General features: G+C 60.7%; 109 protein-coding genes and 1 other RNA gene (1 of these 110 cut by a window edge). 67 read left to right on the forward strand and 43 right to left on the reverse strand.

Features of this window, described 5'->3' with window-relative positions:
• Positions 1 to 45 precede the first annotated feature (45 nt).
• Together AD670_RS01570 and AD670_RS01575 are read right to left on the reverse strand one after the other, a co-directional pair.
• Complete coding sequence (locus tag AD670_RS01570) at positions 46 to 300, reverse strand: TIGR02647 family protein (RefSeq protein ID WP_053127719.1); 255 nt, start codon at positions 298 to 300, stop codon at positions 46 to 48.
• A 95-nt stretch (positions 301 to 395) separates the two neighbouring features.
• Positions 396 to 680: a hypothetical protein gene (locus AD670_RS01575; protein WP_053127722.1), complete on the reverse strand. Its 285-nt coding sequence runs from the start codon at positions 678 to 680 to the stop codon at positions 396 to 398.
• A gap of 125 nt (positions 681 to 805) precedes the next feature.
• Here AD670_RS01575 and AD670_RS01580 point away from each other — a divergent pair, with 125 nt between their 5' ends.
• The gene (locus AD670_RS01580) at positions 806 to 1,465 is read left to right on the forward strand and encodes a glutathione S-transferase family protein (protein WP_053127724.1); all 660 of its coding nucleotides are present in this window, start codon (positions 806 to 808) and stop codon (positions 1,463 to 1,465) included.
• Positions 1,466 to 1,528: 63 nt separating this feature from the next.
• On the opposite strand, the gene argH is transcribed toward AD670_RS01580, so the two are convergent.
• Entirely contained in the window at positions 1,529 to 2,923 is a 1,395-nt protein-coding gene (gene argH / locus AD670_RS01585; RefSeq protein WP_053127726.1) for an argininosuccinate lyase, read from the reverse strand.
• 502 nt (positions 2,924 to 3,425) lie between these two features.
• Here argH and AD670_RS01590 point away from each other — a divergent pair.
• The 7 genes from AD670_RS01590 to AD670_RS01620 all read left to right on the forward strand — a co-directional run bounded on the left by AD670_RS01590 (position 3,426) and on the right by AD670_RS01620 (position 9,824).
• Entirely contained in the window at positions 3,426 to 4,172 is a 747-nt protein-coding gene (locus AD670_RS01590) for a LytTR family DNA-binding domain-containing protein (protein ID WP_053127728.1), read from the forward strand.
• Between the two features lie 137 nt (positions 4,173 to 4,309).
• A complete protein-coding gene (hemC, locus tag AD670_RS01595; protein ID WP_053127730.1) occupies positions 4,310 to 5,251 on the forward strand; it encodes a hydroxymethylbilane synthase in 942 nt (313 codons plus the stop codon).
• Entirely contained in the window at positions 5,248 to 5,997 is a 750-nt protein-coding gene (locus AD670_RS01600) for a uroporphyrinogen-III synthase (protein WP_053127732.1), read from the forward strand. Before hemC ends, AD670_RS01600 begins: the two co-directional genes overlap by 4 nt.
• A 41-nt stretch (positions 5,998 to 6,038) precedes the next feature.
• A complete protein-coding gene (locus AD670_RS01605) occupies positions 6,039 to 7,151 on the forward strand; it encodes a uroporphyrinogen-III C-methyltransferase (protein ID WP_053127734.1) in 1,113 nt (370 codons plus the stop codon).
• A 5-nt stretch (positions 7,152 to 7,156) separates the two neighbouring features.
• Positions 7,157 to 8,398 carry a heme biosynthesis protein HemY gene (locus tag AD670_RS01610; protein WP_053127736.1) on the forward strand — a complete coding sequence of 414 codons (1,242 nt, stop codon included), beginning with the start codon at positions 7,157 to 7,159 and terminating at the stop codon, positions 8,396 to 8,398.
• Positions 8,399 to 8,635: 237 nt separating this feature from the next.
• Positions 8,636 to 9,187 carry a disulfide bond formation protein B gene (locus AD670_RS01615; protein WP_053127738.1) on the forward strand — a complete coding sequence of 184 codons (552 nt, stop codon included), beginning with the start codon at positions 8,636 to 8,638 and terminating at the stop codon, positions 9,185 to 9,187.
• Between the two features lie 178 nt (positions 9,188 to 9,365).
• On the forward strand, positions 9,366 to 9,824 hold the full coding sequence (locus AD670_RS01620) for an Rsd/AlgQ family anti-sigma factor (RefSeq protein ID WP_053127740.1): 459 nt from the start codon (positions 9,366 to 9,368) through the stop codon (positions 9,822 to 9,824).
• Positions 9,825 to 9,876: 52 nt separating this feature from the next.
• Here AD670_RS01620 and AD670_RS01625 read toward each other — a convergent pair whose 3' ends face one another.
• Positions 9,877 to 10,554 carry an FKBP-type peptidyl-prolyl cis-trans isomerase gene (locus tag AD670_RS01625; protein ID WP_053127742.1) on the reverse strand — a complete coding sequence of 226 codons (678 nt, stop codon included), beginning with the start codon at positions 10,552 to 10,554 and terminating at the stop codon, positions 9,877 to 9,879.
• 192 nt (positions 10,555 to 10,746) lie between these two features.
• On the opposite strand from AD670_RS01625, the gene AD670_RS30435 reads away from it, so the two are divergent.
• Complete coding sequence (locus AD670_RS30435) at positions 10,747 to 11,685, forward strand: AlgP family protein (protein ID WP_082340884.1); 939 nt, start codon at positions 10,747 to 10,749, stop codon at positions 11,683 to 11,685.
• On the opposite strand, the gene AD670_RS01640 is transcribed toward AD670_RS30435, so the two are convergent.
• The gene (locus AD670_RS01640) at positions 11,682 to 12,146 is read right to left on the reverse strand and encodes a TIGR02444 family protein (RefSeq protein WP_053127746.1); all 465 of its coding nucleotides are present in this window, start codon (positions 12,144 to 12,146) and stop codon (positions 11,682 to 11,684) included. The two genes, AD670_RS30435 and AD670_RS01640, sit on opposite strands and share 4 nt — an antisense overlap.
• A 50-nt stretch (positions 12,147 to 12,196) precedes the next feature.
• Here AD670_RS01640 and AD670_RS01645 point away from each other — a divergent pair, with 50 nt between their 5' ends.
• The 3 genes from AD670_RS01645 (at position 12,197) to AD670_RS01655 (ending at position 15,403) form a co-directional block, all read left to right on the forward strand.
• Complete coding sequence (locus tag AD670_RS01645) at positions 12,197 to 14,107, forward strand: ATP-binding cassette domain-containing protein (protein WP_032884341.1); 1,911 nt, start codon at positions 12,197 to 12,199, stop codon at positions 14,105 to 14,107.
• Positions 14,107 to 14,679, forward strand: coding sequence for a mechanosensitive ion channel family protein (locus AD670_RS01650; protein WP_027608339.1), 573 nt, complete (start codon positions 14,107 to 14,109; stop codon positions 14,677 to 14,679). The genes AD670_RS01645 and AD670_RS01650 overlap by 1 nt, the downstream gene beginning before the upstream one ends.
• 91 nt (positions 14,680 to 14,770) lie before the next feature.
• Positions 14,771 to 15,403: a LysE family transporter gene (locus tag AD670_RS01655; protein ID WP_053127748.1), complete on the forward strand. Its 633-nt coding sequence runs from the start codon at positions 14,771 to 14,773 to the stop codon at positions 15,401 to 15,403.
• A 151-nt stretch (positions 15,404 to 15,554) separates the two neighbouring features.
• On the opposite strand, the gene AD670_RS01660 is transcribed toward AD670_RS01655, so the two are convergent.
• Genes AD670_RS01660 through AD670_RS01675 form a run of 4 tightly spaced genes read right to left on the reverse strand, consistent with a single transcriptional unit; the run spans position 15,555 to position 18,701 of the window.
• Positions 15,555 to 16,295 carry a hypothetical protein gene (locus tag AD670_RS01660; protein WP_053127750.1) on the reverse strand — a complete coding sequence of 247 codons (741 nt, stop codon included), beginning with the start codon at positions 16,293 to 16,295 and terminating at the stop codon, positions 15,555 to 15,557.
• Positions 16,296 to 16,298: 3 nt separating this feature from the next.
• Positions 16,299 to 16,886: a penicillin-binding protein activator LpoB gene (lpoB, locus tag AD670_RS01665; RefSeq protein WP_053127752.1), complete on the reverse strand. Its 588-nt coding sequence runs from the start codon at positions 16,884 to 16,886 to the stop codon at positions 16,299 to 16,301.
• Between the two features lie 35 nt (positions 16,887 to 16,921).
• Positions 16,922 to 17,293, reverse strand: coding sequence for a YcfL family protein (locus tag AD670_RS01670; RefSeq protein ID WP_008439304.1), 372 nt, complete (start codon positions 17,291 to 17,293; stop codon positions 16,922 to 16,924).
• Between the two features lie 10 nt (positions 17,294 to 17,303).
• Positions 17,304 to 18,701, reverse strand: a complete 1,398-nt coding sequence (locus tag AD670_RS01675; protein WP_053127754.1) for a COG3014 family protein — start codon at positions 18,699 to 18,701, stop codon at positions 17,304 to 17,306.
• Between the two features lie 268 nt (positions 18,702 to 18,969).
• Here AD670_RS01675 and AD670_RS01680 point away from each other — a divergent pair, with 268 nt between their 5' ends.
• The gene (locus AD670_RS01680) at positions 18,970 to 20,865 is read left to right on the forward strand and encodes a cytochrome c/FTR1 family iron permease (RefSeq protein WP_053127756.1); all 1,896 of its coding nucleotides are present in this window, start codon (positions 18,970 to 18,972) and stop codon (positions 20,863 to 20,865) included.
• Between the two features lie 2 nt (positions 20,866 to 20,867).
• Positions 20,868 to 21,323 (forward strand): YaiI/YqxD family protein, encoded by a 456-nt coding sequence (locus AD670_RS01685; RefSeq protein ID WP_053127758.1) that lies wholly within the window; start codon positions 20,868 to 20,870, stop codon positions 21,321 to 21,323.
• 9 nt (positions 21,324 to 21,332) lie between these two features.
• On the opposite strand, the gene elbB is transcribed toward AD670_RS01685, so the two are convergent.
• Positions 21,333 to 21,998, reverse strand: coding sequence for an isoprenoid biosynthesis glyoxalase ElbB (gene elbB, locus AD670_RS01690; protein WP_053127760.1), 666 nt, complete (start codon positions 21,996 to 21,998; stop codon positions 21,333 to 21,335).
• A gap of 116 nt (positions 21,999 to 22,114) precedes the next feature.
• Here elbB and AD670_RS01695 point away from each other — a divergent pair, with 116 nt between their 5' ends.
• Positions 22,115 to 23,350, forward strand: coding sequence for a sterol desaturase family protein (locus tag AD670_RS01695; RefSeq protein WP_053127762.1), 1,236 nt, complete (start codon positions 22,115 to 22,117; stop codon positions 23,348 to 23,350).
• On the opposite strand, the gene AD670_RS01700 is transcribed toward AD670_RS01695, so the two are convergent.
• Positions 23,331 to 23,969 carry a DedA family protein gene (locus AD670_RS01700; RefSeq protein ID WP_053127764.1) on the reverse strand — a complete coding sequence of 213 codons (639 nt, stop codon included), beginning with the start codon at positions 23,967 to 23,969 and terminating at the stop codon, positions 23,331 to 23,333. The two genes, AD670_RS01695 and AD670_RS01700, sit on opposite strands and share 20 nt — an antisense overlap.
• A 207-nt stretch (positions 23,970 to 24,176) precedes the next feature.
• Here AD670_RS01700 and hemB point away from each other — a divergent pair, with 207 nt between their 5' ends.
• The gene (gene hemB / locus AD670_RS01705) at positions 24,177 to 25,190 is read left to right on the forward strand and encodes a porphobilinogen synthase (protein WP_053127766.1); all 1,014 of its coding nucleotides are present in this window, start codon (positions 24,177 to 24,179) and stop codon (positions 25,188 to 25,190) included.
• 18 nt (positions 25,191 to 25,208) lie between these two features.
• Positions 25,209 to 27,434, forward strand: coding sequence for a polyphosphate kinase 1 (gene ppk1 / locus AD670_RS01710; RefSeq protein ID WP_053127768.1), 2,226 nt, complete (start codon positions 25,209 to 25,211; stop codon positions 27,432 to 27,434).
• A 137-nt stretch (positions 27,435 to 27,571) separates the two neighbouring features.
• On the opposite strand, the gene ppx is transcribed toward ppk1, so the two are convergent.
• Positions 27,572 to 29,074 (reverse strand): exopolyphosphatase, encoded by a 1,503-nt coding sequence (gene ppx / locus AD670_RS01715; protein ID WP_053127771.1) that lies wholly within the window; start codon positions 29,072 to 29,074, stop codon positions 27,572 to 27,574.
• 505 nt (positions 29,075 to 29,579) lie between these two features.
• Between ppx and AD670_RS30440 the strand changes: the two genes are divergently transcribed.
• The 5 genes from AD670_RS30440 to AD670_RS01740 all read left to right on the forward strand — a co-directional run bounded on the left by AD670_RS30440 (position 29,580) and on the right by AD670_RS01740 (position 34,883).
• Entirely contained in the window at positions 29,580 to 30,230 is a 651-nt protein-coding gene (locus AD670_RS30440) for a DUF1120 domain-containing protein (protein WP_082340885.1), read from the forward strand.
• Between the two features lie 147 nt (positions 30,231 to 30,377).
• Positions 30,378 to 31,028, forward strand: coding sequence for a DUF1120 domain-containing protein (locus tag AD670_RS01725; protein WP_172681430.1), 651 nt, complete (start codon positions 30,378 to 30,380; stop codon positions 31,026 to 31,028).
• 98 nt (positions 31,029 to 31,126) lie between these two features.
• The gene (locus AD670_RS01730; RefSeq protein WP_082340886.1) at positions 31,127 to 31,843 is read left to right on the forward strand and encodes a fimbria/pilus chaperone family protein; all 717 of its coding nucleotides are present in this window, start codon (positions 31,127 to 31,129) and stop codon (positions 31,841 to 31,843) included.
• A 6-nt stretch (positions 31,844 to 31,849) separates the two neighbouring features.
• Positions 31,850 to 34,354, forward strand: coding sequence for a fimbria/pilus outer membrane usher protein (locus AD670_RS01735; RefSeq protein ID WP_256243845.1), 2,505 nt, complete (start codon positions 31,850 to 31,852; stop codon positions 34,352 to 34,354).
• 166 nt (positions 34,355 to 34,520) lie between these two features.
• Complete coding sequence (locus AD670_RS01740) at positions 34,521 to 34,883, forward strand: hypothetical protein (protein ID WP_156338055.1); 363 nt, start codon at positions 34,521 to 34,523, stop codon at positions 34,881 to 34,883.
• Between the two features lie 4 nt (positions 34,884 to 34,887).
• Here the strand turns inward: AD670_RS01740 and AD670_RS01745 are convergent, their stop codons facing one another.
• Genes AD670_RS01745 through AD670_RS01760 form a run of 4 tightly spaced genes read right to left on the reverse strand, consistent with a single transcriptional unit; the run spans position 34,888 to position 37,730 of the window.
• Entirely contained in the window at positions 34,888 to 35,625 is a 738-nt protein-coding gene (locus tag AD670_RS01745) for an amino acid ABC transporter ATP-binding protein (protein WP_027608358.1), read from the reverse strand.
• A complete protein-coding gene (locus tag AD670_RS01750) occupies positions 35,612 to 36,262 on the reverse strand; it encodes an amino acid ABC transporter permease (RefSeq protein ID WP_053127783.1) in 651 nt (216 codons plus the stop codon). The genes AD670_RS01745 and AD670_RS01750 overlap by 14 nt, the downstream gene beginning before the upstream one ends.
• Positions 36,259 to 36,927 carry an amino acid ABC transporter permease gene (locus tag AD670_RS01755; RefSeq protein ID WP_053127786.1) on the reverse strand — a complete coding sequence of 223 codons (669 nt, stop codon included), beginning with the start codon at positions 36,925 to 36,927 and terminating at the stop codon, positions 36,259 to 36,261. The genes AD670_RS01750 and AD670_RS01755 overlap by 4 nt, the downstream gene beginning before the upstream one ends.
• A 17-nt stretch (positions 36,928 to 36,944) precedes the next feature.
• Positions 36,945 to 37,730 (reverse strand): transporter substrate-binding domain-containing protein, encoded by a 786-nt coding sequence (locus AD670_RS01760; RefSeq protein ID WP_017530859.1) that lies wholly within the window; start codon positions 37,728 to 37,730, stop codon positions 36,945 to 36,947.
• Between the two features lie 255 nt (positions 37,731 to 37,985).
• Here AD670_RS01760 and AD670_RS01765 point away from each other — a divergent pair, with 255 nt between their 5' ends.
• The 5 genes from AD670_RS01765 (at position 37,986) to AD670_RS01785 (ending at position 43,217) form a co-directional block, all read left to right on the forward strand.
• Positions 37,986 to 38,681, forward strand: coding sequence for a FadR/GntR family transcriptional regulator (locus tag AD670_RS01765; RefSeq protein WP_053127788.1), 696 nt, complete (start codon positions 37,986 to 37,988; stop codon positions 38,679 to 38,681).
• Between the two features lie 121 nt (positions 38,682 to 38,802).
• Positions 38,803 to 39,132, forward strand: coding sequence for a thioredoxin TrxA (trxA, locus tag AD670_RS01770; protein ID WP_053127790.1), 330 nt, complete (start codon positions 38,803 to 38,805; stop codon positions 39,130 to 39,132).
• A gap of 234 nt (positions 39,133 to 39,366) precedes the next feature.
• Positions 39,367 to 40,626, forward strand: a complete 1,260-nt coding sequence (gene rho / locus AD670_RS01775) for a transcription termination factor Rho (RefSeq protein WP_003176825.1) — start codon at positions 39,367 to 39,369, stop codon at positions 40,624 to 40,626.
• Positions 40,627 to 40,782: 156 nt separating this feature from the next.
• Complete coding sequence (gene ubiD, locus AD670_RS01780) at positions 40,783 to 42,249, forward strand: 4-hydroxy-3-polyprenylbenzoate decarboxylase (RefSeq protein ID WP_053127792.1); 1,467 nt, start codon at positions 40,783 to 40,785, stop codon at positions 42,247 to 42,249.
• Positions 42,249 to 43,217, forward strand: a complete 969-nt coding sequence (locus AD670_RS01785) for a CDP-6-deoxy-delta-3,4-glucoseen reductase (RefSeq protein ID WP_053127794.1) — start codon at positions 42,249 to 42,251, stop codon at positions 43,215 to 43,217. The genes ubiD and AD670_RS01785 overlap by 1 nt, the downstream gene beginning before the upstream one ends.
• A gap of 37 nt (positions 43,218 to 43,254) precedes the next feature.
• Here the strand turns inward: AD670_RS01785 and AD670_RS01790 are convergent, their stop codons facing one another.
• Positions 43,255 to 43,737, reverse strand: coding sequence for a hypothetical protein (locus tag AD670_RS01790; RefSeq protein WP_053127796.1), 483 nt, complete (start codon positions 43,735 to 43,737; stop codon positions 43,255 to 43,257).
• 329 nt (positions 43,738 to 44,066) lie between these two features.
• On the opposite strand from AD670_RS01790, the gene AD670_RS01795 reads away from it, so the two are divergent.
• Together AD670_RS01795 and AD670_RS01800 are read left to right on the forward strand one after the other, a co-directional pair.
• On the forward strand, positions 44,067 to 46,454 hold the full coding sequence (locus AD670_RS01795; RefSeq protein ID WP_053127798.1) for a TonB-dependent siderophore receptor: 2,388 nt from the start codon (positions 44,067 to 44,069) through the stop codon (positions 46,452 to 46,454).
• 27 nt (positions 46,455 to 46,481) lie between these two features.
• The gene (locus AD670_RS01800; protein ID WP_053127800.1) at positions 46,482 to 47,135 is read left to right on the forward strand and encodes a gamma-glutamylcyclotransferase; all 654 of its coding nucleotides are present in this window, start codon (positions 46,482 to 46,484) and stop codon (positions 47,133 to 47,135) included.
• On the opposite strand, the gene glpT is transcribed toward AD670_RS01800, so the two are convergent.
• Both glpT and AD670_RS01810 read right to left on the reverse strand, forming a co-directional pair.
• Entirely contained in the window at positions 47,132 to 48,469 is a 1,338-nt protein-coding gene (gene glpT / locus AD670_RS01805) for a glycerol-3-phosphate transporter (RefSeq protein WP_053127802.1), read from the reverse strand. The genes AD670_RS01800 and glpT overlap by 4 nt on opposite strands.
• Before the next feature lie 230 nt (positions 48,470 to 48,699).
• Positions 48,700 to 49,677 carry an NADPH:quinone oxidoreductase family protein gene (locus AD670_RS01810; protein ID WP_053127804.1) on the reverse strand — a complete coding sequence of 326 codons (978 nt, stop codon included), beginning with the start codon at positions 49,675 to 49,677 and terminating at the stop codon, positions 48,700 to 48,702.
• A 150-nt stretch (positions 49,678 to 49,827) separates the two neighbouring features.
• Between AD670_RS01810 and AD670_RS01815 the strand changes: the two genes are divergently transcribed.
• Positions 49,828 to 50,235, forward strand: a complete 408-nt coding sequence (locus AD670_RS01815) for a flagellar basal body-associated protein FliL (RefSeq protein ID WP_053127806.1) — start codon at positions 49,828 to 49,830, stop codon at positions 50,233 to 50,235.
• 90 nt (positions 50,236 to 50,325) lie between these two features.
• Here the strand turns inward: AD670_RS01815 and AD670_RS01820 are convergent, their stop codons facing one another.
• The 4 genes from AD670_RS01820 to AD670_RS01835 form a co-directional block, all read right to left on the reverse strand.
• A complete protein-coding gene (locus tag AD670_RS01820) occupies positions 50,326 to 51,444 on the reverse strand; it encodes an ABC transporter permease (protein ID WP_053127809.1) in 1,119 nt (372 codons plus the stop codon).
• Positions 51,444 to 54,161, reverse strand: a complete 2,718-nt coding sequence (gene rbbA / locus AD670_RS01825; RefSeq protein ID WP_053127811.1) for a ribosome-associated ATPase/putative transporter RbbA — start codon at positions 54,159 to 54,161, stop codon at positions 51,444 to 51,446. The genes AD670_RS01820 and rbbA overlap by 1 nt, the downstream gene beginning before the upstream one ends.
• Entirely contained in the window at positions 54,158 to 55,123 is a 966-nt protein-coding gene (locus AD670_RS01830; protein ID WP_053127813.1) for an HlyD family secretion protein, read from the reverse strand. Before AD670_RS01830 ends, rbbA begins: the two co-directional genes overlap by 4 nt.
• Before the next feature lie 137 nt (positions 55,124 to 55,260).
• A complete protein-coding gene (locus AD670_RS01835; RefSeq protein ID WP_053127815.1) occupies positions 55,261 to 55,710 on the reverse strand; it encodes an EVE domain-containing protein in 450 nt (149 codons plus the stop codon).
• A gap of 194 nt (positions 55,711 to 55,904) precedes the next feature.
• On the opposite strand from AD670_RS01835, the gene AD670_RS31590 reads away from it, so the two are divergent.
• Positions 55,905 to 56,054 (forward strand): hypothetical protein, encoded by a 150-nt coding sequence (locus AD670_RS31590; protein ID WP_010207387.1) that lies wholly within the window; start codon positions 55,905 to 55,907, stop codon positions 56,052 to 56,054.
• A gap of 6 nt (positions 56,055 to 56,060) precedes the next feature.
• Here AD670_RS31590 and AD670_RS01840 read toward each other — a convergent pair whose 3' ends face one another.
• The 4 genes from AD670_RS01840 to AD670_RS01850 all read right to left on the reverse strand — a co-directional run bounded on the left by AD670_RS01840 (position 56,061) and on the right by AD670_RS01850 (position 57,480).
• Positions 56,061 to 56,690, reverse strand: coding sequence for a 5-formyltetrahydrofolate cyclo-ligase (locus AD670_RS01840; RefSeq protein WP_053127817.1), 630 nt, complete (start codon positions 56,688 to 56,690; stop codon positions 56,061 to 56,063).
• A gap of 57 nt (positions 56,691 to 56,747) precedes the next feature.
• Positions 56,748 to 56,926, reverse strand: a non-coding RNA gene (gene ssrS, locus AD670_RS30445) — 6S RNA.
• Positions 56,927 to 56,956: 30 nt separating this feature from the next.
• Positions 56,957 to 57,274 carry a cell division protein ZapA gene (locus tag AD670_RS01845; protein WP_053127819.1) on the reverse strand — a complete coding sequence of 106 codons (318 nt, stop codon included), beginning with the start codon at positions 57,272 to 57,274 and terminating at the stop codon, positions 56,957 to 56,959.
• Positions 57,271 to 57,480 (reverse strand): TIGR02449 family protein, encoded by a 210-nt coding sequence (locus AD670_RS01850; RefSeq protein ID WP_007982902.1) that lies wholly within the window; start codon positions 57,478 to 57,480, stop codon positions 57,271 to 57,273. The genes AD670_RS01845 and AD670_RS01850 overlap by 4 nt, the downstream gene beginning before the upstream one ends.
• A 139-nt stretch (positions 57,481 to 57,619) precedes the next feature.
• Here AD670_RS01850 and AD670_RS01855 point away from each other — a divergent pair, with 139 nt between their 5' ends.
• The 9 genes from AD670_RS01855 to gcvH all read left to right on the forward strand — a co-directional run bounded on the left by AD670_RS01855 (position 57,620) and on the right by gcvH (position 66,943).
• On the forward strand, positions 57,620 to 58,177 hold the full coding sequence (locus AD670_RS01855; protein WP_053127821.1) for a YecA family protein: 558 nt from the start codon (positions 57,620 to 57,622) through the stop codon (positions 58,175 to 58,177).
• Positions 58,178 to 58,201: 24 nt separating this feature from the next.
• On the forward strand, positions 58,202 to 59,524 hold the full coding sequence (pepP, locus tag AD670_RS01860) for a Xaa-Pro aminopeptidase (RefSeq protein ID WP_053127823.1): 1,323 nt from the start codon (positions 58,202 to 58,204) through the stop codon (positions 59,522 to 59,524).
• Positions 59,521 to 60,708, forward strand: a complete 1,188-nt coding sequence (gene ubiH / locus AD670_RS01865) for a 2-octaprenyl-6-methoxyphenyl hydroxylase (protein WP_053127825.1) — start codon at positions 59,521 to 59,523, stop codon at positions 60,706 to 60,708. The genes pepP and ubiH overlap by 4 nt, the downstream gene beginning before the upstream one ends.
• On the forward strand, positions 60,701 to 61,186 hold the full coding sequence (locus tag AD670_RS01870; RefSeq protein WP_053127827.1) for a DUF4442 domain-containing protein: 486 nt from the start codon (positions 60,701 to 60,703) through the stop codon (positions 61,184 to 61,186). Before ubiH ends, AD670_RS01870 begins: the two co-directional genes overlap by 8 nt.
• A gap of 9 nt (positions 61,187 to 61,195) precedes the next feature.
• Entirely contained in the window at positions 61,196 to 62,413 is a 1,218-nt protein-coding gene (locus AD670_RS01875) for a 2-octaprenyl-3-methyl-6-methoxy-1,4-benzoquinol hydroxylase (protein ID WP_172681435.1), read from the forward strand.
• A gap of 95 nt (positions 62,414 to 62,508) precedes the next feature.
• Entirely contained in the window at positions 62,509 to 63,513 is a 1,005-nt protein-coding gene (locus AD670_RS01880) for an extracellular solute-binding protein (protein WP_053127831.1), read from the forward strand.
• Positions 63,514 to 63,651: 138 nt separating this feature from the next.
• The gene (locus AD670_RS01885; RefSeq protein WP_053127833.1) at positions 63,652 to 65,268 is read left to right on the forward strand and encodes an iron ABC transporter permease; all 1,617 of its coding nucleotides are present in this window, start codon (positions 63,652 to 63,654) and stop codon (positions 65,266 to 65,268) included.
• A 156-nt stretch (positions 65,269 to 65,424) separates the two neighbouring features.
• The gene (gcvT, locus tag AD670_RS01890; protein ID WP_053127835.1) at positions 65,425 to 66,507 is read left to right on the forward strand and encodes a glycine cleavage system aminomethyltransferase GcvT; all 1,083 of its coding nucleotides are present in this window, start codon (positions 65,425 to 65,427) and stop codon (positions 66,505 to 66,507) included.
• Between the two features lie 52 nt (positions 66,508 to 66,559).
• The gene (gene gcvH, locus AD670_RS01895) at positions 66,560 to 66,943 is read left to right on the forward strand and encodes a glycine cleavage system protein GcvH (RefSeq protein WP_053127837.1); all 384 of its coding nucleotides are present in this window, start codon (positions 66,560 to 66,562) and stop codon (positions 66,941 to 66,943) included.
• 64 nt (positions 66,944 to 67,007) lie between these two features.
• Here gcvH and AD670_RS01900 read toward each other — a convergent pair whose 3' ends face one another.
• From AD670_RS01900 to AD670_RS01925, 6 genes are all read right to left on the reverse strand, one after another.
• Positions 67,008 to 68,150 carry a DegT/DnrJ/EryC1/StrS aminotransferase family protein gene (locus tag AD670_RS01900; RefSeq protein ID WP_053127839.1) on the reverse strand — a complete coding sequence of 381 codons (1,143 nt, stop codon included), beginning with the start codon at positions 68,148 to 68,150 and terminating at the stop codon, positions 67,008 to 67,010.
• A 163-nt stretch (positions 68,151 to 68,313) separates the two neighbouring features.
• On the reverse strand, positions 68,314 to 68,628 hold the full coding sequence (locus AD670_RS01905; protein WP_003176799.1) for a DUF2388 domain-containing protein: 315 nt from the start codon (positions 68,626 to 68,628) through the stop codon (positions 68,314 to 68,316).
• 69 nt (positions 68,629 to 68,697) lie between these two features.
• Entirely contained in the window at positions 68,698 to 69,144 is a 447-nt protein-coding gene (locus AD670_RS01910) for an NfeD family protein (protein WP_053127841.1), read from the reverse strand.
• A gap of 10 nt (positions 69,145 to 69,154) precedes the next feature.
• Positions 69,155 to 70,075, reverse strand: coding sequence for an SPFH domain-containing protein (locus AD670_RS01915; protein WP_053127843.1), 921 nt, complete (start codon positions 70,073 to 70,075; stop codon positions 69,155 to 69,157).
• A gap of 77 nt (positions 70,076 to 70,152) precedes the next feature.
• Positions 70,153 to 71,832 carry a GspE/PulE family protein gene (locus AD670_RS01920; RefSeq protein ID WP_053127845.1) on the reverse strand — a complete coding sequence of 560 codons (1,680 nt, stop codon included), beginning with the start codon at positions 71,830 to 71,832 and terminating at the stop codon, positions 70,153 to 70,155.
• 83 nt (positions 71,833 to 71,915) lie between these two features.
• The gene (locus AD670_RS01925; protein WP_053127847.1) at positions 71,916 to 72,254 is read right to left on the reverse strand and encodes a hypothetical protein; all 339 of its coding nucleotides are present in this window, start codon (positions 72,252 to 72,254) and stop codon (positions 71,916 to 71,918) included.
• Between the two features lie 127 nt (positions 72,255 to 72,381).
• On the opposite strand from AD670_RS01925, the gene AD670_RS01930 reads away from it, so the two are divergent.
• On the forward strand, positions 72,382 to 72,852 hold the full coding sequence (locus AD670_RS01930; protein ID WP_003195279.1) for an Lrp/AsnC family transcriptional regulator: 471 nt from the start codon (positions 72,382 to 72,384) through the stop codon (positions 72,850 to 72,852).
• 53 nt (positions 72,853 to 72,905) lie between these two features.
• On the opposite strand, the gene AD670_RS01935 is transcribed toward AD670_RS01930, so the two are convergent.
• The gene (locus tag AD670_RS01935) at positions 72,906 to 74,273 is read right to left on the reverse strand and encodes an inorganic triphosphatase (protein ID WP_053127849.1); all 1,368 of its coding nucleotides are present in this window, start codon (positions 74,271 to 74,273) and stop codon (positions 72,906 to 72,908) included.
• Positions 74,274 to 74,431: 158 nt separating this feature from the next.
• Here AD670_RS01935 and argE point away from each other — a divergent pair, with 158 nt between their 5' ends.
• The 10 genes from argE to AD670_RS01985 all read left to right on the forward strand — a co-directional run bounded on the left by argE (position 74,432) and on the right by AD670_RS01985 (position 84,806).
• The gene (gene argE, locus AD670_RS01940) at positions 74,432 to 75,580 is read left to right on the forward strand and encodes an acetylornithine deacetylase (protein WP_053127851.1); all 1,149 of its coding nucleotides are present in this window, start codon (positions 74,432 to 74,434) and stop codon (positions 75,578 to 75,580) included.
• Between the two features lie 133 nt (positions 75,581 to 75,713).
• Positions 75,714 to 77,015 carry an amino-acid N-acetyltransferase gene (gene argA, locus AD670_RS01945; protein ID WP_053127853.1) on the forward strand — a complete coding sequence of 434 codons (1,302 nt, stop codon included), beginning with the start codon at positions 75,714 to 75,716 and terminating at the stop codon, positions 77,013 to 77,015.
• A gap of 626 nt (positions 77,016 to 77,641) precedes the next feature.
• Positions 77,642 to 79,012, forward strand: a complete 1,371-nt coding sequence (locus AD670_RS01950) for an OprD family porin (protein WP_053127855.1) — start codon at positions 77,642 to 77,644, stop codon at positions 79,010 to 79,012.
• 273 nt (positions 79,013 to 79,285) lie between these two features.
• Positions 79,286 to 79,924: a peroxiredoxin gene (locus tag AD670_RS01955; RefSeq protein ID WP_053127857.1), complete on the forward strand. Its 639-nt coding sequence runs from the start codon at positions 79,286 to 79,288 to the stop codon at positions 79,922 to 79,924.
• A 201-nt stretch (positions 79,925 to 80,125) separates the two neighbouring features.
• Entirely contained in the window at positions 80,126 to 80,719 is a 594-nt protein-coding gene (gene ssuE / locus AD670_RS01960) for an NADPH-dependent FMN reductase (RefSeq protein WP_053127859.1), read from the forward strand.
• Between the two features lie 99 nt (positions 80,720 to 80,818).
• Complete coding sequence (locus AD670_RS01965) at positions 80,819 to 81,787, forward strand: sulfonate ABC transporter substrate-binding protein (RefSeq protein WP_053127861.1); 969 nt, start codon at positions 80,819 to 80,821, stop codon at positions 81,785 to 81,787.
• 25 nt (positions 81,788 to 81,812) lie between these two features.
• Complete coding sequence (gene ssuD, locus AD670_RS01970) at positions 81,813 to 82,961, forward strand: FMNH2-dependent alkanesulfonate monooxygenase (protein ID WP_025857377.1); 1,149 nt, start codon at positions 81,813 to 81,815, stop codon at positions 82,959 to 82,961.
• A 9-nt stretch (positions 82,962 to 82,970) separates the two neighbouring features.
• The gene (ssuC, locus tag AD670_RS01975; RefSeq protein ID WP_053127863.1) at positions 82,971 to 83,759 is read left to right on the forward strand and encodes an aliphatic sulfonate ABC transporter permease SsuC; all 789 of its coding nucleotides are present in this window, start codon (positions 82,971 to 82,973) and stop codon (positions 83,757 to 83,759) included.
• Entirely contained in the window at positions 83,756 to 84,562 is an 807-nt protein-coding gene (gene ssuB / locus AD670_RS01980; protein WP_053127864.1) for an aliphatic sulfonates ABC transporter ATP-binding protein, read from the forward strand. Before ssuC ends, ssuB begins: the two co-directional genes overlap by 4 nt.
• Positions 84,563 to 84,590: 28 nt before the next feature.
• On the forward strand, positions 84,591 to 84,806 hold the full coding sequence (locus tag AD670_RS01985; protein ID WP_003176783.1) for a molybdopterin-binding protein: 216 nt from the start codon (positions 84,591 to 84,593) through the stop codon (positions 84,804 to 84,806).
• Between the two features lie 121 nt (positions 84,807 to 84,927).
• Here the strand turns inward: AD670_RS01985 and AD670_RS01990 are convergent, their stop codons facing one another.
• Positions 84,928 to 85,557, reverse strand: coding sequence for a TetR/AcrR family transcriptional regulator (locus tag AD670_RS01990; protein ID WP_053127866.1), 630 nt, complete (start codon positions 85,555 to 85,557; stop codon positions 84,928 to 84,930).
• 203 nt (positions 85,558 to 85,760) lie between these two features.
• Positions 85,761 to 87,137: a glutamine synthetase family protein gene (locus AD670_RS01995; protein ID WP_003213894.1), complete on the reverse strand. Its 1,377-nt coding sequence runs from the start codon at positions 87,135 to 87,137 to the stop codon at positions 85,761 to 85,763.
• Positions 87,138 to 87,734: 597 nt separating this feature from the next.
• On the opposite strand from AD670_RS01995, the gene AD670_RS02000 reads away from it, so the two are divergent.
• From AD670_RS02000 to AD670_RS02030, 7 genes are all read left to right on the forward strand, one after another.
• Complete coding sequence (locus AD670_RS02000) at positions 87,735 to 89,093, forward strand: glutamine synthetase family protein (protein WP_015886417.1); 1,359 nt, start codon at positions 87,735 to 87,737, stop codon at positions 89,091 to 89,093.
• A 58-nt stretch (positions 89,094 to 89,151) separates the two neighbouring features.
• Positions 89,152 to 90,516, forward strand: coding sequence for an aspartate aminotransferase family protein (locus tag AD670_RS02005; RefSeq protein WP_053127867.1), 1,365 nt, complete (start codon positions 89,152 to 89,154; stop codon positions 90,514 to 90,516).
• Positions 90,517 to 90,699: 183 nt separating this feature from the next.
• Entirely contained in the window at positions 90,700 to 91,794 is a 1,095-nt protein-coding gene (locus AD670_RS02010; RefSeq protein ID WP_053128159.1) for a polyamine ABC transporter substrate-binding protein, read from the forward strand.
• Positions 91,795 to 91,949: 155 nt separating this feature from the next.
• Complete coding sequence (locus AD670_RS02015) at positions 91,950 to 93,044, forward strand: polyamine ABC transporter substrate-binding protein (RefSeq protein ID WP_053127869.1); 1,095 nt, start codon at positions 91,950 to 91,952, stop codon at positions 93,042 to 93,044.
• A gap of 65 nt (positions 93,045 to 93,109) precedes the next feature.
• Positions 93,110 to 94,252, forward strand: coding sequence for an ABC transporter ATP-binding protein (locus AD670_RS02020; protein WP_027608405.1), 1,143 nt, complete (start codon positions 93,110 to 93,112; stop codon positions 94,250 to 94,252).
• Positions 94,249 to 95,169: an ABC transporter permease subunit gene (locus tag AD670_RS02025; RefSeq protein WP_053127871.1), complete on the forward strand. Its 921-nt coding sequence runs from the start codon at positions 94,249 to 94,251 to the stop codon at positions 95,167 to 95,169. Before AD670_RS02020 ends, AD670_RS02025 begins: the two co-directional genes overlap by 4 nt.
• Positions 95,166 to 96,050, forward strand: a complete 885-nt coding sequence (locus AD670_RS02030) for an ABC transporter permease subunit (protein ID WP_053127873.1) — start codon at positions 95,166 to 95,168, stop codon at positions 96,048 to 96,050. Before AD670_RS02025 ends, AD670_RS02030 begins: the two co-directional genes overlap by 4 nt.
• 114 nt (positions 96,051 to 96,164) lie before the next feature.
• Here AD670_RS02030 and AD670_RS02035 read toward each other — a convergent pair whose 3' ends face one another.
• Positions 96,165 to 96,806 carry an HD domain-containing protein gene (locus AD670_RS02035; protein WP_053127875.1) on the reverse strand — a complete coding sequence of 214 codons (642 nt, stop codon included), beginning with the start codon at positions 96,804 to 96,806 and terminating at the stop codon, positions 96,165 to 96,167.
• A 292-nt stretch (positions 96,807 to 97,098) separates the two neighbouring features.
• Here AD670_RS02035 and AD670_RS02040 point away from each other — a divergent pair, with 292 nt between their 5' ends.
• Positions 97,099 to 98,088: a GlxA family transcriptional regulator gene (locus AD670_RS02040; RefSeq protein ID WP_053127877.1), complete on the forward strand. Its 990-nt coding sequence runs from the start codon at positions 97,099 to 97,101 to the stop codon at positions 98,086 to 98,088.
• A 102-nt stretch (positions 98,089 to 98,190) separates the two neighbouring features.
• Here the strand turns inward: AD670_RS02040 and AD670_RS02045 are convergent, their stop codons facing one another.
• Both AD670_RS02045 and AD670_RS02050 read right to left on the reverse strand, forming a co-directional pair.
• The gene (locus tag AD670_RS02045; protein ID WP_053127879.1) at positions 98,191 to 100,554 is read right to left on the reverse strand and encodes a penicillin acylase family protein; all 2,364 of its coding nucleotides are present in this window, start codon (positions 100,552 to 100,554) and stop codon (positions 98,191 to 98,193) included.
• 29 nt (positions 100,555 to 100,583) lie between these two features.
• The gene (locus AD670_RS02050) at positions 100,584 to 101,159 is read right to left on the reverse strand and encodes a DUF6436 domain-containing protein (protein WP_053127880.1); all 576 of its coding nucleotides are present in this window, start codon (positions 101,157 to 101,159) and stop codon (positions 100,584 to 100,586) included.
• Positions 101,160 to 101,258: 99 nt separating this feature from the next.
• On the opposite strand from AD670_RS02050, the gene AD670_RS02055 reads away from it, so the two are divergent.
• On the forward strand, positions 101,259 to 102,200 hold the full coding sequence (locus AD670_RS02055; RefSeq protein WP_053127882.1) for an alpha/beta hydrolase: 942 nt from the start codon (positions 101,259 to 101,261) through the stop codon (positions 102,198 to 102,200).
• A gap of 42 nt (positions 102,201 to 102,242) precedes the next feature.
• Here the strand turns inward: AD670_RS02055 and AD670_RS02060 are convergent, their stop codons facing one another.
• Positions 102,243 to 102,995 (reverse strand): DUF2059 domain-containing protein, encoded by a 753-nt coding sequence (locus AD670_RS02060; RefSeq protein ID WP_053127884.1) that lies wholly within the window; start codon positions 102,993 to 102,995, stop codon positions 102,243 to 102,245.
• 131 nt (positions 102,996 to 103,126) lie between these two features.
• On the opposite strand from AD670_RS02060, the gene AD670_RS02065 reads away from it, so the two are divergent.
• Together AD670_RS02065 and AD670_RS02070 are read left to right on the forward strand one after the other, a co-directional pair.
• Positions 103,127 to 103,759: a 2OG-Fe(II) oxygenase gene (locus tag AD670_RS02065; RefSeq protein ID WP_053127886.1), complete on the forward strand. Its 633-nt coding sequence runs from the start codon at positions 103,127 to 103,129 to the stop codon at positions 103,757 to 103,759.
• 2 nt (positions 103,760 to 103,761) lie between these two features.
• The gene (locus AD670_RS02070) at positions 103,762 to 104,244 is read left to right on the forward strand and encodes a DUF523 domain-containing protein (protein ID WP_053127888.1); all 483 of its coding nucleotides are present in this window, start codon (positions 103,762 to 103,764) and stop codon (positions 104,242 to 104,244) included.
• Here the strand turns inward: AD670_RS02070 and AD670_RS02075 are convergent.
• Positions 104,195 to 104,719 carry a transporter substrate-binding domain-containing protein gene (locus AD670_RS02075; protein WP_053127890.1) on the reverse strand — a complete coding sequence of 175 codons (525 nt, stop codon included), beginning with the start codon at positions 104,717 to 104,719 and terminating at the stop codon, positions 104,195 to 104,197. The two genes, AD670_RS02070 and AD670_RS02075, sit on opposite strands and share 50 nt — an antisense overlap.
• Positions 104,720 to 104,853: 134 nt before the next feature.
• Here AD670_RS02075 and AD670_RS02080 point away from each other — a divergent pair, with 134 nt between their 5' ends.
• On the forward strand, positions 104,854 to 105,294 hold the full coding sequence (locus AD670_RS02080; RefSeq protein ID WP_053127892.1) for a DUF4399 domain-containing protein: 441 nt from the start codon (positions 104,854 to 104,856) through the stop codon (positions 105,292 to 105,294).
• 67 nt (positions 105,295 to 105,361) lie between these two features.
• Here AD670_RS02080 and serA read toward each other — a convergent pair whose 3' ends face one another.
• Positions 105,362 to 106,591 (reverse strand): phosphoglycerate dehydrogenase, encoded by a 1,230-nt coding sequence (gene serA / locus AD670_RS02085; RefSeq protein ID WP_003176761.1) that lies wholly within the window; start codon positions 106,589 to 106,591, stop codon positions 105,362 to 105,364.
• 205 nt (positions 106,592 to 106,796) lie between these two features.
• Here serA and AD670_RS02090 point away from each other — a divergent pair, with 205 nt between their 5' ends.
• From AD670_RS02090 to AD670_RS02105, 4 genes are all read left to right on the forward strand, one after another.
• Positions 106,797 to 108,191: an FAD-binding oxidoreductase gene (locus AD670_RS02090; RefSeq protein ID WP_053127893.1), complete on the forward strand. Its 1,395-nt coding sequence runs from the start codon at positions 106,797 to 106,799 to the stop codon at positions 108,189 to 108,191.
• A gap of 22 nt (positions 108,192 to 108,213) precedes the next feature.
• Positions 108,214 to 108,879, forward strand: a complete 666-nt coding sequence (locus AD670_RS02095) for a fumarylacetoacetate hydrolase family protein (RefSeq protein WP_053127896.1) — start codon at positions 108,214 to 108,216, stop codon at positions 108,877 to 108,879.
• Positions 108,880 to 109,050: 171 nt separating this feature from the next.
• Entirely contained in the window at positions 109,051 to 109,977 is a 927-nt protein-coding gene (locus tag AD670_RS02100; RefSeq protein WP_053127898.1) for an SdiA-regulated domain-containing protein, read from the forward strand.
• Positions 109,978 to 110,097: 120 nt separating this feature from the next.
• Positions 110,098 to 111,012: an SdiA-regulated domain-containing protein gene (locus tag AD670_RS02105; protein WP_053127900.1), complete on the forward strand. Its 915-nt coding sequence runs from the start codon at positions 110,098 to 110,100 to the stop codon at positions 111,010 to 111,012.
• A gap of 30 nt (positions 111,013 to 111,042) precedes the next feature.
• Here AD670_RS02105 and rpiA read toward each other — a convergent pair whose 3' ends face one another.
• Positions 111,043 to 111,081, reverse strand: the 3' portion of a protein-coding gene (gene rpiA, locus AD670_RS02110) for a ribose-5-phosphate isomerase RpiA (RefSeq protein WP_053127902.1). Its footprint extends 633 nt past the window's final position; the window shows 39 of its 672 coding nt (coding positions 634–672); its start codon lies off the right edge, out of view; the stop codon is at positions 111,043 to 111,045.

The following is a 111,081-nucleotide window of genomic DNA, read 5'->3' on the forward strand; positions in this document are numbered from 1 at the left end:
CCCTCGGAGTCCGCAAGAGGCGGACTCCATGGGCGTTGTACGGTTTCAGGCTGCTTCTTTGGTGTTGGCGGTGGTCAAGATGGTCAGCAGGGTTTGTGCCTGCTCTGCAGCGTCCCGGCCAAGGCTGGTCAGGTAGCCCCCGTCCGCTTGGTCGATAAGTCCTTTCGCATGGAGGCGCTTGGCAGCGGCGATGGCAGTGGGAGCGGCGGTCTGATGGACTTTCAGACCTTCCTTGGTGCTGTCCAAGGGGAAGAGTACAAGGATTTCCAGTTCGGCAACCAACTCAGGGGTATACGACATAAGGACTCCAGACTTTCTAAAATTTATTAGAGGCTAGCAGGCCATAAGGTGAACGCACTTTGCCGAACTGTCCAGCGTGTTGCGGTGTGCCGGGATTATTCCTTTTCGGGCGGCAGCTCAGGCAGTGCCCGCAACGCGGTTTCATACCACTCGGTATTGAATGCGCGGTCTTCGTCCAGCATCGCGTCGATTTCGAAAGCGAGCACGTGAGCCATGAGATTCAGGATTTCGTCACGCTCATAGCCCACCAGCGTCAGCTTGTTGAAAGTAGCCTTGGCAGCAGGCGGGTTGTCACTTTCGATCTGGTTTTCGATCGCTTCGATCAAGGTGTTCTCGGTGAACTCTTCTTCGTCGTTGTCGATATCGGTCGGCTCGCTCATGGCAGGCTCCTCAAGGAAAGGGCGCCAGTCTACCCCCATTCAGGCAGGTGATGCTGCTGGTCAGGCCGGGCCCAGGGATCTATAACTCTTGCAGCCAACCCCGCACACGGCCTGGAGGCTTTGCGATGCTCAAGCTTTACGGATTTTCGGTCAGCAACTACTACAACATGGTGAAACTGGCATTGTTGGAGAAGGGCCTGCCCTTTGAGGAGGTGCCTTTTTATGCCGGGCAAACCCCCGAGGCCCTGGCGGTCAGTCCGCGCGGCAAAGTCCCCGTTCTGCGCGTGAAGCAGGGATTTATCAATGAAACCAGCGTGATCCTCGAATACATAGAACAGACCCAGGAAGGTCGTTCGCTGCTGCCGGCCGATCCTTTCCAGCGCGCTCAGGTGCTGGCGCTGTGCAGGGAGATCGAGCTGTACATCGAATTACCCGCCCGTGCGTGTTTTGCCGAGGCATTTTTCGGCATGCCGGTACCGGAGGCGATCAAGGAGAAAACCAGGGCCGAGTTGTCGCTTGGGATCGCGTCTTTAGGGCGGCACGGGCGGTTCGCGCCGTATGTGGCGGGGGAGAGCTTCACGATTGCGGATCTGTATTTCATGTACAGCGTGAACCTCGCCTGTGCGGTGGGCGAGAAGCTGTTTGGGCTGGACCTGTTGGCTGAACTGCCGGCGGCCAAAGCGTTGCTGGAGCGACTGCATGCCATGCCTAATGCGCAGAAGGTGGCGGCGGACAGGGAGGCCGCGATGCCGGCGTTCATGGCGATGATTGCGGCCAAAAAGTGATCAAGTGTGAGAGGGGGCAAGCCCCTCCCACATTTTTGACCGAGTTGTCTGAGATAACTCGGATCAGCGACTGGCGAGCAGGGCCTGGCCGCGCACGACCGCAGCCTTCACCTGTGCCGGCGCGGTACCGCCGACGTGGTTGCGGGCATTCACCGAGCCTTCCAGCGTCAGCACGGCAAACACGTCCTGTTCGATCTGGTCACTGAACTGACGCAGTTCTTCCAGGCTCATTTCTGCCAGGTCCTTGCCGGTGTCGACGCCGTATTTCACCGCATGCCCGACGATCTCGTGGCAATCGCGGAACGGCAGGCCACGGCGCACCAGGTAGTCCGCCAGGTCTGTCGCCGTGGAGAAACCGCGCAAAGCCGCTTCCCGCATGATGGCGTGCTTGGGTTTGATCGCCGGGATCATGTCGGCAAACGCGCGCAGCGAGTCACGCAGGGTGTCGGCGGCGTCGAACAGCGGTTCCTTGTCTTCCTGGTTGTCCTTGTTGTAGGCCAGGGGCTGGCCTTTCATCAGGGTCAGCAGGCCCATCAGCGCGCCGAATACGCGACCGCTCTTGCCGCGCACCAACTCTGGCACGTCGGGGTTTTTCTTTTGCGGCATGATCGAGCTGCCGGTGCAGAAGCGATCAGGCAGGTCGATGAACTGGAATTGCGCGCTGGTCCACAGCACCAGCTCTTCGGAGAAGCGCGACAGGTGCATCATCGCGATGCTGGCGGCGGCGCAGAATTCGATGGCGAAGTCGCGGTCCGACACGCCGTCCAGGGAGTTGCCGCCGACGGCGTCGAAACCCAGCAGTTGTGCGGTGTACTCGCGGTCGATCGGGTAGGTGGTGCCGGCCAGGGCAGCGCTGCCGAGCGGCATGCGGTTGGCGCGCTTGCGGCAATCGACCAGGCGCTCGTAGTCGCGGCTGAGCATCTCGAACCAGGCCAGCAGGTGGTGGCCGAAGGTGACCGGCTGTGCGGTTTGCAGGTGGGTGAAGCCGGGCATGATGGTGCCCGATTCGCGCTCGGCCTGCTCCAGCAAACCTTTCTGCAAGCGGGTGATTTCGGCCAGGATCAGGTCGATTTCGTCACGCAGCCACAGGCGGATGTCGGTAGCTACCTGGTCGTTACGGCTACGACCGGTGTGCAGCTTCTTGCCGGTCACACCGATACGGTCGGTGAGACGGGCCTCGATATTCATGTGCACGTCTTCCAGGTCGACACGCCAGTCGAACGTACCGGCTTCGATTTCACCGCGAATGGTGGTCAGGCCTTCGATGATGCTGTCGCGCTCGGCGTCGGTCAGCACGCCGACTTTGGCCAGCATCGTGGCGTGGGCAATCGAGCCCATGATGTCGTGGCGGTACAGGCGCTGGTCGAAGGTGACGGAGGCGGTGAAGCGGGCGACGAAGGCGTCGACGGGTTCACTGAAGCGGCCGCCCCAGGACTGGTTGGTCTTGTCGGTGCTCATGGATTCGCTCGTGGTCTGCTTATTAAGAGGCATGAAAGTGTGCCGGCGATAATAACAGGGTTGCCCGTGGAGGCGGTGCTGCGGGTCGTCGGCATTTTTATTTGTGCAAAGGATGGCTAAGTGCCTTGCCCCCGCTCGCGTCCGGGAAGAGACTGGAGACAGGTGCTTATTGATACGATATTTGACGATTGAGCAATATCGTCTCGGCGAGCGTCTACAGTTGGACTGAGAGTGTGTGAATGCACCAAAGTCGGGTAACGCGGTCAGAACCTGACTATCCATTTAAAAGGGGGATATTCGGATTGTGTATCAGCAAACCCTACGACGATGCCCGAAGGCAGCAGGTCTTGGGCGCTATTGAACAGGTCCGGGTAAATTTGGGTGCCGCTGCCGGGGCACTTTTTGCCGCTCGCGCTAGTCTTAGCGTGGATCGCTGTGACGCAAGTCACCGCACCTGTCTACGCTATCCTTGTGCGAGACTCACGCAGGAATCCAGCGCAATATGAATGTCCTGATCGTTGATGACGAACCCCAAGCCCGCGAGCGACTGAGCCGTTTGGTCAGTGAACTCGAGGGTTATACAGTCCTTGAGCCGAGCGCCACCAGCGGAGAGGAGGCGTTGACGTTGATCGACAGCCTCAAGCCGGACGTGGTGTTGCTCGATATCCGCATGCCGGGCCTTGATGGCCTGCAAGTTGCCGCCCGCCTGAGTGAGCGTGAATCGCCACCCGCCGTGGTGTTATTTGCTGCGCAGGAAGAGTTTGCCGCGCAGACACTCGAAGCCAGTGGTGTCAGCTTCGTGATCAAGCCAGTGACTGCCGAGGCCTTGCTCAGGGCCCTGAAGAAAGCTGAACGCCCCAATCGCACCCAGCTGGCAGCCTTGACCCAGCCGGCCGCCCAAAGTGGTAACGGGCCGCGCAGCCATATCAGCGCCCGCACACGCAAAGGGATCGAGCTGATTCCTTTGAACCAGGTGGTCTACTTCATTGCCGATCATAAATACGTGACCCTGCGGCATGAGGCTGGTGAAGTGTTGCTCGATGAGCCGCTCAAGGCCCTTGAGGATGAATTCGGTGACCGCTTCGTGCGTATCCACCGTAACGCGCTGGTGGCCCGCGAGCGAATCGAGCGCCTGCAGCGCACGCCTCTTGGACACTTTCAGTTATTTCTTAAAGGGCTCAACGGTGATGCGTTGATCGTCAGCCGGCGCCACGTCGCTGGCGTGCGCAAGATGATGCAGCAGCTTTAGACCGAGGTTTTTCGCGAGCCTGCATTCATTATCCCGGTGCGACGTGGCCAGGGAGGCCCCGCACTTGCTGATTCAAATCAAAGCGTATTTACCTGAGCTGTTATTATCTGCCGTATCTATTCAGTACGGATTGATCCATGTCCTCTCGCGAAATCCGCATCGCTACCCGTAAAAGCGCCCTGGCCTTGTGGCAGGCCGAATACGTCAGAGCACGCCTTGAACAGGCCCACCCCGGCCTCAAGGTGACCCTGGTGCCCATGGTCAGTCGCGGCGACAAGCTGCTCGACTCGCCGCTGTCGAAAATCGGCGGCAAGGGTTTGTTCGTCAAGGAACTGGAAACCGCGCTGCTGGAAAACGAAGCCGATATCGCCGTGCATTCGATGAAAGATGTGCCCATGGACTTCCCCGAAGGCCTGGGCCTGTTTTGCATCTGCGAGCGTGAAGACCCGCGCGACGCCTTCGTTTCCAACACGTATGCGTCCTTGGACGACCTACCCCTGGGCAGCATTGTCGGCACCTCCAGTTTGCGTCGCCAGGCACAGTTGTTGACCCGTCGTCCGGACCTGCAGATTCGCTTCCTGCGCGGTAACGTCAACACCCGCCTGTCCAAGCTGGACGCCGGTGAGTATGACGCGATCATCCTTGCCGCCGCTGGCTTGATCCGCCTGGGCTTTGAAGACCGCATCACCTCCGCGATCAGCGTTGAAGACAGCTTGCCTGCCGGTGGGCAGGGTGCCGTGGGCATTGAATGCCGCACCGCTGACAGTGAAATCCACGCGCTGCTCAAACCCCTCGATCACCACGACACCGAAGTGCGTGTCACGGCCGAACGGGCCCTCAACAAGCACCTCAACGGTGGCTGCCAGGTACCGATCGCCTGCTACGCCGTGCTCGAAGGTGAAAACCTATGGCTGCGCGGCCTTGTCGGGGATCCGGAAGGGGGCACTCTGCTGACTGCCGAAATCCGTGGCCCGCAGCGTGACGCTACGGCCCTGGGTATCCAGGTGGCGGAAGCGCTGCTGGACAAGGGCGCCGGCGCCATCCTGCAGAAAGTCTACGGCGAGGCCGGCCCGCAGTGACCGACTGGCGAGTGCTGCTGACACGGCCTGCCGAGGAATCGGCGGCCCTGGCGGCGGCGTTGTCCGACGCCGGTATCTTCAGCAGCAGCTTGCCTTTGCTGGACATCGAGCCGTTACCGGTGACTGCCGAACAACAGGTCATCCTTGGCGATCTTGGCCGCTATTGCGCGGTGATCGTGGTGAGTAAGCCCGCCGCACGGCTTGCCCTGGATCAATTGAATCAAACCTGGTTGCAACTGCCGTGGTTCAGCGTCGGCGCGGCTACCGCGCAGGTGCTGGCTGATCACGGTCTCCAGGTTCACTTCCCCCAGACGGGCGACGACAGCGAGGCCTTGCTTCAATTGCCTGCGTTGCGCGAGGCTATTGCACGGCCCGGCGCGCGGGTGTTGATCCTGCGCGGCGAAGGTGGTCGCGAGCTGCTGGCTGAGCGTTTGCGCGAGCAAGGTGCTAGTGTCGACTACCTGGAGTTGTATCGCCGTTTCCTTCCGGCTTATGACCCCGGAGTGCTGAGCCAACGCATCCAGTTGGAACGCTTGAACGGCCTGGTGGTCAGCAGTGGGCAGGGTTTTTTGCACCTGCAAGCCTTGGCCGGAGCTGATTGGCCACAGGTGGCACAGCTGCCGTTGTTCGTGCCCAGCCCGCGAGTCGCCGAGATGGCGCGAGCCGCTGGCGCAGAAAAAGTTGTGGATTGTCGCGGCGCGAGTGCTGCGGCTTTGTTAGTGGCGTTACGCAGCTCTGCCCTATGAGGCACGCCGTAGCCACTCTCTGATACGCAAAGGACGAATACGTGAGCGAAACAGCCTTGCCTAAAGATGAAACCCAACCCGCACTTGATGCGCCGGTTGAGTCACCGGTCACCGCGCCGCGCCGTGGCAATGGCCTGGCAGTTGTCGCCCTGCTGCTTGGTGCCGCCGGGGTTGCCGCCGGTGGGTGGGGGATCTGGCAGGTCCGTGCCCTGCAAGCCAGCAGTCAGCAGCAGTTGGGCCAGGTACAGACCCTCGATGACCAATCCCAGTCCCTCAAGCAGAGTCAGCAGCAGTTGGCGGCGCGCTTGGCGCAGTTGCCGGGCGCGGATGAGCTGGAGGAGCGCCGTCGTCTGGTAGCCCAGTTGCAGGGTGATCAGCAGCATTTGAGCCAGCGTCTGGAAACCGTGCTGGGTGCCAGCCGCCAGGACTGGCGACTGGCCGAGGCTGAGCACTTGATCCGCCTCGCAAGCCTGCGGCTGTCAGCCCTGCAGGATATCAACAGTGCCCAGGCGCTGGTCCAGGGCGCCGATGAGATTCTTCGCGAGCAGAGCGACCCAGGTTCCTACGCCGCCCGTGAACAATTGGCCAAGAGCCTGGCCGCGCTGCGCAGTACCGAGCAGCCGGACCGGACTGGGCTGTATCTGCAATTGGCAGCCTTGCGTGACCAGGTTGTGCAGTTGGCGGCGATTGCTCCCGAGTATCAACTCACCGATCCCGCATCCGCGGGGCGCCCAAGCACCGATACGGATAGCCGCTGGAACCAGTGGTGGGAACAGATCTCCCGCTATTTCCGCATCGATTTCAACCCTGATGACAATATCCGGCCGTTGCTTGCCGGGCAGGGCTTGAACCAAGTACGCCTGGCCCTGAGCCTGGCCCTGGAGCAAGCTCAATGGGCGGCGCTCAATGGGGAGTCGGCGGTATACAGCCGTTCGTTGGGTGAAGCGCGCAGCGTGTTGCAGGATAACTTCAACCAAGACAACCCGCAGAGCAAGGCGATGCTGGCGCGTGTCGCCGAGCTTGAGCCCAAGGCTGTCTCGGTGGTGACACCGGACCTGGCGGCGAGCCTGGCTGCGGTGCAGGCGTACCTTGAGCGTCGTCACCTGTCTGCCGACGAAGCCAAGGCGGCGTCCACGCCAGCGAAGCAGGAGTAGAGCCGATGAAGCGTTTCTATGTGATCCTGGTGCTGGCGATTGCGATTGCCCTGGCACTGGCCGTGGGCATTTCGAAACACACCGGCTACGTGCTGATTACCTACCCTCATGTGCTGCATTACGAATCAAGCCTGTGGGCAACCGTGGTGGCAGTGTTTGTCTTCTGCCTGGCAATCTACTTGATCCGCGTATTGCTGAGCCTGGTCACTACCTCGGGCGGCGTGGTCAACCCGTGGTCGCGGCGTAACCGTAGTCGTCGCGTGCAGATCGCCATCGAACAGGGCCAGATGGACCTCGCCGAAGGCCGCTGGGCGAGTGCCGAACGTCACTTGCACCGTGCCGCCGAGGCCGAGCGCCAGCCATTGCTGTACTACCTGGGCGCGGCCCGGGCAGCGAATGAGCAGGGTCGTTATGAAGAGTCGGACGGTCTGCTCGAGCGCGCCCTGGAGCGTCAGCCCCAAGCCGAGCTGGCGGTTGCCTTGAGCCATGCGCAGTTGCAATTGGACCGTGGCGATACTGACGGCGCGCTTACCACCTTGCAGGCCATGCATGAGCGTCATCCCCATAACGCCCAGGTGCTGCGCCAATTGCAGCGCCTGCATCAGCAGCGAGGCGACTGGTCGTCAGTGATCCGTCTGCTGCCGGAGTTGCGCAAGGACAAGGTGCTGCCCGCCAGCGAATTGTCCGAGCTGGAGCGCCGCGCCTGGGGCGAAAACCTGAGCCTGGCGGCCCAGCGCGAAGAGCAGGGCGAAGCCGGCTTGCAATCTCTTGAGCGGGCCTGGCAACAACTTACTTCCGCCCAGCGCCAGGAGCCGCAACTGGTCTTGGCCTATGCCGAACAACTGCGCCAGTTGGGTGCCGATGCCAAGGCAGAGGAGGCGTTGCGCGGTGCTATCAAGCGCGGCTACGACAGCCACCTGATTCGTCTCTATGGCCTGCTGCGCGGTAGCGATCCGGGCAAGCAATTGAAGTTTGCCGAAGGTTGGCTCAAGGACCATCCAGGTGATGCCAGCCTGTTGCTGACGTTGGGTCGTCTGTGCCTGCAAAACAGCTTGTGGGGCAAGGCGCGGGATTACCTCGAAAGCAGCCTGCAGGTGCAGCGTAATCCCGAGGCCTGTGCCGAACTGGCGCGGTTGTTGGCCCAGTTGGGCGACACCGAGCGCAGCAACCAGCTGTTCCAGGAAGGCCTGGGACTCTTGGATAACCGCTTGCTGGCGTCTCCGCTGCCAGTTCCTGCCCGAGCTTGATGTAGGAACAAGGGTGAGGGTTGGCTCAGATCGGTCTGACAGCCAACCCTTCAATGCTACGCATATGACGGCCCTGAGGCGCTTTGACGCAAACTCCTACGCTCGTGCGTTTCAAGTCCTCCATGTTCTGACGGGATGTCCCTACGTTCTCACGGAATCGTCTGCTCCGGTGCGTATTGAAAGGGGTCAGGCCTTTCCTCTACCGTAACGACCTATCTCTCGCGATGCGGATAAAGCATGTCTTTGGCCCCTTCACGCTCCTTGTTTTTCCTTGCGTTCATGGCGGGTGCTCTGACGTTGGGTGCATCCTTCTATCTTGAGTTCGGTGCATCGTTACGGCCGTGTTTCCTGTGCCAGATGCAACGGGCCTTCCTGGCTGCATTTACACTGATCAACCTGGCCGCCGCTCTCCACAACCCTCGGCGTTCCACGTTTTACCTGTATGGGGTTGCGAGCATGGTCTGTGCGTTGCTGGGGGCCATCACGGCGGTGCGCCAGGTGCTGCTGCAAAATGCCGCAGCGGATCTGGCCACCGATTGTTGGCCCAGCCTGAGCCACATGCTCGAAAACCTGTCGCTGTGGCAGGCACTGCAATTGACGGTGAAAGGCACTGTCGACTGCGTGGACATACGCTGGACGCTGTTTGACTTAAGCCTTCCCGAATGGAGCCTGTTGTTCTTCCTGGGCATGTTGATCCTCGGTGCCATGCAGTTTTCACGGCTGTTTTTGAGCCGGCCATGTGCTCCGGGAGGCGCTGAACGAAGGTCGCAGTTTGTAGGAATGGATTAAACACTTGTATGAACTTTCTCTCCTGCGTACCTTGAAGGCATAGTCATGGGGGCATAATCTGGCCCGCACGCGTTATTGAAACCGTTTGTTCAGACGCGGCCTTGTCCCGCTGCTGTTTATCCTTGAAGTGTTGCGCGGGCATCAGGCGGCAGCGCCCCTATAGGGAAGAGAGATCATCATGCTGGAAAGTTGTCAGAATGCTCAGGAACGCTGGGGTGGGGTGCACAAGCTGATCGACAGCTGGTTGAAGGCACGTCACGAACTGGTTCGGGCCTTTGATGCTCTCGGCGCCAAGCCCGAGGCCCTGGCTGAGAATCGCAAGCCGTTGCAGGAATTCTGTGAAGTGTTGGTGGACTACGTGTCGGCTGGCCATTTTGGTGTCTATGAGCAACTGACCAAAGAAGCGGAAGCTTTCGGTGATAAGCGGGGGCTGGAACTGGCCGAGACCCTCTATCCACGTATCGATGTCATCACTGAGAAACTGCTCGCGTTCACCGATCTGTGTGATGCCGGCCAATGCGTTGCTGAGAAATTCAAGGAGCTGGGTGGCCTGCTCCATGAGCGTTTCGAACTGGAAGATTGCCTGATCGAAGTGCTCCACAACGCCCATAAGGAAGAAGCCGCCACTCAGGCCTGACCTTTGCTGGCGAGATAAAAACGGTGCGCATGGCGCGCCGTTTTTTATTGGGTCAATGACGGGTGTCGAGCAATTCGATCTCGAATACCAGTGGCGTATAGGGCGGGATCAACTCTCCCGCACCGTCGGCACCATAGGCCTGGGCCGAAGGGATCACCAGACGCCATTTGGCCCCCACCGGCATCTGCTGCAACGCGCTGCTCCAGCCGCTTATCACACTGTCCAGGCGAAACCACTGGGGCTGTGTGCTCTGATCGAAGACCGTGCCATCGGGCAATCGTCCAACGTATTTCACTTGAACCTGATCATTCGCACCTGGCTTGGTACCGCTGCCGGGTGCCAGTTCCGTGAGCAGGATTCCATCGGGTAACTCGCGGACCCCTTTCGCGGCTTTTTCTTTGGCTAAAAACTGCTGTTCGACGGCGAGCGCCTTTTCACTTTTTGGGGCTTGGATGTCGGCCTCGGCCTGCGCTTCATGCTGGGCGAGAATCTGTTCGATGCGTGCGTTATCCAACGCCAGCGGCTTGCCTTGATAAGCCTGCTTGAGGCCGTCGATCAAGGCCTGGATCTGCAGGTCCGGGACTTCCTGGCGCAGACGCTCACCAAGGCTGGCGCCCAGGCTGTACGCGAGGTCGTGCTGGTCTTGGGGCGTGGTTTTTGACGGTGATTGCTCGCTCGCATTGGCCGCGGAAATCGCCAGGCCCAGCACAAGAAAAAGGTAACGCGACATGGGCATTCTCCTGCCGAAAGTGCGACGGATTATGCCAGTGCGTGAGTGCAAAAAGTGCCGCGTATTTTCGTTATATCGATAAGAATTTTCGCACGGTGCAACGCAACGCAAACGATACTGTCAACATGCCCTAGCGGCGGTAAGAGCAGAGGGCTAGTATGAGCCGCACCCACGTCAGCCAGGAGGTAAACCATGTCGGCCAAACAGAAGCCTGTAAATACCCCGTTGCATTTACTCCAACAACTTTCGGGCAGCTTGCTCGAACATCTGGAAAGCGCATGTTCCCAAGCGTTGGCCGATGCAGAAAAACTGCTCGCCAAGCTGGAAAAACAACGCGGTAAAGCGCAAGAAAAACTGCACAAATCCCGCACCAAACTGCAAGATGCCGCCACTGCTGGCAAGGCCAAGGCTCAAGCCAAAGCCAAAGACGCTGTCAAAGAACTTGAGGACCTGCTGGACGCCCTCAAGGATCGCCAAGCTGAAACCCGCACCTACATTTCCCAACTGAAAAAAGACGCCCAAGAAAGCCTGAAATTGGCCCAGGGTGTTGGTCGTGTTAAGGAAGCTGTAGCGAAAGTGCTGGGTGCTCGTGCACCTGCTAAAGCACCGGCCAAGCCAGCTGCCAAAACCGCTGCTGTAAAACCAGCCGCCAAGCCAGTTGCTAAAACCGCTGCTGCAAAACCAGCCGCCAAGCCAGTTGCTAAAACCGCTGCTGCAAAACCAGCCGCCAAGCCAGCTGCCAAAACTGCTGCTGCAAAACCAGCCGCGAAGCCAGTTGCTAAAACCGCTGCTGCAAAACCAGCCGCCAAGCCAGCCGCTAAAACTGCTGCCGCAAAACCAGCCGTAAAGCCAGTTGCTAAAACTGCTGCTGCAAAACCAGCCGCCAAGCCAGTTGCTAAAACCGCTGCTGCAAAACCAGCCGCGAAGCCAGCCGCTAAAACGGCTGCCGCAAAACCAGCCGTAAAGCCTGCCGCTGCAAAGCCAGTCGTCAAGCCTGCTGCTGCAAAACCAGCACCGGCCAAGCCAGCAGCACCTGCTGCTACTCCGGCAGCGTCCACCGCTCCAACCGCATCGGCCAGCAGCACCCCTGCACCGGTTGCGCCAAGCACCACCCCAACCAGCGCTTCCTAAGTGCCGGTGACCATGACGCGCAGCTGCTGCAGCGCGTCATGGTCAAGGTTGGCGGCATTCTCAGCCGCCAGACCTTCCAGCCACGGCTGTTGAGTCAGTTCCCCTGTCGGCCATGCCCGCGTTAATGCTTCCAGGTGCGCCAGCAATTGCCGTTCGGCATCCAGTTCCAGGGTTTTGACCCGTTCGCGTAACGCCTTCAATTGCTCATCCTGCTGTGCCATTGCACGCCATTGCACACGCACTTGCCGCAATGGTTCGATCACCTGCGCCTGCCAAGGACGCGCCAATTGTTGCAATGCATGCACGCGCTCGGGCACACACGCCACGCCCCGCTGTTCCAGCCACGCGCCGCAGAGCAGCAGGCACACATCCGCCCCTTGCTCCTGCAAGCGCAGGCAGGCGGCCTCGACGCCCGGGCGGGCGTAAGTCGAGAGGGCAAAGCTCCACAGGTCAGCGCACATATTCACACCCAAGCCAGCGGCCAACGAAGCTGGTAGACTCCGCCGCCATTATGATCCGACTTCAAAGCCTAACATTACAGCGTGGCCCGCAACGTCTTCTCGAAGACGCCGAGCTGACCCTGCACGCCGGTCACAAAGCCGGCCTGATCGGTGCCAACGGCGCCGGCAAATCCACGTTGTTCGCCCTGTTGCTGGGTGAGCTGACCCCGGATTCCGGGGACTGCTTGCTGCCTGCCGACTGGCGTATCGCCCATATGCGCCAGGAGATCGACACCCTGGACCGCATCGCGATCGACTACGTGCTCGATGGCGACCTGCGTCTGCGCCAGGTGCAACACGACCTGGCCGAGGCCGAGAAAGCCCAGGACGGCGCCGCCCAGGCCCGCCTGCACGCGGAACTCGACAGCGCCGACGGCTACACCGCCGACGCCCGCGCCCGCAAGATGCTAGCCGGCCTTGGCTTCACCAACGAACAGATGGACCGTCCGGTCGCGGACTTTTCCGGTGGCTGGCGCATGCGCCTGAATTTGGCCCAGGCGCTGATGTGCCCCTCGGACCTGCTGCTGCTCGACGAACCCACCAACCACTTGGACCTCGATGCGATCCTGTGGCTGGAAGACTTCCTCAAGAGCTATCAGGGCACTTTGCTGCTGATTTCCCACGACCGGGACTTCCTCGACGCCGTGGTCGACAACATCGCCCACGTCGAACAGAAGAAGATCACCCTCTACCGTGGCGGCTACACCGCGTTCGAACGTGCGCGTGCCGAGCGCCTGGCCCAGCAGCAGCAGGCGTTCGAGAAGCAGCAGGCGCAGCGTGCGCACATGGAAAGCTACATCGCCCGGTTCAAGGCCCAGGCCACCAAGGCCCGCCAGGCCCAGAGCCGGATCAAGGCCCTGGAGCGCATGGAAGAACTGTCGGCGGCCCACGTCGATTCACCGTTCGACTTTGTGTTCCGCGAGTCGGTGAAGATCTCCAGCCCGTTGCTGGATCTTTCGGATGCCCGCCTGGGTTATGGCGAGAAAACCATCCTGGAGAAGGTCAAGCTGCAGCTCACTCCGGGTGCACGCATCGGTTTGCTCGGCCCTAACGGTGCGGGCAAGTCGACGCTGATCAAGAACCTGTCGGGCGAGCTGCAACCCCTGGCCGGTCGCCTGACCCGTGGTGAGAACCTGGTGGTGGGCTACTTTGCCCAGCATCAGTTGGACTCCCTCGACTCCAAGGCCAGTCCGTTGCTGCACCTGCAACGCCTGGCGCCGACCGAGCGCGAGCAGACCCTGCGCGACTTCCTCGGTGGCTTTGACTTCCGTGGCGCGCGCATCGATGAGCCGGTGCTGAATTTCTCCGGCGGCGAAAAAGCCCGCCTGGCCCTGGCGTTGATCGCCTGGGACCGCCCGAACCTGCTGCTGCTCGACGAACCGACCAACCACCTCGACCTGGAAATGCGCCTGGCGCTGACCATGGCCTTGCAGGAGTTCAGCGGTGCAGTATTGGTGGTGTCTCACGATCGCCACTTGCTCAAGAGCACCACCGACAACTTCCTGTTGGTGGCGGATGGCAAAGTCGAAGAGTTCGACGGTGACCTGGACGACTACGCCCGCTGGCTGACGGATTATCGTCTGCGCAACGCACCGGTCAGCAACACCCCGGTCAACCCGGACAAGACCGACAAGAAAGCCCAGCGCCAGGCCGCTGCCGCACTGCGCCAGCAGTTGGCGCCGCATAAGCGCGAAGCCGACAAGCTTGAGGCGGAGTTGGGCAAGGTGCACGAGCGTCTGGCCAAGATCGAAGCCAGCCTGGGCGACAGTGCCGTGTACGAGGCCGCACGCAAGGATGAGTTGCGCGACCTGCTGGCTGAACAGGCCAAGCTCAAGGTGCGCGAAGGGCAATTGGAGGAAACCTGGATGGAGGCCCTCGAACTGCTGGAAACCCTGCAAGCGGAGCTGGAGGCGCTGTCCTGATGGAAGCGTTGCAATTGCCGCTGCCGGCGCAATGGATCGAGCCTGTGTGGATCGGCGTGCAAATCCTGCTGATCCTGTTGGCCGGTTACGTTGCCCAGCGATTCGTCGCCAAAGGCCTGACCCGCCTGGGTGAGCGCTACCCGTTCCCGCCGCAACTGCTGATGCCGCTGCGCGGTGGTCTGCGCTGGTTGATCATGGGCAGTGCGCTGATCTTTGTGCTGGAACGCCTGGGCGTGTCCGCTACGGTGCTGTGGACGGCGCTGTCGGGGTTTGTCGCGGTGGCGGCAGTGGCGTTCTTCGCCATGTGGTCGGTGTTGTCCAACCTGCTGTGCGCGATCCTGATCTTCACGGTGGGGCCGTTTCGCCTCGGTGACATCGTCGAGTTGGTCGATACCGTCGACAAGCCAGGCGTGAAGGGCAGGGTGGTGGCGATCAACTTGCTCTACACCACGCTGATCGAAGTGGAAGCAGCAGGCACCGACAGCGCCATCGTGCAGGTGCCTAACAGCCTGTTCTTCCAGCGCTCGGTACGGCGTTGGCCCGGCACCCATGTGTTCCCTGGCGACCGCTAGCGTTTACATCCTGTAAAAACCTATAGCCAGCCTCTGGCCAGCGGAGTTAGCTTAAGGCACAACAACCGCTGACTCTTTCCCGAGGTGTGCAATGGCACTCGACACTTGGCTGGCCTTTTTCCTGGCCAGTTGGATCATCTCCCTTTCCCCTGGTGCCGGCGCCATCGCGTCGATGTCCAGCGGCCTGCAATATGGTTTTGTACGTGGCTACTGGAACGCTATCGGCCTGCAACTGGGCCTGGCGATGCAGATTGCCGTGGTCGCGGGCGGCTTGGGCGCCATTCTGGCGGCATCGTCGACCGCGTTCTATGCGATCAAATGGTTTGGCGTGGCGTACCTGGTGTACCTGGCCATCAAGCAATGGCGCGCCTTGCCCATGGACCTGGCCGATGACGCGGCGATACGCCCGATCGGCAAGCCGCTGGCGATGATGTTCCGGGGTTTCCTGGTCAACGCCAGCAACCCCAAGGCCCTGGTGTTCATGCTCGCGGTGCTGCCGCAGTTCGTGAATCCCCAGGCGCCGTTGCTGGTCCAGTACCTGATCATCGGTGCGACGATGATCAGCGTCGATATGATCGTGATGGCGGGGTACACGGGGTTGGCGTCGAAAGTCTTGCGCCTGTTGCGCACGCCTAAGCAGCAGAAGCGTGTGAACCGCACGTTTGCCGGCTTGTTCGTGGGGGCTGCGGGTTTTCTGGCCAGCTTGCATCGCGCAACGGCGTAAACCTCGGTACCTCTGAAGAAACCGAGTTAAATGTGTGGGAGGGGGCTTGCTCTCGATGGCGGCGTCTCAGTTACAGCTAAGCTGACTGACACCCTGCTATCGGGAGCAAGCCCCCTCCCACATAGGTTGTGTGTTTCCAAAGGATTACCCTTCAGCGCAGGATCTTCGGCGCTTCATCCCTTGGCAGGTTATTGCGCAACACCGGCTGGCCAGGCTCTTGATAGCCGCCGCCCAACTGTTCTGCCAGTTGCCGTGCCACGTCCTCACCCAGTGCCTTCGACACTTCCTTCACCACACGCGGTCGGTTCAGGCTCACGCGCATGTCGCGGCTGTTCACCAGCTTGGTGTCCTGGCCTTCGCCCATGGCGGTGAACGCCGAGGTGATTTCGTAGGTGCGCGTATTGATCAGGCTGAAATCCGCCACCAGCGTCAGGCCCAGCACTGCCGAGTAGCTGTTGGTGTGGTCCAGGGCGTTGATGTCCTGGGTGAAGTCGATGTCTGACAGCGTGCCGAACAGCACGTAGTCCGCACCCTTGAAGTCACCGGCCTTGATGCGCTTGATCACGTCATAGACGTCACCCTTGGCATCGGCGGTGTAGGGCGTGCCCTGCACCAGTTGGAACTGGCGGGACTTGAGAATCTCCCCCTTGATATCACCGCTGAATTTGCGCAGCTCGATCTGCTCGATGTAGCTGCTACGGCTCTCGTACTCGCTGTAGTTCGATGCACCGCTGGCGTTATAAGCGCTGGCCTGGAAGTTGTTGCTGGCCGAAACCTGGTGGATGTACTCCTCGACCCGCGCCTGGTAGGCAAGGTCGGTCACCGCGATCTTCGGCGCGGCCGATGCGCCAAAGGCGCACAGCAGGCCGATCAAACCAATCCATGCACGCATTGCTTAGCGCTCCGTGGTCTTGCGGATTTCTTTTTCGTCCATCCATTCAGCCAGGCCGCTCTCGACGTCGATCAGCTGCAGGCTGAACTTGTAGAACACGTCCTTGTAGTCCGAGCTGCGCTTGACGATGGAGCTGATGGAGCCTTCCAGGCGGTACTTGGCCGCGACCATGTTGCCGGTCTTGCTGACGGTGGACTTCTTGTACAAGCCGCTCTGGTTCTGCAGCTTGAGCTGGTCGACCTGGCTCTGCATGTCGGTGTTGTCGCTGGCGAAGCGGGCGGTGCCAGTCTTCATCAGCTGGGTCTTGATCGACGTGGTGATCTCGCGGGTGTCGATGTACTCGCTGGTCTTGTTCTTCACATCATACACCTGCACCACCGGGCGGCCTTGCAGGATGCCGGACTGGGCCAGGGAGCGGGTCATGCTTTCGGCGATCATCTGCAGGTCGGTGGATCCGAACTCGTTGGTCACCAACTCCACGGCCTTGGTGTCGCCGTAGCTGATGTTTTTACCGCCCAGTACCGGGGAGGTGTTCGCGCAACCGCTGGCCAGGACGGCCACCACGGCGAGAATCGAGAAGCGTGCAAGCATGGGGAAATCTCTCAGCAGCAAAAAGGATGAACGGCTCAAGGGGTTTTGACTTCAAGGCGGAAGTCCGCAGCCTGGGGCAAGTTGGCAATCGCCGGCAGGAAAGTCGCCTGGTTGGCGTACAGGTTGAGCACTTTCCAGGTCTCTTCATCGCCCACCGGGAATCCGTCGGCGCCCAGCCAGGCGAAGCGGTAATACATCATCTGGTTACTGCTGGTGATGTTGCTCAGTTGCACCTTGGCGGTGAGGAAGCCGTTCTCGCGGGCCACACGAATGGCACCCACGGCGATGCCCTTGAACTTGCCCATCACCACGATCTTGCTCGCGGCGCTGCCAGGCTCCGGCGGCGGTGGGGTGGCGCAGCCGGCGAGCAGGACCAGCGCCAGGGCGCCGAGGATGAAGTGACGCATAGCGTGCTCCTTAAGGTTGTTTGAGGGTGGCAATGGCCTGGGGCGGATAGCTCTGCACCACATGGGCGGCCAGACCGCCCGCGAACACCTGGTTGCCGACCACGCGCAGGGTGATCACCTGGTAGCGTTGATCGGCCTTGACCGTCACCAGCGTGCCGCCCAAGGCGTTGGGGAGGCTGACCTGGTGGTCGCCGTGCTTGAGGCGCAGGCGCGTGACCTGGGTCATGTCCGGCAGGGTGCGCCAGGTGCGGGTGTCGGCGCCTTCAGTCACGGCCGAGGCGATCCCCAGTACCAGGCCTGCCATGGGGTTGGTCTTGTTCAGGTTGTTCTGCGCCACACCACGGCTTACCGCGCGCACGGTGGTGCGCAGGATGATTCCCGGCATGTCGTCACGCAGGGCGCGGCGGGACATGGCCGTGGTGCTGTTGAGCGCAGTGAGGTTCTGTTGCTGGCCGTCGACACCGATCTGGGCGAAGGTCGCCGTGGAGGTGTCGGCCTTGATCACCGGGAACGACAGCGGGGTGATCACCAGGTTGCCATTGATCGGGATCGGCAGTGGCAGGCGGATCGAGTCGCGGGCGGGCGCGAGGCCACTCTGCACGACGATCAGCACGTCGGTTTCATCGGCGCCGACCTTGGATTTGTCCAGATCGAGCAGCGCTTTTTCCAGCAATGGCGTGTTAGGACGCAGCTCAATGGCCTTGCGATAACCGGGGGCGGCCAGGTCTTTTTCGCCCAGGGCTTCGTAGACGAAGCCCGCCAGGTAATGGCTGAACGCACTCTGGTAGCTGTTTTTCAGGCCGACCACTTCCGGCGCGTCGAGGGCTTGCACCGGGTAGCCGTGCAGGTCCTTGATCTGGGTGGTCACGCCTTGGCGCTCGGCTTCGTCTTCGCGCTTGAGGTATTCCTTGTCGCGCAGGTCGGCGATCACCGCTTCGCGTTCGTGGGTCTTCTTGATTTCGGTACGGGCGCCGTCGAAGTCATTCAGGGCCAGCAGGTTCAGGGCCATCTGTGTGGTCAGCATGACTTTTTCGTAGTCATACCCTTCGTAGCGACGCACCTTGTCGTTGGCCAGGAAGCTGCCGAATTGGGACAGGTACTTTGCGCTGTCGAACTTGACCGACTCTTCCCACTTGTAGACTTGCAGGTCGGCGCTGCGCCAGGCGGTCTGGCTGCCGGTCAGGTCGCCCTTGGCCCGCAACAACTCACCCTTTTCGAAGAAATACAGCAGGTCTTTGTCTTCGCCGGTGTTGTTCTTTTCCAGCAGGGTCAGGGCGGCGTCGACATTGCCGCTGGCCAGCTGCTGGTTGGTGGCTTGCAGCTCGGTGTCGTAGCTGCGGAACATCGAGCAGCCGGACAGTAAGGTGACCGCCGTGAGCGCAAGCGGAGTTAAGGCGCGAAAAGCCATGTAACTTCTTCCCTGAAAGTGGTCGATCGACGTGGTAATTCCTCATAAAAACGAGAAACTAAATTCCCTTTCGCACTAACAGGGCGCGGCATTATAAGCACCGTTACTGGCAAAACAATGGCTTTTTGCTTTGATTGAGTTGACGTGGATGCCACTACTGCGCCGCTGAAATTTCCCGCCCTCGCAAACGGCAAATCACTAACGCCTTGAGTCAAACCCTTTAAGGCTTAACAATGTGTTACTTCGTATTTCCACTTGAGATTCATTCATGATTGCCCCTTTCCGTTTTCTCGCCTGGCTGCTGTTGCCGGCATTGATGTCGTGCAGCGTCAATCTGTTGGCCGCGACTGCCGAGGGCGCCCCACAAGCCCTGCATTTGCTGGACTACATTGGCGCTGACTACCCACCGACGGTGGCGGCGGGCAAGGTTGTGGATGATGGGGAATACCGCGAGCAGGTGGAGTTTCTCGGGGTGTTGCAGGGGTTGGTGGCTGATTTACCGCAAAAGCCCGAGCGTGCGGAGCTGGTGAAGGGCGTCGACGAGCTGCTGGCGGCGGTTACCGCTCACGCAGACGGCGCCGGCGTTGCTCGCCAGGCCCGGCAACTGGGTGCCAAGCTGGCGGTCGCGTATGAAGTCAGCCAAGCCCCGGCCATCACGCCCGACCCAACGCGCGGCGCACCGCTGTACGCCCAACATTGCTCGGTGTGCCACGGCACTGTCGGTGCCGGCGATGGCCCGGCCGGCGTGGGGATGACCCCGCCGCCGGCCAACTTGACGGATGCTGCGCGCCTGGATCGCCTGAGCCTCTACGCGATCTACAACACCCTGGGCCTGGGCGTCGAAGGCACCGATATGCCGTCCTTTGCCGACCAACTGGATGACCGCCAGCGCTGGGACCTGGCCACCTACATCGCCGGCTTCACCGCCGACCCGGCTGCGGCCAAGAGTGAACAGCCTTTCAACCTCGCCGACCTGGCCCGCCAGACGCCCAATGAAGTACTGGCCGCAAACGGCCCGGCAGCTGCCGCAACCTTCCGCGCCCAGCGTGCGCAACCGCCGCAGGTCAAGCGTGGACCGGCGCAGCTGCTCGATTACACCGCGACCACCCTGGACAAAAGCCTCGCGGCGTTCCGTAACGGAGACCACGAACAAGCCTATGACTTGTCGGTAGCGGCCTACCTGGAAGGCTTCGAGCTGGTGGAAAGCTCACTGGATAACGTCGACGCCAACGTGCGCAAGGACACCGAGAAGGCGTTGATGGCTTATCGGCAGTCATTGCAGGACGGCCTGCCGATCGAGCAGGTGCAGCAACGCTTGGACGTGGCCAAGGGCAAGCTCACCGAATCCGCAGGCTTGCTGGGCAGCGATGGCCTGAGCTGGTCGTTGAGCTACATCTCGGGCCTGCTGATCCTGCTGCGCGAAGGCCTGGAAGCGATCCTGGTGCTGGCAGCGATCCTCGCGTTCCTGCGCAACACCGGCCAGCAATCGGCGGTGCGCAGCGTCAACGTCGGCTGGGGCCTGGCGCTATTGGCCGGCTTGGCCACCTGGGCGTTGGCGGCGTATGTGATTGACGTCAGCGGCGCCCAGCGCGAACTGCTCGAAGGCTGCACGGCGCTGTTCGCCAGCGTAATGGTGCTGTGGCTGGGTGTGTGGATGCACGACCGTCGCCATGCCGCGGCGTGGCAGGATTACATCAAGAGCAGCCTGGTGGGCGGCGGTGGGCGTTTCGGTTTTGCGATATTGGCGTTCTTCTCGGTCTACCGCGAGCTGTTCGAAGTGATCCTGTTCTACGAAACCCTGTGGCTGCAAGCCGGCCCGGCTGGGCACAACGCGGTGCTGGCGGGTGGCGCCACGGCGTTGGTGCTGCTGGTGGGCCTGGCCTGGGTGATCCTGCGCGGTTCGGCGAAACTGCCGCTGGCGCTGTTTTTCGGCATCAATGCGGCGCTGCTGTGTGCGCTGTCGGTGGTGTTTGCTGGCCATGGCGTCAAGGCGTTGCAGGAAGCCGGTATCTTCGGCACGCGGCCGGTGGCGTTCTTTGACTTCGACTGGCTGGGCATCCATGCCGATGCGTATTCGTTGAGTGCACAGGCCGTGGCGATCCTGGCGATTGTGGTGCTGTATGGCCGCAGTCGTCTGGCCGAAAAACGCCGTGTGGCGGCCTGACCATGCGGGTATGGATCGACGCCGACGCCTGCCCTCGGGCCGCCAAGGATCAGGTGGTGAAGTTTGCCCTCAAGCGCCAGTTTGAGGTCGTGCTGGTGGCCGGGCAGAGCCAGATCAAGCCGAGCTTCTCGTGTGTGAAGTTGATCGTGGTGCCCAGCGGCCCGGACGCAGCGGATGACTACCTGGTGGAACATGCAGTGCCCGGTGAATTGGTGATCTGCAGCGATGTGCCCCTGGCCGACCGGCTGGTGAAGAAGGGTGTCACTGCCCTCGACCCGCGTGGCAAGGAATTCAGCCCCGCGAACATGAGCGAGCGATTGGCGGTGCGTAACCTCTTCACCGATCTGCGTGAGCAAGGCCAGATGGGCGGTGGTCCACCGCCCCATGGGGAAAAGGACAAGCAGGCGTTTGCCAATGCGTTGGACCGGATCCTCACCCGTTTGATGAAGCCCGTGTAGGCGCGGGCTTCAGTCGTTCTCGTGGGTCAGTTCCAGCACCCGATCCACCAGCTTGTTGATACCGGAAGCCACCTCGCTGATGCTTTTACCGAGCATATAGGCCGGGGTGCTTACCAGTTTGCGGGCCTTGTCTTCTACGATGTCTTCAACCGTGCATTCCTGGTGGGTGGCGCCCATCTTGTCGAGGGCGGCGGCGGTATCGGTGTCGTTGCCGATGGTGCAGGTCACGCCCGGGCCGTAGATCTTCGCGGCCAGAGCCGGCGAAATGCAGATCAGGCCCACCGGCTTGCCAGCTTCGGCAAAGGCTTCAGCCAACGCCAGTACCTGCGGATTGACGCTGCAAGCAGCGCCCTCCAGCGCAAAGTCCGATAGGTTCTTCGCCGCACCAAACCCGCCGGGCACGATCAACGCATCGAAGTCTTCTGCATTCGCCTCGGCAATGTCCTGCACGGCGCCTCGGGCAATCCGCGCCGACTCCACCAGTACATTGCGCGACTCGGGCATTTCCTCGCCGGTGAGGTGGTTGATCACGTGCAACTGCGCAATGTTCGGTGCAAAGCATTGGACCTGAGCGCCGCGCTGATCCAGGCGCAGCAGGGTGATCACGCTTTCGTGGACCTCTGCGCCGTCGTACACGCCACAGCCGGAAAGGATCACTGCAATTTTTTTGCTCATGGGCATTTCTCCTGGGGTCTTGGCGTTAAATGTCTACTAATTTGTAACCTGTTGCCAATGGGATCTCACGCCGCTGCACCTAATCTTGATGTAACAAAAATAGACCGGACCAGACCATGGACTTCGTGCCTTACGCGGTACCGTTTTTCATTGCCTTGATCGTGGTGGAGCTGCTCGCGGACCGTTGGCGTGGCCAGCGCAACTACCGCGTGGCAGATGCCATCAACAGCCTCAGCACCGGCGTGCTGTCCACCACCACTGGCTTGTTGACCAAGGGCGTGGGGCTTTTGACCTATGCGTTCGCCCTCAAGCACCTGGCGTTGATCGAGCTGCCTGCCCAGAGTGTCTGGACCTGGGTGTTCGCATTTGTGTTCTACGACTTCTGTTATTACTGGCTGCACCGGATGGGGCACGAGCGCAACATCCTCTGGGCCGCGCATTCGGTGCATCACCAGAGCGAGGACTACAACCTCAGCACCGCCCTGCGCCAGACCAGCACCGGCTTCCTGCTGAGCTGGATTTTCTACCTGCCCCTGGCCGTGCTTGGCGTGCCGCTGGTGGTGTTTATCAGCGTGGCGTCCCTCAACCTGCTGTATCAATTCTGGGTGCATACCCGGCACGTGCCCAAGCTTGGCTGGTTCGAGTGGTTTTTCGTCACGCCATCCAATCATCGGGCCCACCATGCACAGAATGCTCTCTACATGGATCGCAACTACGGCGGGGTGTTCATTCTTTGGGACCGGCTGTTCGGTACCTTCCAGGAAGAAGACGACAACGAACCGGTGATTTTCGGCGTGACCACACCCTTGGCCAGTTGGAACCCGCTGTGGGCCAACCTGCAGTTTTATGCACAGCTTTGGAGTGATGCACGGCGTACCGAGAGTCGGTGGGACAAGCTGCGCATCTGGTTTATGCGCACCGGTTGGCGCCCGGCGGACGTGAAGGCCAAGTATCCATTGGCCAAGCCCGACTTGAGCCAGTTCCGCAAATTCGAAGTGCCGCTGGACACGCGCCAACAGGTCTATATCGCCCTGCAGTTCGCGGCGTATGTGGGGTTTGGCAGCTACTTGATGAATTTCGGCGAGGGGCTGCCCAGTGCAGCGCTGATTGTCGGCTGGAGTGCGATGGCGCTTGGGTTGTTTACCCTCGGCGTGGCCCTGGAGAATCGCCCATGGGCCTTAAAGGCCGAGCTGATGCGCCTGGCGCTGAATGTGCCGTTGGTGTGGCTGGCGCCGCTGGTCGGGCTGTGGCCGGCCAGCAACCTGGGCTGGCTGGGGCTGGCGAGCTACAGCCTGCTCAGCGGGATTGGCCTCTACTGCTGCAGAGGCCGGCTTACTCGACTGATGTCTTAGGGGGGGCTGCCGGGGCCGGCTCGGCGGCTGCGAGCCGTGCCTTGGCATCGGCACAGGCCTGGCGGGCGATGCGTGCGTTCTTGAAGCGGCGGCGCAGCCACAGGCCAAAGCCCAGCAACAGCAAGGCGCCCAGTACCCACAGCTCGTATTTCTTGACGCTGCCAAGCATGCCTTCCAGCACCGCGCCAAAGTGATAAGCCGCAGCCCCCAACGCGGCAGCCCAGATCGCGGCGCCGATACCGTTGAGGATCAGGTAGCGCATCGGTGGGTAACCGGAAAGACCAATGGCCACCGGCATCACCGTGCGCAATCCGTAGACGAAGCGGAAGCTCAGCACCCAGATATCCGGGTGCTTGCGGATGTGCTCCAGGGCCTTGTCGCCCATCAATTGCCAGCGCGGCTTGCGCGCCAACAGTTTGCGGCCGTGCTTGCGCCCCATGTAGTACCAAAGCTGATCGCCGGCGTAGCTGCCAAAGAAGGCAACGACCACCACCAGGTTGATATCCATGTATCCACGGAACGCCAGGAAGCCTGCGAGAACCAGGATGGTTTCGCCTTCGAAGAACGTGCCTAGGAAGAGGGCAAAGTAGCCGAAGTCATGCAGAAATTGTTGAAGCATGGTCTGGGTGCTGGCGAAATGAACGCGCAGCCTACGCCTTCGTGAACATTCGTGAAAGTATCGAGATGTGTCACGAAGTGAACAATTCCTACATAAACGACGAATGCGGCTACAGGTCGCGTCGATAAGCACAACTGTCATACCTTCGTCATAATGCCCGCTTATAACTGCAACGCTCGCCCGTAAACCCGGGCTCAGGAGTCTGTCGTGAGCTTTACCCCTGCCAATCGCCTGTTCCCTGCTACTCGCCTGCGCCGTAATCGCCGTGATGATTTTTCTCGCCGCCTGGTTCGTGAAAACGTACTGACGACGAATGATCTGATCCTGCCGGTGTTTGTGCTCGACGGCGAAAATCGTCGGGAAGCGGTGGCATCTATGCCAGGTGTAGAGCGCTTGACTGTTGATCTGCTGCTTGAAGAAGCCGCTGGTTGGGTCGAGTTGGGGATTCCGGCGTTGGCGTTGTTTCCGGTCACGCCGTCTGAACTCAAGTCCCTTGACGCTGCCGAAGCCTGGAACCCGAATGGGATCGCCCAGCGCGCCACCCGCGCCCTGCGCGAGCGTTTCCCGGAGCTGGGGGTGATCACCGATGTGGCGCTGGACCCGTTCACCACCCACGGTCAGGATGGCATTCTGGACGAAGACGGCTATGTTCAGAACGACATTACCGTCGATGCGTTGGTCAAACAGGCTTTGTCCCACGCGGCGGCAGGCGCCCAGGTGGTTGCGCCGTCGGACATGATGGATGGCCGTATCCAGGCGATTCGCGAAGCCCTGGAGCTGGCAGGCCACGTCAATGTGCGGATCATGGCCTACTCGGCCAAGTACGCCAGCGCCTACTACGGGCCGTTCCGCGATGCGGTGGGCTCGGCGCTGAACCTGGGCAAGGCCAACAAGGCTTCGTACCAGATGGACCCGGCCAACAGCCATGAAGCGCTGCACGAAGTGGCCGCCGACCTGGCCGAAGGCGCCGACATGGTGATGGTCAAGCCTGGGATGCCGTACCTGGACATCCTTTACCGGGTCAAAGAGGAATTCAAAGTGCCGACCTTTGTGTATCAGGTCAGTGGCGAATACGCCATGCACATGGCTGCAATACAAAATGGCTGGTTGAGTGAAGGGGTGATCCTTGAATCCTTGACGGCCTTTAAACGTGCCGGGGCTGATGGCATCCTGACCTATTTCGCCGCCCGCGCCGCCCAATTGCTTAGAGAGCAACAATAGCCCTCACAGGAACACTCGATGAATACCGAAGGACTCTCCGAAGTTGCCGTAAAAGACGCTCACCCGGTGGTGGAACAAGTCACCGAGACGCCCCCGGAACATGAGCCGGCCCCGCCTGCCGTGGTAGCCGAAGCGCCAACCCCGGCCCCGGTGGCCGCGGTGGTGACCAACCTGGATGACAGCAGCCTGTACATCCACCGTGAGCTGTCACAATTGCAATTCAACATCCGCGTGCTTGAACAGGCGCTGGATGAGTCCTACCCGTTGCTGGAACGCCTGAAATTCCTGCTGATTTTCTCCAGCAACCTGGACGAGTTCTTCGAGATCCGTGTCGCCGGCCTCAAGAAACAGATCACCTTCGCCCGTGAACAAGCCGGCGCCGACGGCCTGCAGCCGCACCAGGCCCTGGCGCGCATCAGCGAGCTGGTGCATGGTCATGTGGACCGCCAATACGCGATCCTCAACGACATCCTGCTGCCGGAACTGGAAAAACATCAGGTCCGCTTCATTCGTCGCCGCCACTGGACCACCAAGATCAAAACCTGGGTGCGCCGGTACTTCCGTGACGAGATTTCACCGATCATCACCCCCATCGGCCTCGACCCGACGCACCCGTTCCCATTGCTGGTGAACAAGAGCCTCAACTTTATCGTCGAGCTGGAAGGCATCGATGCCTTCGGCCGCGATTCGGGCCTGGCGATCATCCCGGCACCGCGTCTGCTGCCACGGATCATCAAGGTACCGGAAGAGGTGGGGGGCGCTGGCGACAACTATGTATTCCTGTCGTCAATGATCCACGCTCACGCCGATGACCTGTTCCAAGGCATGAAGGTCAAGGGCTGCTACCAGTTCCGCCTGACCCGTAACGCCGACCTGGCGCTGGACTCCGAAGACGTCGAAGACTTGGCCCGTGCCCTGCGCGGCGAGCTGTTCTCGCGGCGCTACGGCGATGCGGTGCGCCTGGAAGTGGCCGATACCTGCCCGAAACATCTGTCGGACTACCTGCTCAAGCAGTTCAACCTGGCCGAATCCGAGCTGTACCAGGTCAACGGCCCGGTGAACCTCACACGCCTGTTCAGCATCACTGGCCTGGACAGTCATCCGGAACTGCAATACACGCCGTTCACCCCGCAGATCCCGAAACTGCTGCAAAACAGCGAGAACATCTTCAGCGTGGTGAGCAAGCAGGACATCCTCCTGCTGCACCCGTTCGAGTCCTTCACTCCGGTGGTCGACCTGCTGCGCCAGGCCGCCAAGGACCCGCATGTATTGGCCGTACGCCAGACCCTGTACCGCAGCGGCGCCAACTCGGAAATCGTCGATGCCCTGGTAGACGCCGCGCGTAACGGCAAGGAAGTCACGGCGGTGATTGAGTTGCGGGCGCGCTTTGACGAAGAGTCGAACCTGCAACTGGCCAGCCGTCTGCAAGCGGCCGGTGCGGTCGTGATCTACGGCGTGGTCGGCTTCAAGACCCACGCCAAGATGATGCTGATCCTGCGTCGCGAAGCCGGTGAAATCGTGCGCTACGCCCACCTCGGTACTGGCAACTACCACGCCGGCAACGCCAAGCTCTACACCGACTACAGCCTGCTGACCTCCGACGATGCCTTGTGCGAAGACGTCGGCAAGTTGTTCAGCCAGTTGATCGGCATGGGCAAGACCTTGCGCATGAAGAAGCTGCTGCACGCGCCGTTCACCCTCAAGAAGGGCATGCTCGACATGATTGCCCGCGAGACCCAGTTCGCCCTCGACGGCAAACCGGCGCACATCATCGCCAAGTTCAACTCGCTGACCGATCCGAAGATCATCCGCGCGCTGTACAAGGCCAGCCAGTCCGGTGTGCGCATCGACCTGGTGGTGCGTGGCATGTGCTGCCTGCGTCCGGGCATTGTCGGTGTGTCGCATAACATCCATGTGCGCTCGATCATCGGCCGCTTCCTGGAGCACACCCGGGTGTTCTACTTCCTCAATGGGGGCGAAGAGCAGATGTTCCTCTCCAGCGCCGACTGGATGGAGCGCAACCTCGATAAGCGCGTGGAGACCTGCTTCCCGGTGGAAGGCAAGAAGCTGATCATGCGGGTCAAGAAGGAGCTGGAAAGCTACCTCACCGACAACACCCACAGCTGGAGCCTGCAGTCGGATGGCCGCTACGTGCGTAACACGCCGACCGGCAACCAGAACCCGCGCAGCGCCCAGGCGACGTTGCTGGAGAAGTTGGGCAGCCCGATTCTGTCGGTGAACTAACAGACAACACGCTCTGAAAATGTGGGAGGGGGCTTGCTCCCGATTACGGTGGTTCAGTCAAAGTATTCGCGACTGACACACCGTAATCGGGGGCAAGCCCCCTCCCACATTTGTTTTGCAGTGTTCTTTAGATCGGGTCAGCGCAGGTTCAGGCTGAACCCCACCCGTGTCAGCCACTCCGCTTCCTGGGCGAAGTCCGCCTGGGTCAGTTGGTTCTCATCCAGCCAGCCTTTCGGGAACACCACATCCAGGCTGTCGCCGTTGGCGCGCAGTGTCACCTGGGGCATTTCCTGGGTGCCACGGATATGGTGGAACAGGATCGCAAAGCGCAGCAGCACGCACAGGCGGATCAGCTTGATGCCTTCATCGCCGAACTCGGCAAACTTGTCCTTGGGGATATTGCGACGATGGCCGCGCACCAGCAGCGCGAGCATCTGCTGGTCTTCCCGGGAGAAGCCGGCCAGGTCGGAGTGCTCGATCAGGTAGGCGCCGTGCTTGTGATAATGGTAGTGGGCGATGTCCAGGCCCACTTCATGCACCTTGGCGGCCCAGCCCAGCAGTTCGCGCCATACGCCATCTTCCAGGTCCCAGTCCTCGGCCACCTGATCGAAGGCATGCAGGGCTTTGCGCTCCACACGGGCGGCCTGCTCCAGATCGACGTGATAACGCTCCATCAGCGAGCTGAGCGTGCGCTCACGCACGTCCTCGTGGTGATGGCGACCGAGCAGGTCATACAGCACGCCTTCACGCAGGGCGCCGTCACAGTGGTCCATGCGTTGCAGTTCGAGGGCGTCGAAGATCGCCTCAAGAATCGCCAGGCCGGCCGGGAAGATGGTGCGGCGGTCGGGCTTGATGCCGTCGAAGTCGATCTTTTCGGCATCCCCCAGCTTGAACAGCTTGCGTTTGAGCCACGCCAGGCCTTCGGCGTTGACCTCACCGGTGCCATGGCCGCCGGCTTTCAACGCCAGGCCGATGGCACGGATGGTGCCGGACGAGCCGATGGCTTCATCCCAGGTCAGGCGGTGCAGGGCGTGCTCGATACTCATGATCTCCAGCCGCGCCGCGGTGTAGGCCTGGGCATAGCGCGCCGGAGTGATCTTGCCGTCCTTGAAATAGCGTTGGGTATAGCTGACACAACCCATCTGCAGGCTTTCACGCAGCAGCGGCTCAAAGCGCTGGCCGATGATGAACTCGGTACTGCCGCCACCGATATCCGCCACCAGGCGCTTGCCGGGGGTATCGGCCAGGGTGTGGGACACGCCGAGATAGATCAGGCGTGCTTCTTCACGGCCGGAGATGACTTCTACAGGGTGTCCGAGGATCTCTTCGGCGCGGCGGATGAATTCGCCACGGTTGCGGGCTTCGCGCAAGGCGTTGGTGCCGACGATTCGCACGGCGCCCAGGGGCATGCCGTTGATCAGTTGAGCAAAACGCTTGAGGCAATCGAGCCCGCGCTGCATGGATTCTTCATTGAGCTGGCGCTCATCGTCGATCCCGGCAGCCAGTTGCACTTTCTCTCCGAGCCGCTCAAGGATGCGGATTTCGCCGTTCTGGGCCTTGGCCACGACCATGTGAAAGCTGTTGGAGCCCAGGTCGATGGCGGCGATCAGGGACAGATTCTTGGCTTGGAATTGCGGCATGGTTAGGGGGTCTCGGTCGATAACCTTGCCATCGTGCCACGATCGACCGCTGACGCCAACGCGTAGCGCCAGAGGATTTCCAATCAGCGCCTCGCGGGTAATCGTCGAGGCGGGTTGTAGGAAATGTTTGTGACAGTTGTATTACAAGAGCGACCCATGCGTAGTCTTTGTTTTTAGAAGCCTCTGTTTGCCGGATGAGTAACTAATTCCTACGTGGTTTTTTATTAGTCCTCCTGATTGTTATTTCAATTCGTACAGTAATTGTGCCGGTGTGGGAGGGCGGCTGCCGATTGCTCTTACGATGATTGAGATTTCTCCTGTTTTACTGAAGGGGCGAAGTGTTAATACTTTGGCTCGGCAATTGTGCCGTGGTGGTATTTGTTTATAGGTCGGGATCTCGGGTGGCGCTATGTTTTGAACGCCGGCTTGTGGAGTCTGTTTTTGCGGTTTTTGAAAGTTTAGCTGCGCACCTGTAAATGATTTCTGAGAGTGAGGTGATTGACAGATGATAAATAAAAGTACTCTGTTGGTGGGGATGATTCTTGCAGTTTCTGGCCTGAGTGCCCAAGCTGCGGATTTACGTGTCAAGGGCTCTATTGCCCCGGCCAGTTGTAGTTTTTCCATCACTCATTCGACCATTGATTATGGGCGAATCAATCCTGGTTCGTTGAGCGATACGAACTACACCAAGTTGGAAAAAAAAGGCACACCGTTTACTGTCAATTGCTCAGCGCCGATGATGGTTGGCATCAAGACGCTGGATAATCGTGCTTCCAGCAAAGTGCCTGGCATGATGCAGACCATGTATAACAAGACCTATCACGATGGGTTCAATTACGGGCTGGGTACTACGGCTAAAGGTGAAAACATCGGCGGTTATGTTGTTTTCATGGAAAATAACGTTGCCGATGGAAAAGCAGTTCTTCTTGCGCGATCCTTCAATAATGGCGGGGCGTGGCACTACACAGATCAAGTCCTGGGGCAACCGCCGGAGTTGGGCAGTTGGCGTTCAGGGTCCGCGTATACGCCTATCAGGTTGAAAGTTGTCTCGGGCAACCTGAGGGTGCAGCCAGTTATTAACAAGACCTCTGCGTTGACGATGAACAGCGAAATACGCCTGGATGGTCATACTACGCTGGAATTGGTCTATCTCTAAGAAACCTATCTGCGGTGTTCGCTGCAGTGAATCGACGCCATTGACGGCCTTGGGCATGTTTCCCTTGTTGCTGCGTTTTGAAAATCAATCGATCAAGGAAGATAAGTTGTTGGGCGTCATTGATGACGTTGAATGAGGGCTCGGTGGGTGATTAAAAAGAAAGTTTTTTTATTAATGGGGCTGTTTTTTGGCGTTGCTGGTATGAACGCCCACGCAGCTGATGTACGCGTTAAAGGGACTATTGCTCCCGCAAGTTGCAGCTTTACGATAACCAATTCGGTGTTTGACTACGGCATGATTCGGCCGAGCTCGCTGAGCGCCACCCATTACACCAGGCTGGATAAGAAAAGTACGCCTTTCATAGTCAGGTGTGACGCACCTACCTTGGTAAGCATCAGGACTCAGGACAATCGAGCAAGCAGTAAAGTGCCTGGGATGATGCAGAGTGCATTTAACGCAACCTATGTCGACGCCTTCAACTATGGCCTGGGTACTTCGTCCAAAGGTGAGAAGGTGGGCGGTTACGTCATGTTCATGGCGAATACCGTTGCTGACGGCAAGTCTGTCAGGGTTAATGGGTCTAACAATAACGGTGCTACCTGGAGTTTCGGCGACGGAGCCCTGGCACAACCCCCGCATTTGACAAGTTGGGCCTCTGGCACCGCCACGCCGATTAGGTTGTCCGTTGTTTCTGGAAACCTGCAAGTTCAAGGCGTCATCAATAAGACCTCCGCTTTCTCCATCGGTGAAGGCCTCAGTCTGGATGGGCATGCCACATTAGAGTTGCGCTACTTGTAAACAAGGCTGGGTCGGCGAGCGCAGGTTGAAACTTCGACTGTTTGAAGTTTTAACCTGCGTTGGCTGTTTTGCTGTGCTCGAAGTAAAGGACAGAACGAATGGGTATCTTCTCGAAGTCAACGTTTTTTTCTGCGTTATGCGTGTGCTTTAGCTTTGTTTTATGCGGTGCAGCGCACGCCGATGGCATGGAGCCTGAAACCACTGTCATCGTGCTGAATGAAGCGGATGGTGAGGTCAGCATTAACGTCAAAAACACTGACGCCAAGCCTGCGCTGCTCCATGCGGCAATTGAAGATGTGCCTGAAGATCTTGAGCCGCTGGTGATTGTTACTCCGCCTGTTTCTCGGGTGGATGCTGGCGAATTACAAATGGTGAGGTTTCTGGCGGTCGGCAAGGAACCGCTCAAGACCCAGCGTTTGAAACGTGTGACCTTCGAGGGTATTCCACAAACCCAACCTGGGTCGGGGGCGACGATCGGTATCAGCCTGCGACAAAACCTGCCATTGATTCTCCACCCCAAAGGCCTGCCCCAGCACAATGCGCCTTGGGAACTGCTGACCTGGAGTCTCCAGGGCAAAACCTTGAGCGTGCGTAACGACAGTCCCTATGTCGTTCGTCTGGCGGCTGAGGTGCAACTGAACCCGCAAAAAGCCAAAGCCTATCTTTCACGCACCTATGTCCTGCCGGGTGAGGTGCTGAGCACCGAGTTTTCGAGCCCCAGCCCTGATGCCACATCAGTCACCATCGCGCCTGCCACGGTCTATGGATTTACCGTAGATAACTACGATGCCCTGCTCGTAGCCAACACGCCGTGACTGCGTATGAGAAAAATAAACGAGGTCAACGGCGCAGTTCGTAACAACCGACGTAACGCGAAAAAGACCGAAGCGTCCTTTACGTTCCACCGAGTCAGTTTCTCTGTCTGCATCGCAATGTTCTCGGGCGTCGCTGGGCCTGTGTATGCCGGGCCTGGGGCGTCTACCCTGGGGTTCGATCTGGCGATCTTGGCGCATCGCGGGCTTGATCCATCGGTTGCCCGCTATTTTCAGAATGCACCACGCTTCAGTGAAGGCGTTCGGGTCGTCGATCTGAGCGTTAATGGCGAGCGTATTGGATTGACCGATGCGCGGTTCAACCATGAGGGGGAGCTGTGCTTTACCCGTGGGTTGTTGGACCAAGCAGGCCTGCGTGTACCCGCCTCGGTGATAGACAAACAGGTTGCCGCTGATCAGGCCTGCCATGACTTTCTTGCCGAGTTTCCCAGCACGGTATTGAACCTGCGCCCAGGCAGCGAAGAAGTGTCGCTCGTGGTTCCAACCCAAGCGATGCGTGAGCCGCAACGAGGTACTGGGCATTTCGCCCGAGGAGGCACGGCCGGCCTGCTCAACTATGACTTGCAAGGGATCAACAGCCATTCGCGAGAGGCCAGGGGCCGTTTTCTGTCGGCGTCGACGGAGGTCGGATTCAACCTCGGCGATTGGATTGCCCGCAGCCGTCAGCTCTATATCTCTACCGATGGTCGCTCACAGACAGAGCATTTGTACGCTTATGCGCAACGAGACATTGCGTCGTTGGCGTCTACGTTTCAGGTGGGGCAGATATCGGGTAGCAGTTCTGTATTTGGTGGTGTGCAACTGACCGGTTTTCAGCTGTCTCCGGACGGTGTCGAAGGCGGTGGCGGCAGCAATGGCGTGGTGGTCGAAGGCCAGGCCCTGAGCCAATCGCGCGTAGAGGTGCGTCAGTCGGGGGCACTGATCTACACCACCGTCGTGCCGGAAGGGCCATTTGCGCTGAGCAACCTGCCGCTGCTCAACGGCACGAGCGACCTTGAAGTCCGGGTTATCGAAACCCGTGGCGGGCAGCGTAGCTTCGTCGTGCCAGCCGCTTCTTTTCGCGGTGCGGTGCCGGTGAAATCAGGGTATACCGCAGCCGTCGGCAAGGTTCGGGATGTGGACCGCAGCGGTGCCGATGAACCGCTGCTGGCCATGGGTACCGGGACCTGGGCCCTCACTGCCGATACCGCCCTCAGTTCGGGTGTGCAGCTTACCGATCATTACCATTCGGTGGGGTTGGCACTGGACAGTCATTTCGCCCAGCGATTCTCTGTTGGCCTGCGTAACAACGTTTCGCAGGACAGCAAGAACAGCGTGCGGGGTGTGGGTAACAGCGTCTCCTTGGGCAGCGCCTTGCCGGGTGACGTGCACTTGACGTTGAGCGCTACGACCCAGACACCCGGTTATCGCGATGTGCTCGATACCTTGCGCAATGAGAGGGGCGACGGAACGGACTCGCGTTTCAAGCACCAATACACGGCGGGGTTGAACTGGGCGAACCCACAGTTTGGCGGATTCGCGGTCGGATACACCCGTGCTGCACATTTCAACAACCGCACCTCCCAGCATGTCCACGCCTCCTGGAACAAGCCTTTCAAGTACGCCAATGTCGGTGTGAGCGTGGATTCGCAGCTGGGCGCTTCCGGCGATAACAAGGATGACAACGATGGGGTCGGCATTCGATTGCAGGTCAGTGCTCCGTTGGGGAGCGATCGCTCGCTGACTTCCACCGCCAGGCGCCAGGGAAGTCGATCGAGTATCGGTACAGCTTTCAGTGAGCGCGTCGACGACACGCTCAATTATGAACTGCGTGCCGACAGCGACCTGGGCGCGGCCGCCCGGCATGCGCTGGGCGGTACGCTCAACACGACGTCCCGTTATGCCCAACTGGGCCTGGGCGTTAACCGGGACTCGAGCAACACCAGCTATAGCGGGCAGTTGCAGGGCGCGATTGTGGCTCATGAGCGCGGGCTGACGCTCTCACCGTACAGGGTCGAGGACACGTTTGGGGTCGTGTCGGTTGGCGATGTTTCAGGCGCGCGCATCACCACGCCCCAGGGGCCTGTATGGACTGATCGCTGGGGCATGGCGGTGATCCCCGGTTTGCCTGCCTATCAGGCCAGTCTGGTCGAGGTGGAAGGCAAATCCCTGCCACGCCAGATCGATATCAAGAACGGCATCAAAAGCCTGGAGGCTGGGCGAGGTTCGTTCAGCACGGTCGACTTTGACGTGGTGAAGGTCCGACGGGTGCTGTTGCGTGCCGTTGACCCAGGTGGCCAACCGTTGGCCAAAGGCGCTTCGGTGCTGGCCGCAGACAATACCTTCCTGACCACAGTCGTCGGAGACGGCCTGATTTTCCTCAACAGCATCGATGCGCCACAAGCCCTGACCGTGTCATCGCCGAACGCGACGTCCTGCAAACTGCAACTCGACCTGTCGGAACAAAACGATGAGGGCCAACTTTATGAAAGCACAGTGGCGATCTGCAGCTAGCGGTGCCCTGGCGCCGGGAGCGCTTGGGGTTCTGGTAAGCCTGTTGACGGTTTTTGAGGCCTCGGCTTCCGAGTGCCGCCTCTCAGTGAGCCAGCCACACATTGATTACGGGCTTCTGCGCCCCGCTACAACGCCCGAGCCGCGCGGGATTTTCCTGGGTAAACGCATGGTGCGTCTGAACGTGGTGTGCTCAGAGGCTACGGTGATTGCCGTGCGTTTTCTGGGACTGCCGGCCGACGCCCAGGGTTTCAGGTTCGGCCGGGAGGGGCGGTTTGACCTGACGCTGCAGCAGCCACTGCTGGATGGCCAGGCGATAGAGTTGGCACCGCTGCACAACCGCGCCGAGCGCAGTGGTCAACTGCGGCCGGACCAGGCGCTGGTGGCGCTGAAGGCTGGACAGCCTGTCAGGGGGCGGGTTTTTTCTGCACAGGTGCAGGTCGACACCTTTCTATCGAACCCCGCGCCCTCAGTACGCGATAAAACGTTGCTGGAGGGTAGCGGGCGTTTTGAATGGGTGCCGGGTGGTTGAGCGATCAGGCGTGGGCTTCGGTCGTGCCGATGAAGTTCGCCAGTTCGGCGGTCTGCGGGTTGGCAAACAGTACCTTTGGATCACCGACTTCATGCACCTTGCCCTGGTGCATGAACACCAGCTTGTCGCCGACTTCCCGGGCAAAGCGCATTTCGTGGGTGACCATGATCAGGGTCATGCCGTCCTTGGCCAATTGGCGGACCACGCTGAGCACTTCATTGACCAGCTCCGGGTCCAGGGCCGAAGTGATTTCATCGCACAGCAGTACCTTGGGTGACATCGCCAGCGCACGGGCAATGGCAACGCGTTGCTGCTGGCCACCTGAGAGGCGATCGGGAAAGGCGTCGAACTTCTCGCCCAGGCCAACACGCTCCAGCATCTGCCGCGCCAATTGCGCCGCCTTGGCCTTAGGCACTTTTTGCACGACCTGCGGTGCGAGCATGACGTTTTCGCCGACGGTCAGGTGCGGGAACAGGTTGAATTGCTGGAACACCATGCCGACCTTCTGCCGCAGGCTGCGCAGGTCGGCGCGGGCGGCATCGAGGTATTCGCCATCGACCTCGATCACGCCGTCGTTGATGGATTCCAGGCCATTGAGGGTCCGCAGCAAGGTGGACTTGCCCGAGCCGCTGCGGCCGATGATTGCCACCACCTGGCCTTCTTCAACGGTCAGGTCGATGCCCTTGAGGACGTGGTGATCGCCGTAATACTTATGCAGGGCGGAAATTCTAAGCAGAGGCATGCAGTCTCCTTTCCAGGTAGCGCGCACTGAGGGACAAGGGGTAGCAGAGCAGGAAGTAACCGAGGGCCACCAGGCCGTAGACCATAAAGGGCTCGAAGGTGGCGTTGGCGAGCATGCCGCCGGTCTTGGTCAGTTCGGTGAAGCCGATGATCGAGGTCACGGCGGTGCCTTTGACCACCTGCACCGAGAAACCCACGGTGGGCGCCACGGCGATGCGTAGGGCTTGGGGCAGGATCACGTAGCGCAGTTGTTCAAGGGGGTTCAACGCCAGGCTGGCCGACGCCTCCCACTGCCCGTGGGCAATGGAGTCGACACAACCGCGCCAGATCTCGGCGAGGTAGGCGCTGGTAAACAGCGTCAGGGCAATCGCCGCTGCCAGCCAGGGTGAAATATCCACCCCCAGCAGGGCGATGCCGAAGAACACCAGGAACAGCTGCATCAGCAGCGGCGTGCCCTGGAACAGCTCGATATAGGTACGCGCAAGATTGCGCGCGAATGCCTTGCTGCTGATGCGCATGGTCATCACCAGCAAGCCGATCAGGCCGCCGCCGACAAACGCCACCAGCGACAGCAACAGCGTCCACTGCAGGCCCGTGAGCAGGTTGCGCACGATGTCCCAGAAGGAAAAATCACTCATCGGCTGTTCCTCATCACAAAGCGGCGGCCGATCCAGTTGAGCAACTGGCGAATCATCAACGCCATGCACAGGTACACCAGGGTGGTCAGGGCATAGGTTTCAAACGCACGGAAATTGCGCGACTGGATAAAGTTGGCGGCGAAGCTCAGTTCCTCGGTGGCGATCTGTGAACACACCGCCGAACCGAGCATCACGATGATGATCTGGCTGCTCAGGGCCGGCCACACCTTGCCCAGTGCCGGCAGCAGCACCACATGGCGGAACGCTTCGAAACGCGTCATCGCCAACGCGGCGGCGGCCTCCAGTTGTCCGCGTGGGATCGCCTGGATGCCGGCGCGGATGATCTCCGTGGAGTAGGCCCCCAGATTGATCACCATCGCCAGGATCGCCGCCTGCCACTCAGTGATTTTCAAGCCCAGTGACGGCAGGCCGAAGAAAATGAAGAACAACTGCACGAGGAACGGCGTGTTGCGGATCAACTCGACATAGACGCCGAAGAACCAGGCAAATGGCTGGATTTTCCACGCCCGCACCACCGCGCCGACGGTGCCCAGGGCCACCCCCAGGATCGCACCGATGGCCGTCAGCTCAAGGGTGAACAACGCGCCGCGCAACAGCAGATCGGTATTGGCCAGCACCGGCACAAAGTCAAATTGATACGCCATGAGTCAGCTCCGTCGTCTCAAAGATCGGCGGGCAGCGGCTCTTTCAGCCATTGCATCGCGTTCTTTTCCAGGCTGCCGTCAGCTTTGGCCGCGACCAGGATCTGGTTGACCTTCTCCAGCAGCGCCGGCTCGTTCTTGTTCACGCCCACGTAGACCGGCGAGTCCTTGAGTTTCACTTTCAGTGCCGGCACGCGTTTCGGGTTGCGTTCGCTGATCGCCACCATCACCACGTTGCCGCTGGCGATCAGGTCGACCTGGCCGGCCAGGTAGGCAGCGATGGTGGAGTTGTTGTCTTCGAAGCGCTTGATGGTGGCTTCCTTGGGCGCTACGGCGGTCAGCTCGATGTCCTCGATGGCGCCACGGGTCACGCTGATGGTCTTGCCCTTGAGGTCGTCGGTGCTGCTGATGGCGGCGTCAGGCGGGCCGAATACGGCCAGGTAGAACGGTGCGTAGGCTTTGGAGAAATCGATGACCTTTTCGCGCTCGGGGTTCTTGCCCAGGCTGGAGATCACCAGGTCGACCTTGCCGGTGGTGAGGAAGGGGATGCGGTTGGTGCTGTTGACCGGGGTCAGTTCCAGTTTGACCTTGAGCTGGTCGGCCAGCAGCTTGGCGGTGTCGATGTCCAGGCCGCGGGGCTTCATGTCGGGGCCGACCGAGCCAAACGGCGGGAAGTCCTGGGGCACGGCGACCTTGAGGGTGCCACGGGCGACGATATCGTCCAGACCGTTGGCCTGGGCGGGTGCCTGGCTCAGCATCAGGCTGGCAAACAGGGCAGTGAGCAGGGCGCTGTAGCGCTTGGTCATGGCAACTCTCCGAGAAGGGCGAAGGAATTTTCTGGATTTGCTCAGTGCATAGCCCATGCCAGTACGGCTTGGATGGTCTGCGGGGCCGGAGTTTGTTGAGCTGTAGTGGTCTTACTGGTCTGAACAGTGCTGGGAGTTTTCGCACCCTTTTCGAGCGTCGGTAAAACCCCGCGAGCCCCTTTGGGGCGTGGCTTGCCGTGGGCCACGAATAGCTTTACAACTGGCCGCTCTGTTGACGCGAACCTCGAGTTTTTTATGAATTCCATCGCCCAAGCCGTACCGGAAGCGGCCCTGCAGGCCATCCGCAAACTGATCAAGGAGCAGGGCTTTGGGCCAGGCGATGCACTGCCCTCCCAGCGCGACTTGGCGCTGCAGTTGGGCGTGAGCCGGGCATCGTTGCGTGAGGCGCTGTCGTCCTTGAGCGCTTTGGGTGTGGTCAGTGTGCAGCCGGGCAAAGGCGTGTTCGTGCAGACGGCGGATGACGCGCCGGGCTTTGCCTGGCCTTTCGCAGCCCAGGCCACGCCGCTGGATATCTTCCAGTTGCGCTATGCGCTGGAGGGATTTGCGGCGGGGTTGGCGGCGGTCACGCTGACGATCGATGAGCTGGACAGCCTGGAAGACAACGTCGAAGCGATGCGCAAGGTGCTCAAGGCCGGCGACTTCGAAGCGGCCGCACGGCTGGACTTCGAATTTCACCAGCGCATCCTGCTGGCCAGCGGCAACCAGGCGATGGTGAGCATCCTGAGTGCCAGTGCCGAGGTGTTTCTGGAAAGCCAGAAACTACCGTTCATCCGGCCGGAGCGGGCCATGGAAACCTGGCAGGAACATCGCAAGATCCTGCGGGCCCTGGCCCGGCGTGCCAGTGCGTCGGCGCAGAAAACCATGCAGGAGCATGTACGCTATGCGGCATTGCGCACGGGAATCGCCTTTGTGACTCCCGTTACGCCGTGAGTTGGGTTATACCCAAACTCATGCGCCATCATAGGAAGACTCAATCAGAGGCGGCTTCCTGAACGGGGGAAGGGCGGCTATGATGGGCAACGTTTTTTTTGCTTACAATCCGGAGACATCCATGAGCAACGATCTTATCAAGCACGTCACCGACGCGACCTTTGAGGCCGAAGTACTCAAGGCTGCTGGCCCGGTGCTGGTTGACTACTGGGCTGAATGGTGTGGCCCTTGCAAAATGATCGCTCCGGTCCTGGACGACATTGCAACCGCCTACGAAGGCAAACTGACCATTGCCAAGCTGAACATCGACGACAACCAGGAAACCCCGGCCAAGCATGGCGTGCGCGGTATTCCTACGTTGATGCTGTTCAAGAACGGCAACGTCGAAGCCACTAAGGTGGGCGCGCTGTCGAAGTCTCAGCTGCAAGCTTTCCTCGACGCGAACATCTAAGCGTCGTCAAAAAGGCCCCGCAAATTGCGGGGCTTTTTCGTGAAACAGGGCTAGACGCTCCGAAACTCAGGTGGTACATTCGGCCCCGCACTGGTTTCTCCACTGCCCCCTGCAAGCCGTCGCCGACGCATTCCTTTTCGATTAGTACGCGATCCTGTCGCCTTCTCTGCGGCGCGGCCTCATTAAGCCAAAAGCTTAATTTCCCCCCTCCATAAATGATTACGTCATTCCTATATGAATCTGACTGAACTCAAGCAAAAGCCGATTACCGACCTGCTCCAACTGGCCGAAGAAATGGGCATAGAAAATATGGCCCGTTCGCGCAAGCAGGACGTGATTTTCTCCCTGCTGAAAAAGCACGCGAAAAGCGGCGAGGAAATCTCCGGTGATGGCGTGCTGGAGATTCTCCAGGACGGCTTCGGCTTCCTCCGCTCTGCAGACGCCTCCTATCTCGCCGGCCCAGACGATATCTATGTCTCGCCGAGCCAGATCCGTCGCTTCAACTTGCGCACCGGTGACACCATCGTTGGCAAGATCCGCCCACCGAAGGAAGGCGAGCGTTACTTCGCCCTGCTCAAGGTCGACACGATCAACTTCGATCGTCCCGAGAACGCGAAAAACAAGATTCTCTTCGAGAACCTGACGCCGCTGTTCCCGACCGTGCGCATGAAGATGGAAGCCGGTAACGGTTCCACCGAAGACCTGACCGGTCGCGTGATCGACCTGTGCGCCCCGATCGGCAAAGGCCAGCGTGGCCTGATCGTCGCCCCGCCGAAAGCCGGTAAGACCATCATGCTGCAGAACATTGCAGCGAACATCGCACGTAACAATCCTGAAGTTCACCTGATCGTATTGCTGATCGATGAGCGTCCGGAAGAAGTAACCGAAATGCAGCGCACCGTGCGCGGCGAAGTGGTTGCCTCGACGTTCGATGAGCCGCCGACCCGCCACGTGCAGGTTGCCGAAATGGTGATCGAGAAGGCCAAGCGCCTGGTCGAACACAAGAAGGACGTGGTGATCCTGCTCGACTCCATCACCCGTCTGGCCCGCGCCTACAACACTGTGATCCCGAGCTCCGGCAAGGTCCTCACCGGTGGTGTCGATGCCCACGCCCTGGAGAAACCGAAGCGTTTCTTCGGCGCCGCGCGGAACATCGAAGAAGGCGGCTCGCTGACCATTATCGCCACCGCACTGGTTGAAACCGGTTCGAAGATGGACGAAGTGATCTACGAAGAGTTCAAGGGTACCGGCAACATGGAACTGCCCCTGGACCGTCGCATCGCGGAAAAACGCGTGTTCCCGGCGATCAACATCAACCGCTCCGGCACCCGCCGCGAAGAGTTGCTGACCGCCGACGACGAACTGCAGCGCATGTGGATCCTGCGCAAGCTGCTGCACCCGATGGACGAAGTTGCGGCCATCGAGTTCCTGATCGACAAGTTGAAAACCACCAAGACCAACGACGAGTTCTTCCTGTCGATGAAACGTAAGTAATACGACGTTTCAGGTCCGAAAGAATGGCGCCTCCAGGGGCGCCATTTTTTTTTGCGCGTTTTTTAAGCCTGTTCCTGACCCAAATGCGCCGCGATAAGCTGCCAGCCGCCCTCAGAGCAGGTAGGATGTACGCCTATTTTACGGGTGGCATGGTTAATGAAATTCAAGGATCTTCGGGATTTCGTGCAGCAACTTGAGCAGCGCGGAGAGTTGAAACGTATCCAGATGCCGATCTCCCCGGTACTGGAAATGACTGAGATTTGCGACCGCACCTTGCGCAACAAGGGCCCGGCGCTGCTGTTCGAGAACCCGACCGGCTATGACATTCCGGTACTCGGCAACCTGTTCGGCACCCCCGAGCGCGTGGCCTTTGGCATGGGCGCCGAGGCGGTCAGCGAATTGCGCGAGATCGGCAAGCTGCTGGCGTTCCTCAAGGAGCCCGAGCCGCCCAAGGGCCTGAAGGATGCCTGGTCGAAGCTGCCGATCTTCCGCAAGATCATTGCCATGGCACCCAAGGTGGTCAAGGACGCGGTATGCCAGGAAGTGGTCATCGAAGGCGATGATGTCGATCTGGCCATGCTGCCGGTGCAGACCTGCTGGCCCGGCGATGTTGGTCCGCTGATCACCTGGGGCCTGACCGTCACCAAAGGCCCGAACAAAGACCGCCAGAACCTCGGTATCTATCGCCAGCAAGTGATCGGCCGCAACAAGGTGATCATGCGTTGGCTGAGCCACCGTGGCGGTGCCTTGGACTTCCGTGAATGGTGCGAGAAGCACCCCGGCAAGCCGTTCCCGGTGTCTGTGGCCCTGGGCGCCGACCCTGCGACCATCCTCGGCGCCGTTACCCCGGTGCCCGACAGCCTGTCCGAATACGCCTTCGCCGGCCTGTTGCGTGGCAACCGCACCGAACTGGTGAAGTGCCGTGGCAATGACCTGCAAGTGCCGGCCACCGCTGAAATCATCCTCGAAGGCGTGATTCACCCCGGCGAGATGGCCGATGAAGGCCCGTACGGCGACCACACCGGCTATTACAACGAAGTCGACAGCTTCCCGGTGTTTACCGTCGAGCGCATCACCCATCGGATCAAGCCGATCTACCACAGCACCTACACCGGCCGTCCGCCAGATGAGCCGGCGATTCTGGGGGTGGCGCTGAACGAAGTGTTCGTGCCGATCCTGCAAAAGCAATTCCCGGAAATCACCGACTTCTACCTGCCGCCGGAAGGCTGCTCGTATCGCATGGCTATCGTGACCATGAAGAAGTCGTACCCGGGCCATGCCAAGCGGGTCATGCTGGGTGTGTGGTCGTTTTTGCGACAGTTCATGTACACCAAGTTCGTTATCGTTACCGACGACGACATCAATGCCCGGGACTGGAACGATGTGATCTGGGCCATCACCACGCGCATGGACCCCAAGCGCGACACGGTGATGATCGACAACACGCCGATCGACTACCTCGACTTCGCGTCGCCGGTGTCGGGCCTGGGCTCGAAGATGGGCCTGGATGCCACCCACAAATGGCCGGGTGAAACGACCCGCGAGTGGGGCCGGGTGATCGTCAAGGATGAGGCCGTCACGGCACGTGTCGATGCGATCTGGAAAGAATTGGGAATAGATTGATGCGTGTAACCCTGCAACCTTCCGGCGCCGTGCTGGAGCTGGAACCCGGCGAGCGAATCCTCGAAGGCGCGCGCCGCCTGGGCTACGAGTGCCCCCAGGCGTGCCGCAATGGCGTGTGCCACGTGTGCGCCGCACTGCTGGTGGAAGGCCGGGTGCAGCAAGCCGGTGAAGTGCGCGATCACGGTGAGTTCTACACCTGCATCGCCGAGCCGCTGGAAGATTGCATCGTGTTGTGGGATGGCGTGCTGGCGCCGGGAGAGTTGCCGTTGCGCAAGTTGTCGTGCCAATTGAGTGAGTGCGTGGAAGTGGGCGGCGATGTGTGGCGCGTGCGCCTGCGGGCCCCGGCCGGCAAGGCGGTGCGTTACCACGCCGGGCAATACCTGATGATCGAGCGGGAGAATGGCGAGAAATCGGCGTTTTCCCTGGCCTCTGCGCCCCACGCCGGTCGCGAGTTGGAACTGCATGTACTGGCCCGTGAGGACAGCGCGCGCAACTTGCTCGAGCAATTGCAGCGCAACCAGATGGCGCGCATCGAGCTGCCATTTGGCGACACCCACCTGGCCGAGCTGCCGGACGGGCCATTGGTGCTGATCGCTGCCGGCACCGGCATGGCGCAGATGCACAGCCTGATCGAGCATTGCCGCGCTTCCGGCTTCAAGCACTCGGTGCACCTGTACTGGGGTGTGCGGCGCCCGGAAGATTTCTACGAGATCGAGCACTGGGACCAATGGCGGCAACTGCCCAACCTGTTCCTGCACAAGGTGGTCAGTGACCTGTGCGGCTGGGAAGGACGCTGCGGCCTGCTGCATGAAGCGGTGTGCGAAGACATTGCCGACCTCAAGGCGGTGCATGTCTACGCCAGCGGTTCACCGGCGATGATCTACGGCACGCTGGATGCGTTGGTCGACGCCGGCATGGACGCGCACCAGATGCGCGCCGACGTATTCGCCTACGCCCCGCGGCCCTAAAGCGATCAACGTGTGGGGGGCAGCTTGCTCCCCCTGCTCAGAATCGTACTCCGGTCGTCACCATCGCCGCATTGAACCCCAGCAGCACCAACTCCGCTGCAACCGGCCCGTAATGGGTGCCTACCGACGGAATGATCACCGGCGCCACGCCGAAACGGTTCAGGGGGATCTTGTCGCGGTATTTGCCGCGATAGCCCTGGATCGCGCCGCCTGTGACTTTCAGGTACACCGCAGAATCGTTCAGGTCATAGCGTTTGCCTGCATAGGCGTAGTACGAGCGCTGACGGAACGAGTTGCGAAATGTCGCTCCGCCATACACCAATCCTGACGCCTCATTGCGCTCCAGGCCGATCAGGCCCTGGTTGTTGTTGTGATCTTTATCCGGTGCGAAGTGCCGGGTATAGACGCTGGTCTGCGCGTACCAGAAGCCTTTTTCGTCATCGGCAGTTGGGGTCTCGCCAGCCAGTGCGGTGGTGGCCTGTGCCAGGAATAGCAGGCCCGGCAGTCGAAATTTCTTCATGGTGCGACCTCGATAGTCGGTTTGATGGGCGGCTAGGTGGGTCGTGAATGTGCGCGCTATTTTGACGGCATGGCGTGCTCCCAGGCTGAACCGGGGCTGAAAGTAGCCGGATTGCCGTGTGCAATTCTGACGAAAGGGGTCTCGGGCTTATGCATTCGCTTATGCTTTAAAGGTATTTAATTTGTTGCGTAAATATCTTTAGGCTATATCTCAACGGACTACCGATTTTCTTCCAATAACCATTAACTGACCGCCACCGCCCGCCAGCCGGATCGATCTTACGCACTCAGAACACTGACGTTCTGATGTTTGATTCAAAGGGGAGCGGTATGGGGAGCTACACGCAACACGCGTTGTACACAGCGATTTTGTCGGCCAATTTGCTCGCCGCTGTGGGATTCAATCCAGTCTTTGCGGACGAAACGTCTGCCACCGATGCACCCAAACTCGACACCGTGATCGTCACCGGCACCCGCGCCCAGGAGCGTACCGCCAGTGCTTCGCTGTCACCGATTGATGTGATTTCCGGTGATAGCCTGCGCAGCACGGGCTCTGATGAGTTGGGGGCGGTGCTGGCGCGCCTGATTCCGTCGATCAACTTCCCGCGCCCAAGCCTGGTGGATGGCGCCGAGCTGGTGCGCCCTGCGCAGTTGCGCGGCCTGTCACCCGATCAGGTGCTGGTGCTGGTCAACGGCAAGCGCCGCCACACCAGTGCCTTCGTCAACCTGGGCGGCGCGGTGGGCCGGGGGTCGGCACCGGCGGACCTGAATGCGATCCCGCTGTCGGCGGTGGACCATATCGAAGTGCTGCGTGACGGTGCTTCCGCGCGCTACGGCTCGGATGCGATTGCCGGGGTGATCAATGTGATCCTCAAGCACGCCGACCATGGCGGATCGATCTCCACCAAGTTCGGCGAATACAAGAAAGGCGACGGTATCCAGCGCAACGTCAGCGGCAACACCGGCCTGGCATTGGGCGACAACGGCTTTATCAACCTGTCGGCCGAAGGGGCGGACAACGACTACACCAACCGCGCCGGGGATGACTACCGCACGGGCAGCATCGGCTCTACGACCTATGGCCAGCGCGTGTTTCGCCAGGGTGAGCCGGCCACCAATGAAGGCAAATTCCAGTTCAACTCCGAATATGCCTTCAACGATGCGGCCGAGTTCTACACCTTCGGCGGCTACAGCAAGCGGCGCGGCGAGACGGCGGCGTTCTACCGGGCGAGCAATGCGTCCAACAACATCCCGGCGCTCAACCCCAACGGTTACCTGCCGCTGATCAAGGGCAACCTTGAAGATACGTCGTTGGTGGTGGGCCTGCGTGGCTTGCTGGGGTACGACTGGCATTACGACCTGTCGGCCAACTACGGCAAGAACCAGTACGCACTCAGCACCGAAACCATCAACACCTCCCTGGGCCTGGCCACGCCGCGCAAGTTCGACAACGGCACCCTGAGCAACGACCAGAAGCAAGTCAGCCTGGACCTGTCCCGCGAGTTCGATGTGGGTTGGCTGCCTTACCCGGTGTCCGTGGCGTTTGGCGGTGAATACCTGCACCAGGGTTATGAAATCGAGGCGGGCGAGCCGGCCTCCTACTTTCAGACCGGCAGTTCCGGACTGGGTGGTTTCCGTGATGCGGATGCCGGCACCAGCACACGGCATAACTGGGCCCAGTACCTGGACCTGGAAACCAACTTCACCGAAAAACTCAGCGCCTCGGCCGCCGTGCGCCATGAGGACTACAGCGATTTCGGCTCCAATGTCAGCGGCTCGCTGTCGGCCCGTTATGACTTCACCCCGCAGGTGGCCTTGCGCGGCAGCGTTTCCAACGGTTTCCGCGCACCGTCCCTGGCCCAGCAGAACTTTGCCTACACCTCATCGCAACTGATCGGCAGCACCATCCAGGAAGCTGGCACCTTCCCGGCCAACAGCCAGGTCGCGCGTTTGCTCGGTGCCGAAGACCTCAAGGCCGAAAAATCGCGCAATTACAGCCTTGGCCTGGTGCTGGAGCCGGCCGATGACCTGACGGTGACGGTGGACGTGTACCGCATCGACATCCGGGACCGTATCAGCCTGTCGTCCAACCTCGGCATAAACGCGGCGACGCGCGCCTATTTGCAGGCCAACGGGGTTGGCAATATCGACTACACCACCGCCCGCTACTTCACCAATGCCACCGATACCAGCACCGACGGCGTCGACCTGGTCGCCAACTATCGCTATCAGTTCGATAACGGCATCCGCTGGAACAGCACCGTGGGCTACAACTACAACCACACCAAGGTGACGGACGTGAAGGCCAACCCGGCCATCCTCGACAGCCTGGGCGCGAACCTGGTGCGCGTGGACCGCCGCGAGCGCATCGGTTTGCTGGGCGATACCACGCCGCAGCACAAGCTGAGCCTGGGTAACGACTTCACTTACGGCCATTGGGCGCTGCACAGCAACCTGGTGCGCTATGGTGAATTCACCAGTTACCAGGCGGACAAGGTCAATGACCAGACCTTTAAGGCCGCCTGGGTGCTGGACCTGTCGGCGGATTACAAGCTGAAGAACTGGACCTTCACCCTGGGCGGCGACAACGTCACCGATAAATACCCGGAGAAGGTCAACGCCTTCGCCAGCAGTGGTGGCAATTTGGCCTATAGCACTTTTTCGCCGTACGGTTACAGCGGCGCGTTTTATTACGGTAAAGTTGCTTACAACTGGTAACACACAGGAGGCGCACCGCTTTTCGCCATGACCGCCATTGAAACCGATCTTTTGCAATTGGCTTACCCTCCGCGGCTCGATCTTGGGCCGCAACTCACTCACGAACAGTTAATGAGCTCGATGCAGGCCACCATGGGCCGGCACAAGGGTGGGCCGGTCTGGCTATTTGCATATGGTTCGCTGATCTGGCGGCCGGAATGCTCGTCGACCGAACGGATGCGGGCACGGGTGCACGGTTATCACCGGGGCCTGTACCTGTGGTCCCACGAGCATCGGGGTACGCCGGAATTGCCGGGGCTGGTCTTTGGCCTGGATCGCGGAGGTTCGTGCAGCGGGTTCGCCTACCGCTTGCCGGAAGATCAACTGGAGGCCTCGCTTTACGCCTTGTGGCAGCGCGAGATGCCTTACCCGTCCTACCGGCCGCACTGGCTCAGTTGCCGTCTTGAAGATGGCAGTCAGGTACAGGCGTTGGGGTTTGTGTTGGAGCGGCACTTGCCCAGCTACGCCGGCAACTTGCCCGATATCGTGCTGAACCATGTGCTGCAAAGCGCTTGCGGGCGTTACGGCACTACTCGCGATTACGTCGAGCAGACCGTCAACGCCCTGCGTAGCCACGCCATGCCAGACAAGAATCTGGAGGCGCGGCTCAAGCGTTGTGCCAAGGATTGCTCAGGCGATTAACGCGCCGAGCTGACACTGTTGGTGTGCCACAGCGTTGGGATCAGGAACGCGATGGCCAGCAGGCACGCGCCGATCAGCAGCACGAAACCACCGTCCCAGCCGAAATGGTCCACGGTGTAGCCCATGGCCGCACTGGCTGCCACCGAACCGCCCAAATAGCCGAACAGGCCGGTGAAGCCCGCAGCCGTCCCGGCGGCTTTCTTCGGTGCCAGTTCAAGCGCCTGCAGGCCGATCAGCATCACCGGGCCGTAGATCAAAAAGCCGATCGAGACTAGCGCGATCATGTCGACCACCGGGTTGCCCGGCGGGTTGAGCCAGTACACCAGGGTCGCCACGGTCACCAGCGCCATGAACACGATGCCGGTCAGGCCACGGTTGCCACGGAAGATCTTGTCTGACATCCAGCCGCACAGCAGCGTGCCCGGAATACCTGCCCACTCGTAGAAGAAGTACGCCCAGGACGATTTATCGACCGTGAAGTGCTTGGCTTCCTTGAGGTAGGTCGGCGCCCAGTCCAGTACGCCGTAGCGCAGCAGGTAGACGAACACGTTGGCAAAGGCGATGTACCAGAGCATTTTGTTGCGCAGCACGTACTTGACGAAGATTTCCTTGGCGCTGAATTCGTCTTCGTGGCTGGCGTCGTAGCCTTCCGGGTAGTCATTCTTGTATTGCTCGATCGGCGGCAGGCCGACCGATTGCGGGGTGTCGCGCATGGTAATGAAGGCAAATGCCGCCACGGCCAAGGCCACGGTGGCCGGTACGTAGAACGCCGCATGCCAGTCGTTGAACCAAGCCATACCCAGCAGGAACAGCGGGCCGATCAGGCCGCCGCCGACGTTGTGCGCCACGTTCCACACTGACACCACGCCGCCGCGTTCTTTCTGCGACCACCAGTGCACCATGGTCCGGCCACTTGGCGGCCAGCCCATGCCCTGGGCCCAGCCGTTGATGAACAGCAAAATGAACATCATGGTCACACTGGACGTTGCCCAAGGTGCGAAACCGAAAATGAACATCACCCCCGCTGAAACCAGCAGGCCGAAGGGCAGGAAGTAGCGCGGGTTGGAACGGTCGGACACCAGGCCCATGAGGAACTTGGACAGGCCGTAGGCGATCGCGATCGCCGACATCGCCAGGCCCAGCTCACCGCGGGTGTAACCCTCGTCGATCAGGTAGGGCATGGCCAGGGAGAAGTTTTTGCGCAGCAGGTAGTACCCGGCATAACCGAAGAAAATACCGGCGAAGATCTGCCAGCGCAGCCGTCGATAGGTACTGTCGATTTTTTCTTCAGGCAGGGGCGCCTGGTGTGCGGCAGGACGAAAGAAAGCAAACATTCAAGAGCTCCAGATTTCTTGTTTTGACTGCGGATGCGAATGTTACAGTTTCGTTACCGAAAATAGCATTGCCTCTTATGCGCAAACACAGGAAATGAGAGCAATTGCATGTTCTCTTATGAACATGTCGTAAATGGATAAGTGTGGGTCGTTATCGATTTTAAGACCGCAGGAGATCAAAGGTGGGAGGGGACAAGCCCCCTCCCACCCTTGATTGCATTTCAGGTCGGTTAGCGGGTCTGGACGACGACCTTGCCTACCGCCCGGCGCTGGCCGAGGTCGTTGATCGCCTGGGCGGCCTGCTCCAGCGGATACACCTGCGACACCAATGGTTTGAGCTTGCCCTCACCGTACCAAGTGAACAGCTGCTGGAAGTTCGCTGCATTATCCTGCGGCTGGCGCTGGGCGAACGAGCCCCAGAACACCCCGACCACTGCCGCACCCTTGAGCAGCGCCAGGTTCACCGGCAGTTCCGGGATGCGCCCGCTGGCGAAGCCCACCACCAGCAGGCGGCCGTTCCAGGCGATGGCGCGGATGGCCTGGTCAAACAGATCGCCGCCCACCGGATCGTAGATCACATCGGCACCGTTGCCGTCGGTCAGGCGCTTGATCTCGTCCTTGAGGTTGGCTTCGCTGTAGTTGATCAACTCATCGGCGCCGGCGGCCTTGGCTACGGCGAGTTTGTCGGCGCTGCTCGCGGCGGCGATCACCCGCGCGCCCATGGCCTTGCCGATTTCCACCGCAGCCAGGCCCACGCCACCGGACGCGCCGAGCACCAGCAGGGTTTCGCCGGGTTGCAGGTTGGCCCGTTGTTTCAGCGCGTGCATGGAGGTGCCGTAGGTCATGCTGAAGGCGGCGGCGGTGTTGAAGTCCATGCTTGGCGGGATCGGCAGCACGTTGTAGCCAGGCACCGCGACCTGCTCGGCAAAGCTGCCCCAGCCGGTGAGCGCCATGACCCGGTCGCCGACTTTCAAGTGGCTGACCTTTTCCCCGACTTCGCTGACCACGCCCGATGCCTCGCCACCCGGCGAGAACGGGAAGGGCGGCTTGAACTGGTATTTGCCCTCGATGATCAGGGTGTCGGGGAAGTTGACCCCGGCGGCGTGCACGTCCAGCAGGATTTCGTTCTTCTTGATCGCCGGGCTGGCGATTTCTTCCAGCACCAGGGTTTCGGCGGGGCCGAAGGCTTTGCACAGCACAGCTTTCATCGGGCTATTCCTTTTGGTGTCGTGGCCGATAAGTGTAGGAGGGTAGGCCTGTGGGTCAACGAGCATGCTCGGCCCTGATAAGTCGCCATAAGCTTGTGCTCTGCCTTGCTAGCGTTATGCTACCCGGCAACCGAATGTGAGGAATGAACTGTGAAAGCGTGGATCCTGTTGATGCTGGCCCTGACCTTGCCGATGGCAGCCCAGGCCGAAGAAGCCAAAGAAGGTGCGGCGCCGAAGGTCAGCTATATCAGCCTGAGCCCGCCGTTCGTGGGTAACTACGGCCTGGATGGCACGGCCAAGCTCAAAGTGTTCAAGGCCGATATCGCCCTGCGCGTGACCGGCGAAGAAGCCGCCAAAGCGGTCAAGGCCAACGACGCATTGATCCGTAACCAGTTGGTCGCGCTATTCACCCAGCAGACCAACGAGACCATGAGCACTGTCGACGGCAAGGAAAAGCTGCGTCAGGAAGCCCTGAAGCAAACCCAGCAAGTGATGAACGACGAGACTGGCAAGCCCATGGTGGAAGACCTGCTGTTCAATAACCTGATCATCCAGTAACGGTGGCGAGCGGCTTGTTGTGGCGAGCGGGCTTGCCCCGCGTTGGGCTGCGCAGCAGCCCCCCCGCCACAACCAGCGGGCTCATCACGCTCAAGACGCCAAGCTCTTCCTGAATCGCGCCAACGCCACCGTAAAAAACAACAGCCCAATCCCCGCCAGCGCCAGCACGTCCGGCCACACCACGCTCAGCCCCGCATCACGAAACAGAATCGCCGCGCTCAAGCTCACAAAGTGCGTCGACGGCGAGCCCTGCATCACCCACTGCAACCACTCGGGCATGCTGTCCAGCGGCGTGCTGCCGCCTGACAGCAGCAGCATCGGGATAATCACCGGGATCGCCAGCAAGCCGAACTGCGGCGTCGAGCGGGCGAGGGTGGCGAGGAAGATCCCCAGTGCCGTACTGGCAAACAGGTACAGCGCGGTCACAAACAGGAACAGGCTCAGCGACCCGGCCAGCGGCACGCCGAGCAGCCCTTTGACCACCACCTCCAGCGATAGCCAGGTGCACAGCACCACCACCAGCATGTTGCTCCAGATTTTCGCCAGCATGATTTCCAGCGCCGTCAGCGGCAGCACCAGCAGATGGTCGAGGGTGCCGTGTTCGCGCTCGCGCAACAGCGCGGTGCCGGTGAGGATGATGGCCAGGATGGTGATGTTGTTGACGATCTGGATTACGGCCAGGAACCAGCCGCCCTCCAGGTTGGTGTTGAACAGTGCTCGGGTCGTGAGCCGTGCGGGCGCCTGGGTGGCGGCATCGGTTTGCCCGCTGTAGTTGAGCAACTCGCGCTGGAAGATCCGTCCGATGTAGCCCGCGCCCATGAACGCCTGGCTCATCGCCGTGGCATCGACGTTCACCTGCACGCCAGGCTGGCGACCGGCCAACAGGTCGGCCTGGAAGTTGGCTGGCACGTTGATCACGAAGGTGTACTGGCCGCTGTCCATCACCTTGTCCAACTGGTCATAGGCCAACGGCGCCGGTGGTTGAAACTCGGGCGGTTGCAGCGCCTCGGCCATCTGCCGTGAGAGCGCGCTGTGGTCTTCATCGACAAACGCCACGCTGGCGTTGTGCACGCCGATCACCGAGCCGGCGGCGGGCATGTAGATGGCGACGGTGAAGGCGTAGAACAGAAACAGCAGCAATACGCTGTCGTGACGCAGGCTGGTGAGTTCCTTGATGCCCAGCCGGAAGATGTGTGCGAGCTTGTGCATCACGCCTCCTGCTTCTTGAGCATGATCAGGCTCAGCCCGGTGAACCCGATAAAGAAGCCGAACAGCGCCAGGCATTGTGGCCACAACTGGCGCAGGTCCAGGGCCTTGGTGAAGGTGCCCACGGCGATATCCAAAAAGTGCCCGGCCGGAAACAGTGCGCCCATCAAGGCGGCCGCGCCTTCCAGGGACGAGCGCGGCACGATCAGCCCGGAGAACTGAATGGTTGGCAGGCTGGTGATGATCATGGTGCCGAGGATCGCCGCGATCTGGGTGCGGGTGAACGCGGAGATCAGCAGGCCCATGCTGGTCGTGGCCAGCACATACAGCAGACCGCCAAACGCCAACGTCAGGCCGCTGCCCTTGAACGGCACACCGAACAGCCAGCGGTTCATCGCCACCAGAACCGCCAGGTTGACCAGGCTCACGGCCAGGTAGGGAGCCTGCTTGCCCAACAGGAACTCCAGGCGCGTCAGCGGTGTGGCGTAGAAATTGGTGATCGAGCCCAATTCTTTCTCGCGCACGATGCCCAGGGCGGTGAGCATCGCCGGGATAAACGCCAGGATCAGTGCCATCACGCCCGGGCCGATGGCGTTCACGCTGACCACGTCCTGGTTGTAGCGGAAACGGGTTTCCAGTTTGGCGGCCGCCTGGGGGCTGCGGGGCAGGCTGCTCAGATCGGCCAGTTGTTGCAGGTTGCCTTGGTGCACCGCCTCCACATAGTTGCGGCTGGTTTCCGCACGAAACGGCATGCCGCCATCGAGCCACGCGGCCACGGTGGGTTGGCGACCGGCATAGAGATCGCGACCAAAGCCGGGTGGGATTTCCAGGGCCAGCTTGATTTCCGAGCGTTGCAGGCGCCGGTGCAATTCATTGGCATCCTGGATCGGCGCCTGCTCGGCGAAGTAGCGCGAGCTGCGGAAGGCTTCCAGATAGGCGCGGCTTTGTGGCGTCTGGTCCTGGTCGTAGACGGCGAAGGCGAGGTTTTCCACATCCAGGGAAATGCCGTAGCCGAAGATCACCATCATGAACATCGCGCCGAGCAGGGCGAAGGCCATGCGCACTTTGTCGCGCAGCAACTCCTTGCCTTCGCGGCTGGCCACGGCCAGCAGGCGGGACAGGCTGAAACCACGCTTGCTGGTGGGCGGCGCATGGGTTTCGCTGACGGTTTTGGCGGACGTGGCGGGTTCGGCATCGCCCTGAGCTTGCTCCAGGCAGGTGACGAACGCGGCTTCCAGGGTGTCGCCGCTGAACTGCCGTTGCAGTGCGTCCGGCGTGTCGCAGGCGAGTACCTTGCCGGCATGCATCAGAGAGATGCGGTCGCAGCGCTGGGCTTCATTCATGAAGTGGGTAGACAGGAAGATCGTCACCCCTTGTTCGCGGGACAACTCGATCAACAGCCGCCAGAAATCATCCCGCGCCGCTGGGTCGACGCCCGAGGTGGGCTCATCGAGGATCAACACTTCCGGGCGATGCAGCACCGCCACGGCCAATGACAAGCGTTGGCGCAGGCCGAGGGGCAGCTCCCCGGACGGCTGCTCGGCCACTTCACCGAGGTCGAAGCGCTGGATCAGCTCATCGATGCGCGGGCCGCTGTCGGCCTTAGGCAAATCGAACAGTTGTGCATGCAGCACCAGGTTCTGGCGCACGCTCAGTTCGCCATACAGCGAGAAGCTTTGTGACATGAAACCCACGCGCTTGCGGGTGGCCAGGTCCTTGGCGTTCACCGGGTTGCCCAGCAACGTGGCGCTGCCTTCGGTGGCCGGCATCAGCCCGGTGAGGACTTTCATGGTGGTGGTCTTGCCGCAGCCGTTGGAGCCGAGGAAGCCGAAGATTTCGCCACGGCCGATGGCAAAGCTAACCTTGTTCACTGCCGTGAAGTCCCCGAAGCGCAGGGTCAGGTCGTGGGCTTCGATGGCGATATCGGTGTTGGCGTTTTCCCTGGGCGGGATCACCAGCGGTTGGTTGTCATGGGCGCTGTCGCCCTGGAAGTGGGTGAAGGCCTCATCCAGTTTGCCGCTGGGGGTCGCTGCCGCCAGTTCGCTGCTGAGCCCGTCGGCGATCAGCTTGCCACGGTCGAGCATCAGGCAATGTTCGAATTGCTCGGCCTCCTCCATATAGGCCGTGGCCACCAGCAGCGTCAGTTGCGGGCGCTCGCTGCGCACGGTCTCGACCAGTTCCCAGAAGCGCCGCCGCGACAGCGGGTCGACGCCGGTGGTGGGTTCGTCGAGGATCAACAAGTCCGGGTCGTGGATCAGCGCGCAGCACAGGCCGAGCTTCTGCTTCATGCCGCCGGAGAGCTTGCCGGCCGGGCGCTCGGCAAAGCGTGCAAGGTCGGTGGCCAACAGCAGGTTGTGCATGCGCTGGTCGCAGTCGGCTTTGGACAGGCCGAACAGCGTGGCAAAGAAGCGGATGTTTTCGCTGATGGACAGTTCGGGGTAGAGGTTGCCGCCCAGGCCCTGGGGCATGAAGGCGATGCGTGGGTACAGGCTGTTGCGGTGACGACGGTCGGCGATTGAGCCGCCGAGCACCTCCAGTTGGCCGTCCTGGAGCTTTTTAACCCCGGCGATCAATCCCAACAGGCTCGACTTGCCGGCCCCATCCGGGCCGATCAGACCGCAGCGCGTGCCGGTGGGCAGGCTGAAGGCGATGTCGATCAAGGCCTGCTGCTTGCCGTAACGGTGGTTGATGCCGGTGGCGTGCAGCGCCAGGCCGGTCATTGCAGGTTGGCCGGCCAGTCGATGTCAGCCATGCGCACGTAGCCGGCGCCGGGCATGCCCGGTTTGGCCTGGGGCACGGCGCTGGGTTGGGTCAGGCGCAGCTTGACGCGAAACACCAGTTTTTGGCGTTCGTCGCGGGTTTCGACTTCCTTGGGGGTGAACTGCGATTTGGCCGCGACAAAGCTGATCTTGGCCGGCAACGGTTGCTGAGGCAGGGCATCGAGCAGGATGCGTGCGTCGCTGCCAACCGTCAGGCGCCCGGTGACGGAGGCGGGCAGGTAGAGGTTCATGTACTGATCCTCGGGATCGATCAGCAACAGCACGCGTCCGCCGGCACCGAGGACCTCGCCGGGCTCGGCCAGGCGCAGCTGGATAATGCCGTCGATGGGCGCGCGCAGGCTGCTGTCGTCGATTTCGCTGGTCAACTGGGCGACCTGGGCCTGGGCGGCACCGATGGCGGCCTTTACCGAGTTGACCTGGGCTTGCGCGGCGATCACGGCGGCGTTGCCGGTGTTCTGGCGGGCCTGCTGTTGGTCGATCAACTGGCTGCTGGCAAAGCCGCGCTTGTACAGCTCCTGGGTGCGCTTGAGCTCCTGGTTGGCCAGCAGTTGCTCGCTTTGGCGCAGCTGCACGTTGGCCTCGGCGGCAGCGAAATTTTCCCTGGCGCGCAGCACTTCGGCTTCGGCCTGGGCGCGCTGGGCTTCCAGGGTGCGGGTGTCCATGCGCGCCAGCAGTTGGCCCTTGAGCACCTTGTCGCCTTCATCCACCCGCACCTCGGCCAGGCGTCCTGGGGTCTTGGCAGCGATCTGCACTTCGGTGGACTCCAGGCGGCCGTTGCCCATGCCCAAGCCTTCGGGCAGGCGGTCCTGGGTGGACTTCCAGTAACCGAAGCCGCCGGCGGCGAGCAGCAAGGCAATCAACAAAACGGCAAACAGGTGGGAGGAGCGGGGCGTGATCGACATGGGGGCATCCTGCAGCGTTAGCTTCCTAGTTTGACCGAGGCAGCCCGAGGGGGCGTTGATGCCGGTCAAATGAAGCGCAAGCCTAACCCTGTTCAGGTGCAGATGCATGCGCCGGGAGCGTGACCGCAGGGTTCTCGTCAGTGCAGTGCCAGCACCGCCGCCCATTGTTCTGCGGTGACCGGCATCACGGACAAGCGACTGCCTTTTTGTACCAGGGGTAATTCGGCGAGGGCGGTTTGCTGTTTCAGGTAGCCCAGGCCCAGCACCTTGGGAAAGGTCTGGACGTGCGCGACATTGATCGCGCTCCACGGGTTTTTCTCCGGGGTGACCTTGGCGTCGAAGTAGTGGCTGTCCGGCGCCAGCGCGGTAGGGTCGGGGTAGGCGGCCTCGATGATTTTGCCGATACCGGCAATCCCTGGCTCGGGGCAACTGGAGTGGTAGAAGAAAAATTGGTCACCCACCGTCATCGCCCGCAGGAAGTTGCGCGCCTGGTAGTTGCGCACCCCGTCCCAGCGCGCTTCGCCAAGCTTTTCCAGGCCGTTGATGGAGAGTTCGTCGGGCTCGGATTTCATCAGCCAGTAGGCCATTTTTGCGCTCCTGAAAAAGGCATTGGGCAAGTTGTCAGGCAATTTGATGACAAACCGACAGTCGGTTGGCGCCAAGGTTTGCGTGTTGGTTCACGTTACCGCAAAATGCCGGCCTTTAAGCTTGACGCAGCTGCAACGGACTACTTTGGAACGTTGTTGTCATCGTGTACGAGGTGCCTGAAGGGGGGCAATCGATGCAACGTAAACCGGATTTACTATGGATATTGGTGATTTTGTTTGGTCTGGGCGTCGTGACCACCGGGTATGCGCAAAGCTTGTGGTCGAACAAGACCGATGCGCCGGTTGAACTGGCTCAGCAGCAGCCGCAACCGTTCAAACGCTAACCCTCTTCAAGGCGCCGCTGCTTCTAGCGGCGTTTCTGCGACATACCACTGCTTATCGGTGACGGTGCCAGCCAATGGCACATCCCAACTGGCCTGCGCCAATCGCTCCACCTTCTGACATTCATGGGCCAGGCCCAGCAGTCTAGGCTTGCGCCAGTCTTGGCGGCGCGCCAGGTAGGCGAGGCTGCGGTCATAGAAACCGCCGCCCATGCCCAGGCGGCCACCGGCATCATCGAACCCTACCAACGGCAGCAACACCAGATCGAGCGTCCACACCTTGCGCTGGCGTTTGGCATTGACCCGTGGCTCCAGAATGCGAAAGCGGTTGGGCAGCAGCTTTTCCCCAGGCCTCACGCGCTGGAACACCATCTTGGTTTGTGGCCAGGCGCTGAGCACCGGCAGGTAGGTGGCCTTGCCCCGTCGCTGGGCGGCGCGCAGCAGCAGACGCGGATCGATTTCACCGTCCGTCGGTAGATATAAAGAAACATGCTTGGCCCGGCGAAACAGCGGGTGCTGTGCCAGTTGCCGATACAGGCCATGGGCGGCCTGGCGCTGCTCGCTCGGCGTGAGGGCGCGGCGGGCTTTGCGCAACATGCGTCGAAGGTGCGGACGGGAAAGCGGCGCAGGTTCGGTCATGGTTTTCGGCTCATAAAACAATGCCAGTCCGGGGACTGGCATTGAGTTTGGGAATTCAGGCTCCCCGACAGAGCCGCTGTCGACTTAGCCCTTGAACCCGAAAGTTCAAGGTGGAAGATGCAGTAGGCTTTAAGGCTTTCCGTCTAGCGGACATGCACACCAGCCCAACGTGCAACTTCCAGGGTAGTGCGAATCGGCTCAGGGACATCGCCGACTGGCAAACACGCCAGGGAGTGGGGCGAGTATACCTTAAACAGTCGCGGCAATCAGCCCTTGGGTACGTCCGAGTCGCTGGAAAGCACCAGATCAACGCGTTCGAGCAGGTCACGTACCTGCTCGCGTGTCGAGCCGCTGGCCTGTACGTCAGGGCGTTCCTGCTTATGCAGCAGGTCGTGGGTAATGTTCAACGCGGCCATCACGGCAATGCGGTCGGCACCGATCACTTTGCCGCTGCTACGGATTTCACGCATCTTGCCGTCCAGGTAGCGGGCGGCGCTCACCAGGTTGCTGCGCTCTTCCTGGGGACAGATGATCGAATATTCTTTGTCGAGGATCTGCACGGTGACGCTATTGCTTGAACTCATGAGTCTTGCTCCAGGGCCTTCAGGCGCGAAATCATCGATTCGACCTTACGCCGGGCGATTTCGTTTTTTTCAATGAGGTGAGCGCGTTCCTCGCGCCAGGTCTTTTCCTGAGCTAATAGGAGTCCGTTTTGACTCTTAAGTTGCTCGACCCGAGTAATTAGCAATTCGAGTCTGGCCATCAGCGCTTGCAGGTCGGTGTCTTCCATTGGGTTCCACTGGATTTTGTCTGATGAATGGCAACTGCAGGATAAACGATCTGACGCCCTCGATAGTCTTGGTACGTCTGCCGGTGCTAGGATACAGCGCTCCATTCTAGACATTGCGCCGTCTGGCGCCTAGCTCACCATGCCCATTCAGAACTCCCCGTACGATGCTTTTTCCAAACTGCTGAGCACCAGCGGTCATCCTTGCTCGCCTGCCGAACTGCACGGCGTGCTGCTCGGCCGCAGCTGCACCGGCGTTGGCTTTGATGCCGACAACTGGTTGGCCGATGTGGCCGAGCTGCTGGAAACCGAACCGACCGAAAACGTGCGTAACGCGCTGATCGGCCTGCAAGAGATGGTCAAGGGCGAACTGACCGGTGATGACGTCACCGTGGTCCTGCTGCTGCCGACCGACGATGCACCGCTCACGGAGCGCGCCGCCGCACTCGGCCAATGGTGCCAGGGCTTCCTCCACGGTTTCGGCGTGAACGCCAGCGGCCTGGAACTGAGCACCGACGCCAAGGAAGTGCTGCAGGACCTGGCGGCCATCTCCCAGGTGCAAGACGCCCTGGAAGAGTCCGAAGACGGCGAAGGCGACTACATGGAAGTCATGGAATACCTGCGCGTCGCGCCGTTGCTGCTGTTCACCGAGACCAAGAAGTCCGCTGAGCCTGCTGCACCCAAGCCTTCGCTGCATTAAAAGAGAAAGGAAGCCAATCTGCCCATGATCCATATCCCCAAAGCGGAATACACCCGGCGCCGCAAGGCGCTCATGGCGCAGATGGAACCCAACAGCATCGCGATCCTGCCGGCCGCCGCCGTGGCGATCCGCAATCGCGATGTGGAGCATGTCTACCGCCAGGACAGCGACTTCCAGTACCTGAGCGGTTTCCCTGAACCGGAAGCTGTGATCGTGCTGATGCCCGGCCGCCAGCATGGCGAGTACGTGCTGTTCTGCCGCGAACGCAACGCTGAGCGCGAATTGTGGGACGGCCTGCGTGCGGGCACCGAAGGCGCAATCCGTGACTTTGGCGCCGATGATGCCTTCCCCATCACCGATATCGACGACATCCTGCCCGGCCTGATCGAAGGCCGCGACCGGGTGTATTCGGCCATGGGCAGCAACGCTGAATTCGATCGGCACCTGATGGAGTGGATCAACGTCATCCGCTCTAAAGCGCACCTTGGCGCCCAGCCACCGAACGAATTTGTTGCCCTGGATCATCTGCTCCACGACATGCGCCTGTATAAATCGGCGGCGGAAGTGAAGGTGATGCGCGAGGCTGCGCGCATTTCCTGCGCGGCCCACGTAAAGGCGATGCAGGCCAGTCGCGCCGGTTTGCATGAGTTCAGCCTGGAAGCCGAACTGGACTACGAATTCCGTAAGGGCGGCGCAAAGATGCCGGCCTATGGCTCCATCGTCGCCACCGGGCGCAACAGCTGCATCCTGCATTACCAGCAGAATGACGCCGTGCTCAAGGACGGCGACCTGGTGCTGATTGATGCCGGTTGCGAAATCGACTGCTACGCCAGCGACATCACGCGCACCTGGCCGGTCAACGGCAAGTTTTCAGCGGAACAGAAAGCGATCTATGAAATCGTGCTGGCCTCCCAGGAAGCCGCCTTTGCCCAGATCGCGCCGAACAAACATTGGAACCAGGCCCACGAGGCGACGGTGCAGGTCATCACTGCCGGACTGGTCAAACTGGGGCTGCTCAAGGGTGACGTCGATGAACTGATCGCCAGTGAAGCCTACAAACCCTTCTATATGCACCGCGCCGGCCATTGGCTGGGGATGGATGTGCACGATGTGGGCGAGTACAAGGTGGGCGGCGAATGGCGTGTGCTGGAAGTCGGCATGGCGTTGACCGTGGAGCCGGGTATCTACATCTCGCCGGATAACCAGGCCGTAGCGAAAAAATGGCGTGGCATTGGCGTACGTATCGAGGACGACGTGGTGGTGACCAAGCAAGGCTGTGAAATTCTGACCAGCGGCGTGCCCAAGGCTGTCGCCGAGATTGAGGCGCTGATGGCGGCGGCCCGATGAGCCGGGTCAACCTGGCGATTATCGGCGGCGGCCTGGTGGGCGCGAGCCTGGCCTTGGCATTGCAGGCGGGGGCCAAGGCGCGTGGCTGGAAGATCGTGCTGATCGAACCCTTCGCGCCCGGCGACAGCTACCAGCCGAGCTACGATGCGCGGTCTTCGGCGCTGTCCTACGGCGCCCGGCAGATTTACCAGCGCCTGGGCCTGTGGCAGCAGATCTCGCGCCGCGCCGAACCGATCAAGCAGATCCATGTGTCGGACCGTGGGCGCTTCTCCACCGCGCGCCTGTCCGCCATGGAGGAGGGCGTGCCGGCCCTCGGTTACGTGGTGGAAAACGCCTGGCTCGGCCAATGCCTGTGGCAAGGCCTGGACAAGGACGTGGTGAGCTGGCGCTGCCCGGCGGAAGTCACCCGCATGGAGCCGCTGCCCGATGGCTACCGCCTGACCCTCAACGACGAAACCGTGCTGGAGTGCGACCTCGCGGTGCTGGCCGACGGCGGCCGCTCCGGCCTGCGCGAGCAACTGGGTATTGGCGTGAAAACCCGCCCGTATAACCAGAGCGCGCTGATCGCCAACATTACCCCGAGCGAAGCCCACAACGGTGAAGCGTTCGAGCGATTCACCGATGACGGCCCGATGGCCCTGCTGCCGCTGCCCGACAACCGCTGCGCGCTGGTGTGGACCCGTATCGGCATGGACGCACAGCGCCTGGCCAATCTCGATGAGCGCAGCTTCCTGAGTGAATTGCAGGGTGTGTTCGGCTACCGCCTGGGCACCCTCAAGCAAGTGGGCGCCCGGCACCTGTATCCGTTGACCCTGGTGGAAGCCGAAGAACAGGTACGCTCGCACCTGGCGATCCTCGGCAATGCCGCCCACAGCCTGCACCCGATTGCCGGGCAGGGGTTCAACCTGTCCCTGCGTGATGCGCACGCCTTGGCTGAGGCCTTGCTGGCCGGGCCGGCGGTACCGGGTGACCTGGCGACGTTGCAGGCTTATCGCGAGCGCCAGCGCATGGATCAGAAGTTGACCGTGGGTTTCTCTGACCAGGTCACGCGGTTGTTTGGCAGTGCGCAACCGCTGGTCGCACTGGGCCGCAATATGGGTCTGCTGGGCCTGGATTTGTTGCCTCCGGCCAAGCGTTGGTTCGCCCGTCAGGCCATGGGCCTGGGTACCCGTCCCGATGCGTAAGTGGCTGGTTGAACGGTTGGGCAAGGCGCGGTTGTTGCGTTGGGTCATGACCCTGTACCCGCCGTACCTGGGCGCTGGCGTCAGCGTGCAGCACATGAGCGCCGATTTTCGTCACGTCAAAGTGCGCATGGGCCTGGGCTGGTACAACCGCAACTATGTCGGCACGCAATTTGGCGGCAGCCTGTATTCGATGGTCGACCCGTTCTACATGCTGATGTTGATGGAGAACCTGGGCCGCGATTACATCGTGTGGGACAAGGCCGCGAGCATCGACTTCATTTCGCCGGGCAAGGGCCCGGTGTATGCCGAATTTTCCATCGACGAGGCCTTGCTGGATGAGGTGCGTCGACAGACCGAAGGTGGCGAGAAGTACTTGCCCCACCTCAAGGTGCAGATTCATGACGGCTCCGGCACCCTGGTGGCGCGGGTCGACAAAACCCTTTACGTGCGGCGCAAGCCGCCAGCGAGGCAGGCTTAAAGCATGGACATGCGCGCAGATGTGCTGATTGTCGGGGCCGGAATGGTCGGAAGCGCCCTGGCGCTGGCGTTGCAGGGCAGTGGCCTGCAAGTGTTGCTGCTCGACGGCAGCCCGCTGAGCGTCAAGCCGTTCGACCGCGCGGCGGCCTTCGAACCGCGTGTAAGCGCTTTGTCGGCTGCCAGCCAACGCATTCTCGAGCGCCTCGGTGTGTGGGATGGCATCGTTGAACGACGCGCCAGCCCCTACGGCGAGATGCAGGTGTGGGACGGCAGCGGCACCGGGCAGATCCACTTTTCGGCCGCCAGTGTGCATGCCGAAGTGCTCGGGCATATCGTCGAGAACCGGGTGGTCCAGGATGCCTTGCTTGACCGTCTGCACGACTGCGACCTGGGCCTGCTGGCGAATGCGCGCCTGGAGCAGATGCGTCGCTCCGGCGATGACTGGCTGCTGACCCTGGCCGATGGACGCAAATTGCGCGCACCGCTGGTGGTGGCCGCCGACGGCGCCAATTCCGCCGTGCGCCGCCTGACCGGTACCCCCACACGCGAGTGGGACTACCTGCATAACGCCATCGTTACCAGCGTGCGCAGCAGCCAGTCGCACCAGCGCACGGCCTGGCAGCGCTTTACCGACACCGGCCCGCTGGCGTTTTTGCCGCTGGAGCGGGACGGGCAGGAGGACTGGTGCTCAATCGTCTGGTCGACTACGCCGGCCGAATCCGAACGCCTGATGGCGTTGGATGATGAAGGCTTCTGCCGTGAGCTGGAGCGCGCCTTTGAAGGGCGCCTTGGCCGCGTGGTCAGCGCCGATCCGCGTGTGTGCGTGCCTTTGCGCCAACGTCACGCCAAACGCTATGTGGCCGAGGGCCTGGCGTTGATCGGCGACGCGGCCCATGTCATCCACCCATTGGCCGGGCAGGGCGTCAACCTGGGGTTCCTCGATGCGGCGGTGCTGGCCGAAGTGTTGTTGTCGGCCACCGAACGCGGTGAACGTCTTGCCGATGTGAAGGTGCTCAGTCGTTACGAGCGCCGACGCATGCCGCATAACCTGGCCTTGATGGCGGCGATGGAGGGTTTTGAGCGCTTGTTCCAGGCCGATCAACTGCCGCTGCGCTGGCTGCGCAATGCTGGCTTGAAGATGGTCGACCAGATGCCCGAAGCCAAGGCCGTGTTTGTGCGCCAGGCCCTCGGGTTGACCGGCGATCTGCCGGACCTCGCCAAGCCCTGATACGGCCATGCAACATTTGGTAACGGCTGCGCCGAGCGTTACCAAATGTGAGTCCCTATCATTTGCGCCTATTTTGCAAATGAGAGACCGCACCCATGTTGGCACCCAAGCGCCTCCTGACTGCCCTGGCACTCACCCTGATCGGCAGCACCACCGTGCAGGCAGCCGACGAGGTGGTGGTCTACTCCTCGCGTATCGACGAGCTGATCAAGCCGGTGTTCGACGCCTACACCCAAAAGACCGGTGTACAGGTGAAGTTCATCACCGACAAGGAAGCCCCGCTGATGCAGCGCATCAAGGCCGAGGGCGAAAACGCCACCGCCGACCTGCTGCTCACCGTTGATGCCGGCAACCTCTGGCAGGCCGAGCAGATGGGCATCCTGCAACCGTTCACTTCCCCGGTGATCGACAAGAACATTCCTCTGCAATATCGCTCTTCGGCTCACGCCTGGACCGGTTTGAGCCTGCGCGCGCGGACCATCGCCTATTCCACCGACCGGGTGAAACCGGGTGACCTGACCACCTACGAAGCCCTGGCCGACAAACAGTGGGAAGGCCGCCTGTGCCTGCGCACGGCGAAAAAGGTCTACAACCAGTCGCTGACCGCCACCCTGATCGAAACCCACGGCGCAGCCAAGACCGAAGAAATCGTCAAGGGCTGGGTGAATAACCTGTCCACCGACGTGTTCTCGGATGACATTGCCGTGCTGGAGGCGATCAACGCCGGGCAGTGCGACGTCGGGATCGTCAACACCTACTACTATGGCCGCTTGCACAAGCAGAAGCCGGACCTGGCGGTGAAGCTGTTCTGGCCGAACCAGGGCGACCGTGGCGTGCACGTGAACCTGTCGGGCATCGGCTTGACCAAGCACGCGCCACACCCGGAAGCCGCCAAGGCGCTGGTGGAGTGGATGACCACGCCTGAGGCGCAGAAGATCTTTGCCGATGTGAACCAGGAATTCCCGGCCAACCCGGCGGTACCGCCGTCGGCTGAAGTGGCGACCTGGGGCAAGTTCGTGGCGGATACATTGCCGGTGGAAGTGGCGGGCAAACGCCAGGCTGAAGCCATTCGCCTGATGGATCGGGCGGGCTGGAACTAAGTACAATTTGTAGGGCGCTGCAGATCCAAAGGTGGCAAGCTCGCTCCTACAAAAAGCCTTAACTGACTGGCATTAGGGCTTGCCCCCTCCCACATTGGATTGTGGTGATTTGAAGATTTCATTATTGAGAACCCACCTTTGGCCCACCCCGCTCAACGCCGCTGGTACCTGCCGGTCTTCACCGTCGCTGCCCTGGTGCTGCTGCCGCTGAGCGTGCTGTTGCTGTCCTGGCAAAGCATCGACGCGCAAATCTGGTCCCACCTCTGGGAAACCCAGATGCCGCGCCTGTTGGGTAACACCCTGACCCTGGTGCTGGGTGTCGGCGTTGGGGTAACGCTGTTGGGCGTAAGCCTGGCCTGGCTCACCAGCCTCTGCGAATTCCCTGGTCGGCGCTGGCTCGACTGGGCGTTGATGCTGCCCTTTGCCATTCCCGCCTATGTGCTGGCCTTCGTGTTTGTCGGCCTGCTGGATTTCTCCGGTCCCGTGCAGACTCTGCTGCGCGAATGGTTCGGCAGTGGCTTGCGTCTGCCACGGGTGCGCTCCACCAGTGGGGTGATCATCGTGCTGGTGCTGGTGTTCTATCCCTATGTGTACCTGCTGGCGCGCAGCGCATTCCTAGCCCAGGGCAAGGGCTTGATGGAAGCCGCGCGCGTGTTGGGACAATCGCCCTGGCAAGCGTTCTGGCGCGTCGCGCTGCCCATGGCGCGACCGGCGATTGGCGCGGGCGTGGCCCTGGCATTGATGGAGACCCTGGCGGATTTCGGTGCGGTCTCGGTGTTCAACTTCGATACCTTCACCACCGCCATCTACAAGACCTGGTACGGCTTTTTCAGCCTGTCCAGCGCGGCCCAACTGGCCAGCCTGTTGCTGCTGGTGGTGATGCTGGTGCTGTACGGCGAGCGTCGTGCCCGGGGCGCCAGTCGGCCCAGCAACGAGCGCCCCCGGGGTAAGGCGTTGTACCACTTGAAGGGGCTCAAGGCGGTAGCGGCCAGTGGGTGGTGTGGCCTGGTGTTCGCCTGCGCCTTTGTCATCCCGGTGCTGCAACTGGTTGCCTGGTTCTGGCAGCGTGGCCGGTTCGATCTGGATGAGCGCTATTCGGGCCTGATCGTCCACACCCTTTACCTGGGCGGCATTGCGGCGCTGATCACGGTCAGCGTGGCGCTGGTGCTGGCGTTCGCCAACCGCCTGGCGCCGACCCGGGCGATTCGCTCCGGTATCAGCCTGGCCAATGTCGGCTATGCCTTGCCGGGCTCGGTGCTGGCGGTGTCGATCATGCTGGCGTTCAGTTACCTGGATCGTGAACTGGTGGTGCCGATGTCCGGCTGGCTCGGAGCGGCGGGCAAGCCACTGTTGCTGGGCAGTCTGTCGGCGCTGGTGCTGGCGTATCTGGTGCGCTTTCTGGCCGTGGCCTACGGGCCGCTGGAAAACAGCCTGGCGCGCATCCGGCCTTCTTTGCCGGAAGCTGCGCGTAGTTTGGGCGTGAGTGGCCCGCGACTGTTTTGCAAAGTGTATCTGCCGCTATTGCTGCCTGGCACCCTGAGTGCCGCACTGCTGGTGTTTGTGGATGTGCTCAAGGAAATGCCCGCGACCCTGCTGATGCGCCCGTTCGGCTGGGACACGCTGGCGGTGCGGATCTTTGAAATGACCAGCGAAGGTGAGTGGGCGCGGGCCTCTCTGCCTGCGTTGACGCTGGTGTTGGTGGGGCTGCTGCCGGTCATTGGGCTGATCCGACGTTCCGCTCGACCAATCGGTTAGGTGCCAGTCCTACGGCTTGCGGCTACAATGCGCGGCATTCGGTGCGGTCTGTCCTTCGGGGCGAGTCGCTGTGCGTGGCTGCAGGCCTTGTAATTCAAGGCGTCCAGTGCGAGCAACGACACTGCGCACCTTCGCCAAGCCCGGAAGGAGAAACCCATGGGACAGCGCACGCCTCTGTACGACCTGCATCTCGCCCTCGGCGCGAAAATGGTCGATTTTGGCGGTTGGGATATGCCTTTGCATTACGGCTCGCAAGTTGAGGAGCACCATCAGGTGCGGCGCGACTGCGGGGTGTTCGATGTATCTCACATGACCGTGATCGATGTCACCGGCCCCCAGGCCAAGGAATGGCTGCAGCACTTGCTGGCCAATGATGTCGAGCGTTTGCACGGCTGTGGCCGTGCGTTGTACAGCGCCATGCTCAACGAGCAGGGTGGCGTGGTGGACGACATGATCGTCTATCGCACCGACGCCGGATACCGGCTGGTGGTCAACGCCGCCACCCGTGACCAGGACTTGGTCTGGATGCAGGCGCAACTTGGCAGCTATCAAGTGCAACTGCATGAGCGGCCCGAGTTGGCCATGCTCGCCATCCAAGGTCCCCATGCCCGGCAGAAGATTGCCGAGTTGGTCACCCAGTCTCGCGGCACCCTGATCCACCAGCTCAAGCCCTTTGAAGGCCAGGCCGACGGTGATTGGTTTATCGCGCGCACGGGTTACACCGGCGAAGACGGCTTGGAAATTGTCCTGCCGGCCGATCAGGCGCCGGGTTTTTTCAACGATCTGGTGGGTGCGGGTATTTCACCCATAGGCCTTGGCGCGCGGGACACCCTGCGGCTGGAAGCCGGCATGAACCTGTACGGCCAGGATATCCATCAGGACGTTTCGCCCCTGGCGGCCAACATGGCCTGGAGCATCGCTTGGGAGCCTGCTGAGCGAAATTTCATCGGGCGTGCGGCGCTGGAAGCCGAGTTGGCGGCCGGTGTGCAGTTCAAACTGGTCGGGCTGGTACTGGAAGAACGTGGGGTTTTACGCGCTCACCAGGTGGTTCGCATCGCCAATGTTGGCGAAGGAGAGATCACCAGTGGTAGTTTCTCTCCTACGCTGAGCAAATCCATTGCCCTGGCGCGCGTACCGACGGCGACTGCCGATCGGGCCGAAGTGGAAATCCGCGGCAAGTGGTACCCGGTTCGAGTGGTCAAACCGACCTTCGTGCGCCATGGCAAAACGTTGATCTAACCCTTTCCGGCAGGCCAATGGCTGCTGACATTTCTTCTTGAGGACACAGACTATGAGCGATATCCCTGCCGACCTGCGTTTTGCCAGCAGTCACGAGTGGGCCCGTCTGGAAGCTGACGGTACCGTCACCGTCGGGATCTCCGACCATGCCCAGGAAGCTTTGGGTGATGTGGTGTTTGTTGAGTTGGCCGAAGTTGGCGCCAAGTTTGACGCTGAGGGCCAGGCGGGTGTGGTTGAGTCGGTGAAGGCTGCTTCGGATATCTACGCCCCGGTTGCCGGCGAAGTGATTGCCGTCAACGAGGAGCTGAGCGGTAGCCCTGAGCTGCTGAACTCCGACCCTTACGGCGCTTGGATCTTCAAGCTCAAGCCAAGCAACCCGGCTGAGCTGGACGAGTTGCTGGATGCTGCTGGCTACAAAGCCGCCATCGGCGAGTAACTGAAACACCCATGTGGGAGGGAGCAAGCTCCCTCCACATTCAATCGTCGTGAGCCGTGAGTGTTCAGTTCGCCTTCAGGACTGCCTTTACTGCCGCCACCGACCGCTCGACATCTGCCTCTGTCATCGCCGTAAACATCGGCAACGACACGATCAAACGTCCAACCTTTTCCGCTACCGGGAACATCCCTTCCTTGAACCCCTGTGCCCGATACAGGCTCAGCAGGTGAATAGGCGGGTAGTGATAGCCAATGCCAACACCTTGTGCCTGCATTTTCTCCATGAAGGTCGCGCGGGCGGGCAGGCCGTCCTGGCGCTCCGGCAGCACCAACTGGAACAGGTGCCAGTTGCTGTTTTCGAAGTCAGCCGGCGGCAGTTGCGCGCCGTACTTTTCTTCGAAATCACTGCCGAAACATTTGAAGTAGTGCTGTGCCAGGTGCTGGCGATGGGCGGTGATCTTCTCGATGTGGGCGAACTGCCCCAGCCCGATGGCTGCAGCGATGTCGGTCATATTGAACTTGCCGCCCAGCACATCCACGTCCAGGCCGTCGAAGCCGGTACGCGTAACGCCCTGCAGGCGGTATTTTTCCGCCAGGCGGGCTTCTTCGGCATTGTTCAACACCAGGCAACCGCCCTCGGAAGAGGTGATGTTCTTGTTAGCCTGGAAGCTGAACGACACAAAATCGCCGGTGGCACCGATGCGTTCGCCGTCCCAGCTGGAGCCCAGGGCCTGGGCGGCATCTTCGACGATGCGCAGGTTGTACTTGTTGGCCAGCGCGTACAGCATCGGCATGTCCAGGGGCAGGCCGGCCAGGTACACCGGGATGATCGCCTTGGTGCGCGGGGTGATTGCGGCCTCCACCTGGGCCAGGTCGATATTGCGGGTGACCGGGTCGATATCGGCAAACACCGGTGTGGCCCCCACCTCCAAAATCACGTTGGCCGTGGCCACCCAGGAGATCGGTGTGGTAATCACTTCATCCCCAGGCCCGATACCGGCGATACGCAGGGCGATTTCCATGGTGCAGGTGCCGGAGTTGAATGTGCGCACCGGTCGGCCGCCAAAGTATTCCGATAGCTGCGCCTCAAACGCCTGCACTTTGGGTCCGCTGGTGATCCAGCCCGAGCGCAGTACATCGCCGACCGCCGAGATGGTGGCTTCATCGATGGTAGGTTTGGAGAACGGCAGAAAGGGCTGTTGGCTCATAACGACGAAGGCATCCGTTTCAGATTGACGATGAGTAAGCGAGGGCTCAGTACCGGCATGGTGGCACGGCCAGACTGAATATAGCCTGTCACCTGTGAATGAATCGTCACCGTACGGACAAAAAAATGCCGCTTTAAAAGCGGCATTTTTCAGAGTGAGGGAATCACTCGGTGACAGCATTCTTCGCGAGAATGGCGTTGGCCAGCTCCATATCCGTGGCCTGCAGGCCAGGGTTATCAGCGCGGACTTTCTGCATCGCAGCTTCCAGGTACGGGCCACGGATGCCGCCGTCACTGGCAACAAAGCTGCCGGCGTCGTCTTGTGCGGCGACCACCAGCTTGTGGTCCTTGAAGGTCAGGTACGTCGAGCCGGTAGTGGCGCCCGACGAGATGACATTGCGCCAGAAGCTGTCGGCCATTGCTGAACCGACAGGAAGGGAAAGCACGGCGAGCGTTGCGACAGCATATTTGAGACGCATGATGGGTGACTCCGGGTGGGTTATCTGTACATTATGATTGTAGTTATCCCGGTCGAGTTCCCTCGGCGACTAAACAGTTTCCACCTTCAAAATCACACCTTCCTGACCAATCACCCGTACTTGGGCGCCTACAGGGCTGTCCGGGCCGGTGACCATCCACACGCCATCGCCGACTTTTACCTTGCCTCGGCCATCCACAATTGCCTGGTGCACCACGAAGGTGCGACCGATCAGTTCCGAACCGCGTTCGTTCAGCCCCGGCTGGTCGCTGGCTTTGGCACTGCTGCGCTGACGTTTCCACCAGTACACCGCCGTTAATATCGACAACACAGCGAACAGCAACAGTTGCCATTCCAAGCCGAGCGGCGGCACTAAAAACTTGATCACGCCCACCGCTGCCGCTGCGATACCCATCCACAGCAGGTAACCACCTGCGCCGAATACTTCCAGAATCAATAGCACCGTACCCAGCGCCAGCCAATCCCAGAACGAAAGATGTTGCAGGAAATCCCACATGGCGATGGCCTCAACCTTTCTTGCTGTCGAACGTTGCCTTGACGATCTCGCCGATACCGCCGACCGCACCGATCACCTGGCTCGCTTCCAGCGGCATCAGGATCACTTTGCTGTTATTGGCCGATGCCAGCTTGCCGAGGGCATCGATGTATTTCTGTGCGACGAAGTAGTTGATGGCCTGCACGTTGCCGGTGGCGATCGCTTCGGAAACGACCTGGGTCGCACGGGCTTCTGCCTCTGCCTGGCGCTCGCGGGCTTCAGACTCCAGGAACGCGGCCTGCCGTCCACCTTCGGCTTCCAGGATCTGCGCCTGCTTCTTGCCCTCGGCAGTCAGGATCGCCGACGCCCGCAGGCCCTCGGCCTCAAGGATCTGTGCACGCTTGATCCGCTCGGCTTTCATCTGCCCAGACATGGCGGCCATCAGGTCGGCGGGTGGGCTGATGTCCTTGATCTCGATCCGGGTGATCTTGATACCCCATGGCGCCGTGGCTTCATCGACGGTGCGCAGCAGCTTTTCGTTGATACCGTCGCGCTGGCTGAGCATGGCATCCAGCTCCATGGAGCCGAGCACCGTGCGGATATTGGTTTGCAGCAGGTTGCGGATGGCATGTTCGAGGTTGTTGACCTCGTAGGCGGCCTGGGCGGTATTGACCACCTGGAAGAAGCACACGGCGTCGATCTGCACGGTGGCGTTATCGGCGGTGATCACTTCCTGCGGCGGAATATCCAGCACGCTTTCCATCACGTTGATCTTGCGACCGATGCGGTCCATGACCGGGATGATGATGTTCAGGCCTGGCTTGAGGGTGTTGGTGTAGCGGCCGAAACGCTCGACGGTCCACTGGTAGCCCTGAGGCACCACCTTGAAGCCCATGAACAGGATGGCGGCGGCCAAGCCCACGAAAAGAAGCAGGACGGTTCCGATCTGCATAATGATTCCCTATCTGATGGTGTCAGTTAAACGACGTTCGGCTGAGTGTAACGGTCTTGTCACCGATAAGAACGGTTTCAGCACGTGGTACTTAACGGATTTGTTACCGAATCCCCAGGCGTCGCGCGCAGCACTTCGGCCATCGTGGTCAGTCCTGCCTGTACTTTCCCGATGCCGGCCATGCGCAGGCTGCACATGCCTTGCGTAACCGCCGCCCGACGTAGGGACTGCACGTCGGTCCCGGGCACGATCAGGGCCTTGAGCGATTCATCCAGCACCATGATCTCGTAGACCCCGGCGCGCCCGCGAAACCCGCTGTTTCGACATTCCGCACACCCAACCGCCTCGTGGGCATCGCCCGCCGCCCGCTTGCAATGGGGGCATAACAGCCGCACCAAGCGCTGTGCCATCACCCCCAACACTGTGGCCTTGATCAAATAATGAGCAATGCCCAGTTCCTGCAAGCGGCTGATGGCGCTGGGCGCATCGTTGGTGTGCAGCGTCGAGAGCACCAAGTGCCCGGTCAGTGCGGCCTGGATCGCCATTTCGGCGGTTTCCTGGTCGCGGATCTCGCCGATCATGATGATGTCCGGGTCCTGGCGCAGCAGGGCTCGGATGCCGCTGGCGAAGGTCAGGTCGATATTGTGTTGCACCTGCATTTGGTTGAACGCCGGCTCGACCATTTCGATTGGGTCTTCCACGGTGCAGAGGTTGACCTCCCGGCTCGCCAGTTGCTTGAGCGTGGTGTAGAGGGTGCTGGTCTTGCCCGAGCCGGTAGGGCCCGTGACGAGGATGATGCCGTTGGTCTGGCGGGTCATGGCATGCCATCGCTGTTGGTCCTCGGCGGACAAACCGAGCTGGTCAAAGTCCTTGAGCAGCACCTGCGGATCGAAAATCCGCATCACCAGTTTTTCCCCAAAGGCGGTGGGCAGGGTCGACAGACGCAACTCGACTTCTGCGCCCGCGGGACTTTTGGTCTTGACCCGACCATCCTGGGGTTTGCGTTTTTCCGCCACGTTCATGCGGCCCAGGCTTTTCAGGCGGCTTACCACCGCCATCGTCACCTGGGGCGGAAATTGATAAACGTCGTGCAGCAGCCCATCGATGCGAAAGCGCATGCGGCCTTGTTCACGGCCCGGCTCGATATGAATATCGCTGGCCCGCTGGGCAAAGGCGTACTGCAACAGCCAGTCGACAATATTGACGATATGCGCGTCGTTGGCGTCCGGTTCCTGCTCGCCGGCGCCGAGGTTGAGCAACTCGAAATTGCCAGGCGCTGCGACCTTTTGATCGGCACTGCTGACGGACTTAGCCAATCGGTAAAACTCGCTGATACAACGCTGAATGTCCTGGGGGTTGGCAACCACGCGCTTGATCGAGCGCTTGAGCACCTGTGCCAGTCCTGACTCCCAACGGGTGACGTGGGGCTGGGCGCTGGCAACGGTGACGGTTTGCGCGTCCACGGCCACTGCAAGGATGCTGTGGCGCTGGGCAAACGCGTGGGACATCAGCGGCACCACCGCTGCGACATCGATCTTCAGCGGGTCGATACGCCAATAGGGTTGCCCGACATGCCGGGCCAGCCATTGGGTCAGGGTTTCCAGGGAAGGCCCATGGGCAGCGATGCATTCCAGCGGATGCTGGGCGTTGCCGGCTGGCAGCGCGGATAAGCGCTGAGCGATGTCGGCAGTGATCAACCCTGCCTCGACCAAGGCCGGAAGCAATTGATGCAGTTCCAATCGGTGCTCAACAGACATGAAGGTCTTCCTGGGTAGCCTCGAACGAAATTTCAGGCTAGCCGGACCTCGGATATCCTCCTCCCAGGGTATGTTGCAGGCCTTTACTGAGCGGCCACCGCCACTGCCTCAGGCCCCACGCAATCAGCTGGCCACACTTGCAGCGTGCACACGCTGATCAGGTTTCGAATCTTTTCCCCAATGACTTGGGCCCGGTGCCAGCTCAGGCCATCCATCACGATATCGATACTCAGCAGGTCTTCTTTGCGGTCAACGGTGACCTGGCTCGGCGTCAAGAACTGCAACGCAAAATAGTTGAGTACGCGGCACAGCACATCAGGCTCCGCCTCGGCGATGATCTGGTAACGCGCCTGGCAATGGGTGCTGGTGACACACCACGCATCGACGCGGCTCAGGGTGTGGGTGGTTTCGACGGCATGCATGCTGACTCTCCAGATTCGACTGGAGAAATTTTTACATTCGCTTCGGGAGATTTCTTATCTAAAATGAGCCAGATTTGCCAGTAATCGAATAGATCAATTCAAGAAAGCACCATTAAAAGGTATTTCTATGCATAGCGAGTTGGACGCCTACGATCGCCGCATCCTGGCCCTGCTGCAAGAGGACGCCTCGCTGTCGAGCGCACAGATCGCCGAACAGGTCGGCCTGTCCCAGTCGCCGTGCTGGCGGCGCATCCAGCGGCTCAAGGAGGAAGGGGTGATTCGCGGCCAGGTCACCCTGCTGGATCGCAAGAAGATCGGCCTCAATACGCAGATTTTTGCCGAGGTCAAACTCAACGCCCACGGTCGATCCAACTTCACCGAGTTCACCGAAGCGATTCGTGGGTTCCCTGAAGTATTGGAGTGCTATGTGCTGATGGGGGCGGTGGATTTTCTGCTGCGCATCGTGACGTCGGACATTGAGGCGTACGAGCGGTTTTTCTTTGAGAAGCTGTCGATGGTGCCGGGCATTCAGGAGGTCAACTCGATTGTGGCCTTGTCTGAGATCAAGTCGACCACCAGCCTGCCAGTATTGCGCTGACCAGACCGGCGTCATTGGGGGCAAGCCGATTCGACTTGCCCCCGCTGGCGATATTACAGGCGCAGGAGGGTCTTCCAGGCACGGTTCTGATACACCGCAATCGCCTGATGCATGCGCGCATCCAGCGACTCGTCGGTGATCGGCTGGTTGGCCAGTTGCACCAGCTTGTTCAGCTCGCCGTACAAGCGGTCCAGCTCCGCAATGTCCACCACGTTACGCGCGTGGTGCAGCCAGGCCTGGATGCGCTCGATGCGTGGCAGTTGCTCGGCCAGGTCTTCCGGTTGCTGCTGGTAGCGCGGCAGTTGCAGGGCGACGGCATCGTCGGCCAGCAGGCGCGGCAGCCAGTTGGTGATTTGCGCGGCGCCCTGGCGGTTGCCGCGTACATTGCGGTCGGCGGTCCAGGTGCGGGCTAGCAGCCAGCGGGAGGTGTTCAGTGAGAACAGGCCCCAGCGTACGTCTTCCAGTTCTTCGGCGAACTGTTCTGGAGCGGCTTTACGGATATCTTCGTCGTCGTCACCGGCCTGGACCAGCGGGCGCCAGTCTTCCAGCAAGGCATCCAGGGCGCTGCGCAGTTCGCTGGTGGATTGACGCGGTGCGGCCTGGCCGAGGCTGCCAATCAGGGCGCGCAGTTCGCCGAGGTTGTCGACCCAGTCCTGCAGCAGGCGCCAGTGACCATTGAAACGGTATTGCTCGGCCAGGCGCTGGCTGCTGCCGAGCAGGTGCCACATGATTGCGGCGAAGGCATCGTCCAGCGGCATTTCGGCGTGGATCTGCGGCGCCGGCATGCTCAAGGAGTAGCTGCTGGCGTCATACAGGCGGTAGCCGCGCTCGGCCTTGCTGATGTCACACGGCATCAGGGCCAGGGTCGCGGCCAGCTCGGCGGCCAGTTCCAGCAGGGCAGCCGGTTCGCCTTCGCGCAGTTCCAGTTCCAGCTCGCAGATTTCTTCTTTCTGCTTGCCGACCACCACATGGCCCAGGTCCAGGGCGGCTTCGATCACCACCTTGGCCTTGCCACGGCCCCAGGCGATTTCGGCGCGTTCGCGTACAAAGTCGGTGGTGAAGATCGGCTTGAGGGTCTTTTTGTCCAGCTCGGCCAGTTGCTCGGGCCAGCACTCGCCGTCGAGCTTCTTCACGTCGAGCTTGGCTTTGGGCAGGTCCCAGTTGTACTCATTGCGTTCCGACAAGCCGGCGACGCTTTGGCCACGGGTCTTGAGGGTCTGGATAATGTCGTCACCGTCCTTGCGCAGGCGCAGGGCGACTTTGGCCTGGGCCAGGTCACGTTCAGGGGTGTCGAAGTACTGGTTCATCAACTCACGGCGTTCCCAGCCACTTTTGTTGCGTTTTTTCAGTAGCGGGTGCTCACGCAGCGCAGCGAGTGTTTCGCGGCTGACGCGGAGCTTGATTTCGGTTTCTTTCTGCATGGCCGGAAAATCCAGGATCGGGAGCGCAGCCGGGAAAAAGAGTGGCTGCCAAGGTCGTGCAGTGTACAGGACTGAGCCCGGCAACGTGCCGCAACGGTTTATTGTGTCGTGCAGATGCCTCTATAGTGGGGCTCATCCGGGAAGTTGGGAGACCGCGTATGCCGTTACCGTCCATGAAAGAGCAGTTCGCCGCGTTGATTGCCGCGCCTTCGGTGAGTTGTACCCAAGCGTCTCTCGACCAGACCAATCGTCCGGTGATCGATTTGCTCGCCAGTTGGTTGGGCGATCTGGGTTTCTCCATCGACATCCAGCCCGTGAGCCCCGGCAAATTCAACCTGCTGGCCAGTTTCGGCACTGGCCCCGGCGGCCTGGTGTTGGCCGGACATAGCGATACCGTTCCTTATGACGCTGCGCTGTGGAAGACCGATCCGCTCAAGCTGACGGAAGTCGACGGCCGCTGGGTAGGATTGGGCAGTTGCGACATGAAGGGTTTTTTCGCGCTGGCGATTGAAGCGGTGTTGCCGTTGCTGGATCAACCGTTCAAGCAACCGCTGCTGATCCTCGCCACCTGCGATGAAGAAAGCTCCATGTCCGGTGCTAGGGCATTGGCCGAAGCCGGTCGTCCATTGGGCCGCGCCGCGGTGATCGGCGAACCCACCGGCCTCAAGCCGATCCGCCTGCACAAAGGCGTGATGATGGAGCGCATCGACATTCTCGGCCAAAGTGGCCATTCGTCGGATCCAAGCCTGGGCCACAGCGCCCTGGAAGCCATGCATGACGCCATCGGCGAGCTGCGCGGCCTGCGCCTCGCCTGGCAGCGCGAGTACCGAAACGCGCAATTCAGCGTGCCGCAACCGACCATGAACTTCGGTTGTATCCATGGTGGCGACAACCCCAACCGTATCTGCGGCCAGTGCTCCCTGGAATTCGACCTGCGACCTTTGCCGGGCATGGACCCCGAAGTGCTGCGTGCGGCGATCCGGCAAAAGCTCGAACCGCTGGCCGAGCGCCATAAAGTCAAGATCGACTACGCGCCGTTATTCCCTGCAGTGCCGCCGTTCGAACAGGCTGAAGACGCCGAGCTGGTGCGGGTCGCGGAACGATTGACCGGGCATCGTGCCGAAGCAGTAGCGTTCGGCACCGAAGCGCCTTATCTTCAGCGCCTTGGTTGTGAAACCCTGGTGCTGGGCCCTGGCGATATTGCGTGTGCCCACCAACCCGGCGAGTACCTCGAAATGTCACGCTTGACGCCTACAGTGCGTCTATTGCGGGACCTGATCGAACATTACTGCCTTAAACCTGCGTAAATTAACCCCTGTCCATTCGTACATAAGGAGAGCGAGCGTGTCGCCAAGCCTGTTCCGACGATAACCATCAGCCCGCTGTGCGTTTTCACGACTCATCCTTTTTCGGCTGCTTCTTATTACAGGCCCAGGTTCCATGCCCGACTACGTTAATTGGCTTCGTCACGCTTCGCCCTACATCAATGCCCACCGCGACTGCACCTTTGTCGTCATGCTGCCGGGCGATGGTGTGGATCATCCGAACTTCGGCAATATCGTCCACGACCTGGTGCTGCTCCACAGCCTGGGCGTGCGCCTGGTGCTGGTGCACGGATCGCGCCCACAGATCGAAGCGCGCCTTGAAGCGCGCGGCCTGATCCCGGCGTATCACGAAGGTATGCGCATCACCGATGCGGCGACGCTGGAGTGCGTCATCGACGCGGTCGGCCACCTGCGTATCGCCATCGAAGCGCGCTTGTCGATGGACATGGCCTCGTCGCCGATGCAGGGCTCGCGCCTGCGGGTGGCCAGCGGCAACCTGGTGACGGCACGTCCTATCGGCGTGCTGGAAGGCGTGGACTATCACCACACCGGCGAAGTGCGCCGGGTCGACCGCAAAGGCATCAATCGCCTGCTGGACGAGCGCTCGATTGTGCTGCTGTCGCCCCTGGGCTATTCGCCTACGGGTGAGATCTTCAACTTGGCCTGCGAAGACGTCGCCACCCGCGCCGCCATTGACCTGGGGGCCGATAAGCTGCTGCTGTTCGGTGCCGATCTCGGCCTGATCGATGAAAATGGCCGCCTGGTGCGTGAGTTGCGTCCGCAGCAAGTACCGGCGCACCTGCAACGCCTGGGCAGCAGTAACTACCAGTCCGAATTGCTCGATGCGGCGGCCGAGGCTTGCCGGGGCGGGGTAGGGCGCAGCCATATCGTCAGCTACGCCGAAGACGGCGCGTTGCTCACCGAGCTGTTTACCCGCGATGGCGGCGGTACGCTGGTGGCCCAGGAGCAATTCGAACTGGTGCGCGAGGCGGCGATTGAAGACGTCGGCGGCCTGCTCGACCTGATCAGCCCCTTGGAAGAGCAGGGCATCCTGGTACGCCGCTCGCGGGAAGTGCTGGAGCGTGAGATCGAGCAGTTCAGCGTGGTGGAGCGCGAAGGCATGATCATCGCCTGTGCGGCGTTGTATCAGATCGCCGATTCGGACGCGGGTGAACTGGCGTGCCTGGCGGTGAACCCGGAGTATCGCCATGGCGGGCGCGGTGATGAGCTGCTTGAGCGCATCGAGACGCGTGCCCGTGCCCAGGGGTTGAAGACTTTGTTCGTGCTCACCACACGCACTGCCCACTGGTTCCGTGAGCGCGGTTTTGTGCCGAGCAGCGTAGACCGTCTGCCATCCGCGCGGGCGTCGCTCTACAACTACCAGCGTAACTCGAAGATTTTCGAGAAGGCCTTGTAAAGCCCTACCCCCCCCCAAGTCACTGGGCAGGCTCGTGTAAGAGCCTGCCCGCGTCGCAGGCCAATCTGGCGTGCCGTCACGCACGACTAAAGTTTAAGAATTCTTGATCTGACGCCGATAACAGGATGGCGGATACGGATAGATTGTGGGAGCCCACAAACACTTGAATCGTCGAATGGGCGGCTTTGACACCAAAAGAAACTATTAGTGACACAAAAACTGTAACAAATTGACGGGAGGATGTGCCTTTGGCCATCATGGCGTCGCCTTTTTGATCGTAGGTGACGTATGCGGCAGAGCGGCCACGCTAGTCGATCTAAAAAAGCGCTAATAAATACCCTTTAGGAATTAGCTTGTTGAGCGGATGGTCTATGCTGGCCTGTTCGCATCACGGAAAGGCTTATTCCTGAATCGTATGAAAAAGAATGAAATAATTCTTTTTGGGTGTATGAAAAACTCATTACCCTGCAGGGACCAAATCAACGGTGGTTAGACGAAGGTAGTAGACACACAAGGTTACGATTGACTTGTCAGTCACTATCCGGTGCTAATCGCGCATCTGTGGATCGAGGGCGTCAGACCCGAGACCAAAGAAATACAAAAATTAGAAATGAGAGGAGCGGTACATGAAGAAGTCCACCTTGGCGCTGTCTGTAGCTTTGGGCGTAATCGCTCAGCAAGCAGGCGCTGCCGGTTTCATCGATGACAGTAAAGTAACTCTGGGTCTGCGTAACTTTTACATCAATACCGACAACCGTGACTCGGCTGCCGGCACTGCAGCCAACAAGCGCGCTGGTGTTCAGAGCAAGCAAGAAGAATGGGGCCAAGGCTTCGACCTGCGCTTCATCTCCGGTTACACCCAAGGCACCGTAGGCTTCGGTCTTGACGCTATCGGCCTGCTGGGTGTTCGCCTGGATTCCGGCGGCGGCACCAACGGCGCTACTGCCTCGTCCTACGGCGGCACTGTGTTCCCGAGCAAGTCCAATGGCGAAGCTGTTGATAACTACTCGAGCCTGGGCCTGACTGCCAAAGCCAAGATCTCCCAGACCGAACTGAAGCTGGGTACCCTGCAGCCTAAGCTGCCGGTTATCGTGACCAACGACGGTCGTCTGCTGCCGCAGACTTTCCAAGGTGGCCAGATCACTACCAACGACATCAAAGACTTGACGCTGGTTGCCGGTCAGATCGAAAAAGCCAAGGGTCGTAACTCCAGCAACGTCGACAACCTGTCGATCTCGGGTGCCAACTCCCGTGGCGCCAACTGGCGTGACAGCAACAAGTTCTACTACGCCGGTGGTGACTACAAGATCACCAAGGACCTGACTGCCCAGTACTACTACGGCAACCTGGAAGACTTCTACAAGCAGCACTTCCTGGGTCTGACCCACAACTGGGCCATCGGTCCTGGCGTATTGAAGTCTGACCTGCGTTATTTCCACAGCTCCGATGACGGTAAGAACGGCAACGAGTCGGCTTACTTCTCCTCGGGCAACTACAGCGGCGTCAACTCCGGTCGCGGCAAGGTGGATAACAACCTGTACAGCGGCCTGTTCCTGTACACCTTGGGCGGCCACACCTTCGGTGGTGGTTACCAGGTCAGCAACGGTAGCAGCGACTTCCCTTGGTTGAACCAGGGCGACGGTTCGTCGGCTTACCTGACCACTGACATGCAGATCGCTAAGTTCGCCCGTGCCGGCGAACGTACCTGGCAAGCTCGCTACGCTTATGACTTCGCCAAGGTTGGCGTGCCTGGCTTGACCGCTGGTGTTGTGTACCTCAAGGGTACTGACATCGACACCGTCAACGGTAGCCGTGCCGAGTTCACCGGCCAGTCCGAGTGGGAGCGCGATATCACTGTTGCCTACGTAGTGCCAGAAGGCCTGTTCAAAAACGTCGGCGTCGCCTGGAAAAACGCTATGTGGCGCAACGATGTCGCTGCCGCGCGCGATCAAGACGAAAACCGTGTAATCGTCAGCTACACCTACGCATTCAAGTAACTGCGTAAAACCTTGCCCGGCGCACTGCCGGGCAAGGTGTCTTGCATTTCAAGTCGGGCTAAACCCCCGCAAGCCCTTCCTGAACCCCTCTTTTTACAGCGTCTCAAGGCCTTCTCGAACCTTGGAACCGATGTTGCGCCTCCCCATTTCCCACGTCCAATGAACACATTTTTAATATTCCTTTATCGTCTAGATAAATCGATATTTATTCTTTTTAAATAATCCGTAATCCATGCACAGTGGGCTCCATAAGCACTCACCAGGAGCCACACCATGAGCCTAAGACTGGGCGACATCGCCCCCGACTTCGAACAGGATTCCAGCGCCGGCAAGATTCGTTTCCACGAATGGCTGGGCGACAGCTGGGGTGTGTTGTTTTCCCACCCGGCCGACTTTACCCCGGTGTGCACCACGGAGCTGGGCTTTACCGCCAAGCTCAAGGACGAATTCGCCAAGCGCGGCGTCAAGGCCATTGCCCTGTCGGTAGACCCGGTGGACTCGCACCACAAGTGGATCGAAGACATCAACGAAACCCAGGACACCGTCGTCAACTTCCCGATCCTGGCCGACGCCGACCGCAAGGTTTCGGACCTCTACGACCTGATCCACCCGAACGCCAGTGACACCCTCACCGTGCGTTCCTTGTTCGTGATCGACCCGAACAAGAAGGTCCGCCTGACCATCACCTACCCGGCCAGCACCGGCCGTAACTTCCACGAAATCCTGCGGGTCATCGACTCGCTGCAACTGACCGACAACTACAAAGTCGCCACCCCCGCCAACTGGCAGGACGGTGATGAAGTGGTGATCGTGCCGTCGCTCAAGGACGAGGAAGAGATCAAGAAGCGCTTTCCGAAGGGTTATCGGGCGGTGAAGCCGTATTTGCGGCTTACTCCACAGCCCAATCGTTGACGCTGAATCACAACAGGGGTTTTCAGGCCGTTTTTACGGCCTTTTTTTTCGCCTGACGACTTATAAATCTCATATGCATTTATAGAATAAACAAATGAAAAAATGAGATTTATAGATATATAAATCTGCTGATAAGGTCTGTTCCATCTTGGCGCCATCGCCACACAGCGAACCGCCGGCACTTGCTCAAGGAAATCCTGCATGTTGGTCGTAACACTTGGAGGCAGTCCCAGCCAGCGTTCCCGCTCCGGGGTCTTGCTGGAAAAAACCCGTCAGTGGTTGCAAGACAAGGGCGTGGAAGTGGTGAGTTACCAGATACGGGACTTCCCGGCTGAAGACTTGCTGCATGCACGCTTCGACAGCCCCAAGGTCATTGACCTGCTGCAACAGGTGGCTAACGCGGATGGCCTGGTGATCGCCACGCCGGTGTACAAGGCGTCGTTCTCCGGCGCGTTGAAAACCGTGCTCGACCTGCTGCCCGAACGCGCCCTGGCCCACAAGGTTGTGCTGCCGATGGCGACCGGCGGCAGCATCGCCCACATGCTGGCGGTGGACTACGCGTTGAAGCCAGTGTTGTCGGCCCTCAAAGCCCAGGAATTGCTCCACGGGATTTTCGCCGAAGACAGCCAGATCGCCTATGGCGAAGGCAGTGTCCAGGCGCAACTGGTGCCGGTCCTCGAACACCGTTTGCACGAGGCCCTGGAGACGCTTTACGGCGCCATGGCCCGTCGTCCGAAACCGTTGGACCCGCATGTGTTGAATGAACGTTTGTTGAGTGCTCGCTGGAGCATTTAAGTCAGCCTCACCGCTATATAGATGTACTCACCTTACTCAGCCGCCAACGGCCAAGCAGGTGCAGCCAACCCCCTCATCGCACTATTTGGAGAGAGCGCCATGCGCACTGTCATCTTGCGTCGTGGTCTGGTCGCACTGTTTGCTGCGGCTGTGTCCTTCGGCGCCATTGTTCAAGCTCAAGCTGCCGAGACCCTGCGGATCGGTTACCAGAAATACGGCACGCTGGTGCTGCTCAAGGCCAAGGGCACCCTGGAAAAACGCCTGGCGGCCCAAGGCGTCAATGTCCAATGGACCGAGTTTCCCGGCGGCCCGCAATTGCTCGAAGGCCTGAACGTCGGCTCCATCGACTTCGGTGTCACCGGGGAAACCCCGCCGGTCTTCGCCCAGGCCGCCGGTGCCGACCTGCTCTACGTGGCCTACGAACCGCCAGCGCCAACCAGTGAAGCGATCCTGGTGCCGAAAGATTCGACGATCAAATCGGTGGCCGAGCTCAAGGGCAAGAAAGTCGTGCTCAACAAAGGCTCCAACGTGCACTACCTGCTGGTGCGTGCCCTGGAAGACGCCGGCCTGAAATACACCGACGTGCAGACCGTGTTCCTGCCGCCCGCCGATGCCCGTGCCGCCTTCGAGCGTGGCAGTGTGGATGCGTGGGTGATCTGGGACCCGTACCAGGCCGCCGCCGAGAAACAACTGCAAGCGCGCACCCTGCGTGACGGCACCGGCATTGCCGACAACCACCAGTTCTACCTGGCCACCAAGCCTTACGCCGAAAAGCACCCTGAAGTGGTCAAGGCGCTGATCGAAGAAGTGCGCGCCGTGGGCGAATGGTCCAAGGCCAACCCTCAGGAAGTGACCGAGCAAGTCGCGCCGCTTCTGGGCCTGCCGGCAGACATCACCCTGACCTCGGTGAAACGCCAGGGCTACGGCGCGTTGTTCCTGACCCCGGAAGTGGTGGCGGCCCAGCAGAAAATCGCCGACAGCTTCTACCAACTCAAATTGATCCCCAAGCCCTTGAGCATCAAGGACGTGATCTGGACGCCACCTGCCGCCGTGGCTAAAGCACCGTAATCCGATTTCTTCAGGAGACAACTCCATGAGCCTCAATATTTTCTGGTTCCTGCCTACCCACGGTGACGGCCATTACCTTGGCACCGCCGAAGGCGCTCGCGCCGTTGATCACGGTTATCTGCAGCAAGTGGCCCAGGCCGCCGACCGCCTGGGATTCGGCGGGGTGCTGATCCCCACCGGTCGTTCCTGCGAAGACTCGTGGTTGGTGGCCGCCTCGCTGATCCCGGTGACCCAGCGGTTGAAATTCCTTGTCGCACTGCGCCCTGGGATCATTTCCCCGACGGTAGCCGCGCGTCAGGCCGCGACCCTGGACCGCCTGTCCGGCGGCCGTGCGTTGTTCAACCTGGTGACCGGTGGCGACCCGGAAGAATTGGCCGGCGATGGCTTGTTCCTCAGTCATGAAGAGCGCTATCAGGCCTCGGTAGAATTCACCCGCATCTGGCGGCGCGTGCTGGAAGGCGAAACCGTGGATTACGACGGCGAGCACATCAGCGTCAAAGGCGCCAAGTTGCTTTACCCGCCGATCCAGCAACCACGCCCGCCGCTGTACTTTGGCGGTTCCTCCGAAGCGGCCCAGGACCTGGCCGCCGAACAAGTGGAGATGGTGCTGACCTGGGGCGAGCCACCGGCCGCAGTCGCCGAGAAGATCGAACAGGTGCGGGCCAAGGCAGCGAAACTCGGGCGCACCGTGCGCTTCGGTATTCGTCTGCATGTGATCGTGCGCGAAACCAACGAGGAGGCCTGGAAAGCCGCCGACAAACTGATCTCCCATCTGGACGACGACACCATCGCCCGTGCCCAGGCTTCCCTGGCGCGCTTCGATTCCGTCGGCCAGCAGCGCATGGCGGCCTTGCATGGCGGCAACCGCGACAACCTGGAAGTCAGCCCCAACCTGTGGGCCGGTGTCGGCCTGGTACGTGGCGGTGCGGGCACTGCGCTGGTGGGCGATGGCCCGACCGTAGCCGAGCGCGTCAAGGAGTACGCAGCGCTGGGCATCGACACCTTTATCTTCTCCGGTTATCCACACCTGGAAGAGTCCTATCGGGTCGCCGAGCTGCTGTTCCCACACCTGGACATCGAACGTCCCGAGCTGCCGAAAAGCGCCGGTTACGTGAGCCCGTTCGGCGAAATGGTCGCCAACGACATCCTTCCCAAAGCTGCGTCACAGAGCTGAGGCGGCGCCATGAACTTTGAAAAATTGAGCCATCGCGTGGCGCCCTGGGTGCTGCCGATTCTATTGCTGGCGGTGTGGCAGTTGTCGGTGTCGGCGGGCTGGTTGTCGACACGCATCCTGCCGGCGCCCAGCGCGGTGATTGAGGCCGGGGTCAACCTGGTGCGCAGCGGTGAAATCTGGACGCACCTGGCCATCAGTGGCTGGCGGGCCGGCCTGGGCTTTGTGATCGGTGGCAGCATCGGCCTGGCGCTGGGGTTTATCACCGGCCTGTCGACGTGGGGCGAACGCCTGCTGGACAGCTCGGTGCAGATGATCCGCAACGTGCCGCACCTGGCGCTGATTCCGCTGGTGATCCTGTGGTTCGGCATCGACGAGACCGCAAAGATTTTCCTGGTGGCCCTCGGCACGCTGTTCCCGATCTACCTCAACACCTACCACGGCATCCGCAACGTCGACCCGGCGTTGGTGGAAATGTCGCGCAGCTATGGCTTGTCCGGTTTCAGCCTGTTCTGGCAAGTGATCCTGCCGGGCGCGCTGCCGTCGATCCTGGTGGGCGTGCGCTTTGCCCTGGGCTTTATGTGGCTGACGCTGATCGTGGCGGAAACCATCTCTGCCAGCTCCGGGATTGGCTACCTGGCGATGAACGCCCGCGAATTCCTGCAAACCGACGTGGTGGTGTTGGCCATCGTGATGTACGCCATCCTCGGCAAGCTGGCCGACCTGGCCGCGCGCGGTCTGGAACGTGTTTGGCTGCGCTGGCACCCGGCGTATCAAGTCAATAAAGGAGGTGCGGCATGACCGCTCAACAACCTCCGCGCCTGCTGAAGGGGATTCCCTTGGCGGTGCGCAAATTGCGCAAGGCCTTCGGCGCGCGGGAAGTGCTCAAGGAAATCGACCTGCACATTCCAGCGGGCCAGTTCGTGGCCGTGGTCGGTCGCAGTGGCTGCGGTAAAAGTACCTTGCTGCGCCTGCTGGCCGGCCTCGACAAAGCCAGCGGCGGTGAGCTGCTGGCCGGTTCGGCGCCGCTGAGCGAGGCGATTGAAGACACGCGGTTGATGTTCCAGGAAGCGCGCCTGCTGCCGTGGAAAAAGATCATCGACAACGTCGGCCTGGGCCTTAAAGGCAACTGGCGCCCTAAAGCCTTGGAAGCCCTGGAAGCGGTCGGCCTGGCCGAGCGTGCCAATGAGTGGCCGGCGGCCTTGTCCGGTGGCCAGAAGCAGCGTGTGGCCTTGGCTCGCGCCTTGATCCACCAGCCGCGTCTGCTGTTGCTCGACGAACCGCTGGGCGCACTGGATGCCCTGACCCGTATCGAGATGCAGCAACTGATCGAAAACCTCTGGCAAAAACACGGCTTCACCGTGTTGCTGGTGACCCATGACGTCAGCGAAGCCGTGGCCATTGCCGACCGTGTGATCCTGATCGAAGACGGCGAAATCGGCCTCGACCTGATCGTCGATCTGCCGCGCCCACGGGCCCGTGGCTCACATCGCCTGGCCGCGCTGGAAGCGCAAGTACTCAACCGCGTGCTGTCGTTGCCCGGCTCGCCGCCCGACCCCGAACCTGTTTCACCGCTGCCTACGCAATTGCGTTGGGCTCAATAACTCACTTGTCCCACGAAGGAAGTCCACCATGACTATTAAAGCCATCAACGTGCGTAACCAGTTCAAAGGCACCATCAAGGAAATCGTAGTCGGCGATGTGCTGTCGGAAATCGACGTGCAGACCGCGTCCGGTATCGTCACTTCCGTGATCACCACCCGCTCGGTCAAAGAGCTGGAGCTGGTGATTGGCAGTGAAGTGATTGCCTTTGTGAAGTCGACTGAGGTGTCGATCGCCAAGTTGTGATTCGCGTCGCTCTTGAGGCCGTCATCGGGGGCAGGCCCCCTCCCACATATTGATCTGTGAACACATTCAAAATGTGGGAGGGGGCTTGCCCCCGATGAGGCCGGCCCAGCCAACCCAGGATTCAGCGCTTAGGCAGATACGCCGGCAAATACAGCCCCACATACGCATCAAACACCCGCATCCCTTCCTCCGCCATACGCGGCGTAATCAGCCCATGCTGATGCACCGAGCGTGCATACACGCGATCACTCAATTCCAACGCCAGCGCAAACACATCCACATCGGTTGGCAAGCTCGGCACTTCGAAATGACGGCTGAACACCTCCAGCATCAAATCCCCCAACTCCAGATCATGCTGGCGGTCCGCCTGGGTCACTTCGGTCAGCCCGTGCTGGGCCAGGATCAGCTGGCGCGCGGCCGCGTCGTTGCTGTAGATGGTCAGCATGCGTTGCTCGACGATGTAGGACAGGTCACGCCAATGCTTGAGTGAATCGTGGTCGATGGGCGCCTGGATGGCACAGCGGAAGGCCGCATGTACATCGGCGGTCAGTGCCTCCAGCAGTGCCGGCACACTGGCGAAAAAGTGATACACCGACGACGGCGGAATCTGCGCGCGCTCGGCCACGCTGTAGATCGACAAACTCGCCACGCCTTCGGCGGCCAGCAAGGTGCGGGCGGCGTCGAGAATCGCGTCGATCCGCGCCTGGCTGCGGGCACGGGGTTTGCGAAGGGGGGCGGGGCGGGTGGTCATGGAAGTCTCCTACAAGGCAGCGGGCATTGTATGAGCAGGAAGGTGTGTTGTCTTCCAGACCCCTCCCACACTTTGATCTGTGAATACATTCAAATGTGGGAGGGGGCTTGCCCCCGATGAGGCCAACTCGATCTACCGGAAGAAACCCATAAAAAAACGCCACAGACCAAAGGCCCGCAGCGTTTTTTCAATGCAGCAACCGCTTACACGGTATGCAGGTACCAGTTGTACTCAAGGTCGGAGATGGAGTGTTCGAACTCTTCCAGCTCACTTTCCTTACAGGCGACGAAGATATCGATGTATTTAGGATCGATGTACTTGGCCATCACCTCGCTGTCGTCCAACTCGCGCAGGGCATCGCGCAGGTTGTTCGGCAGGCTCTGTTCGTTCTGCTCATAGCTGTTGCCTTCCACCGGTGCGCCCGGTTCGATCTTGTTGGTCAGACCGTGGTGCACGCCTGCCAGGACCGAAGCCATCAGCAGGTAAGGGTTGGCGTCAGCGCCGGCTACACGGTGTTCGATCCGTACGGCGTCGGACGAACCGGTCGGTACGCGAATCGCCACGGTGCGGTTATCCAGGCCCCAGCACGGCGAGTTCGGCACGTAGAACTGTGCGCCGAAACGACGGTAGGAGTTGACGTTAGGGCACAGGAACGCCATTTGGGCGGGCAGGGTCTCCAGCACACCGCCGATCGCGTGACGCAATGCGGCGTTCTGCTCGGGATCCTCGCTGGCAAAGATATTCTTGCCGTCTTTGTCCAGGATCGAAATGTGTACGTGCAACCCGTTACCTGCCTGGCCTGGGTAAGGCTTGGCCATGAAGGTGGTGTCCATCTCATGGTCGTAGGCGATGTTCTTGATCAGACGCTTGAGCAGTACCGCGTAGTCGCACGCCTTGATCGGGTCGGCCACGTGGTGCAGGTTCACTTCGAACTGCGCCGGGGCACTTTCCTTGACGATGGCGTCGGCCGGAATGCCTTGCTCTTTGGCACCTTCCAGAATGTCCTGGAGGCAGTCGACGTATTCGTCGAGGTCGTCGATCAGGTAGACCTGTGTCGAGTGCGGGCGTTTGCCGGAAATTGGTGAGCGGGGCGGTTGTGGGCGGCCGTTCACGTTCTCCTGGTCGATCAGGTAGAACTCAAGTTCGAAGGCGGCGCAGATGGTCAGACCGAGGTCGTCAAATTTGCTTACAACTTGGCGGAGCACTTCGCGCGGATCGGCGAAGAAAGGTTCACCTTCAAGTTCGTGCATGGTCATCAGCAGTTGCGCGGTAGGGCGCTTTTGCCAGGGCTCATTGCACAGTGTGTCAGGGATTGGATAACAGATTCGGTCAGCATCACCGATGTCCAGGCCCAGGCCGGTGCTTTCCACCGTTGAGCCGTTGATATCCAGGGCAAATAAAGAGGCAGGCAGGTTAATGCCCTTCTCGTAAACCTTGTGGAGGCTGGTGCGTTCGATGCGCTTACCGCGCACCACACCATTCATATCCGCAATTAGAAGGTCTACGTACAGAACCTCAGGATGATCCTTAAGGAACGCGTTCGCTTCGTTAAGCTGAACGGCACGCGGGGGTACCGACATGATGCAACACCTTTGTTGTTAAAAATATCAATCATTGATCTTTTCTGGTTTCAGTCAACCCGAACGGCATGCCGAAGTCAAGCGAGGCCTTTTTTGCCCTAAAAAAGCGCCGTGAAGGCATTTTTGGGGCTTTTTGGGGCGGTTTTTTCGGTTTGACGGGCTTGGGACTCGCAGGCTTGAGCGGGCCGTGTTGTATTTTTTACGGGGGTGTTGTGTAAAAAAATGAACAAGGCTAAGCTCGATTCAAACCCATAACAGCAATAATACCGGGGTGCTTCATGTCTCGCCTGCCGCCACTCGGCGTCTCAGCCTGCTTCAGCCAGGCTTTGTCCGCAGTCCGTTCGTCCCGCGTGAATGCCCACGCACCGGCCAATATTCTTGACGGCCAGTCCGCTCTCATCTTTGCCACCTCGATTGCCACTGACCGGCTCCCATCCGCGCGGCCGCTCATGATTCTGCACGACTTTGGCGTGAGGAATGCAACGCTGCAGCAAATGGCAGGTAAGCTCCTACCCTGAACGAAAAAACGACGCGGATGCTGCGTCAACCAACGCCTGGCCTTTAATGGATGCCAGGAAACCCAGCCCAGAGGCATTTATGAGTAACAACCTCGACCAGCTCACCGATTGGTTGAAAGACCACAAGATCACAGAAGTCGAATGCATGATTGGCGACCTGACCGGTATCACCCGGGGCAAGATCTCGCCGACCAACAAGTTCATCGCCGAAAAAGGCATGCGCCTGCCCGAGAGCGTTCTGTTGCAGACCGTGACCGGCGACTATGTCGAAGACGACATTTACTACGAATTGCTCGACCCGGCCGACATCGACATGATCTGCCGCCCCGACCAGAACGCGGTGTTCCTGGTGCCTTGGGCCATCGAGCCCACCGCCCAGGTGATCCACGACACCTACGACAAGCAAGGCAACCCGATCGAGCTGTCGCCGCGCAACGTGCTCAAGAAAGTCCTCAAGCTCTACGCCGACAAAGGCTGGCAGCCCATCGTGGCGCCGGAGATGGAGTTCTACCTGACCAAACGCTGTGAAGACCCGGACTTCCCGCTGCAACCGCCGATTGGCCGTTCCGGGCGCCCCGAGACCGGTCGCCAGTCCTTCTCTATAGAAGCGGCCAACGAATTCGACCCGTTGTTCGAAGACGTCTACGACTGGTGCGAGCTGCAGGAGCTGGACCTCGACACCCTGATCCACGAAGACGGCACGGCGCAGATGGAAATCAACTTCCGTCACGGCGATGCCCTGTCCCTGGCCGACCAGATCCTGGTGTTCAAGCGCACCATGCGCGAGGCCGCGCTCAAGCACAATGTGGCCGCCACCTTTATGGCCAAGCCGATGACCGGCGAGCCCGGCAGTGCGATGCACTTGCACCAGAGCATCATCGACATCGCCACCGGCAAGAACGTCTTCTCCAATGAAGACGGGAGCATGAGCGAGCTGTTCCTCAACCATATTGGCGGCCTGCAGAAATTCATCCCTGAATTGCTGCCGCTGTTTGCCCCCAACGTGAACTCGTTCCGTCGCTTCCTGCCGGACACCTCGGCGCCGGTGAACGTGGAGTGGGGCGAAGAAAACCGCACCGTCGGCCTGCGCGTACCGGATGCCGGCCCGCAGAACCGTCGCGTGGAAAACCGTCTGCCGGGCGCCGACGCCAACCCGTACCTGGCGATTGCCGCCAGCCTGCTGTGTGGCTACATCGGCATGGTCGAAGGCCATAACCCGAGCGCCCCAGTGGTGGGGCGTGGTTACGAGCGACGCAACCTGCGTCTGCCGTTGACCATTGAAGATGCCCTGGAACGCATGGAAAACAGCAAGACCATCGAAAAATACCTGGGTCAGAAATTCATCACAGGGTATGTCGCGGTCAAGCGGGCCGAGCATGAAAACTTCAAGCGCGTGATCAGTTCGTGGGAGCGGGAATTCCTGCTCTTCGCCGTCTGATGCGCCGGGCGCGCCCGTCACACGGCGCGCCCCTCACTGAAAAGTCTAGGAGATTGGTATGTCCAGCAACAACCCGCAAACCCGCGAATGGCAAGCCCTGAGTAGTGATCACCACCTGGCGCCGTTCAGCGACTTCAAGCAATTGAAAGAGAAAGGCCCACGGATCATCACCAAAGCCCACGGCGTGTACTTGTGGGACAGCGAAGGCAACAAGATCCTCGACGGCATGGCCGGCCTGTGGTGCGTGGCGATCGGTTACGGTCGCGATGAACTGGCCGACGCCGCCGCCAAGCAGATGAAAGAACTGCCGTACTACAACCTGTTCTTCCAGACCGCTCACCCGCCAGTGCTTGAGCTGGCCAAGGCGATTTCCGACATCGCACCTGCCGGCATGAACCACGTGTTCTTCACCGGCTCCGGCTCCGAAGGCAACGACACCATGTTGCGCATGGTCCGCCACTACTGGGCGATCAAAGGCCAGCCGAACAAGAAAACCATCATCAGCCGCAAGAATGGCTACCACGGCTCCACCGTGGCTGGCGCGAGCCTGGGCGGCATGACCTATATGCACGAACAGGGTGACTTGCCGATCCCCGGCATCACCCACATCGCCCAGCCGTACTGGTTCGGCGAAGGCGGCGACATGAGCCCCGAAGAGTTCGGGATCTGGGCCGCCAACCAACTGGAAGAGAAGATCCTCGAACTGGGCGTGGACAACGTCGGTGCCTTTATTGCCGAGCCGATCCAGGGCGCCGGTGGCGTGATCGTACCGCCAGCCACTTACTGGCCGCGCATCAAGGAAATCCTCGCCAAATACGACATCCTGTTTGTTGCCGACGAAGTGATTTGCGGTTTCGGCCGTACCGGTGAGTGGTTCGGTAGCGACTTCTACGACCTCAAGCCCCACATGATGACCATCGCCAAGGGCCTGACTTCCGGCTACATCCCCATGGGCGGCCTGATCGTGCGCGACGACGTGGTGGCCGTGCTTAATGAAGGCGGTGATTTCAACCACGGTTTCACCTACTCCGGCCACCCGGTGGCAGCGGCAGTGGCCCTGGAAAACATCCGCATCATGCGCGATGAAAAAATCATCGAGCAGGTCAACAGCGAAACGGCACCCTATTTGCAGCGTCGTCTGCGCGAGCTCAATGATCACCCGTTGGTGGGCGAAGTTCGTGGTGTGGGTCTGTTGGGCGCGATTGAACTGGTACAGGACAAGGCCACGCGCAAGCGTTATGAAGGCAAAGGCGTGGGCATGATTTGCCGCAACTTTTGCTTCAACAATGGCCTGATCATGCGCGCCGTGGGCGACACCATGATCATTTCGCCGCCGCTGGTGATCAGCAAGTCCGAAATCGACGAGTTGGTGACCAAGGCGCGTAAGTGCCTGGACCTGACTTTGGCGGCATTGCAGGGCTAAGTGCTAGGCTCAGTGCGCAGCGCACTGGGCAGTTATAAATGTGGGGGCTTTGGTTGAAAGCCGGCCCCTGAACTTGCCAGACTGTCGCCCTGTTTTGTTGCCCTCTGCAAGGGCCGCGAAACGAAAAAAGAACGTGGCCCAAAAAAGAAAAAATTGGAGCATCACCAAATGAAGGCATTAGGTTTGAAGAACGCTGGCAAGACCCTCCTTGCCTTGTCCCTGATGGGCGCAATGGCGGGCGCGGTCCAGGCAGACGATAAAGTGCTGCACGTCTACAACTGGTCCGACTACATTGCACCGGACACCATCGCCAACTTTGAAAAAGAGTCGGGCATCAAGGTGGTGTACGACGTTTTTGACAGCAACGAGACACTTGAAGCCAAGCTGCTGGCAGGCAAGTCCGGCTACGACATCGTCGTGCCGTCGAACAACTTCCTCGCCAAGCAGATCAAGGCCGGTGTCTACCAGGAGTTGGACAAGTCCAAACTGTCCAACTACGGCAACCTGAACACCTCCCTGCTTAAAGCCGTGTCGGTCAGCGACCCGGACAACAAGCACGCTTTCCCGTACATGTGGGGCTCGATCGGCATCGGCTACAACCCGGAGAAGGTCAAGGCCGCGCTGGGCGTGGACAAGATCGATTCGTGGGATGTGCTGCTCAAGCCTGAAAACATCGCCAAACTCAAAAGCTGCGGCGTGAGCTTCCTCGATTCGCCGACCGAAATGCTGCCGGTCGCGCTGCATTACCTGGGCCTGCCAACCGACAGCCAGAAGAAGGCTGACCTCAAGCAAGCCGAAGACCTGTTCCTGAAAATCCGTCCTTCGATTGGCTACTTCCACTCGTCCAAGTACATCTCCGACCTGGCCAACGGCAACATCTGCGTCGCCGTGGGTTACTCGGGTGACATCCAGCAGGCCAAGTCCCGCGCGGCTGAAGCCGGTGGCAAGGTGAAAGTTGCCTACGACATTCCGAAAGAAGGCGCCGGTAGCTTCTTCGACATGGTCGCCATCCCTAAAGATGCCGAAAACGTCGACGCCGCTTACAAGTTCATGAACTACCTGCTCAAGCCGGAAGTCATGGCTTCGATCACCAACAGCGTGCGTTTCCCGAACGGTAACGAGAAGGCCACCGCACTGGTTGATAAAGACATCACCAGCGACCCGGGCATCTACCCGCCAGCCGATGTGCAAGCCAAGCTCTACGCCATTGCGGACTTGCCGGCTGCCACCCAGCGTGAAATGACGCGCAGCTGGACCAAGATCAAGTCCGGTAAATAAACCGGTCTTTGTTAACCACCGCGCAGCCCGCGGTGGTTAATGAAACAAATAAATGACAGAAAGTTTTGCCGGATCGGTTTATCGAGGGTAAGTTGCGCGCCGGTTTTGTTGCCGGGCAACAACTTTAGGGCCCAACTATTTAAGAGGACCTCCACTTGCCAATTTCTTTATTTCGCCAAGCCTTGCTGGTAGGCGCGGGTCTCACGCTGGCTGTCAGCGTGCAGGCCGCACAGACTGTGCATATTTATAACTGGTCGGACTACATCGGTACCGACACCCTGGCCAACTTCGAAAAGGCCACCGGCATCAAACCCGTGTATGACGTGTTTGATTCCAACGAAACCCTGGAAGGCAAGTTGCTCGCCGGGCGTACCGGCTACGACGTGGTGGTGCCGTCCAACCACTTCCTCGGCAAGCAGATCAAGGCCGGGGCGTTCCAGAAGCTCGACAAGTCGCTGCTGACTCACTACGCCAACCTGGACCCTGTGCTGCTCAAGCGCCTGGAGAAGAACGACCCGGGCAATCAGTACGCCGTGCCCTACCTGTGGGGTACCAATGGCATCGGTTACAACGTCGCTAAAGTGAAGGAAGTGCTGGGTGTCGACAAGATCGATTCCTGGGCCGTGCTGTTCGAGCCGGAAAACATGAAGAAGCTGGCCACCTGCGGTGTGTCCTTCATGGACTCGGCGGATGAAATGCTGCCGGCGGTGCTCAACTACATGGGCCTGGATCCCAACAGTACCAACCCTGAAGACTACAAGAAGGCCGAAGAAAAGCTGCTCAAAGTGCGGCCCTACGTGACCTATTTCCATTCTTCCAAATACATCTCCGACCTGGCCAACGGCAATATCTGCGTGGCCGCCGGGTTCTCCGGCGATGTGTTCCAGGCCAAGGCCCGTGCGGCCGAGGCTGGCAAAGGCGTGAACATCGCCTACGCGATTCCGAAAGAAGGCGGCAACCTGTGGTTTGACGTGCTGGCGATCCCCAAGGATGCCACCAACGTCAAGGAAGCCCACGCCTACATCAACTATTTGCTGCAACCTGAGGTGATCGCCCAGGTCAGTGATTACGTCGGCTACGCCAACCCTAACCCAGGGGCGGACAAACTGATGAAGCAATCGATACGCACCGACGAAGCGGTTTACCCACCGCAGGCGGTTCTCGACAGGACATTCGTCAACTTCGAGCTACCCCCGAAAGTGCAGCGTTTAATGACCCGTAGCTGGACCAAGGTCAAGACGGGCAAGTAAGGCTCAAACTATCCAGGGTTCGTCCGCCTCGGGCGAACTGCACCGTTTTTTTGGGAGTTTCGTAAATGGCAGTTGCCTCCGGCGCCTATAAGAAAGCCCTCGAGGGCGACCAGACACCGAAAAAGGTGCTGGTCAAAATCGACCGGGTCACGAAGAAGTTCGACGAGACGATTGCCGTGGACGATGTGTCCCTGGAAATCAAGAAAGGCGAGATCTTCGCCTTGCTCGGCGGTTCGGGTTCGGGCAAGTCCACCTTGCTGCGCATGCTCGCAGGTTTCGAGCGCCCGACCGAAGGGCGTATCTACCTCGACGGTGTGGACATCACCGACATGCCGCCCTACGAGCGGCCGATCAACATGATGTTCCAGTCCTACGCCTTGTTCCCACACATGACCGTGGCGCAGAACATCGCGTTCGGCCTGCAACAGGACAAGATTCCCAAGGCCGAGGTCGATGCCCGCGTGGCCGAAATGCTCAAGCTGGTACAGATGAGCCAGTACGCCAAGCGCAAGCCGCACCAGTTGTCCGGTGGCCAGCGTCAGCGTGTGGCGTTGGCGCGCTCCCTGGCCAAGCGTCCGAAACTGCTGCTGCTCGATGAGCCCATGGGCGCCCTCGACAAGAAGCTGCGTTCGCAGATGCAACTGGAACTGGTGGAGATCATCGAGCGCGTCGGCGTGACCTGCGTGATGGTGACGCACGACCAGGAAGAGGCCATGACCATGGCCGAGCGCATCGCGATCATGCACCTGGGCTGGATCGCCCAGATCGGCAGCCCGATCGACATCTACGAGACGCCGACCAGCCGCCTGGTGTGCGAATTCATCGGTAACGTCAACATCTTCGACACCCAGGTGGTGGATGACGCTGAAGGTCACGCGGTGCTCAAGTGCCCGGACCTGGATCGCGACATCTACGTGGGCTACGGCATCGCCACCTCGGTGGAAGACAAGTCGGTGACCTACGCCATCCGCCCGGAAAAACTGCTGGTCACCACCGAAATGCCGACCTGCGAGCACAACTGGTCCAGCGGCAAGGTGCACGACATCGCCTACCTGGGCGGCCACTCGGTGTTCTACGTCGAGCTGCCAAGCGGCAAGCTGGTGCAGTCCTTCGTGGCCAACGCCGAACGCCGTGGCCAGCGCCCAACCTGGGGTGACCAGGTGTACGTGTGGTGGGAAGACGACAGTGGCGTGGTACTGCGCACATGAACATAAAGAAGCTCAAGCGGCGCTTGCACCGCATCGTCCCCAGTGGCAAGCAGGTGGTCATCGGGATTCCGTTCCTGTGGCTGTTCCTGTTTTTCGCCCTGCCGTTTTTCATCGTCCTGAAAATCAGCTTCGCCGAAGCCGACGTAGCGATTCCGCCGTACACCGAGATCTACACCTACGTTGAGCAAAAGCTGCAGGTGGTGCTGAACCTGGCCAACTACAGTTTGCTGGCAGGTGATGAGCTGTACATCGCGGCGTACCTGGGCTCGCTGAAAATGGCGTTCTTCAGCACGCTGCTGTGCCTGCTGATCGGCTACCCGATGGCCTACGCCATTGCCACCGCGCGCAAAGAGATGCAGACCGTGCTGGTGCTGCTGATCATGATGCCGACCTGGACCGCGATCCTGATCCGCGTGTATGCGTGGATGGGCATCCTCAGCAACAACGGGCTGCTCAATGGCTTCCTGATGTCCATGGGGTTGATCAACGAACCGCTGCAGATCCTCAACACCAACATCGCGGTGTATATCGGCGTGGTCTACTCGTACCTGCCGTTCATGATCCTGCCGCTGTACGCCAACCTGGTAAAGCATGACCAGAGCCTGCTGGAAGCCGCATCGGACCTGGGTTCGAGCACCTTCAACAGCTTCTGGAAAATCACCGTGCCGCTGTCCAAGAACGGCATCATCGCCGGCTGCATGCTGGTGTTTATCCCGGTGGTGGGCGAGTTCGTGATCCCGGAACTGCTCGGCGGCCCGGAAACCCTGATGATCGGTAAAGTGTTGTGGCAAGAGTTCTTCAACAACCGTGACTGGCCGGTGGCGTCTGCCCTGGCGGTAGTGATGCTGGCGATCCTGATCGTGCCGATCATTCTGTTTAACCGCAGCCAAGCCAAAGAGATGGAGGGCAAGATATGAGGCGCGTCAGTTTCTCAAGCTTCATGCTGGTGGCGGGGTTGTTGTTCATCTACCTGCCGATGCTGATCCTGGTGATCTACTCGTTCAACGAATCCAAGCTGGTAACGGTGTGGGGCGGTTGGTCGATCAAGTGGTACGTGGGCCTGCTGGACAACACCCAGTTGATGGGCTCGGTGGCACGTTCCCTGGAAATCGCCTGCTACACGGCGGTGGCCGCTGTTGCGCTGGGCACGTTGGCGGCGTTTGTGCTGACGCGCATCAGCCAGTTCAAGGGCCGCACGCTGTTCGGCGGCCTGGTGACCGCGCCGTTGGTGATGCCGGAAGTGATCACCGGCCTGTCGCTGTTGCTGCTGTTTGTGGCCATGGCGCAGATGATCGGCTGGCCCCAGGAGCGTGGCATCGTCACCATCTGGATCGCCCACACCACGTTCTGTGCGGCGTATGTGGCGGTAGTGGTATCGGCGCGCTTGCGTGAGCTGGACCTGTCGATCGAAGAAGCAGCGATGGACCTGGGTGCGCGACCGTGGAAGGTGTTCTTCCTGATCACCATCCCGATGATCGCGCCGTCTTTGGCGGCGGGCGGCATGATGTCGTTCGCACTGTCCTTGGATGACCTGGTACTGGCCAGCTTCGTGTCGGGCCCGGGCTCGACGACGTTGCCGATGGAAGTGTTCTCGGCCGTGCGCCTTGGGGTTAAACCCGAGATCAATGCCGTGGCCAGCCTGATTCTGCTGGCGGTGTCGCTGGTGACCTTCCTGGTGTGGTTCTTCAGCCGACGTGCCGAAGAGAATCGCAAGAAGGCTATCCAGCAAGCCATCGAAGAGGCCGCTGCCGATGGCTGGAAACAGCCGGACGTGCGTCGGGCGCAGGCGCCGGTCTAAAGGTGTGGGAGGGGGCTTGCTCCCGATGGCGGTGGGTCAGTCAATAGATGCAGTGACTGACACTCAGCAATCGCGGGCAAGCCCCCTCCCACAGTTGATCGCATTTCAACTCCGCTACGCCAACCACGGCGACTTGCGAATCACCTCGACAAAATTCATCGGCTTGAACCCCGGCTCCTGATCCACCAGCACATCCGTCTTCACGTTGCCAAACGTGGTCTGCGGGCGATGGCGCAAGCCGTCGGCAAAGGCGCAGATGATGCACTCCTTGAACCCTTCACCGCGTGGATGCGCATGCACCACGGCTTCGCGCTGTACGCTGCTGAAGGCGGCGTAGTCCATGCCCAGCACGTCCATTTCCACCCCTGCGGTCACCAGTGCCACAGTGGGGCGCAGGTGTTGCGGCACGCCCGGCGTGGTGTGCAGGGCGATGGACAACCACACCTGTTCGATATCGTCATCGCTCAGCCCGTAAGGCTTGAGGAAGGCCGCGGCGGCGTTGGCGCCGTCCACTTCGAAACGCTCGTCGTCACTGCGATGGCCTTCCACCAGGCCCAGGTCATGGAACATGGCGCCGACGTAGAGCAGCTCCGGGTTGTAGGCCAACTGCTTGCGCTCACCGCTCAAGGCGCCGAACAAAAACACCCGGCGCGAGTGGTGGTAGAGCAGGTCGGATTCGATGTCACGGATGTATTCGGTGGTGGCCTTGGCCAGGGCGCTGTCCGGGATCTTGATGCCGGCGATGGTGGTGGTCATGGTGGTTCTCCTCTGGAAAGCACCCAGTCTGGTCGCTGGTCGGTGCAGCGACCATCGCGGTGAGGGCGCGATCCCGGCCAATGTGCCGACACATCGTGCCAAGCAGAAATCGACTAGGGTGTAGCGGGCGATATCACTCTCGAAGCCTGCAAAAATCCCAATGTGGGAGGGGGCTTGCTCCCGATTGCTGAGTACCAGGCACTGCATCTGCTGACTGATACAGCGCCATCGGGAGCAAGCCCCCTCCCACAGGGTTTGCATTTTATTCCGCTAGAAAAAGGTGTCTGTGAGCATGCACAAGACCGTCGCGATCCTGATCTTCCCCGGCGTCCAGTCACTGGATGTGACCGGCCCCATGGATGTGTTCTGCGAAGCCAACCGCTTTCTGCCGCCCCAGGATCACTACCAGATAGAGGTCATCGGGCTGGGCCACGGCACCATGGCCGCCTCCAATGGTTTGGCATTGCAGGCCCATCGGCATTACAGCGAGGCCCTGCAAGCCTATGACTTGTTGTTGGTCGCCGGTGGCCCGCAGCTGCCATTCGAGGATTTCGGCGTGCCGTTCGATGATTGGCTCCGGGGTGCAACCGCCAGGGCGCAACGTTTCGGTTCGGTCTGCAACGGCGCCTTCATGCTGGCGCGCGCTGGATTGCTGGATGGCAAAACCGTCACTACCCACTGGAACGATGCTGCCGACCTGGCGCGTCTGTGCCCCTCGACCCAGGTCGAGGTTGACCGCCTCTACGTGCAGGACGGCAACCTCTACACCTCGGCAGGCGTCACGGCGGGCATCGACTTGTCGCTGTACCTGCTGGCCCAGGACCACGGCCCGGAAGTGGCGTTGAGCGTGGCCAAGCGCCTGGTGGTGTTCACCCAGCGTTCGGGCGGGCAGTCGCAGTTCAGCCCGTTCCTCACGCCTCACGCCGAAACCACCTCGGCGGTGGCGCTGGTGCAGTTGTATGTGCTGGCGAACCTGACCGGCGACCTGACCATCGCCGACCTGGCCAAGGCCGCCAATATGAGCGCGCGCAACTTCTCCCGGGTGTTTGCCCGTGAAGCGCGGATTACGCCGGCGGAGTTTGTCGAACGGGCACGGGTGGATGCGGCGCGGGTGATGCTCGAAAGCACGCATGCGCCGCTGAAGACCGTGGCCTACCAATGCGGGTTTCGCGATGCCCAGCACATGCGCAGCGTGTTCAATCGCCGGCTGGGCGTGACGCCGCAACAGTTCCGGCTCAACTTTGCGGTGCCGGTGCAGGCTCGTGCAACGAGCCCACTGTAGGAGCGAGCTTGCTCGCGAAAAACCCATGGGCACCGCGTTCATTCTGGCTTTACGCGTTATCGTTAACGACCTTCGCGAGCAAGCTCGCTCCTACAGAAAGGGTTAGCGCAGCGTGCGTGCTGGCAACAACTTCAGCGTGCCACGGGTGTTCGCGGTCACTTCCTCATCGGTGAAATGCGCCTGCTCATAACCCCCTTCGATATAGGTCTCGGCCTGGTCGCCATAGTGCTTGTCGAACGGCACGCCGCTTTGCCCCACCGGGTTGATGGTCAGGGCGTGTGCTACGTCAGCGAAGTCGATCAGGCGGCGGGTGGAGGGGCCGTAGGTCACCGGCCATGGTGCCGGGCCGATATTGGCGGATTGGTTATTCGGCACTTCGTGAGTGCCGGGCGCCGGGAACGGGCCGACGTTGACGATCAGGTCCAAGGGTTTCTGCGAGCCCAGCGGATGGCCGTGGGTCAGCGTATGCGCCTTGCCCCATTGCCATTGCGTCGGGTCATCGCCGAAGGTGACTTTGAGGTGCGCGAGGCTGTTGTCCCAGGCCCGCTTGACGGTGTCGGCGCGCTTGCCGTCCCACCAGGGCGAAGCCGGGTCGGCAGCCAGGCGGGGCAGGGCGGCGTCGATCACGCGGGTCGTGAGCAGGGTCTTGAACATGCCGTCGCCCAGTTTCGGGTGGAAAGCCGCGTCGGCGAGGTTGAACAGGAACTGGTTGAACAGCGTGGCGCTGGTGGAATCCAGTGGGTAGTCACCCTTCCAGCTTGCCAACTGCTCCACCAGCTTCAACTGTGCCGGGTCCGTGACCACCTCGCGCAGTACCGGCAACAGCGGCGCCAGCAGGCGCGGGCCGAAGGCGGTGGTGGTGCCCAGTTGCAGGGCCTGGCTGTTGATCACATCCCACTTCACGCTCTTGTCGCTCAACTGCGCGTTCAACTGCTGGCCACGGTCGGCGAGGTTGTAATAACCGGGGATTTCCATGCCGGAGGGCGACACCGGCTGGGCATTGGCCGAGACCACATAGCCGCGCGCCGGGTTTTCTTCCTGCGGGTTGGCGCTGAATGGGTAGAAGCCCAGCTTGTCGGCCTGGGCGGTGCTGCCGTCGAGGATAAAGCCTGGGTGGGTGCCGGCCGGGCGAATCGGCAACTGCGCCGCCGCCCACCAGCCGATATCGCCCTTGGCGTTGGCCCAGACGATATTCAGCCCCGGCGCCGACACCTTGGCCGCCGCAGCGCGCGCCTTGGCCAGGGTGTCGGCGCGGTTGAGTTGGTAGAAACCTTCGAGGATCGGGTTCTGGGTGTCGAGGAACGCCCACCACATGGCAATCGGCGTCTTGCCGCCGTTCTCGCCGAGCACGTCATTGACGATCGGGCCGTGGGGCGACTGGCGCAGGGTGAGGCTGACCGGTGCCTGGCCTTTGACGGCAATCTGTTGCTCGCTGCTGGTCATGTCGACCCACTGGCCGTGGTACCAGACCTGGTTGGCGTTGTCCGGGTTGACCTTCTCGGCGATCAGGTCGAGGTCGTCGTTCTGGAACATGGTCAGGCTCCAGCCGAAATCCAGGTTGTGCCCCAGGAACGCCACGGGGACCAGCGCGTTGTGGTAGCCATACAGCTCAAACCCCGGCGCTGACAGCTGCGCTTCGTACCACACCGACGGCACCGAGAAACGGATATGCGGGTCACCGGCCAGCAGCGGTTTGCCGCTCTTGGTGCGACTGCCGCTGATGGCCCAGGCGTTGCTGCCCTCGAACTGCGGCAAGCCGTTGTCCGCCAACGCTTGTTCGCTCAGGGCGGCGAGGGCGCCGAGGGTGTTCCAGTCACTGCCGGCGAGGTTGAGGGCGCCCTTGGGTTGCCAGTCGAGGTCGAAGACTTTCAGGTAGTCGCTGCCCAGTTGGTCGCGGACGTAAGTCAGCAAGGGCTCGGTACGAAACGCAGCGGCAAAGCTGTAGGCCATGTACCCGGCGACGCTGATGGTGTCCTCGGCGGTAAACGGGCGCCTGGGGATGCCCAGCACGTCGAACTCCATCGGGCGGGCGTGGCTGTCCTGATACTGGTTGATCCCGTCCAAATAGGCTTGCAGGGCCTTCCAGTGTGGTGACTCCGGGTCCAGCTGCGCCACATAGCTGGCCGCGCGGTCGCGAATGCGCAGGCTGCGGAACAGCTTGTCGGTCTCCAGCAGCTTCGGCCCGAGCACCTCGGCCAATTCGCCACGGGCCAGGCGCCGCATGATCTCCATCTGGAACAGGCGGTCCTGGGCATGCACGTAGCCCAGGGCGCGATACAGGTCGGTCTCGTTCTCGGCGCGAATATGCGGCACGCCACGGTCGTCGTAGCGCACGGTGACCGAGCCTTGGAGGTTGGCCAGTTCAACCGTGCCCTGGCGGGTGGGTTGCTTGCTGTAGACGTACCAGCCCGCACCGAGGGCGATCAGCACCAGCAGAACCGCGAGAACCCGCAAGACGCGCTTCATGGACATTCCTTACCGAGAGTGGGGACGAGCTACAGATCTTTCGACCACGAACAATAGCAGCCCACCGCCAGGGTGTGCGTGGCATTCACCGCTCGGCCGGCTTCAAGGGCTTTCAGGATCGGCTCGATAAAACTGTTATTGGAATTGCACGTCAGCCCTTCGCTGTAGGGCCCGAAATACGCGAGCTTGCCGGTGCGGTCCCAGATGCCCACGGCCGGGCTGGCCGGCACCTGGTCGGCGCCAGGCAGGGCGGTGAGGGTTTTCATCTGGCGCAGGTTGTCGGGCAACTGGCCGTGGCTGCCGGCTTTTTGCAGGGCATAGAACTCGACGCCCTGGGGCGCGTACTGCTCGATCAACTCGCCCAGGTGCTGCTGGTTGCCGACATTGCAGGGGCAAGCCGGATCCCAGAAGTGCACCAGGCGGATCGGCCCGGGGCCTGCGAGTTCAGCGGGCAGTTGCAGGGCATCGCCGGAAAACACTGCCGTGTGTTCACTGAAAGCGCGCAGGTAGCGGCCCTGGAACCAGTCATACGCCGCCCACAGCACGCCGGCGCAGATGATCAGGATCAGGCTGGCGAACAGGGCGTTACGGTAAGGCTGTCGCATTCGGATCTATCCTCGCAGGTCGCGTAGCTTGCCATGCTTGTCCTGACAGATGAATATCGCAGCTCGATATTCATCTTCGCCGCAAGTCTGGAACCCTTTATGCCTGTGACCTTTGACCCTGATCACCTTCGTGAAAGCCTGCGGCCCCTGGTGGATGCGCAACCGCTTTCAGCTGAAGCGCGGGTCTACCAGCGTTTCTACGGACTGGACCTGAGTGCGCGCAAAGTCCCGGCTGTGAGTCAGCTGGGGCGTTTCGAGGTGGAGGGATTTGAGGTGGTTGCCCAGGTGTGGCGGCCGCCTGTGCCGGTGGCCACGATGTTTATGTTTCACGGCTTCTACGACCATATGGGCCTGTATCGCCATGTGGTCGACTGGGCATTGGACCAGGGCTTCGTGGTGATCGCCTGCGACTTGCCGGGCCACGGCTTATCCAGTGGCGAGCGTGCCAGCATTGATGATTTTGCGGTGTATCAGGCGGTGGTGCGGGCGCTGTTTGCTCAGGCCCAGGCGCTGCAATTGCCACAGCCCTGGCACTTGTTCGGGCAAAGCACCGGCGGCGCGGTGGTGGTGGACCACTTGCTCAACCATGGCGCTGACAGCCCGGCCCAAGGCAAGACTTTCCTGTTGTCACCGCTGGTGCGACCGCGTGCGTGGGGATGGTCGCAGCTCAGCTATTACCTGTTGCGCCCGTTCGTCAAAGGCATCGCGCGGCGTTTCAGCGAGAACACCCACGACCCGGCGTTCAAACCGTTCCTGGAAGCCGACCCGCTTCAGCCGCGCCAACTGCCAACCGCCTGGGTGGGCGCGCTGGCGCGCTGGATCAAACGCATCGAAGCCGCCCCGCGCAGCCCACGGCGGCCGGTGATTGTGCAGGGTGAGGAAGACATGACGGTGGACTGGCAGCACAACTTGCAGGTGCTGCGGGGCAAGTTCGACCAGCCCGAAGTATTGATGCTGCCGCGTGGCCGGCATCACCTGGCGAATGAGATTCCGGAGATTCGTGAAGAGTACTTTCGGTATTTGACGGACCATCTGAAATAACACGGTGAAAATGTGGGAGGGGGCTTGCCCCTCCCACATTTTCTACTGCGCCAGGCTTGAGGTGCTCTGGCCGACCGCAAGTCCTGCGCGAATCGCCGCCAACGCCGCCTGGTAATACGCCTTACCCTGCGGCGACTCCGCAAACGTCGCGAACTCTTCCAGCTCCGGGTCGGACAGATCCCGATAGACGTACAGCAGGGTGTTGTTCAGATCATTCCCAATCTGTTGCATCAGCCGCTCACGCTGCCCATTCAACATGCCCTGGGCCTGACCCCCACCCAGCAGGCCGGGGATCATCTGGCTCAAACTGTCAGCCGCTACACCGGCAATCGCCAGGCTCACTTCGGCGCCGGCTTCACGGGCGGGCAGGGCTTGGGCCAGGTGGCCGATGATCAGGCTGCGGGTGGCGTCGGCTTCGATCTTGGGCAGGCCCTGGGCATTTTTTGCCAGTTGGTCGCGGCGCGTGGCCAGCAATTCGGCGGCGACGATCTTGCGACCCAGCGGCGACTGGAAGAACGCCAGGGCAGGCGCTGGGTCTGCCAGGTTCTTGCGCAATTGCGCCTCGGCACGCTGGTCCATGGCCTGGGCGGCAAAGCGCTTATTGCTGTTGTCCACCAGCGCCTGGTACACCGCCGGCGGCAGGCTATTGCGGTAGCGTTGCTGGGCGGCACTGAGGGCGTCATTGAAATGTGCACGTTGTTCGGCCCAGCCAGCGACCTTGTACAACTGGTCATGACCGTCTGCCCAGGCGGGCAAAACGCAGAACATCAGCAAGGAAAAAAACAAACGACGCATATGGACTCCTGTCAGTCGGCCACTATTGTCCGTGTCGGGCGTAGGATTTGTCGAGAAGTCCTATCGGTCACCTGACTAAAGTGTATTCAGACGCTCGGCGGCTCTGTCGGATTCACAGGCGTATGGATACTATGCGCGCCATGCAAATACCCCTCGATCACCCCCTGCTGCAACGCATCGTTGATGACCTGGCCGAAAAAGGCTGGTCGCAGCAGAACGGCTTCCTGCCCCAGGCTCTGACCCTGGAACTGGCGGCTGAGTGCCGTAAACGTGCGGCCGAGGGCGAGTTGGCCCCCGCAGCGGTGGGGCGTGGACCGGCCCAGGAGATTCGCGAGGGCATTCGCGGCGACCATATCCAGTGGCTGGAGGAGGGCGACGCGGCGGTCTGCGACAGCTATATGGCGGTGATGGACAGCCTGCGCCTGGCGATGAACCGTGGTTTGTTCCTCGGCCTTGAGGATTTCGAAAGCCACTTCGCGATGTATCCGCCTGGCGCGTTTTACCTGCGGCACCTGGACCGTTTTCGCGACGATGATCGGCGCATGGTGTCGGCGGTGATCTACTTGAACGACGCCTGGCTGCCCGAGCACGGCGGCCAGTTGCGCATGTACCTCAAGGACGGTGTCGAATACGATGTGGTCCCCACTGGCGGATGCCTGGTGGTGTTTCTGTCGGGCGAGGTGCCCCACGAAGTCATGCCCGCCACGCGCGAACGGCTGTCCCTCACCGGCTGGTTTCGCCGGCGCGGCAACGAGCCGTTTTAACCATGCAAAAGATTCTTGTCAGCCGCTGCCTGCTCGGCCACAAGGTGCGCTACGACGGCGGGGCCAGCGGGCCGTTCGATCAACTGGCGGCGTGGCAGGCTGAAGGTCGTGTGATTGCGATCTGCCCGGAAGTGTCGGGCGGTTTGCCGACGCCCAGGCCCTCTGCCGAGATTCCGGGCGGGCAGGGCATTGATGTGTGGGAAGGGCGTGCCCAGGTGCTCACTGCCGACGGTGAAGACTTCAGCGCCGCCTTCCTCGACGGCGCCCGCCAGGCCTTGGCGCTGGTGCAGCGCCACCACATCCGCATTGCCGTGCTCAAGGCCAATAGCCCGTCCTGCGGCAACCTGCTGACCTATGACGGAACCTTTACCGGTGTAAAGGTCAGCGGCGAGGGCGTAACGGCGGCGCTGCTCAAGCGCCACGGCGTGCAGGTGTTCAGTGAGCTGGAGTTGCCTGAGGCGGCACAGGCGTTGGCGCGTCTGTAGGGGCGTCGCCTTCGAACCACTTGTGCGACAGCGCCTTTAATCGGCCATCGTCCTTCACCCGCTTCAAGGCGCCGTCCAAACTCGTCTTGAAGGCCGGGTTGCCCTTCTGGAACGGGATCGCCAACTCAGGCTGCTCGTGATAAGCCTCGCTGAAATCGAACCGATCCTTAAGCTCGGCAGTCATAGCGATATGGTTGATGGCCACATCGTATTTGCCGGTTGAGACCCCAGGCAGCAGGTCGGCGTCATCGGTGGTGATAAATGAGGGACGCACGTCCATTTCTTTTGCCAGCAGTTCACCCAGCTCGACTTCAAAACCGGTGAGTTTGTCGCCTTCCTTGAAGTTGTACGGTGGGGTATTGGCTTCAAGGGCGATGCGCAGCTCGCCGCGATCGTTTACATCGTCGATCAGTTCGGCATGGGCCAAGGGGCTCAGAAGGGGTAGCAAAAGTAACAGGCCAGGCGAAAAGCGCATGGTCACTCCTAGAGAATTCGAATGTGCGAGGCGCCGATCAGCATCGCTTTGCTATGGTGGTGAGTGCCTTTGACAGCAATTTGTCGCGAAGTTGTCAGAACCCTACAGATTTCACAAAAAAACTGGAGAAGCGAATGAAAGCCCTATTGTCCCGTGCAACGATTGCCAGCCTGTTGCTGGGTGCCTCGATGTTGGCGAATGCCGCCGACGTTCCGCGTACCCCCGCGCCCAAAGGGGCTGAGGTGTTTATCGTCTCGCCCAAAGATGGCGCGACCGTCGACAAAACCTTCACCGTGAAGTTTGGCGTCAAGGGCCTGGACCTGGAGCCGATCGACAAACAAGTCCCCAACGCCGGTCACCATCACCTGCTGGTAGACCAGGATGTGCAGTCGCTCAAGGCCGATGAAGCCATTCCAGCCACCGCCACGTCGATTCACTTCGGTAAGGCGCAGACTGAAACCGAGCTGACCCTGACGCCAGGCAAGCACACCCTGCAACTGGTGGCTGGCGACAATGTGCATCGCCAGTTCGACCCGACTGTAGCCTCGAAAGTCATCACGGTTAACGTCAAGTAAGATTTGTTCAGACAAAAAATGGGAGACCCCTGCGGGTCTCCCATTTTTTTGTGCAGCGTTTGCAGCGTTAGAACAACACGCGGCTACGGATAGTGCCGTTGATGTGCTGCAGCTTTTCTTGCGCCAGGTCCGAGTACTCGGCGTCGACGTCGATCACCACGTAGCCGACCTTCTCGTTGGTCTGCAGGAACTGACCGGAGATGTTGATGCCGTTTTCCGCGAACACCTTGTTGATCTCCATCATCACGCCAGGGATGTTCTGGTGGATGTGCAGCAGGCGGTGCTTGCCAGGGTGAGCCGGCAGGGCCACTTCCGGGAAGTTGACCGACGATACCGAGGTACCGTTGTCGCTGTACTTGACCAGTTTCTCCGACACTTCCAGGCCGATGTTGGCTTGGGCTTCGGCAGTGGAACCACCGATGTGCGGGGTCAGGATCACGTTGTCCAGGCCACGCAGCGGGCTTTCGAAGATGTCGTCGTTGGAGCGTGGCTCCACCGGGAACACGTCGATTGCCGCGCCGATCAGGTGCTTGTCCTTGATCGCGTCGGCCAGGGCGTCCAACTCGACCACGGTGCCGCGTGCCGCGTTGATCAGGATGCCGCCTTTCTTGATGGCGCGGATTTCCTTCTCGCCGATCATCCACTGGGTCTCAGCGGTTTCCGGAACGTGCAGGGTGACGATGTCGGACATGCCCAGCAGTTCGGTCAGGCTCGACACCTGGGTGGCGTTGCCCAATGGCAGCTTGGTCAGGGTGTCGTAGAAGAACACCTGCATGCCCAGGCCTTCGGCCAGTACCGACAGTTGCGTGCCGATCGAACCGTAACCGACGATACCCAGCTTCTTGCCACGGATTTCGAAGGAGTTGGCCGCGCTCTTGATCCAGCCGCCACGGTGGCAGGAAGCGTTCTTCTCAGGGATACCGCGCAACAGCAGGATGGCCTCGGCCAGCACCAGCTCCGCGACGGAACGGGTGTTGGAGTACGGGGCATTGAACACTGCGATGCCGCGCTCGCGCGCTGCGTTGAGGTCGACCTGGTTGGTGCCGATGCAGAAACAGCCAACTGCCACGAGCTTCTTGGCGTGATCGAAGATCTCTTCGGTCAGTTGAGTGCGGGAGCGAATGCCGATGAAGTGTGCATCGGCGATCTTTTCCTTGAGCTGGGCTTCCGGCAGAGAACTGGTGATGTACTCAATGCTGGTGTACCCGGCAGCTTTCAGAACGTCGACAGCCGATGGGTGGACGCCTTCCAGAAGAAGGAACTTGATCTTGCTCTTATCGAGAGAAGTCTTGCTCATCTGCGTAAACCTGTATCCCGGAGAAAAATGGCAGGGAATCGAGCAGCGCAAGCTGACCCGGACGGCAGGAAAGCCGTCACCGCAGAAACGCCCTTGGGCTCTGTCCTGCGGGGGCGGTATGCTAGCATACGCGCCCCGCTAAACACTCATTCCTGCGACGTGAAGCGTTCTCAGGATGACCATGAATTGTTCGAGAGTTCTGTCGATGACCCATCCTGCCCTGATTGATGAGCTAAAGACCCTGGTTGAGCCCGGCAAAGTGCTGACCGACGCCGACTCCCTGGAGGCTTACGGCAAGGATTGGACCAAGCACTTCGCGCCCGCGCCCACCGCCATCGTGTTCCCCAAGACCACCGAGCAGGTGCAGGCCATTGTCCGTTGGGCCAATGAGCACAAGGTGGCGCTGGTGCCATCCGGTGGTCGTACCGGCCTGTCGGCTGCTGCCGTGGCGGCCAACGGCGAAGTGGTCGTCTCGTTCGACTATATGAACCAGATCCTCGACGTGAACCTCACCGACCGCACCGCCGTGTGCCAGCCGGGCGTGGTCACCAAGCAATTGCAGAACGTCGCCGAAGAAAAAGGCCTGTACTACCCGGTGGACTTCGCATCGTCCGGTTCCAGCCAGATTGGCGGTAATATCGGCACCAATGCCGGCGGGATCAAGGTCATTCGCTACGGTATGACCCGCAATTGGGTGGCCGGCATGAAAGTCGTCACCGGCAAGGGCGATGTGCTGGAGCTGAACCGCGACCTGATCAAGAACGCCACCGGCTACGACATGCGCCAACTGTTTATCGGCGCCGAAGGCACCCTGGGCTTTGTGGTCGAAGCCACCATGCGCCTGGACCGTGCGCCGAAAAATCTCACGGCGATGGTGCTCGGCACCACCGATTTCGACTCGATCATGCCGGTGCTGCACGCCTTCCAGAGCAAGCTGGACCTGACTGCCTTCGAATTCTTCTCCGACAAGGCCCTGGCCAAAGTCCTCGGCCGTGGCGATGTGCCGGCGCCGTTCGAAACCGAGTGCCCGTTCTACGCGCTGCTGGAATTCGAAGCCACCACCGAAGAAGTCGCCAACCACGCCCTGGAAACCTTCGAACACTGCGTCGAGCAGGGCTGGGTGCTGGACGGCGTGATGAGCCAGAGCGAAACCCAGCTGCATAACCTGTGGAAGCTACGCGAGTACATCTCCGAAACCATTTCCCACTGGACGCCGTACAAGAACGATATTTCGGTCACCGTCTCCAAAGTGCCGGCGTTCTTGAAGGAAATTGATGCGATCGTCGGTGAACACTACCCAGACTTCGAAATTGTCTGGTTCGGCCATATCGGCGACGGCAACCTGCACCTGAACATCCTCAAGCCGGAAAACCTGAGCAAGGATGAGTTCTTCGCCAAGTGCGCCACCGTGAACAAGTGGGTGTTCGAAACCGTGCAGAAATACAACGGTTCGATCTCCGCCGAGCACGGCGTGGGCATGACCAAGCGCGATTACCTGACCTACAGCCGCTCGCCGGTTGAGATCGAATACATGAAAGCAGTGAAGGCAGTGTTCGACCCGAACGGGATCATGAACCCTGGCAAGATCTTCGCTGTTTAACCGCCCCCGAAGGAGTCGTTTCATGAGCTACCAGCACAAGTACGTCGACGGCACCAACATCCACTTTCCTGTGGGTAAAGTGGTGTGCATTGGGCGTAACTACGCCGAACATGCCAAGGAACTGGACAACCCGGTACCGACCGAGCCGTTGCTGTTCATCAAGCCGGGCAGTTGCGTCGTGCCGCTGGAAGGCGGTTTCAGCATTCCGACCGAGCGCGGTTCGGTGCACTACGAGGCGGAAATCGCGGTATTGATCGGCAAGCCGCTGTCGAACAAGCCGAGCCGCGAAGAAGTGCTGGACGCCATCTCCGGTTTCGCCCCGGCCCTGGACTTGACCCTGCGCGACAAGCAAGCCGAGCTGAAAGCCAAGGGCCTGCCGTGGGAAATCGCCAAGTCCTTCGACGGTGCGGCGGTGATTGCGCCGTTCGTGGTCGGCAGCACGTTCCCGGATGTCACCGATATTGGCATTCGCCTGACCATCAATGGCGAAGTGCGCCAGGACGGCAACAGCGCGATCATGCTTAACCCGATCGTGCCGATGATCCAGTACATGGCCGGCTGCTTCTCGCTGCAGGCCGGCGACGTGATCCTCACCGGCACCCCGGCCGGCGTGGGGCCGTTGAATGTGGGTGATGAGCTGGTGCTGGAACTGAGCGGCGTGAATCGCTTCGAAAGCAGCGTTCGATAAGCACCTGATGTGGGAGGGGACTTGCTCCCTCCCACAGTGGGTCCGAGTCCATCTCGTGCATCGGCTTTTGCATTTTTTTCACACGCCATCCGGATAATCCTCAGCCTCCAGCGCGCGGGCCCGTTGATCCTGTGCTATCACCTACCGCTGACTTTCCGGAAAAAGCACCCCATGGCCGTGTCCCTGCCCTCCGCAACACCTAAGCCGCGTTCTCGCTTTGCCTTGCGCTGGTATTCCTGGTTATTTCTGGCGGGCGCCATCGTGTATGGCATTTCCTGGGCCATGCACTGGGACGACCGCGGCCTGCTGTGGGTGCTGGAGCGCTTCGAAACCCCGGCCGAGCGCCAGGAGAGCGTGTGGTTGCCGGACTACCATGCCGTGATCGATGGCAAGCTGCTGCCGGGCATGGAGAAGGACGAGGCATCGGATGTCTCCTACAGCCCGCAGACCAAAACCCTGTTTTCCGTGATGGGCAAGAATCCCTTCCTCGTCGAACTGAGCCTGCAGGGCGACGTGCTGCGCAAGATGCCGCTCAATGGCTGGGACAATCCGGAAGGCGTGACCGTGATGGAAAATGGCCTGATAGCGGTGGTCGACGAACGCCAGCACACCCTGACCATCGTTAAGGTCGACGCCACCACCCAGCAATTGAACAAGGCCGACTTCCCGAGCTATGACCTGGGCCCGTCCAAGGACCAGAACAAAGCGTTCGAAGGGCTCACCTGGGACAAGCGCAATCAGCAATTTGTGCTGGGTGAAGAGCGCCCGCCGGCGTTGTTCACCTGGAAAAGCGACGGCAGCCAGACCCTGGTCGGCGATAAACAGAAACTGGCCAGCAAAGAGCTGGATATGCGCAACCTCTCGGCCCTGGCCATCGACCCGCGCACCGGCCATCTGCTGGTGTTATCGGCCGACTCCCACTTGCTGCTGGAGTTGGACGAGAAGGGCGAACAAGTCAGCTTCATGACCCTGCTCGGTGGTTTCAATGGCCTCAAGAACACCATCCCCCGTGCAGAAGGGGTGACCATGGATGAGGACGGCACGCTCTACATTGTCAGCGAGCCAAACTTGTTCTATCGGTTCGAAAAGCAGAAGTAACGGACGAATTACGTCGGATATCTCTCTATTAGCGGCATTCGCCAGACACCAGGGCGCGTTTAAGTTTAAATTCAGACAGGCGTGATATTCATTCGCCACTTTTGACTTTGAGCCCGTCCGATGCGTCGATTTGCCCGCCCCACACCCATTCTCTTCATGCTTGCGCTGATCGCGGTGGTCAGCGCCGGGGCGGTTGCGCAGCACTATCGCCTGTTCGAACGTGCCTGGTTCAACTGGCAGGCCTGGCGCCAGCCGGCAGACGAGCGCTCCATCGGCCTGGCGGATTACCGGGTGACCCTGGAGGCCCAGGTTATCGAAGGGCTCGACGACGATGTCTCGGCCCTCACCTACGATCCGGTGCGCAAAAGCCTGTTTACCGTCACCAATCAAAACGCCGAACTGATCGAGCTGTCCCTTGAGGGCAAGATCCTGCGGCGCATTCCTTTGGTGGGGTTCGGTGATGCCGAGGCGGTGGAATTTATCAGCGACAACATCTACGTCATCACCGACGAACGCCAGCAGCGGCTGATCAAGGTGCATGTGGACGACGACACCCAATTCCTCGACGCCGCCGATGCGGAGCAGATGACCCTGGGCCTGCATGTCGGGGGCAACAAGGGTTTTGAGGGATTGGCCTATGACTCAGTCGGCAAGCGCCTGTTCGTGGCCAAGGAGCGCGACCCGATGCTGATCTATGAGGTCCACGGGTTTCCCCATTTCAAACCGGAAAAAACCTACTCGGTGCACGTGATCAACAACCCCAAGCGCGATGCCGGGCTGTTTGTGCGCGACCTGTCGAGCCTGCAATACGATGAGCGCAGCGGCCATCTGCTGGCGCTGTCGGATGAGTCGTTTCTGGTGTTGGAGTTGGATATCGACGGTCGCCCACTGAGCAGTCTGTCTCTGCTCAATGGGCGCCACGGCCTGAAAAAGCGGGTGCCGCAGGCCGAAGGGATCGCCATGGATGACGAGGGCACGTTGTACCTGGTCAGCGAGCCGAACCTGTTCTATGTGTTCAAGAAGTCCACTCCCTGAGACACCGCCCCTCCCACAGTTGGTTTTGCATCAGGCTTTAAGGGTTTTTACGCCTTCAGAAGTGCCCAG

The organism is Pseudomonas sp. MIACH, from assembly GCF_001269925.1.
Lineage (GTDB): Bacteria > Pseudomonadota > Gammaproteobacteria > Pseudomonadales > Pseudomonadaceae > Aquipseudomonas.

Excerpts from the sequence above, each read along its gene's own strand:
- AD670_RS01745 (WP_027608358.1), bottom strand. The coding sequence starts at position 35,625 with ATGCCTCTGCTTAGAATTTCCGCCCTGCATAAGTATTACGGCGATCAC.
- hemC (WP_053127730.1), top strand. The coding sequence starts at position 4,310 with ATGTCCTCTCGCGAAATCCGCATCGCTACCCGTAAAAGCGCCCTGGCC.
- glpT (WP_053127802.1), bottom strand. The coding sequence starts at position 48,469 with ATGTTTGCTTTCTTTCGTCCTGCCGCACACCAGGCGCCCCTGCCTGAA.
- AD670_RS01910 (WP_053127841.1), bottom strand. The coding sequence starts at position 69,144 with ATGTGGGATTTCCTGCAACATCTTTCGTTCTGGGATTGGCTGGCGCTG.
- AD670_RS01680 (WP_053127756.1), top strand. The coding sequence starts at position 18,970 with ATGATTGCCCCTTTCCGTTTTCTCGCCTGGCTGCTGTTGCCGGCATTG.
- rbbA (WP_053127811.1), bottom strand. The coding sequence starts at position 54,161 with ATGACCGGCCTGGCGCTGCACGCCACCGGCATCAACCACCGTTACGGC.
- AD670_RS01580 (WP_053127724.1), top strand. The coding sequence starts at position 806 with ATGCTCAAGCTTTACGGATTTTCGGTCAGCAACTACTACAACATGGTG.
- AD670_RS01935 (WP_053127849.1), bottom strand. The coding sequence starts at position 74,273 with ATGCAGAAAGAAACCGAAATCAAGCTCCGCGTCAGCCGCGAAACACTC.
- AD670_RS02020 (WP_027608405.1), top strand. The coding sequence starts at position 93,110 with ATGGCAGTTGCCTCCGGCGCCTATAAGAAAGCCCTCGAGGGCGACCAG.
- AD670_RS01570 (WP_053127719.1), bottom strand. The coding sequence starts at position 300 with ATGTCGTATACCCCTGAGTTGGTTGCCGAACTGGAAATCCTTGTACTC.
- AD670_RS01765 (WP_053127788.1), top strand. The coding sequence starts at position 37,986 with ATGAATTCCATCGCCCAAGCCGTACCGGAAGCGGCCCTGCAGGCCATC.
- trxA (WP_053127790.1), top strand. The coding sequence starts at position 38,803 with ATGAGCAACGATCTTATCAAGCACGTCACCGACGCGACCTTTGAGGCC.
- ssuC (WP_053127863.1), top strand. The coding sequence starts at position 82,971 with ATGAACTTTGAAAAATTGAGCCATCGCGTGGCGCCCTGGGTGCTGCCG.
- ubiD (WP_053127792.1), top strand. The coding sequence starts at position 40,783 with ATGAAATTCAAGGATCTTCGGGATTTCGTGCAGCAACTTGAGCAGCGC.
- AD670_RS01915 (WP_053127843.1), bottom strand. The coding sequence starts at position 70,075 with ATGCAGATCGGAACCGTCCTGCTTCTTTTCGTGGGCTTGGCCGCCGCC.
- AD670_RS01760 (WP_017530859.1), bottom strand. The coding sequence starts at position 37,730 with ATGACCAAGCGCTACAGCGCCCTGCTCACTGCCCTGTTTGCCAGCCTG.
- serA (WP_003176761.1), bottom strand. The coding sequence starts at position 106,591 with ATGAGCAAGACTTCTCTCGATAAGAGCAAGATCAAGTTCCTTCTTCTG.
- AD670_RS01660 (WP_053127750.1), bottom strand. The coding sequence starts at position 16,295 with ATGCGTGCATGGATTGGTTTGATCGGCCTGCTGTGCGCCTTTGGCGCA.
- AD670_RS31590 (WP_010207387.1), top strand. The coding sequence starts at position 55,905 with ATGCAACGTAAACCGGATTTACTATGGATATTGGTGATTTTGTTTGGT.
- AD670_RS02035 (WP_053127875.1), bottom strand. The coding sequence starts at position 96,806 with ATGACCACCACCATCGCCGGCATCAAGATCCCGGACAGCGCCCTGGCC.
- AD670_RS01625 (WP_053127742.1), bottom strand. The coding sequence starts at position 10,554 with ATGTCGCGTTACCTTTTTCTTGTGCTGGGCCTGGCGATTTCCGCGGCC.
- AD670_RS01925 (WP_053127847.1), bottom strand. The coding sequence starts at position 72,254 with ATGCATGCCGTCGAAACCACCCACACCCTGAGCCGCGTCGATGCGTGG.
- gcvH (WP_053127837.1), top strand. The coding sequence starts at position 66,560 with ATGAGCGATATCCCTGCCGACCTGCGTTTTGCCAGCAGTCACGAGTGG.
- AD670_RS02060 (WP_053127884.1), bottom strand. The coding sequence starts at position 102,995 with ATGCGTCGTTTGTTTTTTTCCTTGCTGATGTTCTGCGTTTTGCCCGCC.
- AD670_RS02045 (WP_053127879.1), bottom strand. The coding sequence starts at position 100,554 with ATGAAGCGCGTCTTGCGGGTTCTCGCGGTTCTGCTGGTGCTGATCGCC.
- AD670_RS02050 (WP_053127880.1), bottom strand. The coding sequence starts at position 101,159 with ATGCGACAGCCTTACCGTAACGCCCTGTTCGCCAGCCTGATCCTGATC.
- rho (WP_003176825.1), top strand. The coding sequence starts at position 39,367 with ATGAATCTGACTGAACTCAAGCAAAAGCCGATTACCGACCTGCTCCAA.
- AD670_RS30435 (WP_082340884.1), top strand. The coding sequence starts at position 10,747 with ATGTCGGCCAAACAGAAGCCTGTAAATACCCCGTTGCATTTACTCCAA.
- argE (WP_053127851.1), top strand. The coding sequence starts at position 74,432 with ATGCCGTTACCGTCCATGAAAGAGCAGTTCGCCGCGTTGATTGCCGCG.
- AD670_RS02040 (WP_053127877.1), top strand. The coding sequence starts at position 97,099 with ATGCACAAGACCGTCGCGATCCTGATCTTCCCCGGCGTCCAGTCACTG.
- AD670_RS02065 (WP_053127886.1), top strand. The coding sequence starts at position 103,127 with ATGCGCGCCATGCAAATACCCCTCGATCACCCCCTGCTGCAACGCATC.
- AD670_RS02090 (WP_053127893.1), top strand. The coding sequence starts at position 106,797 with ATGACCCATCCTGCCCTGATTGATGAGCTAAAGACCCTGGTTGAGCCC.
- AD670_RS02005 (WP_053127867.1), top strand. The coding sequence starts at position 89,152 with ATGTCCAGCAACAACCCGCAAACCCGCGAATGGCAAGCCCTGAGTAGT.
- AD670_RS02070 (WP_053127888.1), top strand. The coding sequence starts at position 103,762 with ATGCAAAAGATTCTTGTCAGCCGCTGCCTGCTCGGCCACAAGGTGCGC.
- AD670_RS02080 (WP_053127892.1), top strand. The coding sequence starts at position 104,854 with ATGAAAGCCCTATTGTCCCGTGCAACGATTGCCAGCCTGTTGCTGGGT.
- ssuB (WP_053127864.1), top strand. The coding sequence starts at position 83,756 with ATGACCGCTCAACAACCTCCGCGCCTGCTGAAGGGGATTCCCTTGGCG.
- AD670_RS01990 (WP_053127866.1), bottom strand. The coding sequence starts at position 85,557 with ATGACCACCCGCCCCGCCCCCCTTCGCAAACCCCGTGCCCGCAGCCAG.
- AD670_RS01620 (WP_053127740.1), top strand. The coding sequence starts at position 9,366 with ATGCTGGAAAGTTGTCAGAATGCTCAGGAACGCTGGGGTGGGGTGCAC.
- gcvT (WP_053127835.1), top strand. The coding sequence starts at position 65,425 with ATGGGACAGCGCACGCCTCTGTACGACCTGCATCTCGCCCTCGGCGCG.
- AD670_RS01840 (WP_053127817.1), bottom strand. The coding sequence starts at position 56,690 with ATGACCGAACCTGCGCCGCTTTCCCGTCCGCACCTTCGACGCATGTTG.
- AD670_RS01800 (WP_053127800.1), top strand. The coding sequence starts at position 46,482 with ATGACCGCCATTGAAACCGATCTTTTGCAATTGGCTTACCCTCCGCGG.
- AD670_RS02025 (WP_053127871.1), top strand. The coding sequence starts at position 94,249 with ATGAACATAAAGAAGCTCAAGCGGCGCTTGCACCGCATCGTCCCCAGT.
- AD670_RS01685 (WP_053127758.1), top strand. The coding sequence starts at position 20,868 with ATGCGGGTATGGATCGACGCCGACGCCTGCCCTCGGGCCGCCAAGGAT.
- AD670_RS01835 (WP_053127815.1), bottom strand. The coding sequence starts at position 55,710 with ATGGCCTACTGGCTGATGAAATCCGAGCCCGACGAACTCTCCATCAAC.
- AD670_RS01695 (WP_053127762.1), top strand. The coding sequence starts at position 22,115 with ATGGACTTCGTGCCTTACGCGGTACCGTTTTTCATTGCCTTGATCGTG.
- pepP (WP_053127823.1), top strand. The coding sequence starts at position 58,202 with ATGATCCATATCCCCAAAGCGGAATACACCCGGCGCCGCAAGGCGCTC.
- AD670_RS01870 (WP_053127827.1), top strand. The coding sequence starts at position 60,701 with ATGCGTAAGTGGCTGGTTGAACGGTTGGGCAAGGCGCGGTTGTTGCGT.
- AD670_RS01610 (WP_053127736.1), top strand. The coding sequence starts at position 7,157 with ATGAAGCGTTTCTATGTGATCCTGGTGCTGGCGATTGCGATTGCCCTG.
- AD670_RS02000 (WP_015886417.1), top strand. The coding sequence starts at position 87,735 with ATGAGTAACAACCTCGACCAGCTCACCGATTGGTTGAAAGACCACAAG.
- AD670_RS01575 (WP_053127722.1), bottom strand. The coding sequence starts at position 680 with ATGAGCGAGCCGACCGATATCGACAACGACGAAGAAGAGTTCACCGAG.
- AD670_RS02095 (WP_053127896.1), top strand. The coding sequence starts at position 108,214 with ATGAGCTACCAGCACAAGTACGTCGACGGCACCAACATCCACTTTCCT.
- AD670_RS02030 (WP_053127873.1), top strand. The coding sequence starts at position 95,166 with ATGAGGCGCGTCAGTTTCTCAAGCTTCATGCTGGTGGCGGGGTTGTTG.
- AD670_RS01730 (WP_082340886.1), top strand. The coding sequence starts at position 31,127 with ATGGGTATCTTCTCGAAGTCAACGTTTTTTTCTGCGTTATGCGTGTGC.
- AD670_RS01985 (WP_003176783.1), top strand. The coding sequence starts at position 84,591 with ATGACTATTAAAGCCATCAACGTGCGTAACCAGTTCAAAGGCACCATC.
- AD670_RS01855 (WP_053127821.1), top strand. The coding sequence starts at position 57,620 with ATGCCCATTCAGAACTCCCCGTACGATGCTTTTTCCAAACTGCTGAGC.
- AD670_RS01900 (WP_053127839.1), bottom strand. The coding sequence starts at position 68,150 with ATGAGCCAACAGCCCTTTCTGCCGTTCTCCAAACCTACCATCGATGAA.
- AD670_RS01955 (WP_053127857.1), top strand. The coding sequence starts at position 79,286 with ATGAGCCTAAGACTGGGCGACATCGCCCCCGACTTCGAACAGGATTCC.
- AD670_RS01615 (WP_053127738.1), top strand. The coding sequence starts at position 8,636 with ATGTCTTTGGCCCCTTCACGCTCCTTGTTTTTCCTTGCGTTCATGGCG.
- AD670_RS01995 (WP_003213894.1), bottom strand. The coding sequence starts at position 87,137 with ATGTCGGTACCCCCGCGTGCCGTTCAGCTTAACGAAGCGAACGCGTTC.
- AD670_RS01670 (WP_008439304.1), bottom strand. The coding sequence starts at position 17,293 with ATGCGTCACTTCATCCTCGGCGCCCTGGCGCTGGTCCTGCTCGCCGGC.
- AD670_RS01700 (WP_053127764.1), bottom strand. The coding sequence starts at position 23,969 with ATGCTTCAACAATTTCTGCATGACTTCGGCTACTTTGCCCTCTTCCTA.
- AD670_RS01795 (WP_053127798.1), top strand. The coding sequence starts at position 44,067 with ATGGGGAGCTACACGCAACACGCGTTGTACACAGCGATTTTGTCGGCC.
- AD670_RS01950 (WP_053127855.1), top strand. The coding sequence starts at position 77,642 with ATGAAGAAGTCCACCTTGGCGCTGTCTGTAGCTTTGGGCGTAATCGCT.
- AD670_RS01740 (WP_156338055.1), top strand. The coding sequence starts at position 34,521 with ATGGTGCGTCTGAACGTGGTGTGCTCAGAGGCTACGGTGATTGCCGTG.
- AD670_RS02100 (WP_053127898.1), top strand. The coding sequence starts at position 109,051 with ATGGCCGTGTCCCTGCCCTCCGCAACACCTAAGCCGCGTTCTCGCTTT.
- AD670_RS01830 (WP_053127813.1), bottom strand. The coding sequence starts at position 55,123 with ATGTCGATCACGCCCCGCTCCTCCCACCTGTTTGCCGTTTTGTTGATT.
- AD670_RS01875 (WP_172681435.1), top strand. The coding sequence starts at position 61,196 with ATGCGCGCAGATGTGCTGATTGTCGGGGCCGGAATGGTCGGAAGCGCC.
- ssuD (WP_025857377.1), top strand. The coding sequence starts at position 81,813 with ATGAGCCTCAATATTTTCTGGTTCCTGCCTACCCACGGTGACGGCCAT.
- AD670_RS01790 (WP_053127796.1), bottom strand. The coding sequence starts at position 43,737 with ATGAAGAAATTTCGACTGCCGGGCCTGCTATTCCTGGCACAGGCCACC.
- AD670_RS02105 (WP_053127900.1), top strand. The coding sequence starts at position 110,098 with ATGCGTCGATTTGCCCGCCCCACACCCATTCTCTTCATGCTTGCGCTG.
- AD670_RS02055 (WP_053127882.1), top strand. The coding sequence starts at position 101,259 with ATGCCTGTGACCTTTGACCCTGATCACCTTCGTGAAAGCCTGCGGCCC.
- AD670_RS01845 (WP_053127819.1), bottom strand. The coding sequence starts at position 57,274 with ATGAGTTCAAGCAATAGCGTCACCGTGCAGATCCTCGACAAAGAATAT.
- ssuE (WP_053127859.1), top strand. The coding sequence starts at position 80,126 with ATGTTGGTCGTAACACTTGGAGGCAGTCCCAGCCAGCGTTCCCGCTCC.
- AD670_RS30440 (WP_082340885.1), top strand. The coding sequence starts at position 29,580 with ATGATAAATAAAAGTACTCTGTTGGTGGGGATGATTCTTGCAGTTTCT.
- AD670_RS01850 (WP_007982902.1), bottom strand. The coding sequence starts at position 57,480 with ATGGAAGACACCGACCTGCAAGCGCTGATGGCCAGACTCGAATTGCTA.
- ppx (WP_053127771.1), bottom strand. The coding sequence starts at position 29,074 with ATGCCGCAATTCCAAGCCAAGAATCTGTCCCTGATCGCCGCCATCGAC.
- AD670_RS01735 (WP_256243845.1), top strand. The coding sequence starts at position 31,850 with ATGAGAAAAATAAACGAGGTCAACGGCGCAGTTCGTAACAACCGACGT.
- AD670_RS01920 (WP_053127845.1), bottom strand. The coding sequence starts at position 71,832 with ATGTCTGTTGAGCACCGATTGGAACTGCATCAATTGCTTCCGGCCTTG.
- AD670_RS01655 (WP_053127748.1), top strand. The coding sequence starts at position 14,771 with ATGGCACTCGACACTTGGCTGGCCTTTTTCCTGGCCAGTTGGATCATC.
- argH (WP_053127726.1), bottom strand. The coding sequence starts at position 2,923 with ATGAGCACCGACAAGACCAACCAGTCCTGGGGCGGCCGCTTCAGTGAA.
- ubiH (WP_053127825.1), top strand. The coding sequence starts at position 59,521 with ATGAGCCGGGTCAACCTGGCGATTATCGGCGGCGGCCTGGTGGGCGCG.
- AD670_RS01965 (WP_053127861.1), top strand. The coding sequence starts at position 80,819 with ATGCGCACTGTCATCTTGCGTCGTGGTCTGGTCGCACTGTTTGCTGCG.
- lpoB (WP_053127752.1), bottom strand. The coding sequence starts at position 16,886 with ATGCTTGCACGCTTCTCGATTCTCGCCGTGGTGGCCGTCCTGGCCAGC.
- argA (WP_053127853.1), top strand. The coding sequence starts at position 75,714 with ATGCCCGACTACGTTAATTGGCTTCGTCACGCTTCGCCCTACATCAAT.
- AD670_RS01820 (WP_053127809.1), bottom strand. The coding sequence starts at position 51,444 with ATGCACAAGCTCGCACACATCTTCCGGCTGGGCATCAAGGAACTCACC.
- AD670_RS01930 (WP_003195279.1), top strand. The coding sequence starts at position 72,382 with ATGCATAGCGAGTTGGACGCCTACGATCGCCGCATCCTGGCCCTGCTG.
- AD670_RS01810 (WP_053127804.1), bottom strand. The coding sequence starts at position 49,677 with ATGAAAGCTGTGCTGTGCAAAGCCTTCGGCCCCGCCGAAACCCTGGTG.
- AD670_RS01590 (WP_053127728.1), top strand. The coding sequence starts at position 3,426 with ATGAATGTCCTGATCGTTGATGACGAACCCCAAGCCCGCGAGCGACTG.
- AD670_RS01645 (WP_032884341.1), top strand. The coding sequence starts at position 12,197 with ATGATCCGACTTCAAAGCCTAACATTACAGCGTGGCCCGCAACGTCTT.
- AD670_RS01675 (WP_053127754.1), bottom strand. The coding sequence starts at position 18,701 with ATGGCTTTTCGCGCCTTAACTCCGCTTGCGCTCACGGCGGTCACCTTA.
- ppk1 (WP_053127768.1), top strand. The coding sequence starts at position 25,209 with ATGAATACCGAAGGACTCTCCGAAGTTGCCGTAAAAGACGCTCACCCG.
- AD670_RS01880 (WP_053127831.1), top strand. The coding sequence starts at position 62,509 with ATGTTGGCACCCAAGCGCCTCCTGACTGCCCTGGCACTCACCCTGATC.
- AD670_RS01755 (WP_053127786.1), bottom strand. The coding sequence starts at position 36,927 with ATGGCGTATCAATTTGACTTTGTGCCGGTGCTGGCCAATACCGATCTG.
- AD670_RS02075 (WP_053127890.1), bottom strand. The coding sequence starts at position 104,719 with ATGCGCTTTTCGCCTGGCCTGTTACTTTTGCTACCCCTTCTGAGCCCC.
- AD670_RS01785 (WP_053127794.1), top strand. The coding sequence starts at position 42,249 with ATGCGTGTAACCCTGCAACCTTCCGGCGCCGTGCTGGAGCTGGAACCC.
- AD670_RS01750 (WP_053127783.1), bottom strand. The coding sequence starts at position 36,262 with ATGAGTGATTTTTCCTTCTGGGACATCGTGCGCAACCTGCTCACGGGC.
- AD670_RS01650 (WP_027608339.1), top strand. The coding sequence starts at position 14,107 with ATGGAAGCGTTGCAATTGCCGCTGCCGGCGCAATGGATCGAGCCTGTG.
- AD670_RS01640 (WP_053127746.1), bottom strand. The coding sequence starts at position 12,146 with ATGTGCGCTGACCTGTGGAGCTTTGCCCTCTCGACTTACGCCCGCCCG.
- elbB (WP_053127760.1), bottom strand. The coding sequence starts at position 21,998 with ATGAGCAAAAAAATTGCAGTGATCCTTTCCGGCTGTGGCGTGTACGAC.
- AD670_RS01905 (WP_003176799.1), bottom strand. The coding sequence starts at position 68,628 with ATGCGTCTCAAATATGCTGTCGCAACGCTCGCCGTGCTTTCCCTTCCT.